Raw genomic sequence first — 112,003 nt, 5'->3', positions numbered from 1 at the left:
CCGCGACGAGCTGCTCGCGATCGCCTCGGTCGTGACGGATGCCGGGGGCCGCGTGTTCTCCGACGAGATCCACGCGCCGATCGTCTACGCGCCGGCGAAGCACATCCCCTACGCCTCGGTGTCGGATGCCGCCGCCGCGCACACGCTCACCGCGACGTCGGCCTCGAAGGCGTGGAACCTCGCCGGCCTCAAGTGCGCGCAGGTCATCCTGTCGAACGACGCCGACGCCGAGCTGTGGGAAGGCCTCGGGTTCTGGGCGGGACACGGCACCTCGACCCTCGGCGTCATCGCGAACACCGCGGCCTACACGGGCGGACGCGAGTGGCTCGACGGGGTCGTCGACTACCTCGACGGCAACCGGCGGACGCTCGCACAGCTCGTCGACGAGAAGCTGCCCGGCGTGCGGATGATCGTGCCCGAGGGCAGCTACATCGCCCTCCTCGACTTCCGTGAGACCGGCCTGACGGGCGATCTCGGCGAGTGGTTCCGCGAGCATGCCGGCGTCGCGATGACCGACGGCGCCGCATGCGGCGAGGCCGCGATCGGGTACACCCGCTTCGTGTTCGCGCTGCCCCGACCGGTGATGGTCGAGGCGGTCGAGCGCATCGCCCGTGCACTCGACGAGCGGAACGCGGCGGGCGCTCCGGCCGCATAGCCACCGCATCCCGGCTCTCGGGCGGGGTGGGCGCACGACTCAGCCGACAGCGGCGCCTTCGCGTGCGAACCACGCGGCGCAGAGCCCGGACTCGCCGGCATCCCTGCGTACAGGGTCGTCCCAGGGCACCGGCGCGGGAGCTTCCCATTCGGAGAACTGCTCCGGCCGCTCGGCCTTCGCCGCGTTGAGCTGCGAGAGCAGGGCGTCTGCGTGCTTTACGTCGTCTGCGTCGACGGAATCCCATGCCGAGAGCAGAATGACGCACCCCCACCAGGAGTAAGCGACGTCCTCTCCCCACGAGGTGCTCATCGCGAAGCCCGTCTGCGGAGCCTGTGCAGGGAACTCGTTCCCCTCGGGCATCTCGTAGGGGACTGAAGCGATCGCATCGCTCCAGCGGGAGTCGCGATACTCCCAGGTCGCGGAGCCATCTGCGGTCGGAGTCGGCGTGGCGACGGCCGTCGCGGGGGCCGGAGTCGATGGCAGCGGTGACTCCTCCTGCTCGGCCGCGGTGCATCCTGCCACCGCGGCCGCCAGGGTCAGGGCGAGCACGGAGACAGAGACTCGGTGACGGAGGGAACGGTGCATGCTTCGATACTGGCAGGGCATCGTCGGGCGGCTGGCAGCGCCGTGCCTTCACCGGCTCACGCGGTGACCCCGAGGGCCACCCGCAGGTCGTCACGTGAGATATGTCCGGCATCGCGGCCGATGATGACGGATGTCGATATTCACCGATCAGCGGTGTTCGTGTGCACCCGCGGGCGCGGGGGACGGCGACGGCTCGGTGTCCGGCCTGGGGTCGCTGGTCCGCCCGACGAGCATCCGCACGACCGTGCCGACGATGCCGATCACCAGCGCCGCGACCACCGGCAGTACGCCGTCTTCGGCGAGAAGCGCCGGGAAGATCCGCACCGCAGCCGTGGCCATCTCGGCGAAGTCGCCCAGGATCACGCGGGATCCGAGCGCGTACAGCATCGACATCAGCACGGCCGGCAGCAGCCACAGCACGAGCAGCGACACGACCCAGACGAGGAGTCGCCGCAGCGGGCGCACCCCGCACCAGACGAGCGCCAGACCGACGACGATCGCCGGAACCCACTGCACCACCGCGGGCAGGAACACCGGAGGGAAGACCTCGCCCGTGAACGCGAGGAACCAGCGTCCGACCCACTCTCCGAACGGCACCGCGGCGAGCGCGACGCCGAATGCGGCGATGCCGTCGGATCGGTGCAATGTCATCCAGAACGCGAGCTGTGCCAGCAGGGTCGCCGCGATCGCCCCGCCGAGGAGCCCGACGAGGTAGACGACCGCCTGGATGTCGGAGCCGAGGGCGAGTCCGGTCGCCGTCATGCCGAAGCTCTCGACGATCGCGAGCGCATGCACCGCCAGCACACCGAGCGCGGCGGGCCAGACGGCGAGCGCGCGGCGCCGGGCGACGAGGCGCACCGCGAGGCCGGCGAACACCCCGCCGAGCAGCACGATCGCGAACAGGACGATGACGTAGTACTGGCTGACCGGCAGGAGCACGAGTGGCATCGCGTCGGGCATCGTCGCGATCACCCAGAGGTTCTGCAGCGGCAGGCGGGCACCACCGAGGATCCACGGCAGGAGGCCCAGGATGCCGCCGCCGACCCCGATGAGGAACGGCAGAAGGCGAGCGGGCGGCGTCGCCGCGTGGGCGGCGGTGGCGGCAGTCATGACAGACACGCTGGCACAGGATGCTCCGATCCGCGGCGAACGGGGTGGCTCGTGTCGTGGCGGAGTCGTGCGCGCCGCTGCCGCGACCGTGCGGGGCCGAAAACGCACCGCCCCGGGCGTGCGGGGTCAGAAGAGCCCCGCCGACGGCCGGATGCGGTGGTCCATCGACCCCGCACGGATGATCCACCGCGCGCCGCGGCGACTGAATCGTTACTTGTCCGGTGCGTCTCGTAACCGATATACAGGTCGAGGCGCTCTGGGGGCGCCGGCGATTCGTCGCCTCATCGTCGAGGGGAACCTTCATGTCTCAGCCGCCTGCCGCGTGGCATCCCGATCCCGAGAACCCGAACCAGCTGCGCTGGTGGGACGGCCATCAGTGGAGCGCGGCGACCGCCCCGTCGCCCGCCGCCGCCGCGACCTCGCAGCGGCAGCAGCCCGTCGAGGCGCCCGCGCCCTCTCCCGCGCCGCGTCGCAGCGGATGGCGCATCGCCGGCATCGTCGCCGGGTCGCTCGTGGCCGGCGGCATCCTCGCGCGATACGCACCCGTCGTGATGATCTTCGCGATCGTCGCCGCGGTCATCGTGGCGCTGTTCGTGCTGCTGGTGCGCCCCGCCCCGGCGCTCGGACTGCGGTCGCGCCCCTCGGGACTCGTCGCTCTCGGCGTCGCCGCACTGCTCGTGACCGGCGGCGGCATCGCGAGCGCCAGCACGGGCACGGCGACGCCGACGGCATCCGAGCCGCAGACCTTCGCGACCGTGCCGACCGCGTCGGCGACCCCGCAGGCGGAAGCGTCTCCGACGCCGACCCCCGTTCCGACGACGATCCAGACGGCCACCGAAGAGGTGCTCGTGCCGTTCGAGGCCACGACGACCGAAGATCCGAACCTCGACCAGGGCGTGACGGCACTGGTCACCGCGGGCGTCGACGGGCTGAAGGTCATCACCTACCGCGTGACGGTGGTGGACGGTGTGGAGACGGCCCGCGAGATCGTCAGCGAGATCGTGCAGACCGCACCGGTGAACGAGGTGACCGCGATCGGAAGCAAGGCGCCTGCACCTGCTCCCGCGCCCGCCCCGGTGGCCGAGGCCGCCCCGGTTCCGGCGGCTCCCGTGCCGCTGGTCCCGCAGGGCGGTGGCTGCGACCCGAACTATGCGGATGCCTGTGTGCCGATCGCGAGCGACGTCGACTGCGCCGGCGGCAGCGGTGACGGCCCCGCCTATGTGCAGGGTCCGGTGCGGATCGTCGGGTCGGACATCTACGACCTCGACCGTGACGGAGACGGCATCGCCTGCGACAAGTGATCCACGGCGGGCGTCACCTCGGCGCGGGACTCTGTGCGCGCCCGAGCGGTGCGACCCGATGACCGATGTCGCCTCGTGGGGTGCCGCCGTGCATGCGTCGCCAGTCGAGAAGTACCCGAGCGAACCGCGTCGGATCTTCGAGATGCAGGTAGTGCCCGTGCCCATCCCAGAGGTTCGAGGCAGACCCTGGCGGAGTCACGAGCGAAGCCTCTCGCCGCATGCTGTCGTGCGTGGAGTGCAACGACAGCACCGGCTTCCGACGCGATCTCGCCGCGCCCTGGGTAGCGGGACTCAACCCGATGGCATCCGGATCGACGTACTCAGACCTCAGGTATGACGCGATCACCGCCGGGGTGGTCTCGTTCACGTCAGCCAGCACCCGTCGCGCAGCATCCGGCGGCATCCCTCGTGTCGCCAAGGCGAAGAACTTCGACACCCTCGGCAGTCCGTCGCGCTCGATCGCCGCCGCCCATCTGGCCATCTGCGATCGCGATGCCGGATCCCCCGCGTACGCCGCGTCGATCACCACCTCGCTCTGCACGAGGTCGGGCATGAGACCGTGAGCGAGAAGAGTGACCTGCGCCCCCATCGAGTGCCCGACCAGCACAGCAGGGCACGGCAGTCCTTCGAGCACCTCGACCACAGTCCGTACCGCGTGACCGATCGTCGCGGGCCCCGATGCTCCGCCCGGTGAACCGGGAAGCGGGACGGCGACCGCATCCCACCGCTGCGGATCGAGTGCGTCCTGCACAGGCCGCCAGCTCTCGGCCGACCCTGCCCAGCCGTGCACCAATACCACCGGCGTGCGCGTCACTGCGGCCACCACGGTCCTTTCCGATCACCAGGCGAATGATCTTCACTCTGCCGCAGTGTGCGCAAGTTGCGCAAGCGCTAGCTCAACATCACATCGCTGAATTCATGATTGACAAGAGCGATTTGGCGTTCTAGCGTGATAGCGCTTGCTCACTGTGAGCGACACATCACCTTCGTCAAGGGAGAAGAAGATGACACCGCGAAAGGCGTTGATGGCCATCGCAGCCGGTGGACTGGCCCTGAGCCTCACTGCATGTTCGGGCAGCTCGAGCGGCACCGCAGATGCCGGGTCGGCGGAGAACCCGATCGAGCTGACGTTCTGGGGAAAGACCGCAGGCCAGAAGGCCCAGGTGGACCTGTGGAACAAGGAACACCCCGAGGCGCAGATCACCTACGTGGAGCAGGGTGGCGATGCCGACCTCTCCCAGGCGCTGCAGAACGCCACGACGGCGGGCAACGCCCCCGATGTCTTCGAGGTGCCTCGCACCTATTCGGTGTCCTTCCTCGCCGACGGCGTCTCGCGCGACATCTCCGAATGGTTCGACAACGATGACGGAGCGATCGCCGAGGGCGCCTTCGACTTCGTGAGCGTGGGCGACACCGTGGTCGGCGTGCCGTACGCGACCAACCCGACTTTCAACGCGATCAACACCGCGACCTTCGGCCGATTCGGATTCGAGGCTCCTGCTGACTGGGCCGAGTTCCTCGACCAGGCGAAGACGATGCAGCAGCAGGGTGACGTCAAGAGCATGAACCTGCCGGGCGAGGATCCCTCGTACCTGCGCGACCTCGCGACGCAGTTCGGTGCCGAGTGGTGGCAGCCCGAGGATGACGCCTGGAAGATCGGCTTCACCTCGAAGGAGTCCCTCGCTGCCGGAGAGATCATCCAGCAGGCCATCGACGCCGACATCGTCTCGAACAACACCTACATCGAGTGGGATGCCCTGATGCAGTTCTTCGCATCCGGTCAGCTGTCGCAGTTCACCACCTCGACGTGGCAGCTGCCGGTCTACGAACAGAACTTCGCCGCGTCGATCGGGGAGTGGGAGCTCGCGCCGTACCCGGCGGAGTCCACCTCGACCGATCTCGTCTCGCCGAGCTACTACAACATCTACGGGATCTCTCCGTCGAGCGACCACCCTGAGACAGCCGTCGAGTTCGCTCGCTGGACCGCCACCGACGCAGACGCCATCGCCCTGCTCGCCGATCCGACCGAAGGTGCGGCGGCGTTCCCCGTCGTCGCCGATCCCGAGTCGGTCATCGACCGGCTGCTGCCGAACGAGCTGCTCGGCGACACCCGCGCCGACGCGCCCGCCGTGGTGCTCGATGCCGCCAGCATGGCCCGGTCGATGATCGAAGGTCCCAACCAGGCATCCGCCACCGAGGAGCTCACCGACTGGTGGGCCAAGGTGATCACCAAGGAGGCGACCATGCAGGAGCTGCTCGAGCATATGCAGCAGTGGACCATCGACGACCTGACCTCGAAGAACATCCAGGTCGCGGAGTAGCAGCCCACCGCCATGACGATCTCCCCCTCTCCCCTGCCGTCGGGCACGACGCGTCGCGCGGCGGGCACCGTGCCCTCCGCGCGGCGCGGCTGGCGAGCATCCCAGAATCGTGCCGGGATGGCGTTCGCGGCACCGTTCTACGTCGGTTTCGCGTTCGTCTTCGTCCTGCCGATCCTCTATGCGATCCAGCAGAGCTTCTTCTCGGTGAAGTCCAGCGGCGGACTCGGGCTCGGCGGCACCGAGGTCGTCTTCGCCGGACTCGACAACTATGTGCGCGCGTTCAGCGACGAGGGTTTCTGGGGCTCGATGGTGCGTGTGGCGATCTTCGCCGTCATCCAGATCCCGATCTCGCTGGGCCTCAGCCTGACCGCCGCTCTGCTGCTCGACAGCTTGACCTCGGAGGTCCGCGCCAGCGGATTCCGCACCGCACTGCTCGTGCCCTACATGGTGCCGGCGATCGTCGCCTCGTTGATCTGGGTCTACCTCTACTCGCCGCGAGTCGGCCCCTTCACCGCGGTGGGCGACCTCTTCGGCATCGAGGTGAACCTCTTCTCACCGTCGATGCTGTGGATCTCGATCGGCAACCTCATCGTCTGGATGGTGCTCGGCTTCAACATGCTGATCCTCTACGGCTCGCTGCGTGGAGTCGACAGGTCGGTGCTCGAGGCGGCCCGCGTCGACGGGGCGGGGGCCGCGCGCATCGCGTGGTCGATCAAGATCCCCGCCATCCGGGGAAGCCTCGTGCTCACCGGGCTGCTGTCGATCATCGGCATGCTGCAGATCTTCAACGAGCCGCTGCTGTTCCGTGCGGCGTCGCCCGAGACGGTGACCAAGGACTTCACCCCGATCATGTCGATCTACTTCCAGGCCTTCGCCAGCAACAACTACAACTACGCGGCCGCACTTTCGGTCGTGCTCGCCGCCGTGCTGGGCGTGCTCTCGTTCGGCTTCTACAAGCTGACCACCCGGAAGGACGCGTCGTGACCGTCGACTACCGCGAAGCGCGCCCACGACACGCGGCGGCGCCGCAGCCCGAGGCCCTCGGCGACCGCATCGCCCGCCCGCGCCGTCGCGCAGGCTCGGAACAGCTCGTCGCCCTGATCGGGCTGATCCTGTTCGCGCTGTACTCGGTGGCGCCGATCTGGTGGCTGATCGTCAACGCCACGAAGGACCGCCGCGACCTCTACAACTCGAACGGACTGTGGTTCGCCGACTTCAACCTCTGGAGCAACCTCGAGTCACTCGCCACCTACCAGGACGGCATCTTCTTCCGGTGGGTGCTCAACACCGTCCTCTACGCGGGGGTGGGTGCGGCTGTGTGCACACTCATCTCGATCGCCGTGGGCTACTCCCTCTCGAAGTTCAGCTACCGCGGGCGCGGCGTCGGACTCGGAATCGTGGTCGGGTCGTTCCTGATCCCCAGCACCCTGATCACGCTGCCGCTCTTCCTGCTGTTCTCGCAGCTGGGCATCGTCGACACGATGTGGGCGGTGCTGATCCCGTTCTTCGTCTCGCCTTTCGGCGCGTACCTCGCGAAGGTCTATGTCGACGGGTCGATCCCCGACGAGCTTCTCGAAGCAGCACGCATCGACGGTGCGAGCGAGTGGCGCATCTTCTTCACCATCGTCCTGCCGATGATGCGCACCGGCGCGGCGACCGTGTTCATCCTGCTGTTCGTGGCGAACTGGAACAACTTCTTCCTGCCCCTCACGATGCTCCGCGGATCCGACAAATGGACCCTCGCCGTCGGCCTGTACAGCTGGTTCGTCAACCGCTCCGACTCCGTGGTCGATCTCACCGCCCTGACCATCACCGGGGCGCTCATCTCGGTGATCCCGCTCGCCATCATGATGATCTCGATGCAGCGCTATTGGAAGACAGGCGTGACGCTCGGCGCGATAAAGTGACCTATCCTCGCACCGCACGCACTCGAAGGAATCCGATGACTGAGAACGGCGCCGTCACGTTGGAAGACGTGGCCCGTGAAGCGGAGGTCTCGGTATCGACCGCGTCGCGCACCCTCAACGGACGCACGGGGCGAGTCAGTGAGACGACGCAGGCCCGAGTGCGGGCGGTCGCCACCCGCCTCGGTTATGCGACCAACCTCGCCGCGCAGGCCGTGGCTCTGGGGCGCTCGCGAGCCGTCGGACTCGTCGTCGGCGACATCCCCGACGATTACCAGAACCCGGTGATGACGGGCGTCTTCCACGCAGCCACGAAACGCGGGATGCTCGTCACCACCGCAGTCGCCCAGACGGCGGCGATCGACGCGACCTCGAGCGCCATCCGGCTGCTTCGCGGGCAGCGACCGTCGGTGATCGTCTACGTGGGCACCGATTCGTCGACCAGCGAGGGGATGACCGAGCTCGCCGCCGAACTCACTCACGCGGAAGCCGAAGGATGCCGCGTCGTCGTGATCGGCGTAGCCGGAATGCCCTTCGACTCGGTGGTCGTCGATGACCGCCGCGCCGCGGCCGCACTGGCCTCCTCGCTCGCCGGGATCGGCTACCGCGACCCGATGATCGTCGGCGGAGTCGGACTCGGGCAGATCTCTCGCGACCGCACGGCGGGATTCATCGAGGGCTGGGCACAGAGCGGGCTGACCGTGCCGCTCGACCGTGTGCTGCAGCAGGCATCGAGCCACGACGGCGGCTATCGGGCAGCGGGCGAGATCCTTCGCCGCCAGCCGCTTCCCGATGTCGTCTTCTGCGTGAACGACTCCATGGCGATCGGTCTCTCGGTGCGCCTGCGCGAGCAGGGGATCGTCATCGGCCGGGACATCGCTGTCGCCGGATGCGACGACATGCCGGCTCTCCGCGACATCGATCCGCCGCTCACGACCATCCACCTGCCCTGGCTCGAAGCAGCCGAAGAGGCATTCCGGCTCGCCGAATCGGAGGAGCGTGCATCAGGCCGGTGCGTCGTGCTCGAGGGCTACCCCGTGCTCCGCACGTCGACGCCGGAACTCACGGACGCTCTTTCGCCCGTTCCGCACACGCACCTCTGACCTTGCGCAGCGAGCCGCCGCGCGAGCGGAATCAACCCCGTTCCGCGCGGACCGCAGCGCCCATCGCGGCGAACGCCTCATGCAGGATCGGCCGCGGGGTCGCGAACACCACCCGGACGAAGTGCTCGTACCCGCGCCCGAGCAGGGCCCCCTCGGTCAGCACCACACCGGCGCGCTCGCGGAAGAACGCGGCCGGTGGCCCGTCGATGTCGAGCGCTGTCGTGTCGATCCACCCGATGTAGGTCGCCTCCGGCTCGCGATACACCGCGCTGGGCAGGTGCTCGGCGACCAGCGCCCCGAGCGTGCGCCGCGATTCCGACAGGTACGAGAGCACCCCGTCGAGCCACGGCCTGCCCTCGCGGTAGGCGGCCGTCGACGCCACGACCCCGAGGGTGGCGGCGCCGTGCTGCACCGAGAACCCGAAGCGGCGGTAGAGCTGCTGATCGGCGTCGTTCGAGGTGATCAGCTGGGCGGTCTTCAGGCCGGGGATGTTCCATGCCTTCGACGCGCTCGTGCCCGTCACGGTGTGCGCGGCGGTCGCCTCCGACAGAGACGCATACGGGGTGAAGGGGCGTCCGTCGAAGCGCAGCGGTGCGTGGATCTCGTCGGCGAACACCCGGCCGCCGTGCCGCTCGACGATCTCCGACAGGGCCTCGAGCTCGGAGCGCTCGACGACCGTGCCCGTCGGATTGTGGGGGTTGCACAGCACGAGAGTGCGCGCGCCCGCGGCGAAGGCCTCATCGATGCGCTGAAGGTCGTGATGCCAGCGCCCCTCGACCTCGACCCCGGGGATCTCGATGACGGGATGCCCGATGGCCGGCAGATATGTCAGAAACGGCATATACGCCGGCGTCGGCACGATCACGGGCGAGCCCGCGGGCGCATACTCCTCGACGGCGACCCGCAGCGCGGCCATTACGTCGGACACCGGGTGCACGCGCTCGGGGTCGATCGTCCAGCCGTACTCGCTCTGCATCCACCCCGCGGTCGCCTCTCCGAGCCGGGCGGCCAGCGGCGGCGAGAGGTAGCCGAGGGTCTCTTCGTCGATGGCCCGATGCATCGCCTCGGCGATCACCGGCGCCACGCCGAAGTCCATCTCCGCCACCCAGGCGCCGATGCTCCCCGGATGCAGACTCCACTTGCGACTCTCGGGTCGATCGAGGGCGAACCTCGTGCGGGAATCGAACGGATGCTGTGCGGCGGCGTCGAAGCTCATGATCGGCGTCTCTCAGCCCGCGAACCGACATCGGACAGCGGCGTCCCCGCGACGGATGCCCCTGCGGCCACTCGTCGTGGTCGAGGTCTCAGACATGGGCGCTCCTTCACGATCGGTCTTCCAGACTAGGTACGTCCGCGGTCTCTGGGCGATTCCCGTTTCGATGCGTGACGGGCGGACTCATGACGATTCCGTCGCCCCGTGGACGGCGTCGCGTCGTCAGGTCGAGTGGGCCAGGGCGGATGCCGCCCGCACGAGCGACGCGTTGTCGGGGGCCATCCTGCCGTCGGGCAGAGCGAGGGTGTCTTCCAGCCCGATGCGCGAGTCGACGCCGAGCTCGACAGCGAGGGTCAGCGCCGGCCAGGCGGATCGCTGTTCTCCGTGCACCAGGATCGAAGCGCTCGGCTCATCGATCCGGACGTGGGCGATCAGCCCCTCGGCGTGCCGCCGCACCCCCTCGGCAGCTTCGTCGGGCAGCTCGATCAGCACCCGCGTGCACTGTGCGCGCGAGGGTGAGATGCTCCACGCCTCGAGGCCGGTCGGGTCCCAGATGCCTGCCTCGACGCCGACGCCCCGACTCACCAGCAGAGCGGCCACGCGATCGGCGCCGGCCTCGTGCCAGTTCACTGATGCGTAGTCGGGCAGTTCGGTCCACTCCGAGATGGAGATCAGTCGCTTCTCGACGTCGGGTTCGATCCACGCCCCCGTGGTCACCCCGATCGGCACATCGGGACAGGCTGACCGCAACGCCCGCAACCAGCTCGTGACGTGAGTGGCGTCCAGGGTGTCGCGACCCTCGGCATCCTTCGGGTGCACGTGGATCTCCTGCGCGCCCGCAGCCACGGCTCTCGCCGCATCCGCGGCGGCGAGGGTCGCGTCGGCACTCAGGCCCGGGTGCTCGGTGACATCGCGCGCGCCGTTGAGGCAGACCTGCACCAGCATCCGTCGTTCTGACGCCTCGGTCACCGCGCCCATCAGTTCATGAGGTCGCGCGGGTGCCAGTCGTGCAGGTTGCCGGTGTCCGACGGTCCCTCTTCGGTGCGCACGGTGTGCACGACCTGCCGCGCCGCCGCTGCTCCGCGCCCGACCCGGATGGCCTCGTCCTCTGTCTCGAAGCTCGACCCCAGAGTGCGGGATTCGCCCTCGATGCGGTTGAACCAGATCCCGTCTCGCTGGAACGTCTCGATGTCACCTGCGGCCATGCCACGTCCTTTCGATCTCCCTCCTTTCTACGTGACGGGCCTGACAGGCAGCAGGGCCTTGACAGCCCCGCCCGACACCGACCGATCGGACTGCATCCACGATTCGCGGCGAACGTCAACCCCAGGACCGTCTTCGCCCTGCGGGGCTAACGTGAAATGCGGCAGGACCCGGATGCCTGCACGAGGAGCGCTCGATGACGCTGGAAGTCATGTCGCCGACCGCGGCACTGCTCGATGGACGATACGTGCTGCATGATCGCGTCGGCAGAGGGGGAATGGCGACGGTCTACCGTGCCGAGGATTCCCACCTCGGACGCACGGTCGCGATCAAGATGATCCACGAGGGCGAAGGGCCGATCGCATCGATCGAGCGCGCCCACACCGAGAAGGCGCTGCTGGCCTCGCTGAGCCACCCGTCGCTCGTCACCCTGCATGATGCGCAGCTCGCCCCCGGACGCCCGCAGTACCTCGTGATGGAGTTCGTCGACGGTCCGACGCTCGCCGAGCGCATGGCCGCGGGGCCGCTGCCGCCGCGTGACGTCGCCCGCATCACCCGCGACCTCGCCGAGGGGCTCGCTGCCGTGCACGCCGCAGGGATCGTGCACCGCGATGTCAAGCCGTCGAACGTGCTGCTCGCTCGCGGCCGCGCCGGGCGAGCGGTCTCGGCGAAGCTGGCCGACTTCGGCATCGCGTGCTCGGTCGAGAACCCCCGGCTGACGACCCCGGGCATCGTGCTCGGCACCCTGACATACATGGCCCCCGAGCAGCTGCGCGATCTCGATCCGGGCACGCCCGTCGACGTCTTCGCCCTCGGTCTCGTGGTTCTCGAGGCGCTCACCGGCGAACCCGGATACCCGTCGCTCCTGTCGGGCCGCGCGGCCGCGATCGCGCGGCTGTCGGAGGCCCCGACGATCTCCGAGACGGTCCCCGAGGAGTGGCGCGATCTGCTGAGGCGCATGACGCGACTCGAGCCCGACGATCGCCCGACCGCGGCCGAAGTGGCGCGCACCGTACGCGGTCTTCTGCGCGGCTACTCCGCGAACGGCGACGGTGCGGCCGTCGCGGCGGCGGCCGCAGCGACCGTCGCGGCCTCCGGGTCCGCCGACGCCGCATCCGGGTCCACCGGCGCCACCGCCGCGCTTCCGGCGGCCGACGCCGGCGCCGATGCCGGCACCGGCACCGCCGAGCCGAAGTCGAGCAGCGGTAGCCGCACTCGCACACGCAACCGCGTGATCGCCGGTGCCGCCGGGCTGGCCGCGACCGGAGCGCTCGTCGTCGGGCTCGCCGCCTTCACCACCCCGGCGTCCGACATCGGCAGGGCCGCCTCGGGCACCGTCGCCCGCACCGCATCCACCCCCGCCGACTCCGCGATGCAGGAACCCTCCGCCGCTCCCGTCGAGGTCGTCAGCGACCTGGGAAACGGTGAGAACCCCGGGAACTCGGGCAAGTCGGGCAACAGCGGGAACAACGGGAACTCCGGGAACAACGGGAACAACGGGAACAACGGGAACTCGGGCGACTCCGGCGGTTCCGGCAAGAACTGAGCGGCGCCGCTCGCACTCGACTCAGCCGGCGTACTCAGCCCGCACGTCGAGCACCCACGTCACACCGAACCGGTCGGTCAGCATGCCGAATCCGGGCGACCACGCCGATGCCGCGAGCGGCTCGACGATCGAACCGCCGTCCGCGAGGGCATCCCAGTAGCCGGTGAGCTCGTCGAGCGAGTTGGCGCGCAGCGACTGGAAGAACGTGCGGTCGGTGAGGGTCGTCCCGTTTTCCCGCGATGTCGTCCCCGCGGTCGCGACGAGGTCTTCGGATGTGCCCGGGATGTCGTACGCCATGAGCCGGAAGCCCTCGGCATTCTCGACCTGCCCGAACACGACCGTGTCGGCGCCGGGCGCTCCCGCCGGCATCCCGAGGTCGCCGTAGGTCGCGATCGTCACGTCGCCGCTGAAGACGGCCCCGTAGAACTCGAGTGCCTGCCGAGCCGTGCCGCGGAAGTTGAGGTGGGTGGTGGTTGCGATGGTCATGATCTCTCCTCGATCGTCTGAGCGACGGATTCTCCGTCGAGATCCACACTCGCAACAGAAGCGGACAGTTTCGGTCCTCTCCCTGACGCAGAATGGAAGCTATGACCGGCAGCTCCTCGCGCATGCTCACCCTGCTCTCGCTGCTGCAGACTCCACGCGACTGGCCGGGACAGGTGCTCGCCGACCGCCTCGACGTGACGCCCCGCACGGTGCGACGAGATGTCGATCGGCTGCGCGGACTCGGCTATCGCATCAGCGCGATCAAGGGCCCGGATGGCGGATACCGGCTTGCCGCGGGCTCTGAGCTGCCTCCTCTGCTCTTCGACGACCAGCAGGCCGTCGCGATCGCCGTCGCCCTGCAGAGCGTGCCCGCGACGGGGATCGACATCGACGAGGGCGCGGCGCGCGCACTCGCGACGGTGCGGCAGGTCATGCCGTCGCGCCTGCGGCATCGGGTCGACGGCATCCGCTTCACCGGCGTCGAGAACGAGACGCGGGTGGATCCCGCGGTGCTCGAGGCGGTCAGCGCGGCCGTGCGCGATCGACACGTGCTGCGCTTCGATTACGGCGAGAACCACGACCTCCCGGCCCGACGCACCGAGCCGCACGCCGTCGTCGCCCGAGAGAGTCGCTGGTACCTGCTGGCGTGGGATCTCGATGCCGACGACTGGCGCATCTTCCGGCTCGATCGCATGACCCCGCGCATCCCCGCCGGCCCCGCCTTCACGCCCCGCGAACTCCCTGCCGCCGACGCTCAGACCTACCTCGCCGCGCGGGCGAAGGGGTCGGATGCCGACGACCGCTGGCCCTGCATCGGCGAGCTCGTGCTCGACCTGCCCGCCCGCGAGGCCGCGCAGTGGCTCGGGCGCGACGGCACCGTCGAAGCGGTCGACGCCGCCTCGTGCCGCGTCACGGTCGGGTCGTGGTCGTGGATCGGCGTCCTCGCTTCGATCGCCCGCTTCGACGTCCCGTTCCGCGTCGTCGGCCCGTCCGAGCTGCGCGACGCCGCGACCGCCCTGTCGCGACGCCTGTCCGACGCGAGCGAGGTCCGCTGACCGGTCAGCGGCGACCGCATCCGAGACCCCGCACCCCGAGTCGCCGAGTGCTCACAGATCGATCTGCGTACGCCGCGCCGCCCCCGCCCCGCGGTGCGCCGTCACCTCGATCTCGGCCTTGTACTCACCCGCGAGCGGGCTGCGCGTCATGGTGAGCGCCGGGTCGATGCCGCGGAACAGCTCGCCGAGCACCTCGATCGTTTCGTCCTGATCGGACGCGTCGGGAACGAAGACCTGGATCCGGACGACGTCCGAGAGCGATGAATCCACGGCGGCGAGCGCCCGCGCGACGGTGGCGATCGCGAGACGCAGCTGCTCTGCCGCCGTGTCGGGCAGGGTCCGCGTCTCGTAGTCGATGCCGGCGGTGTTCGAGACGAAGATCCAGTCGCCGATCGCGACGGCCCGCGAGTAGCTCGCGAGGGTCTCGAACTTGCTTCCGCTCTTCACACTGGTGATGATCAACGGTTCCGTCTTTCGTGTCAGTGGCCCTGGAGGACCGGATAGTCGTCTGCGAGGACAAGATCGTCGGCGCGCGCCTGAGCACGGCGCCGGTGGTGACCAAGCGTGAACAGGGGGTGCTGCAGCGCACTCGACCCGCTGGCGGCGAGTTGCGCCAGTACTCGCCCGTAGGCGGGCGAGAACTTGAAGCCGTTGCCGGAGAACCCGGCTCCGATGACGATCCGCCCCGACTCGGAGACGTCGAGGATCGGGACATGATCAGCCGTCGTCGACTCGGGGTGGATGGACGACCGGACCACCTCGGGCAGGATGCCGGGGAACATCCGGGTGGCGATCGCCGTGCATCGCCGCAGTTGCTCACGCGACAGTTCGCGGGGATCGGTGTCAGGGTCCTCGATCGTCTCGATGCGGGTCGTGGGGGCGATCTTGACCGAGTAGCCGTCGAGTGTGGGGACGCCGAAGGCATGGTCGCCGTCCAGGTCCCGCATCCAGCATGGGAAGCGATCAGGGGTGAACTCGCTGATGTCCTCCGGCATGAACCACGTGAGCGGGATGGCGATCGCACTCACCAGGTCGCGCAGCTCCGGCACGATCCTCGTCGTCCACGCACCGGTCGTCACGATCACCTTCTGCGCGTGGATGATCCCCTCGGATGTCGAGATCACGACACCGCTCTCGCCCTCATCGATGCCGAGCACCGGGGTGTTGTACAGGATCTCCGCCCCGCGCCTGATCGCGGCCCGCTGCGCGGTCGCCACCGCCAGCTCTGAGCGCAACCCGCCGCCGAGCACGTCCATGATCCCGATGTCGCCGTCCTCGACGGTGAACTGCGGATACTCCCGGCGGAGCTCCGCGGCATCGAGGTACCGGTGCGGCAGATCGCCCTCCACGATCGATCGCTGGGTGGATTCGAGGAACGGATGCCCCTCCGGCGCGACCGCGAGGACGCCGGTCTTCAGCAGCAGCTGGCGGCCGGTCTCACGCTCCAGCTCGGTCCACTGCGCTCTGGCCTCGAGAGCAGCGGCCGTGTAGAGCGCGCCTTCCTTGTTCGCCGCACGGAACAGACGCGACTCACCGGCGAACGCTGCGTGGCCGTGCGCTGGTCCGTACTGCTCGACGCCCAGCACGGACATCCCCGTCGATTTCGCGAGATGCCACAGCGCCATCGACCCCATGGAGCCTGCACCCACCACCGCGACGTCGACGGTCCGGATGACCTCTGCCGCACTCATGCGAGCGCCGGCTCGGTCCACAGGTTCAGCTTCTGGCCGATGCCGCGCTCCAGGGCGTTGCGGTACACCTTCGTCCCCCACGCGACGTCCTCCACCGGCATCCCGCCGACCGACATGATGACGATCTCGTCGTCGCTCTGCCGACCTGGCCGCTTTCCGGAGACGACATCGCCGATGTCGACGAGCTCGTCACGCGAGAGCTCTCCGGCCTTCACGAGATCCATCCACTTCTGGCCGACCATCGGAATGTGCTCGAACGACGGCTTCGGGAACTCGTCGTACCAGGTCTCGTACAACCCATACGCATCGACGACCTTGGTGATGTCGCTCTCCAGGAGCGAGTCGTCGGTGTTGCACAGCGAGGGCATCGCGAAGAACGCCCCGGGCGTGATCCACTCCCGCAGGATCGTGGGGTAGTTCTCCGACCCGCCGGCACCGGTGCCCGTGGTGCAGAAGCTCACCAGGTCGCTGCCCCGGACGACATCCTCGATCGAGTCGACGACCTCGATCGTCGTGATCGTCGGGAACTCCTCGCGCACCCACTCCTGGAAGCGCTCGAGGCTCTCCGCTCCTCGCCCCTTGATCTTCAGCGTGTCGATCAGGGGGCACGCATCCATGAAGGCCAGGAGCACCGTACGTGCCATGACGCCGGGTCCGGCGATCCCCGCGACGCGCGAGTCCTTGCGGGCGAAGTGCCGCGCACCGACACCCGGTACGGCACCCGTGCGGTATGCGGACAGCAGGTTCGCCGACATGAAGGCGAGCGGCGCTCCGGTGTCGGTGTCGTTGAGCGTGAACATGAGGATCGACCGCGGAAGACCCTTCTCGCGGTTGGCGATGTTGGATCCGTACCACTTGACGCCGGTCGTCTGGAAGTCTCCGCCGAGGTACGCCGGCATCGCCATGAACCGTCGGTCCTCGGTGGGCACCGGCATGTTCGGGAACGGCGACGCCTCGGGGAACGTCATCATCGCGCCGTGCGAATCGTTGCTCTCACCGGTCATGCGGTAGTCGCCGGCGGCGAACAGCGCGAACATCTCCTCCATGGTGTCGACGCACTGGTGCATATCGGTCACTCCGGCCGCGATCATGTCGGCTTCGGAGAGGTAGAGGAAATCGACGTGGGGCAGGGGCATGAGGTTCCTGTTCGGGGAGGGGGTGGTCGGGACAGTGGTGATCGCGCTCATGGCCTCAGCCAGCGATCGCGTCGGTGAGCTTGGCGTAGGCGGACGGTCGCCGGGTTCTGATCCACGCCGCCTGGATGTAACCGAGGAGCGGGAAGACGATCACCAGTCCGAGCAGGCACCAGCTGACCGCTCCGAAGACGGGGTTCCCCTCGGCATCCGCATCGCCGACCATGATCGGGAAGTAGACGACGATCATCACCACCGAGAGCACCAGCCCGATGAACCCGAGCACCGGGGCGACCACGGTGTTCCAGATCCGCTTGTCCTTGCGCGTCCTGGCGAAGTAGACGATCACCGCGATCGAGGTCACCGCCATCAGGATGGCGATGGCGACGGTCGCGACGCCGGCGAACCAGGTGAACACCTGCAGCACCGGGTCGAGGCCGAGGACTGCGAACAGCGCGACGAGGACGACCGCCGTGATGGTCTGCGCGAGCGAGGACACGTGCGGCGACATGTGCCGGGGGTGCACAGCGGCCACGCGGTCGGGCAGCACACCGGCACCGGCCATGGAGTACTGGTAGCGGGCGACGACGTTGTGGAACGACAGCACGCACGCGAACATCGCGGTGATGAGGAGGATGTTCGTGATGATCTCGCCGATCGGGCCGAGATACGCCGACATCGTCCGGAGGATGAGCGTTCCGGGGTCGGCAGCGGCCTCATCGAGGATGTTCGAGGGCCCCCACGCCATCACGAGGCCCCACGAGGCGAGCGTGTAGAACACGCCCACGCCGATCACGGCCATGTAGGTCGCCCGCGGGATCGTGCGGTCGGGGTCGCGCGCCTCGCTGCGGAACACGGCGGTCGCCTCGAACCCGATGAAGGCGGCGATCGCCATCATCAGGCCCACACCCGGCGAACCGCTCGCGACGTTCGCCGGCTCGAACGGCGCCAGGCTCAGCCCCTCGGGGCCACCGGAGAGCACGACGGCAGCCACGAGGATGAGGACGATGCCGACCTCGGCGCAGAGCAGCACACCGAGCACCTTGCTGGACAGATCGATGTGGCGGTAACCGAGGAGGCCGACGAGAGCGACGACCGCGACGGAGTACAGCCACCAGGGAAGTGAGATGCCGAAGCCCTCGAACGTGAAGCTCAGCACGTACCCCATGTAGCCGTATACGGACACCTGGATCGTCGTGTAAGTGAGCATCGCGATCCACGCGGAGGCGAGACCGGTCGAGCGTCCGAGACCGTATCCGACGTAGGTGAAGAATGCACCGGGATTGGGGACGTGCTTAGCCATGGCGGAGACCCCGACGGCGAAGAGCAGGAGGACGACGGCGCTGATCGCGTACAGCGCCGGGAAGCCCGAGCCGTTGCCGAGCAGGATGCCGAGCGGGGCGGACCCACCGATGACCGTCAGAGGCGAGGCGGCAGCGACGACCATGAAGACGATCGCCGTGGCGCCGAGCGATCCCGACAGGACTTTCTTCGAGGAGGCCTCGGTGGGGCTGGGCTGAATCTGAACCATGTGCAAACCCTTCTGAGAGAAGCGGAGCGGTGCGATTCCCTCACCCTGCCGCGGCGGGGTTACCCGCCCGTCTCGGCGGAGTGACGTCTGCGGTCGCCGTGAACGGGACACTCGAGTGCGGGCTGTCTCATTCGGGTGAGATCTGCGCGAAACACGACTGAAGCGTCCCTGCAACCGACCGCTCGTAGCCTCTTCCCATCGCGCAGCAGCGTTCATCGCGCAACAGGCGGAGGCCCCCATGTCTGCACTCGAAGAGGCGATCGAGCGCCCGGAGGCCGTTCGATCTTTCGCCGCCCGCTCACCGCTGCACGGACTCGACAGGCACACCGTGGGTTTCGCCGACGTCCTCGCGCAGTCGGTCGCCGCCATCGCCCCGGCGGCGGCGTCGGCCATGGCCGTGCTGATGGTCGCGGATCTGGCCGGCGGAGCGACAGTTCTCGTGATGGCCCTCGCGACGATCATCACGTTCCTGGTCGCTCGGACGATCAACCAGTTCACGCGGCGGTTCGCGGCCAGCGGCTCGCTCTACACCTATGCCGCCCGGGGACTCGGCACGACCGCCGGGCTCGCGACGGGCGCGGCGATCGTCGTCGGATACGCCTTCATCTCGGTCTTCGCCCTCCTGGGCGGTGCGCACTACGCGACGATGCTCGTGACCCGGCTGTGGCCGCAGCTCCCTGCGACCCCGATCGCTCTCGGCGCTCTGGTCATCGAGGCAGCGGTGCTCGCGATCGTCCTCGTGCGTGGCATCCGTCTCTCATCCCGGGTCGCTCTCGTCGTCGAACTCGTCTCCGTCGCGCTGATCCTGCTCCTTCTGATCGTGCTCCTCGTGCAGATCGGACCGATCCATCCGGCGGCGATCTTCTCGCCCGACGACGTATCGGTGGCGGGCGTCGCCGGGGGCGCAGTGCTCGCGATCACAGCGTTCGTCGGTTTCGAGAGTTCGGCGACGCTCGGCGTCGAAGCGCGCTCGCCCCTGAAGAACATCCCCCGCGCCATCGTGTGGAGCGTCGGCGTGGCCGGCGTCTTCTACCTCATAGCCGGCTACACGCAGATCGCAGGGGCCGACGCGATCGGGGGGCCGACATCGGTCGCGCTCCTCGACGAGCTCGCGTCGCGTTTCGGTCTCTCCGCCTGGGCCGCCGTCGCGGACGTCGGCATCGCCACCTCGGGCCTGGCCTGCGCCATCGCATCGACGACCGCCCTCACCCGCATCGTGTTCGCACTCGCCCGCGACGGCGTGGCCCCGGCCGAGCTGGGACGCACGCACCGCCGTCACCGCACTCCGGTCGGCGCGATCGCCGTCGCAGCCCCGCCGATCACCCTGGTCCCGATCGCGGTCGTCGCGGCCGGGGTGTCGCCGTGGGACGCGATGCGGGTCATCCTGCTGATCTCGGCCTCGGGCTACATCGTCGCTTACGTGCTGGTCTGCATCGCCGCGCCACTGTTCCTGCGTCGCATCGGAGAGGTCACCGCCGGATCCGTGATCGTGGCCGTCAGCGCGGCGGCGGCGCTGACGGGATGCCTGACCGTTTATCTCGCCGCGGAGGCCACGGCGGGGAATCCCGGAGTCTGGCTCACCGTCGGCATCGCCGTCATCGCGGCGGCGCTGATCCGATGGCGGCGTCGCGCGCCTCTCGGAGAGGTCGGACGCTACGACGAGCCGGTCGCCGCTCACGTGCTCGGCGGCGTCGCCCGCAGTGGCAGCGCAGGCGACGGCAATGGCAGCGCACACGGGGGCGAACCGGGGGACGCCGACGGATGACGGGCGGTGACGGGGTATCGATCTCGGCCCGCCAGCCCACCGCCATCCACAGTGCGCTGTCGATGCTCGAAGCCGTCGCGGCGATGGGAGCCGGCGTCACCGCGCGGCAACTCGCCGAGCATCTGGGGATGCCGCGCGCGACGACCTATCGCCTGCTCAATCTGCTGGTCCAGGACGAGTACCTCGTCCGGACACCGGATCTCACCGGTTTCGCCCTGGGCACGAAAGTGGCGTTGCTGGCCGGCAGTATCGCCGTCGAGCGCGTCCCACGCGCCGCACGGGACGTCCTCGAGCGCACCAGGGCGAGCGCGCGGGGTGGCATCCACCTCGTCCTCTACCGCGACGGCAGAGTCGTCATCGCCGATGAGGACCCCGACTTTCCCCTCTCGAACCGGCTGGGCCTGCAGCACGAGCCCACCCGATACGCGCTGGGTCTGCTGCCACTCGTCGTGCGAGGGGAAGTCGTCCGCGGGGAGCACGTCGCCGACGACCTCGTCACCGAGCTCCGCGAGCAGGGTGTGATCCGCACTCGCGACGGTCAGCGCGGGTGTCTGGTCGCGCCGATCACCGACGCGTCAGGGGCGCTTGCCGGAGCAGTGTCCTACTCGGGTCCACGCCGATACATCGACGAGTCCGATTCGATCGCCGTCTCCGTCCTCGCGGCTGCACGGGAGCTCGGACCGCTCCTGACGTAGATGCGAGCAGCGGATGCGGATGTCGGCATCCGTCGCCCCGACGCACGAACCCAGGCCCCCGGCGTCCCCCGGTAGACTGGACCCTGCCCCGCCGGCCCCTTCCCTAGGAGTGCGCGTGACCACCGCCCCTGCACCTGCCCACAAGCACGTCCCCGACTCCGTCGAGAACGCGACCGCGACTCCGGAGAAGGAGCAGCCGTACGCAGCGCTGGGCCTCAAGGACGACGAGTACGCCCGCATCAAGGAGATCCTGGGCCGCCGCCCGACCTCCGGCGAGCTGGCCATGTACTCCGTCATGTGGTCGGAGCACTGCTCGTACAAGTCGTCGAAGAACTACCTGCGCCGCTTCGGCCAGAAGGTCTCCGACGAGATGAAGGAGCGCCTCATGGTGGGCATGGGCCAGAACGCCGGCGTCATCGACGTCGGCGAGGGCTGGGCCGTCACCTTCAAGGCCGAGTCGCACAACCACCCCTCGTTCATCGAGCCCTTCCAGGGTGCGGCGACCGGCGTCGGCGGCATCGTCCGCGACATCATCTCGATGGGCGCTCGCCCGGTCGCGGTCATGGACGCCCTGCGCTTCGGTGCGATCGACCACCCCGACACGGCTCGCGTCGTGCACGGCGTGACCAGCGGCATCAGCTTCTACGGCAACTGCCTCGGCCTGCCGAACATCGGCGGCGAGACGGTCTTCGACTCCGTCTACCAGGCCAACCCGCTCGTCAACGCGCTCGCGGTCGGCGTGCTCCGCCACGAAGACCTCAAGCTCGCCAACGCGACCGGCGTCGGCAACAAGGTCGTGCTCTTCGGTGCCCGCACGGGTGGCGACGGCATCGGCGGCGCCAGCATCCTGGCATCCGACACCTTCGCCGACGGCGGACCCACCAAGCGCCCCGCGGTGCAGGTGGGCGACCCGTTCGCCGAGAAGGTGCTCATCGAGTGCTGCCTCGAGCTGTACCGCGACGAGCTCGTCGAGGCGATCCAAGACCTCGGCGCGGCCGGCATCTCGTGCGCCACGAGCGAGCTCGCGGCCAACGGCAACAGCGGCATGAAGGTCTCTCTCGACAACGTGCTGCTGCGCGACCCCTCGCTCACGGCCGAGGAGATCCTCATGTCGGAGTCGCAGGAGCGCATGATGGCGATCGTCGCGCCCGAGAAGCTCGACGCGTTCCTCGCGGTCGTGCAGAAGTGGGACGTCGAGACGTCGGTTCTGGGTGAGGTCACCGGCGACGGCCGCCTCATCATCGACTGGCAGGGCGAGCGCATCGTCGACGTCGACCCCTCGACCGTCGCGGTCGACGGCCCGGTCTACGACCGCCCGGTCGCGTACCCGACGTGGATCGACGCGCTGCAGGCGGATGCCGCCGAGAAGCTGCCCCGCTCGAACGACCCCGAGGTGCTGCGCGAGCAGTTCCTCGACCTCGTCGCCTCACCGAACCTCGCCGACACCCGCTGGATCACCAACCAGTACGACTACTACGTGCTCGGCAACACGGCCCTCTCGTTCCCCGACGACGCCGGCATGATCCGCGTCGACGAGGAGTCGGGTCTCGGATTCGCGATCTCGACCGACGCCAACGGCCGCTACTGCCAGCTCGACCCGTACGCGGGCGCCCAGCTGGCCCTCGCCGAGGCCTACCGCAACGTCGCCGTCACCGGCGCCGTTCCCACCGCGATCACCGACTGCCTGAACTTCGGCTCTCCCGAGAACCCCGAGGTCATGTGGCAGTTCGGTCAGACCGTCGACGGCCTCGCCGACGGTTGCTACGAGCTGGGCACCCCGGTGACCGGCGGCAACGTCTCGTTCTACAACCAGACCGGCGACGTGCCGATCCACCCGACCCCGCTCGTCGGCGTGCTCGGCATCATCGACGACGTCTCGCGCCGCATCCCCTCGGGATGGCAGGACGAGGGCCAGAACATCTACCTGCTCGGCACGACCTCGACCGAGCTGTCGGGTTCGGCGTGGGCCGAGACCGTGCACCAGCACCTCGGCGGACTGCCCCCGAAGGTCGACCTCGCGGGCGAGAAGCGCCTCGCAGGTCTGCTCGGCGCCGCCCGTGACGAGTGGCTGATCTCGTCGGCGCACGACGTGTCGGAGGGTGGCCTCGCACAGGCCCTCGCCGAGGGCGTCTCGCGCTTCGGCGTCGGCGCACGCGTCTGGCTGAACGAGATCATCGAGCGCGACGGCGTGGATGCGGCATCCGCCCTGTTCTCGGAGTCGACCGGTCGCGTCATCGTCACGGTGCCCCGAGAGGACGACGTGAAGTTCCGCGGACTCTGCGAGGGCCGCAACTACCCGGTGATGCGCATCGGCGTGACCGACAGCGAGGGCGCGAAGCTCGAGGTGCAGGACGTCTTCACGGTTCCCGTCGCCGAGATCCGCGAGCGCTCGCAGGCCACCCTGCCCGCCGCCTTCGGCCCGACGGTCTCGGAGCCGGTCGGCGCATGAGCGGCGACGGCCTGAGCGAGGACTACGGCGACCTCGGCGAGAAGCGCAACCGGCGCATCCGCATCGTCGCCTGGACGGTCATCGTCGCGCTGATCCTCGGCGGCGGCGGCGCGACCGTGCTGACGCTGATCTTCGGCTGAGGCGGAGCCCTCCTCCCTGCCGTGCTCGGCCGGGCACGATTTCGGAGTGGGCGGGCGACAGCCCGGTGCACCCGACCGATGTGGCGACGTGTCGACGGCCGGGTCCGAACCCGTGCCCGTCCGACCGCGCGGCGTCCTCTTCTGCACCGGCACCCGTGACCCGGGTTCGTCCACGGACCCTGGAATCCGGTACCCGAATGTAGGTACCCCGGCGAAGGATTCGAGGCATCACAGATCCAAGGGGGATGCCATGACCGAAGCCAAACTCGACCTGATCGCCAAACTGCTGGCGAAGGCCGAGAGCACCACGCCCGAAGAGGCCGAGGCTCTGACCGAGCACGCCGAGCGACTCATCGTGAAGTACGGGATCGAGCAGGCGCAGATCGACGAACGACGGGGGCTTCTCGGGCAGGCACAGGAGCAGATCGTCACCGAGCGGATGCTGTTCCGCGGCGTCTACGCGAAGGATCTGCGCGAGATCGGCATCGGTGTGGCCACCGCGCTCGGCGCGGTGCGTCCGCTGCTCGCCGAGTACCCGCCGATCGCGGGTCTGCTCCTGGTCGGGCATTCGTCGGATGTGAGCCAGGTCCAGACGCTGACGGCCAGCCTGCAGGTGCAGGCGATGGTCGCCATGCGCAGCTGGTGGCTCGAGCATCGCGATTTCTACGTCGATCAGCGCGAGGGGGTGAAGCGGCGTGCTCGCAGCGGGTTCCTGCGCGGCTTCGCGGTCGGCGCCATGAGCCGCATCGCCGAGAGCCGACGCGTCACCGTCGAAGAGAGCGGCGCCGGCACCGAACTCGTTCTCGCCTCCCGGCGGAGCCGCGTCGATGCGGCGGTCGACGAGATGCACACGTCGCACGCGAGGCGTCGACGCACAGCGGATGCCGGTTCGTGGGCGCACGGGCATCGATCGGGTCGGCAGGCGCAGACCGGTGGCCGCTCGGTGGCCGCGAGATGACGTCGTGTCGGCGCGACGGTTCCGACGCATGTCCGTCGTCCTGCGAGCGCTATGCTGCCCAGATGGACGAGTCCGGATTCTGGTTCCTCGGAGGAGCATCGAGCCTCGGTGCGTCGATGCTCATTCTGCCGACCGTGCAGCCCGAGTGGTGGTCGATCCTGACCGTCGTCGTGACGTTCGCCGGCGCTGCCGCGATGTTCGTCCGGGGCGCAGCGGACTGGCGTGCGGAGCGGCGTCGAGCCGCCGCGTGCTCGGAGACGCCGTCGGCATGACGGCAGCACGCCACCGCGGTCGGCGTCAGCGCCGGAACAGGTAGCGCGTCAACTCGACGATCGACTCGGGGTCGTGCTCCTCACGCCCGAGCGACTCGACGATGATCGCACCGAGAATCGCACGTCCGAGCTGTTCGACGGGGGCTCCCGTCGAGAGCTGCCCGTCGCGGATGCCGCCGCGCAGGCGCTCGGTCAGGTACTTCTCGACGCCGAGGCTGTCGCCCAGGTGGGCGCCCACACCGGCATCCTCGGTGGCCGCCGCGACCAGCGACCGGAGCAGGGCACCGCCCTCGGGCGCTTCGAGGATGGAGAGCACGCTGCGCAGCCAGGTCTCGACGTCGGCGGAGAGGTCTCCGGTGTCGGGGACGATGAAATCGACGGGGATCAGGCGTCCTTCGGCGAGGCATTCGCCGATCAGGGCTCCGCGCGACGGCCACCACCGGTAGATCGTCTGCTTGCCGACGCCGGCCTCCTTCGCGATGCCCTCGATCGTCAGCCGGTCGTATCCCTGATTGTGGAACAGGCGCGAGGTCGCGTCGAGGATCGCCTCACGGGCAGCCGTGCTGCGCACGGGTCCGCTCCGATGCTCGTTCACCACACGTTCAGGATAACCACAGAACTCTAGACGAGACGCACCGTATGATCAGTTCGTCTGAAGGAGATCGTCGTGGCTGCACTGCTCTACCGTCTGGGTTCCCTCGCTGCGCGCAAGGCGTGGACGGTGATCGTCTCGTGGATCGTGATCCTCGGCATCGGCGTCGGCGCGTTCCTCACGCTCGGCGGCACCCTGAGCAACAGCTTCGACATCCCCGGCACCGCATCGGGTGCCGTGACCGACCAGCTCGCCGAGAAGCTGCCGGACACCGCGGGCGGCACGGGCACCGTGGTCTATCAGACGACCGACGGCTCGGCCTTCACCGACGACCAGAAGCAGCAGATCTCCGCACTGGCGGCGAGCGCCGAAGACCTCGACGGCGTGGCCTCGGTCGTCGACCCGTTCGACGCCCAGCAGCAGCAGGCCGATCAGGCGCAGCAGCTGGCCGACGGCGAGAAGCAGATCGCCGACGGGCGGACCCAGCTCGATGCCGGCCAGGCCCAGCTCGACGCCGGGCGCGCGCAGCTCGACGCCGGACTCGAGCAGCTCACGGCCGCACGCGCGCAGGCCGACGCCGCGGGCGCCCCGGCCGAGCAGCTCGCCGCTCTCGACGCGCAGCTCTCGGCACTCGAGTCCCAGCTCGCCGAGGTCGACGCACAGCAGAGGACGATCGACGACTCGCGGACCGAGCTCGCCGACAACGCCGAGCAGGTCGAGCTCGGCTCCACACTCCTCGACCTCACGAACGGCATCGGCGTCGTCTCCGACGACGGCTCGACGGCCATCGTCAACGTCTCGTTCGAAGACCCCCGCCTCGAGCTCTCCGAAGAGGTCAAGCAGGGCACGATCGACCACTTCGCATCGTCGTCGATCGACGGCGTCGAGGTCGACTTCGGCACCGACATCGCGCAGGGTGTGCCCGAGATCTTCGGCGTCGGAGAGGCGATCGGCCTCGCGTTCGCCGCCGTGGTGCTGATCGTGATGCTCGGCACCCTCATCGGCGCGGCCCTGCCGATCGTCACGGCGGTGGTCGGCGTCGGCGTCGGCGTGACCGCCTCCCTCGCCTTCTCGGGTGTCGTCGACATGGCATCCGTCACCCCGGTGCTCGGTGTCATGCTCGGCCTCGCCGTCGGCATCGACTACTCGCTCTTCATCGTCAACCGACACCGCAAGCAGCTGCTCAACGGCGTTCCGGTGCGCGAATCCATCGGCCTCGCGACCGGCACCTCGGGTACCGCCGTCGTGTTCGCCGGAACCACGGTCATCGTCGCGCTGCTCGCCCTCAACGTCACCGGCGTCCCGTTCCTCGGGCTCATGGGCACCGTCGGCGCGGTCTGCGTCGCGGTCGCCGTGCTCGTCGCGATCACGCTCGCCCCCGCGGTGCTCGGCCTCGTCGGCACGCGCCTGCTCAGCAAGAAGGCCCGCACGACGATCGGTCAGCCGCACGCCGCGGGCACGCCCGTGCGGCAGATGTCGACTCTGCGCGCGATCACCACCGTGATCGTGAGCGTCGTCGCCCTGCTGATCGTCGCCATCCCCTCGATGTCGATGCGTCTCGGACTGCCCGACGGTGCGAGCGAGCCGTCGGACTCGACGAGCTACCGCGCGTTCCACATCGTCGACGAGCAGTTCGGCGAAGGCGCGAACGGTCCGCTGCTCGTCACCGCGACCCTCGACGACGCCGTGAGCGACGACGACCTGCTCGCGACCCAGGTCGAGATCGCGCAGACGCTCTCCGATCAGGACGACGTCGTCGCGGTCGCCCCCATCGCCGCATCCGACGACAACACCCTGCTCGCCTTCCAGGTGCTGCCGGCCGAAGGACCGAACAGCTCGTCGACCGAGAGGCTCGTGCAGGACATCCGGGCTCTGCCGCAGCTCGACGGCGGCATCACGCTCGGGGTGGCCGGCCAGGCCGCGATCAACATCGACATCTCCGAGGCCCTCGCCGGTGTGCTGCCGATCTACCTCGTGGTCGTCGTCGGCCTCTCGCTGCTCATCATGATCGTCGTGTTCCGCTCGCTGCTGGTGCCGATCATCGCGACCGGAGGGTTCGTGCTCTCGCTCTTCGCGACCTATGGCCTGATCGTGGCGGTGTTCCAGTTCGGCTGGGGCGCCGACCTGATCGGACTCCACAGCACGGGGCCGATCCTGAGCTTCCTGCCGGTGATCCTCGTCGGCATCCTGTTCGGGCTCGCGATGGACTATCAGCTGTTCCTCGCCTCGGGAATGCGCGAGGCGTACGTGCACGGAGCCTCGGCTCGGGATGCCGTCGCCCAGGGCTTCCGCGCCGGTCGCTCGGTCGTCATCGCCGCCGCGCTCATCATGGTCTCTGTGTTCGGCGGGTTCATCTTCTCGGAGTCGACGATCATCCGCTCGATCGGATTCGGCCTCGCCTTCGGCGTGCTCCTCGACGCCTTCGTCGTGCGGATGCTGCTCATGCCGGCGCTCATGCACCTGCTCGGCCGCTCGGCGTGGTGGCTGCCGCGGTGGCTCGACCGCATCCTTCCCAACGTCGACATGGAGGGCGCCGCGCTCGAGCGCGACCACCCCGGGGTGCGGACGGATGCCGTGCCGGTGGTGCCGAGCCCGGAGGCGTGAGCGCCGGCCTCAGGCCACCATCCCGCGCCACACGACCTCGACCGCGGCCCGCATGCGCGTCGCGACGGCCGGGTCGTCCATGCGGTCGCCGCGGACGACGACCTGGTAGTACGCGGCTCCGGCGATCGCGTCGAAGCAGGCCTCGACGTCGAGATCGGACCGCAGCTCACCGCGATGGATGCCGGCGCGCAGCGCGTTCAGCAACGGCACCCGCCGCCGCGAGACGTGCGACTGCCAGTACGCCTTCTGCAGCGCGCGGTCTGCCATGACGAGGCGGATGCGCTGGCGGAACCGCTCCTCGGAGTATCCGGATGCCGCGACCGACAGCGCCACTCCGCTCTCGCCCAGACCGAGCCCGTCGAACAGCGCATCGCGAAGATCGACGTCATCGGGGTACTCGGGCGGAACCGTGCGTCCGACATCGAGGGCCGCAGCGATCAGGGTCGTCAGCGACGGCCACCGCCGGTACAGGGCCGCACGGCTCACTCCGCTCTGCGTGACCACGCGGCTGACCGTCACCTCCTGCCCGGCGTCGATGATCGCCAGCGTGGCGGCCACGATCTGACCGTCCATGTCCTCATCACGCGGACGACCGGGGCGACGGCGCACCGTCACCCCGGCATCCTGATCGACGACCGTCATCAGACCCGCGCCCGTTCGCGCAGCCGCTGGATGGTCGCCTCAGACAGCCCGGCCGCGCGCAGCGGACCGAGAGGGTCGCCGTGCTGGGCGCGCAGCGTGTCGAGGAGCGTGCGCATCGACACGTCCATCGAGCCCTCCAGCAGCGACGACGTCTTGTCGACGGCCGAGGCATCGAAGCCGAGTGCCTTCCACATCGCGCCCATCACCGGGGCCGTGCGCTGCATGATCGCCACCATGTTGTCGCCCGTGCGGGCGTAGTCGGCGACGATGTCGTCATCCTGCGCACCCAGGGCGAGCAGCAGCATGGCCGCGAGCACACCGGTGCGATCGCGGCCGGCCGCGCAGTGGAACGCCGCGGCCCCCGGCGTGTGCGCGATCACGCTGAGCGCCGTCACGAGCTGGGGCGCCGCGACCTCGACCATGCGCAGGTACATCTGCGCCATGCCCTCGTGGCTGAGCTCCGGGCCCTCGTCGCCCATCGAGCGTCCGACATCCGCGATCAGCGGCAGGTGGTGGTACGCGACGGGATACTCTGCGAGCGGCCCGCGCCCGGTGACCGAGACCTCGAGCGGCGAACGCAGATCGATGACGGCCGTGAGCCCGCCGGCGACCAGCTGCGCGGCGACCTCGGTCGTGACGTACGCGAGGTCGTCGGTGCGGATCGCGAGGCCTTCGCGCAGCACTCCGCCGTCGATGGGGATGCCGCCGAGATCCCGCAGGTTCACGGGGGCGCTGAGCACGAGGTCGACGTCGGCGATGGTCATGTGATTCTCCTTCGGATGAGGGCGCTGCCCTGGTCGATCAGCGTGACGAGCACGATGATGCAGATGATGATGGCGCTGAGGTGGCCGTAGTCGTACATGCGCATCGCAGTGGTCAGCTCGAGGCCGATGCCACCCGCGCCGACGAGGCCGAGGATCGTCGCGCCGCGCACGTTGCCCTCGAACAGCAGCAGCGTGTATGAGGTGAGCAGGGGCGCGGCCTGCGGCAGGATGCCGTACTGGATGACCTGCCGCTTCGACGCTCCGACGGCCTGCATCGCCACGACGGGTCCGCGGTCGACCTGCTCCATGGCCTCGGCGAAGATCTTGCCGATCGACCCGATGGACCCGAGGGTCATGGCCAGGATGCCGGCGAACGGCCCGAGCCCGACCGCCGAGACGAACATCAGCGCGAACACGAGATCGGGCACCGAGCGGATGATGTTCATCACCCAGCGGGTCGGGTAGTAGACCCACGTCGGCGCGATGTTCGATGACGCCCCGAAGGCGACGAGCAGCGACAGCACGGCGCCGAGCACCGTGCCGACGACCGCCATCTGGAACGTCTCGAGCAGCAGCGCGAGGATCGTGCCGATCTTCGAGAAGTCCGGCGGGAAGAGGCGCGACAGGAACTCGCCCATGTTGATCGCGCCGTCGCCCAGCTTCACGAAGTCGAACCCTGCGCCGTTGAACGACCAGATCAGGATCAGCGCGGCGATCGGCAGACCGATCAGGAAGCGCGCGCGAGGCACGCGGAAGGCCCGCTCGAGGCGCGACCGCTCGGACGCGTCGAGCACGGGGCGGGTGGTCGGGCGGTCCTTCGACTGCTCAGTGGGGCGAGGGTCAGTGAGCGTCATCGTCGTGCTCCTCGTCGTCGTCGTAGAGAGGCGACAGCGCCGCGGCATCCAGCTGCGAGGTGGCGCCGGCGACCAGCATCCGTCCGTGCCGCAGGCCGATGATGCGGTCGCTGTGCGCGAGGGCCAGCGGCAGCACGTGCAGGCTGACCAGCACCGGAATGCCGTCGTCGGTGGCGATCTCGCGCAGCAGGTCGAGCACGCTGTCGGCGAGCTTGGGGTCGAGTGATGCGACCGGCTCGTCGGCGAGGATCACCTTGGGCTGCTGCATGAGCGCGCGGGCGATGGCGACGCGCTGCTGCTGTCCGCCCGAGAGCGACCGCGCGGGCGCACCCGCCTTGTGCGCGATGCCCACCCGGTCGAGCAGTTCGAGCGCGCGGCGACGATGCGCGTTCGAGAATCCGCCGATCATGTTGATGGGTCCGGCACCGTGCAGTGCGCCGGTGAGCACGTTGGTCAGCACGCTCAGGCGCGGGATCAGATTGAACTGCTGGAACACCTGCCCGACATCCGACCGCAGGGTGCGCAGCTCGCCGCGCGCGAGGTTCGTGACGTCGTGGCCCGCGACCCGCACGGACCCCGCCGAGATCGGCGCGAACCCGGTGAGGCTGCGCATCAGCGTCGACTTGCCCGACCCGGAGGCTCCGAGCAGCGCGACCATCTCGCCCGGGAAGAGATCGAGGTCGACGCCGTCGAGCACCGTCGTGGTGTCGTACGCGACGCTGAGGTCGCGCACGGTCACGAGGGGCAGAGCCTGGCGGAGTTCGGCCGTGGGGGTGCGGGGACCTGAGGCGGGAAGGGCGGATGCCGCGGCATCCGCCCCCGCGAGTGCGGGACTCGTCACTTGAGGTCCTTGAGCTCGACACCGGCGACCGCGGCGATCTCGGCGAACGACTCGAACGACGAGGCGGCGGGGTCGACCGTCTGCTCGGCCGCGGCGAAGGCGCCATACGCGCCGAGGCGCTCGGCGTTCTCGGGCGAGAAGACCTCGGCGATGCCCTCTTGGATCAGCGTGCGGGTGTCGGCGTCGAGCGACTGGCGTCCGAGCACCGCACCCTGGATGTCCATGGCCGGGCTCTCCCCCACCGCACGCCACTCGCCGTCGGCGAACGGGAACATCGGAGCGCCGAGCTCTGTGAGCATGACGGCGGTGCAGGCGGCATCCACCTGTCCCTGTTCGAGCGCCGCGAAGCTGCCCTCGTGGCCGCCGGCGAAGATCGCCTCGTAGTCGGTGCCCTGTTCGAGGCCCGCCTCGTGCAGCATGTACACCGGCATGAAGTAGCCCGAGCTCGAGGCCTGGTCGGCGAACGCGACGGTGGTGCCCGCGAGGTCCTCGACCGTCTGGATCGACGAGTCGTTCAGCACGACGCAGGTCGAGACCGGCTTGCCGTCGCCCTGGAACGCGACGAGGGCGTCGACCTCGCCCGTGTTCACGGCGAGCGCCGAGGGGAAGCCGCTCATGATGCCGATGTCGACGTGGTCGGCGCGGATCGCCTCGACGACGCTCAGGTAGTCGGGCACGTCGGTCACCTCGACGTCGCGCCCCGTGGCCTCCTCGAGGAGTTCGGAGAAGACCTCGATGGGGTTCTCGGCGGTGGGGTCCTCGCCGACGGGGATCGTGGCGATCGTGATCGGAGCGTTCGGGTCGGCCGGGGCCGCCTCGGCAGACGGGCTCTGGCAGCCGGTCAGAGCGAGGGCGGCGAGGCCGAGGAGGCCGACGGCGGGCAGGGTGAGGCGGCGCATGATGACCTTTCGGGAGGAGATGTTCCCGAATTCCGAGAACACGGGTATTCCAACTCCTGAAGGTGTCGCGCAATTACGAGACCGCCGTACTCGAAACGGAACGCTGAGTGAACGACTGGTGACGGGCGACCGGGCAGGCCACCGGGGAAGGGGGCCGGGAGAACGGGGAAGGGGGATGGGGGTGGCCGGGTCTAGAGTGTGCGGATGACGTCGGATGCCCGTGCACGCCTCGACGCCCTGCGCGCGCAGGCGGGCGACCGCATCGCGGTGACGGCGGCCGCGCTCGCCGAACTCACCCACGACCGGGAGAGCTCGAACGACGACGACGAGCACGACCCCGAGGGGGTCACGCTCTCGTCGGAGTGGTCACGACTGACCGGGCTCGCCGAGGCCGCGGCGACCGAACTGCGGCAGGTCGACGAGGCGATCGCACGGCTGGAGGCCGGCACTTACGGGGTGTGCGCGCACTGCGGCCGACCGATCGCGACCGCCCGCCTCGAGGTGCGGCCGTTCGCCACGCACTGCGTCGCGTGTGCGGAGGAGCTCGGGCTCTGAGCCGCCCCTCCGCGCCCACCGGAGCGTGCCCTCACCACGGGAAGACCGTCATCAGCGGAAGGCGTCACCAGAGGAAGGCCGTCACCACCGCGAAGACCAGACCGAGCGCGGCGACCGGCCACCAGAACCAGGCACGGCGGCGAGGGAGGAACGGCAGCGGTGTACGGGATGCCCGCAGCGCGAGCACGCCCACCGCGGCGAGCGCCGGAGCCAGTGCGATGCCCCACACCCAGCCGCCGACAGCGAACCACGGCCCCGAGTTCCAAAGCAGCAGCAGTCCTCCCGTCGCCCAGATCAGGTCGCTGATCGAGGGCAGCAGCGACGTCGCCCGCACTGCGCGGATCAGGGCGATCGCCCCGAACAGCAGGGCGATTCCGAACAGACCCCAGCCCAGGATGACGGAGGGCTCGGCGACGCCGGTGATCGGGGCGCCCGAGGCGTACGACATCGCGATGTAGTCGGCGGGGGCCGAAGTGTTCGACAGCGCGAGGAAGGCGGTGCCGGCCTCCCGGTCGAGCGTGAGGATGGTGCGGAAGCCGGCCGTCCCTCCGTTGTGCCAGGTCTGGGTGCCCTCGCCCGTGAACGAGGCCGAGGTGATCCAGCCCCAGCCGATGTCGACGCCCTCGGCCATGGTGCCGGTCGGCTCGAGCGCGGCCGCGCCGGGGGCGCTGCCGTCGAGGTTGGCCTGTGCCCAGGTGGCGAGATCCGCGGCGGTCGTGAAGGTCGACGCACCTGCCGGGAGGTATCCCTCACCCCACCAGCGCGTCGCGGGGGTGCCGTTGATCAGGAAGCCGGGCACGGCGTCGGCGGGCACCTCTGCGGCGGTGGCCGCGACGACCGTGTCGTCCATGCCCAGCGGCTGCGTGATGCGGTCGTGCAGCAGCGCGGCGTAGTCGTCGGCTCCGGCGGCCTCGACGAGGGCTGTGCCGAGAAGCGATACCGCGAAGTTCGAGTACACCGACCCCTGATCCGGGTCGACGGGCGCGATCGCCGCGTCGGCGATGAGCTGCTCGGTCGTCGTGGACGAGTACGCGTTCTCGTTGAAGAGCACGCTCGCGACGGATCCCTCCTCTGCCGTGGCCCCGAGACCGGGCAGCCCTGACGTGTGCTGCGACAGCGAGGCCAGGGTCACTCCGCCGGCGGGCGTGCCCTCGAGCTCGGTCAGGTGCTGCGCGAGCTCGTCGTCGGGCGCGACCTCGCCCCGCTCGATGGCGTCGGCGAACAGCGCGCCGGTGAAGGTCTTGGTGATGGAGCCCAGCTCGAACACCGCGTCGGGACCCGGCGCACCGGGGGCCGACGGGTCGGCGTCGCCGAGCCCCGCGAAGACAGTTCCGTCGGGCCCGATCTCGGCGACCGAGAGCGCGCGGAAGCTGTCGAGGCTGCCCGGCAGCGAGCGGATGCGGTCGGCGAGCGCGGCATCGCCCGAGGTGGATGCGCTCACGGTCTGATGCTGCGGACCGATCGCCGCGCCGACGCCGACGCCGATGACGGCGGCCGCTCCGATGACGGCGAGGATCGCCCGCGTGGGGCGGCGGCGCGGAGCATCCGGTGTGGACGTGGGGTCGAGGTCGGTGGGGGTCGGGGAGGTCATCGGGGGCTCCTCAGCTCGAGGCGATCATGGTCAGGACGAGGAGGGGAACGACGCGCGCGCCGGGAACCTCGTAGTACCCGCGACGCGGCGAGACGAGCCAGCCCGCGGTCACGAGCTGACGCAGGTGGTGGTACAGCTGGCCCGACGACGCGAGGTGCTCGAGCTCGAGAAGCTCGGCCGTCGTGTGGGCGCCGCGCATCACCTGACGCACCAGTTCGAGGCGGGCGGGGTGCCCGAGCGCCTCGAGGGGGCGGGCGAGGTCGCTCCAGTCCTCGGAGAGCAGCTTCTCGGCGTACAGCCCGTACTGCCAGCGGATCGGACCCGCCGACGTCTCGACGGCCCCGGCCATCATCACCGCACCGGGTGCGCGGCGACCGAGCTCGTTGACGAACCACAGCGGATCGTCGGCGGATGCGTCCGGCTCGGCGTCGTCCGGCGCCTCCGCACGAGGCGCGGCGGCGGACCCGGCATCCGCAGGCGTCGCAGGCCCCGCGTCGGCGAGCGCCGAGAGGCGGGCGACCTCTCTCTCGAGCTCGTCGAGACGGCGTTCGATCGCGTTCTGCTCGTCGGCTTCCATGTTTTGACCGTAGCAAAACTTCGTAATTACGTAAAACCGACTCTTTCCAAGCGGCGCTTTGACGGCGCCGTCAGAGCGCCGCCAGAGCGCTGTCAGAGCGCTGTCAGAGCGCCCCGAAGGCGATCACCGCGCAGCTCACGCCGACGATCAGCAGGATCGGGGCGGCGACGATGCCGCACCAGAAGCTGCGTGCGGCATCCCTGTCGGGGACCAGCGCGGCGACGGCGGCCGCCACCGTCAGCAGCACCCCCGCGAAGACGAACACCGGCTGCATGAACACCCACGCCAGCGGGATGAAGTGGATGCCGACGACCGCGAGCACCAGCGGCGCGATCAGATCGCCCCGCCGACGCCTGGTCGCCCAGATCGCCAGGACGATGATCGCGACGACCTCGATCCAGAAGACGATCACGTACCAGGTCGACGCCGCGCCGCCCCAGGTGATCGCCGTCGGCAGCTCCCAGTTGCGGATCGCCGTGGGCAGGCTGACTCCCGCCAGCGCCGCACCGCCGAGGCTCAGCACCCCGAGGATCACCCGCCAGATCCCCGGCTTCGGCGGACGCTCCTGCGCCCACCCCGCCCAGACGAACGCCGCGATCCCGAAGATCGCACCGGTCATGAGCAGGTCACGCGGGAAATCGTCGATGATCATGCGGCCAGGCTATCGACCGACCGGGCGTTTCTCGAGGGTCCGGCTCAGGCCTCGATCGGCGTCCAGGACGTCGCGCGGATGCCCTCCCACAGCCTCGACAGCCGAGCGGCCATGTCGATCGAGGGATCGAGGAGCCACTGCACCTGCAGCCCGTCGGCCGCGGCGATCATCAGATCGGCGACGTACGGGACGTCGACGCCTGTCCCCATGGTCTCGGCGGCCTGCTCGCTCTCGACGGATTCGATCACGAGAGCGCGCACCCAGGCGAAGCGCTCTTCGAAGTACGCCCTCGCCGGATGCCCCTCGATGGTCGCCTCGGCCGAGTACTCGACGTACAGCCGCACGAGTCCCGGCACCGTGGCGTTGTGGGCGATCACGTCGAGAAAGCCCTGGAACCCCTGATCCGGCGAATAGAACTGCTCGTGGTCGCGTGCATCGCGGGCGCGCAGCACCTCGACGAACAGATCTTCTCGCGTGCGGAAGTAGTGCATCAGCCCCGGCTGCGTCAGCCCGACCCGGGCGGCGATCTCGCGATTCGACGACTTGCGCGTGCCCATCTCGGCGACGACGTCGAGCGCGACCGCGAGGATCTCGGCGCGCTTGGCCGCACCCTTCGCGTACTGTCCCCGTCGCGTCATCTGGTCAGTCTAGGAGAATCCGATGAACAGCCCGAGTGCGGCTGCGGGAACCGGATGTCTCCCCCTGCGCATCCGACCCCCGCCGCCCCTCCCCGCTACTTCACACTCTTGATCGGGAAGATCACGACCGCGCCTATCAGCGCCAGCACCCCGCATATCGAGAACCAGAGACCGTAGTTGTTGCCGTTCTCGCTCCCGATGTAGACGATGAGCCCGCCGATGAGGGGTGCGAACGTCTGCGGCAGAGCGTTGGCGATGTTGAAGACGCCCAAGTCCTTTCCGGAGTCGTCAGGATTGGGCAGCACGTCGACGACGAGCGCCAGATCGACCCCCACGTACATGCCGTACGCGATCCCCAGGAACGCCTCGAGGACATAGAACGCCGTGATGTCCTGCACGAAGATCAAACCGACCGTCCCCGCCGCAAACATCACTGTCGAGGCCCAGACGAAGACCTTGCGTCGACCGAGCCTGTCCGACAGCCTGCCTGCGATGATGCTCACGACCACGAGCCCGACCGTGTAGATCAGAACACTCGTCGAGATCACCGCGGGGATGTCGGGCTCCGCGACACCGACGTGGTTGAGCAGGTAGAAGTACCGGAAAGCCGTGAATCCGAAGCTTGCAAACGTGATGAGGAACCGGGACCACCAGGCGAGCGCGTAGTCCGGATGCTGCACCGGGCTCACCCAGAAGGTCTCCCACCAGTCACGGAGCGAGGCACGCGGCGGCTTTGTCGGCAGCACCTGGTCAGGAAGCACGATAGCGAAGACGACCATCGCGACGATCGCGAGCACCGACGGGGCCACGAACATGATGACCAGGTCATTGACGAAGAACTGCGCGACGTATGTGCCGCCCAGGATGCCGACGTTCTGTGCGATTCCGAGGGCTGCCGTGATGGTGCCGCGCTGGAACTTCGGGACCTGATCAGCGATGGTGGCGATGAACGGCGCAAGCGTCATGTTCGCGCCGAGCTGGGCGAAGGCCCACCCGATCGTCGCAACGAGCAGGCTCGGGGCGAGCGCCATGATCAGGAAGGCCACCGTCATGATGACCGTGCCGAGCACGATCCAGATGCGCCGACGGCCCCACCTGCTCGTCGTGCGGTCGGACACCCGGCCGAACACGACATTCGCGATGGTCGCGAACAGCGCTCCGACACCTCCGAGGATCGCTGCCGCGCCCGTGGCTCCGTTCTCGGGGATCACCCCCGCCGCGACCAGCGACTGGATCTTGATGCCGATACCGACGATGGCCGGCCCCAGGAGGGCGATGAAGAACACCAACTGCGCGATGAGCAGCCAGGCGACGTAACTCTTCTTCGCCGGTTCGGTCGGTTCGGTGAACCAGTGATGCTCTCGCGCGATGGCACTCGCCGTCGTCATTCCCGACGGCATACCCGCTGCGGACCCGCTCATACCTGCCTCCTTCGGCCGGTGGGAGTCCGAAGGCACCGCCACGCTGCGATGTCGACGTTCTGCTCCCGTCGCTGGAAACCTAGACCTTTCAGGTTTTCAGCACAAGAGGCCTCCGCCGACATGACGCGTCGGCTTGTGCAGAAAAACCTAAGGAGATAAAGTTTTCACGTTCGAGCGCGGGCCGCGCCATCCGATGCGGCCCGGAATCGGCTCAACGGCGAGAGGAATCACATGTCCGAGCCCACCGGCGCGAGCGCCCAGGACCTCACCCTCGACGAGAAGGCCTCGCTCACCAGCGGCGCCGACTTCTGGACGACCAAGAGCGTCGACCGCCTCGGCATCCCGTCGCTCATGCTCACCGACGGACCCCACGGACTCCGCAAGCAGGGCGGCGACACCGACCACCTCGGTCTGGCCGGCAGCATCCCGGCCACCTGCTTCCCGCCGGCCGTCGGCCTCTCGGCGACCTTCGACCCCGAGCTCGCCGAGCGCGTCGGCGTGGCCCTCGGCATCGAGTCGGCCATCGAAGACGTCGCGGTGATCCTCGGACCGGGCATCAACATCAAGCGCTCCCCGCTGTGCGGACGCAACTTCGAGTACATGTCAGAGGACCCGATCGTCTCGGGCGCGATGGGTGCGGGGCTCGTGCGCGGCATCCAGTCGCAGGGCGTCGGCTCGTCGCTCAAGCACTTCGCCGCGAACAACCAGGAGACCGACCGGCTTCGCGTCTCGAGCGACGTCGATCCGCGCACCCTGCGCGAGATCTACCTGCGCGGGTTCCAGCGGGTCGTCGAAGACGCCCAGCCGTGGACCGTCATGTGCTCGTACAACCGCATCAACGGCGTCTACGCATCGGAAGACCCGTGGCTGCTCACGACCGTGCTCCGCGACGAGTGGGGCTTCGAGGGCATCGTGGTGTCGGACTGGGGTGCCGTGAACGACCGCGTCTCCGGCCTCGTCGCGGGCATGGACCTCGAGATGCCTTCGTCGGGCGGGCGCACGGATGCCGAGATCGTCGCCGCCGTGCAGAACGGCGGCCTCGCCGAGTCCGACCTCGACACCGTGGTCGACCGCCTGCTCGACCTCACCCGCAAGGCGCAGGCTCGCCCCGCGGCATCGGGCCCGCTCGACGTCGACGCGCACCACGCCCTGGCCCGCGAGGTCGCCGGTCGCTCGATCGTGCTGCTGCGCAACGAGGGCGGCATCCTCCCGCTGCAGCCCTCCACGAGCCTCGCCGTCATCGGCGAGTTCGCCCGCACCCCGCGCTTCCAGGGCGCCGGCTCGTCGCAGATCAACCCGACCCGCATCGACACCGCGCTCGACGAGATCCGCGCCCTCAGCGACGCCGACGTCTCGTTCGCCGCCGGGTACACGATCGATGCCGCGCCCGACTCCGACGCCGCCGCGCTGCGTGACGAAGCGGTCGCCGCCGCATCCGCCGCGGACGTCGCCGTGGTCTTCCTCGGGGTGCCCGCACACGAGGAGTCCGAGGGCTTCGACCGCGAGCACATCGACCTCCCCGCGGCCCAGCTCCAGCTGCTCGACGCGGTTCTCGCAGCCAACCCGAACGCGGTCGTCGTGCTGTCGAACGGCGGCGTCGTGGCGCTGCCCTTCGCCGACCGGGTTCCCGCGATCGTCGAGGCCTGGCTGCTCGGTCAGGCCGGAGGCGGTGGCACCGCCGACGTGCTGTTCGGCGTCGTGAACCCCTCGGGCCGCCTGGCCGAGACGATCCCGCTGCGCATCGAGGACACTCCCGCCTTCGGCAGCTTCCCCGGCGAGCACGGCCACTCCGTGTACGGCGAGGGCCTGCTGGTCGGGTACCGCTGGTACGACGCCCGCCGCATGGAGGTCGCCTACCCGTTCGGCCACGGCCTGTCGTACACGACCTTCGCCTACGGCGATGCGACCGCATCCGTCGCCGAGTCGGGCGACGTCATCGTCACGGTGCCTGTGACCAACACCGGATCCGTCGCCGGCCGCGAGGTCGTGCAGGCGTACACGAGCCTGCCTGGCTCGTCGGTGCAGCGGGCACCCCGCGAGCTGAAGGCCTTCGCGTCGGTGCTGATCGCCGCGGGCGAGACCGCCCAGGTCGAGCTGCGCCTGCGCCGCGCCGAGCTGGCCTACTGGGACACCCGCATCGACGGCTGGGTCGTCGAGGGCGGCGACTACGCGATCGAGGTCGGATCGTCGAGCCGCGATCTGCGGGCGCGCACCACCGTCGCCGTCCCGGGCGACGAGGTCGTGCTGCCCGTGACCCTCGGATCGTCGTTCGATGAGCTGCTCTCCGACCCGGTGGTCGGCGCCGATTTCAGCGCGGTCATCGCCGAGAAGTTCGGCACGGAGGGCGACGAGATGCTCAAGATGCTCGGCAACTTCCCCGTCGGGCGCCTCGACGGCTTCCCGCTGCCGCGCACCGAGCTCGTCGCCCTGGTCGAGCGCGCACAGCGCGGCTGAGACACGTTCCCGAGGGCACGGCTTCGGAGCGGATGCCGGGACACGCCGGGGCTGAGTCGCACCGCCCCGCGTGTCCGCGGTGAACTCCGAAGCCGTGCTCGGGCCTGAGGCCCGGGTCCGGCCCCCACGACGCCGCGAAGCCCGCGAAGTAGGCTGAGGGCATCATGGACGAGTTCATCCGGGGGTTCTGGGTCTTCGCAGGCAGCTACTGGTGGCTCGTGTTCCCGATCATGGGCATGGCCGGCGGCGCCGCGAAGGCCTGGGAGCGCAGCTCCAAGCGCCGCCATGAACGTCGCATCGAGACCCTGCGCCTCAAGGCCGAGATCAAGGCCGCCCAGCTCGAGGCGCGCGGAAAGACGCTGCGCCCCGGTCCGGTGATCCTCGACACGGCCGCTCCCGTCGCACCGAACACCCTTCTCGAGCGACTCTTCGCCGAGCACGACGAGATCACCGCGCGGTGGCTCGACTACGAGCTCGACGTCGCCAAGCTGATCGCCTATCCCGCCATGAGCGACGGACGCCAGCCGCTGGTCGCCGCGTTCCTGCGGGCCAAGAAGATCGCCGATGCGCTGCGCCCCGCGTCTGCGGACGCGAGCGTGACCGAGCGGCAGGTGTCGGAGTATCTCGACGCCGTGGGGGCCTACGCCGTGGCGTTCGAGATCGCCGAGAAGGATGCTCGGCGCCTGCGCGACTCGACCTTCACCGAACCCGAGCGCAAGCGCCTCGACCGCGCGCAGCAGCTGCTCAAGGTCGCCGTCGACGAGTCGGCGACGCAGGCCGAGCGCAACGTCGCGTACCGCCGGGTGCGCGACGAGCTCGAGGGACTCATCCTGCTCAGCGACGAGGCGGTGCAGGTGCTCGAGAAGCAGGTCGCGCGGGAGATCACGGCACCGGCGGCGCCCGACGCGAGCGCGACCGCACCGGCTCCCGAGCGGGTTCCGGAGACTCAGCCCGAACCCGAGCGGATGCCGCTGCGCAAGACCGACGATCTGCCGTGACCCCGCAGGCGGCAGTGCGCGCGATCTAGCGGTCGCTGGTCTCCGGGTCGTACAGTCCGCCCACGTGCTCGAGCGCGAACTCCGCCAGCTGCTCGACCGCCTGCCGGATGTCGTCGCGGGCGTAGTGATTGCGCTCCCAGCTCGCGTAGAGGGCGCACTGCATCGGCCGTCCGCGGTGGTGGAGCGTGCGGGAGACGAGCCCGAAGCGCGGCGGCTCGACCACGACGCAGGGGCCGTGTCCGGCGGACGATCGGGCCTGGATGATCGGCGCATCCGCCCCGAAGCCCGCCATCTCGACCGACCACGCCTCGCTCTCGGCCACGCGCTGGATCTGCGTCCAGGCGGCCGACCCCGTCCCCGAGGTGAGGAACGGAGCCGCGAGCAGCTCCTTCAGCTCCGGGCGATCATGAGCCGCGAGCGGATGCGACGCCGGCATCTGGCAGAGCAACGGGAGAGTCATGACCCGCACGCTGCGGAGCCGCGAATCCGGCACGCTCGTCGTCACGGCCAGGTCGGCGCCGGAGCGGAGCCGGTCGTAGGTCTCGGGCGGTGTCGCGACGACGACATCCGAGATGGGCCCACCGGCCGCAATGAACGGTGCGAGCACGAGCACGCTCGTCATCTCGGGCGCCGCAGCGACGAACGAGCGCTCTTTCTGCACGACTCCCGTCATCACCTCGCGGGCTCGACGGCCCCGCCGCACGAGGTCGCGGGCCATCGGTTCGAGGCGGTCGCCGGCGTAGGTCTTCACCATCCCCTGGGGCATGCGCCGGAAGAGCGCCGCACCGACCTGCCTCTCGAGCGAGGCGATCTGCCGCGACACGGTGGGCTGCGTCCTGATCAGGCGTTCTGCCGCGACGCTCACCGAACCGCAGTCGATGACCGTGACGAACGCTTCCAGCTCTCGCTCTCCGTACATACGTAAAGCGTATGCGGTCAGCCGCTTTCCTCATTGGACGAGCATGGGTCGAGACGGTGAGGATGGGCACACCCGATCCACACCCGATCCCCTCCCCGACAGAGAGAGCCTTCCCGATGGCCAACTCCCGCACTGACAGCAGCACTGCCCGGCAACGTCGTTCGATGGTGGGTGCCTTCGTCGGCACTGCGATCGAGTGGTACGACTTCTACATCTTCGGCACGGCGGCCGCGCTCGTCTTCGGCCGCGTCTTCTACCCGGACGTCGCGCCCGGCGCGGCCCTGCTCGCGTCGTTCGCCACCTTCTGGGTCGGATTCCTGATGCGCCCGGTCGGCGGCCTGGTGTTCGGCCACTTCGGCGACAAGTTCGGTCGCAAGAACGTGCTCGTGCTCACGCTCATTCTGATGGGCAGCGCGACCACTCTGATCGGCCTCCTTCCCACCTACGCGCAGATCGGCATCCTCGCCCCGATCCTCCTCGTCGTGCTCCGCGGCCTCCAGGGTTTCGCGGTCGGCGGCGAGTGGGGCGGTGCCGTGCTGCTCTCCACCGAGAACGCCCGCGCCGAGAAGAAGGGTCTCGCCGGCGCCTGGGTGCAGCAGGGATCGCCCGCAGGATCCATCCTGGCGACCGTCATGTTCCTGCTCGTCGGGCTGCTTCCCGACGAGCAGTTCATCAGCTGGGGATGGCGCATCCCGTTCCTCGTGTCGGCGATCCTCGTCATCGTCGGCCTCGTCATCCGCGTCAAGGTCGAGGAGTCCCCCGACTTCGTCGCCGCGAAGGAGAGCAAGGAGGTCGTGAGCGCCCCGGTGCTCGTCGCGATCCGCACCGCGCCGCTGCTCATCGGCCTCGGCGTGCTCGCCTCGGTCATGGGCATCTCGAACGCCTACTTCTCGAACACGTTCCTGCTCGCCTGGACCACCGGCTCGCTCGGCATCGACCGGCAGCTGATGCTCAACATCCTGCTGGGGATGGCGGTCCTGCAGTTCATCTGGCAGCCGATCGCCGCGAAGATCGCCGAACGGCTCGGCATCGCCCGGGTCATGCTCGCGGGTCTCGTGCTCAGCGTGCTGCTCACGGTGCCGTACTTCCTCGCGATCCAGGCGGCATCCCCGCTGTGGATCACCGTGACGCTCTACGCGACGATCCTCGGCAGCACCGCCTACTACGCTCTGCTCGCGACCCTGCTGGCCTCCGCCTTCCCCGCACGCATCCGCTACTCGGGGGTCTCGCTGGCCTACCAGCTCTGCGCCACGGTGTTCGGCGGATCGACGCCTCTCGTCGCACAGTGGATCCTCAACTCGACCGGCGGGAGCGTCTGGGGCGTCGCCGTCTTCTATGCCGCGATGATCCTCGTCACGATCGCCGGAGTCTGGGGACTGCAGCGACGGATCACCCGATCGGTCGCCGCAGAGACCGCCACCGTGACCGTCGCCTGACAGCCACCACGACTGCCCGACCGCCGTCCGACGGCGGTCGGGCTTCCACCGCCCGTCATCGAAGACCGGAGAGACAATGCGCGTAGACGCGATCTTCACCAACGCCCGCATCCGCACACTCGACCCGGAGCGCCCGACGGCGCACAGCATCGGCACGCTCAACGGCCGCATCGTCGGGTTCGACGACGAGCTGCGGGGCCTCGATGCCGATCGCGTCGTGGATCTGGGCGGCCAGCCCGTGCTGCCCGGATTCCACGACGCCCACCACCACCTCTCTCTCACGGGGTTCCGGCTCGCGTCGTTGAACCTGCGTCCTGGTGCCGTGAACTCCCTCTCCGAGCTGTACGAGGCGGTCCGCGAGCACGCCGAGGGGTTGGCTCCGGATGCCTGGGTACGAGGGTCCGGCTACGACCAGAACTTCCTCGAGGGCCACCCCACGGCCGAGGAACTCGATCGCGTGGCGGGCGGTCGACCGGTGATCCTCGAGCACGTCTCGGGCCACATGATGGTCGCCAACACACGGGCCTTCGAACTCGCCGGCTACTCGCGGCGCGAGGGCTTCCCCGAGATCGCGGGCGGCGGCATCCCCCGCGACAGCGACGGCCGCCCGCAGGGGCTTCTGCAGGAGTCGGCCATGGCCCCGATCTTCGCGCTCGTGCGGCCCATGGGACTCGACGAGGTGCAGCGCAACCTCGGGCTCGCGAGCGACCAGGCGCTGAGCTACGGTCTCACGTCGGTGACCGAGCCGGGCATCGGTGAGATCCGCATGGTCGGCAACAGCCCGCTCGACTACCACGCCTACCAGACCGCGGTCGAGCAGCACCAGCTGCGGGTGCGCACGACCCTGATGCCCTACATCACGGTGCTGCACCCCTTCTCGGATCTGCCGGACAAGCAGATGCTCGGCCTCGATCTCGGCATCCGCACCGGCCTCGGCGACGACATGCTGCGCGTGGGCCCGGTGAAGATCGTCGCCGACGGCTCGTTCATCGGACGCTCCGCCGCCATGCACGCGTGCTTCCACGGCGAAGCCGACAACTTCGGCGTGCTGCTGCACGAGCCCGAGGCACTGCGCGACTACATCGTCGGGGCGCACCGCGCCGGATGGACCGTGGCCACCCACGCGATCGGCGACCGCGCGATCACGCATGTGCTCGACGCGATCGAGCACGCGCAGAGCATCGCACCGCGGCCCGAGGTGCGGCACCGCATCGAACACTTCGCACTCGCGAGCGACGCCGACATCGCCCGGGCCGCCGCGCTCGGCGTCATCCCCGTGCCGCAGGGAGTCTTCGTCTCGGACTTCGGCGACGGCATGGCGGCCGCGGTCGATGCGGATCGACGCGACGACATCTATCGGGTCAAGTCGCTGGCGGATGCCGGGATCGTGCTCAACGGCTCGACGGACTCCCCGATCTCCGACGCGAACCCCCTCGTGTCGCTGCGCGACATGGTGCTGCGCCGCACGTCGAGCGGGGAGGTGCTCGGACCACGGGAGCGCGTGAGCATCGACGAGGCCGTGCGCGCCTACACCCACGGCTCGGCCTACGCCGTGGGGCAGGAGAAGAGCAAGGGCACGCTGAAGGCCGGCATGCTCGCCGACTTCATCGCCCTGAGCGACGACCTTTACGAGATCGCGCCCGAGCGGATCGCCGACCAGCAGGTCACCACGACGGTCGTCGGCGGCGAGGTCGTCTTCGGCGACGGGTCCTGATCGCGCTGCTATAGCCTCGGGAGACCGGGTTCCCTCAGAGCCCGGGTCCCATCAGAAGGGCGGACGGATGCGCAGCGTCTCAGACCAGACCATCGCCGAGCACGTCGCGTCGAAGGCCGCTACAGAGTGACCGGCGATGTGACCCCGAAGACGGTCGTGCTCACCGGCGCATCCGACGGCATCGGCGCAGCCTCCGCGCGCCAGCTCGCGGCATCCGGCCACCGCCTGATCCTGGTCGGCCGGTCGCCCGAGAAGACGCGCGCGGTCGCCGCCGACACCGGAGCCGAGTGGTTCACCGCCGACTTCGCCCGGCTCGATGACGTGCGCGAGCTCGCGACGAAGATCGCGGATGCCGTGGGCGACGACGGCATCGACGTGCTCGCGAACAACGCCGGCGGCATCTTCGGCGACCGGACCCCGACGGTCGACGGCTTCGAGAAGACGCTGCAGGTCAATCACCTGGCGCCGTTCCTGCTGACGAACCTGCTGCTGCCCCAGCTGCGCGCCGGTCACGCGGCGATCATCAACACGTCGAGCGTGGCCCACCGTCTGTTCGGCCGGATCGACATCGACGACCTCGACAACCACGAGAACTTCAGCGCGAACCGGGCCTACGGCGACGCGAAGCTCGCCAACGTGCTGTTCACCAAGAGCCTGCACGCGAAGTTCCACGACGAGGGGCTGACCTCGGTCGCCTTCCACCCCGGCACGGTGCAGACGAACTTCGCCTCGGACTCGAGCACCGTCATGCGGCTCGTCTATCGCACGCCGCTCAAGCACCTTCTGCTGATCAGCAGCGAGAAGGGCGGCAGCACGCTGAGCTGGTTCGTCGAGGGCACCCCGGACGAGACCTGGATCTCGGGCGCGTACTACGACGAGCGGGTGCTGACCCGCCGCGTGAACCCCCGCATCGAGGATGCCGCACTGGCCGAGGCGCTGTGGCAGAAGAGCGCCGAGCTGGTCGGGATCCCGGCCTCCTGACCGCATCCGGTCCGCGTGGATCCGGCGTCCAGCACGCAGGGGTATGCTGGCACATCGGGTCGTGTGACCCCTTCAGAGCGCGAGAGGCGGTGATGGCGATGTCCGGTGATAGTTGCGACGCCGCCTTCGTTGCGTCGCGTCTGACGGCATCCGTGCGTTGAGCTCCGGCTCCGCACCTGCACGTCCTGCTCCGCAGCCGTCGGCGGCGTCTTCCGCCCCCTGACGAATTCTGCGCACTCCCGACATGCCTCGGTGTGCGCCTGCGAGAACGGAGCCAGCCATGGCCCTCATCGACAACGGCGTGTACGTCCACGGACGTCGCGTGGAGACCCCGAAGAACCTCGACGAGACCTACCGGTCGCTCGATTCCCACGGCGGCATCGCGTGGATCGGCCTGTACCGGCCGAGCCCGCAGGAGGTGGCCTCGGTCGCCCGCGAGTTCGACCTGCATCCCCTCGCCGTCGAAGACGCGCTCTCGGGGCACCAGCGGTCGAAGGTCGAGCGCTACGGCGACACGCTCTTCGCCGTGCTGCGCCCCGCCCGGTATCGCGACGAGCAGGAGTCGATCGAGTTCGGCGAGCTGCACCTGTTCGTCGGACCCGACTTCGTCGTGACCATCCGCCACGCGGAATCGCCGGACCTCGCGGCCGTGCGCCGCCGCATGGAGGCGCACCCCGAGCTGCTCGCGATGGGACCGGAGGCCGTGTTCTACGCGATCCTCGACGAGGTCGTCGACGGCTACGAGCCGATCGTCACCGGGCTGCTCAACGACATCGACGAGATCGAGGACCAGCTGTTCGGCGACAGCGACGACGACGCCCTCTCGCGCCGCATCTACGAGCTCTCCCGCGAGGTCATCAACTTCCAGCGCGCGGTGCACCCCCTCGCCGGGATGCTGGAATGGCTGCGCCGCGGGTCGGAGAAGTACCGCATCGACGAAGAGCTGCAGCGGTCGCTGCGCGACGTGCTCGACCACGTCATCCGGGTGAACGAGCGCGTCGACTCGTTCCGCGCGATCCTCGAGAACGCCCTCACCGTGCACTCCGCCCTGGTCGCCCGGCGGCAGACCGAGGCGGGACTCGCACAGAACGACGAGATCAAGCGGATCTCGTCGTGGGCGGCGATCATCTTCGCGCCGACGCTCGTCGGCACGGTCTACGGCATGAACTTCGAGGGGATGCCGGAGCTCGGCTGGTCGTTCGGATACCCGATGGCGATCGGGGCCATGGCCGCCTTCGCGCTGGGACTGTTCGGGGTGTTCAAGTACAAGAAGTGGTTGTGACGTCGCCGGCGTGACACGCCCTCGGCGCTAGGCTCGAGGGCGTGTCGAACGCCGATTCCCCCGCATCCGCCGCCTCCGATCTCCGCCGCCTCGCCGAGTCCCTGGCGAGTGCCGAGCCGCTGAACTGGGTGATCACCGGAGATTCGATCACCCACGGGCTGGTGCACACGCACGGCGGCCGCAGCTACTCCGAGCACCTGCACGAGCTGATCCGCGGCGAGCTCGGGCGCACGCGAGACATCGTGCTCAACTCGGCGATCAGCGGGCACCGACTGCCCGACATCCTCGGCGACTTCGAGCGGCGCGTGGCCGGGTGGCGTCCCGACGTCGTCACTCTGATGATCGGCACGAACGACATGTCGACCCAGCAGGGCAGCCCGTTCGTCGAACCGGCGGCGTTCGCGGCATCCCTCCGCGAGTTCGTGGCGCGCGTGCGCACACTCGGCGCGATCCCCGTGCTGCAGACACCGCCCTCGATCGACGCCGCCAACGCGCCGGGCCGCGAGCGGCTCACGGAGTTCGCGGACGCCGTGCGCGAGGTGGCCGCGAGCGACGACGTGATCCTCGTCGACCAGCACGCGCGCTTCACCGAGCTCGGCGGCGGCGGAGTGCCGTGGGGCCTGATGAACGACCCCTTCCACCCGAACGCCGCCGGCCACGCCGCACTGGCCCTCGAGCTCGCCACGACGCTCGGCCTGAGCCCCGCCACATCGCGGACGCTCCCGCTGCTCGACGCGCAGGTGCGCGCCGCGCGCCTCGTCTGAGATCCCACCCCTTCACGCCTCAGCACGAACAGGCCTGATCGCGCGCGGTGCCGGCAGTGCCGCCGCTGACGCGCGCCTTCCTGCTGCGCCGTGATCGATGAGCCCTCCGACGATCCGGAGAAGTTCAGTATTCGGTGTTGCTAAGTACCGGTGCTCGGTGTTACTTTGTACCGGTACCCAGCAACACTGAGTACCGGATACGACGGAACGAGGCTCTCATGGGCAAGCAGATGACCGAGATGCTCAAAGGCACCCTGGAGGGCATCGTCCTGGCTCTCCTCGCCGAGCAGCCGGCCTACGGATACGAGATCACCACCCGCATCCGCGATCACGGCTTCACCGAGATCGCCGAGGGCACGATCTACGCCCTGCTCGTGCGCGTCGAGCAGAAGAAGCTCGTCGACGTCGAGAAGGTCCCGAGCGAGAAGGGACCTCCCCGCAAGGTGTACTCGCTGAACGCGGCGGGCACCCAGGAGCTCGAGGAGTTCTGGAAGACCTGGAACTTCCTCGCGCAGCACATCGAACGACTCAACACGGACACCCATCACATCGACAGCACCACGAACGAGGAGAACTGACCATGGCCGCAAAGTGGATCGAAGCGCTCACCGGATCGCTCGAGCAGAAGAAGCAGTACCGCGATGCGAAGAAGCGCATCGACGCCCTCCCCGAGCCGTACCGCACGGTCGCCAACGCCCAGCACCGCTACACGATGTACTACGGGGGCATCACCGCCGGCGACACGCTCGTGCAGATCTTCCTCGACCTCGCCGACCTGTGGGAGCGCGCCGCCATCGACGGCACCCCGATCGACGACATCGTCGGAGACGACCCCGTCTCGTTCGCCGAGACCTACGCCGAGGCGTACGGCGGAACCCAGTGGATCGACAAGGAGCGCGCCCGCCTCATCAAGGCGGTCGACGACGCGACAGAACGGGAGAACCGATCATGAACGCCTCCGCCGCCATCAGCGTCCGCGGCATCGAGAAGTCCTACGCCGACCTGCACGTCCTCCGCGGCGTCGACTTCGAGGTGCAGAAGGGCTCGATCTTCGCCCTCCTCGGCTCGAACGGCGCGGGCAAGACCACCATGATCCGCATCCTCTCCACCCTGCTGCGGTCGGACGCCGGCACGGTCACCGTGCAGGGGGTCGACGTCGCCGCCGACCCGCTCGCCGTGCGGCAGCGGATCAGCCTCACCGGGCAGTTCGCCGCCGTCGACGAGATCCTCACCGGACGGGAGAACCTCATCCTGGTCGCCCGGCTGCGTCACCTGCCGGAGGCCGCGAAGGTCGCCGACGACCTGCTCACCCGCTTCCGGCTGACGGATGCCGGCGGCCGCAAGGTCGGCACGTACTCCGGCGGCATGCGGCGGCGCCTCGACATCGCCATGAGCTTGGTCGGACACCCCGAGGTGATCTACCTCGACGAGCCGACCACCGGCCTCGACCCCGAGGCCCGCATCGAGGTGTGGGCCGTGATCACGGAGCTCGCGACCACTGGCACCACCGTGCTGCTCACGACGCAGTACCTCGACGAGGCCGAGCATCTGGCCGACCGCATCGCGATCCTCCACGAGGGCCGGATCATCGCGAACGGCACCCTCGCCGAGCTCAAGCGCCTGCTGCCCGCCGCGAAGGTCGAGTACGTCGAGAAGCAGCCCACCCTCGAGGAGATCTTCCTCACCCTCGTCGGCACCCCGTCGACGACAGAGTCCGGAACGGAGGCCGCAGCATGAGCACGCACTTCGTCGCCGACACCGCGACGCTCACCGGCCGCTCGATGCGGCACATCTTCCGCAGCACCGACACCATCATCACCACCGCGGTCACCCCGATCGCCCTGATGCTGCTGTTCGTGTTCGTCTTCGGAGGGGCGCTCCAGCAGAGCATCGGCTCGGAGAACTACGTCAACTACCTGCTCCCCGGCATCCTGCTGATCGCCGTGGCATCCGGCATCGCGTACACCGCCTACCGGCTGTTCAACGACCTGCAGAGCGGCATCTTCGAGCGCTTCCACTCCATGCCGATCGCCCGATCGAGCGTGCTGTGGGCCCACGTGCTCACCTCGCTGGTCGCGAACGGCATCACGCTGGCGATCATCTTCGCGGTCGGGTTCCTGCTCGGCTTCCGCACGGGAGCGGGTCCCCTCGCGTGGCTAGCCGTGATCGGCATCCTGCTGCTGTTCACCCTGGCGCTCACGTGGCTCGCGATCATCGCCGGACTCAGTGCCAAGACGCTCGACGGGGCGACGGCGTTCTCGTACCCCCTGATCTTCCTGCCGTTCATCAGCTCGGCCTTCGTGCCCACCGAGACGATGCCCGGCCCCGTGCAGTGGTTCGCCGAGAATCAGCCGGTCACGTCGATCGTGAACACCATCCAGGCGCTGTTCGCCGAGCAGCCCGTCGGCACCGACATCTGGGTCGCGCTGGCCTGGTGCGTCGGCATCCTGATCGTCGCCTACGTGTTCGCCATCATCGCCTACCGCAAGAAGGTGCGTTGATCGTCTGCAGTGAGACGGAACGCTCCGTCCGGGCCCCGCGCCCGGACGGAGCGTTTCGCCGCGCTCGGCGTGGCGACGTCAGCGTCGTGGTCGATCATCGACCTTGACCAGCGTGCGCCCGCGAAGGGTGAACACAGCACCGTCTTCATCGACGTTCAGGTGAGGTCCGCTGTACCAGCCGCCGTTGATGCCCGGTACGACGGTCGTCACCGCGAAGGTGCGAGGGTCGATCCGGAAGAGGTTCGTGTCGGAGACCCCGTAGATCACACCTCGGGCCGCCTTCATCGCGGCGAAGCCGGGACCGAGCGCGGCGAGGTCGCCTGTGTGGACGACCTCACGGCGCGGACGGTCGATCACCACCAGCGCACCCTTGATCGTGAGGGCGAAAAGGTGCCGTCCGTGCGCGGCGAGGGCGGCGATTCCGTTCGACGCGCCCGTCTCCACCCGCCAGAGCTCCCGGTGCGCCACCGGATCCCATGCGACGATCGTGCCGCGAGGTCCGGCCTTCTGCGCGTTGTCGCCACCGAGGTACGCGACGCCGTCGACCGCCACCACAGCACGCACCAGCTGCACGTCGTCGATCGGATTGATCGCATGGGTGCTCTCACCCGTCTTCGGATCGAACGTCCACAGCGAGCCACCGCCCTCGGTGTCGGCCTGCGCCGCCACGAGCAGCAGCCGATTGCAGTCATCCCAGTGGGTGTCCAGCGGACGATTCTGCGCGGTCGGGAAGGAGGCCACGCGGCGGATCGGCTCTGCTGAGCGGGGGTCGTACGCCCAGATCCCCTGCGAGTTGTACTGGCCGGTGTAGAGCACGCCGCCGATCACCTCGGCATCCTTCGCCTCTCCGGGCGCGCGGAGATTCACCGCACCGCCGCGTCGCAGATCGTGGCGGGCGATGCCGCCGTTGCCGCCGACGTAGGCGAAGCCGGCACCGACCGCGATGCCCATGCAGGTCTGCGCGCTCACCGGCGCACCGGCCGTGCCGAGGTCGTACTCGCCTCGCAGCGCACCGGCGGCGTCGAGCGCAGCGACGAAGCCGTAGCCCGAGACCACGACCAATCCGTCATCCCGGGCGTCGAGCCCCCAGATCTCCCCGAGGTCTCTCGTCACGGGGAGCTGCTGCACGGCAGCCTCACCCGGCGTCCACCGCACCACACCGGCGTCGTTCGCGCAGAAGACGTCGTCACCCAGAACGGCGAAGTTCTTGGCCGTGGTGCCGATCGACGTCACTGCGCGGTACGACGCGTGATCGGCGAGCGAGATCTCGGCGAGCTTCGACGGCTCGGTCGAACCGGCGGACGACACGAGAAGCCGGTCACCGGAGACCGTGAGGTCGCGGATGCTGGGGTCATTCACCATCTCCACGGGCGTGATGTCGGAGAAGGTCCCCGACGCGCGATCGAACGCGTAGAGCGCCGCCCTGCTCGTGCCCGCTCCGCCCCCGAGCGTGCTGCCGGCCCCGAAGAACACCGTCTGATCTGTCGCCGCCACAGCCCGAGCGAGAGTCGCGTTCGCGTCGGGCACGCCGAGACTCGTGACCGCCCCGGAAGACGGGTCGTACTGCCACAGCGCGGGAGCGCCCGTGCCGCCGCCTCCGACCGCGAAGACGGTGCCGTCGGACGAGACGGCGAGGTCTCGCACATCGCGGTCTCCGATGCGTCCGATCGCCACCGCGGGCGAGGCGAGGTCGCTCAGGTCCCAGCGATACAGATTGTTGGCACTCGCGGCCTTCTGCAGGATGCCGGCGTAGAGCACCTTGCGCACGGGATCCACCGCGAGCGCCTGGATGCTGTGACCGGTCGCGAGCGTGGTCGAGTGCGTGACCGTGGCCGATGCGACATCGAAGGCGAGGATGCCGGTCGGCTCGAGGTTGCGCGACCCGATGTAGCAGACACCGTCGAGCAGCACTCCGCTCATCAACGAGTACTGCATGATTCCGGGCCCGATCTCGGTGATCGTGGTACCGGTGCGACCAGCGGGGAAGAGCGAGGGTGTGGCACTCGCCGACTGCGCCGATCCGACTCCGGCCGCAGCCGCGAGCAGACCACCGGCACCGGCGAGGAGGACGGTCCGTCTGGTCATCTTCAGGGGTTCGGACATGGTGGCTCCGTGCTTCGTCGTCGAATGATGGGGAGGCGTCGGGTCAGGCGGTGATGGCGAGCAGTTCGGGCTCGATCTCGTGTGCGAGCGGTTCGCCCCGCGCGATCCTGCGCAGCTCGTCGAGCATCGCTTCCGACAACCGCTCGAGTTCGACCCCGTAGGACCCCGCGATGTGCGGAGTGAGCAGCGCATGATCGGACGTGTAGAGGGGGTGATCCGGCTCGAGGATCCACGGCACGGTGACGTCGAGAATCGCGAACAGCTCACCCGCGAGCACTCGCCGCGTGAGGGCGTCCTGATCGATGATCTCTCCGCGCGCGGTGTTCACCAGAGTCGCGCCGCGCGGCATCAGATCGATGCCGGCGGCATCCACCAGATCGATCGTCGACGGCAGCGACGGGGCATGCACCGAGACGACACGGCTCGTACGCAGCAGCTCGTCGAGCGCGACGGAGGTGACGCGCAGCTCCGCCGCGTCCGCCTCGGTCAGGTACGGGTCGTAGACCACGACCTCGAACGAGTATGCCCGCAGCATCCCGATGACGATCCGGCCGATCTTCGACGCCCCGATGATGCCGATGCGCTGACCGTAGTTGCCGAGATCCGGGAACGACGCCTCGATGTCGAACTCCTCCTGCACCCGGCGATAGTGGCGGGCGATCGGGAGCACCTGCTTGCCCGCCAGCACGATCATGGCGACGGCGTACTCGGCGACGGGCACGGCGTTGGCGCCGGCGGCCGAGCTGACCCGCACTCCGCGCTCGATCACGCACGGGTCGAGGTAGGGCTTGACCGTTCCCGCTGCATGCAGCACCGCCTCCAGGCGGGGCGCTGCGTCGAGCACCGCAGCGTCGATTCGCGGTGCGCCCCAGCCCGTCACGAGGACCTCGACCCGAGCGAGCACCGAGCGTGCATGGTCGGAGGTGTACTCGGTGAGGATGCCGGCGATGTCGGCCGCGGCGGCGTAGTCGCGCATGACCCGTTCGGGGAACACGCGGCCACGCACCGAGTCGGTCATGGCGAAGGCGATCACCGGCCGGCGCACGCTCATTTGACGCTCCCCGCCGACAGGCCGGATCGCCAGAAGCGCTGCAGCATCACGAACGCGACGATCAGCGGGATCACCGAGACGAACGATCCTGCGATCACGAGGGTCGAGAACTCGGGGTTCTGCTGCACCTGGCTCTGCCACAGCGCGATGCCGACGCTGGAGGGGAACAGATCACGGTCCTGCAGCATGATCAGCGGGAGCATGAAGTTGTTCCAGATGCCCACGAACTGGAAGAGAGCGATCGTGACGAATCCGGGGACCAGCATCGGCAGCCCGACCTGCAGGAAGCTGCGGATGGGGCCCGCACCGTCGACCCTCGCGGCCTCGAGCGTCTCGGCGGGCAGGTAGCCCGACGAGAACACCCGCGCCAGGTAGACGCTGAAGGGGTTGCAGAGCGTGGGGATGAGCACCGCCCAGATCGTGTTGGTGAGTCCGATGGATGCGGCGAGCAGGTACAGCGGGATGACCGTGGCGGTGTTCGGGATCAGGACTCCCACGAGCACCGACGCATAGAGCCCCCGTTTGCCGCGGAACTCGAACTTGTCGAACGCGTAGCCGGCCATGAGCGACACGAACCCACCGACGACGGCTCCGATTCCCGCGTAGAGGATGCTGTTCGCCAGCCACCGGAGGAAGATCCCGTCGTCCTGTGCCAGCAGCCGCTGCAGGTTGGCGACGAGGTCGGTGCCGAAGGCGAAGGCGTTGCCCGAGTAGAGGTCGCCGGCATCCTTGGTCGCGGCGAACACCAGCCAGAGCAGCGGCAGCACCATGTAGGCCGAGCCGAGGACGAGCAGTCCGTTGACACCGACCTTCGCTGCGGTGCGGCTGGTGGCGCGCGGGCGGTGCGAGCGGATCGGCTTCACGGGGGTCGGCGTCTGCGAGGCAGGGCGGTCGATCACGGCGGTCATCGCGTCGGCTCCTTCGAGGTGAATCGGGTGACGACCCACGACAGCAGGCCGGCGAGCAGGGCGAGGATGATCGAGGCGGCGGCTGCCTGGGGCAGGTTGTTGCGGTTGAACGCCGCGTCGTACGCCCACATGTTCGGCACCCAGGTGCTGGTCACCGCCGTCGTCGCAGAGGACAGGATCTTCGGCTCGGTGAACAGCTGCAGCGAGCCGATCACGGTGAAGAGCAGCGCGACGCCCAGAGCCGGCCAGACGAGGGGCGTCTTGATCGACAGAGCGGTGCGGATCTCGCCTGCGCCGTCGACCCTCGCGGCCTCGAGGATCTCGCGCGGCACCGCCTGCAACGCCGTGAAGAGGATGATGACGTTGTAACCCGCCCACTCCCACACCGCGATGTTGACCATCGAGGGGAGCACGAGTTGCACCGAGAGGAAGTCGATCCCGATGCCGCCGGATTCCAGCGCCTTCACGATCGGGCTGACGCCGGGGGTGTAGAGGTACGCCCAGATCAGCGCGGCGATCACGCCAGGCACCGCGTGCGGCAGGAACAGCAGCAACTGGAAGGCCCGCTTCGCGTAGGCGACGGCGGAGTCGAGCAGCAAGGCGAGCACGAGCGCGACCGCGAGCAGCGTCGGGACGTAGAGCAGGCAGTAGATCGCCAGGCGCCCGAAGCCGTCGGTGAAGGTCGTGTCGCTCAGCACCTCGACATAGTTGCCGAGTCCCACGAACTCGACCGTCGCTCCGCCGAAGCCGAGCCCACTGCGCCGTTCGGCGAAGAGGCTCATTCCGATCGCGTAGATCACCGGGGCGATCATCGTCAGTGCGAAGAGCACGAAGAAGGGGATCAGGAACACGGATGCCGTGCGTCCGCCCGTTCCTGGAATCGTCTTCCTTCGCGTGCGCCTCGTGGCGGATGCCTGAGTCGTCATGGTCTGTGTCCTTCGCTCCGGACCGTCGGGCGGGTGCGCTTCAGCGCCCGCCCGACGATGCATGGGCTATTCCTTGATGTCGAGGCCGAGCTTCTCGAGCCCGCCGACGGTGGCCTTCTGGGTGGATGCCAGTGCGTCGCTCAATGTCGGAGACGTGGTGACGGAGTCCTTGAGCGCCGTCGCCGTGAGGTCGTACTTCGGGCCCCAGGCCCACGGACCGAGGTCAGCGGATGCCTCATCGAAGACCGCGTAGATGTCGTTCGCGTAGTAGTCGGTCGGGGCGACGGATGCGGCGACGTCATTGAGCCCGGGATAGGCCAGGTACGCCGTGCCCACGGCACCTCGCGCCTCGATCGCCTCGGGAGAGGTGACGAGCCACTCGAGGAAGACCGCGGCCGCGGCCGCGTTGTCGGAGTTCTCGGGGATCGCGAAGCTGGTCCCTCCGCTCAACGCGCTCGTCGGCTCGCCGTCCCACGACGGTGGTGCGGCGGCGACCCACTTCCCGGCCTGTCCCGATGCCTCGGTGCGGGTCTTCAACGCGGAGGCGCTCCACGATCCACCCACCCATGCGTTCACGACGCCGTTGTTCAGGTCGGCGGTCCATTCGTCGCTGAACCCGAGCTGCTTCTTGACCAGGCCCTCGTCGATCAGACGCTGCCAGTAGTCGGCGACCTCCTGCGAAGTCGAGTCGTCGACGCCGACCTTCCAGCTGTCGTCCTCGACGCTGAACCACTCGGCTCCCGCCTGCCACGACATCGGGGCGAGCTGCGGCTCGTTCGTGAAGAAGCTCGTGAGATAGGCGTCGGGGTTCACCGCTTTGACGGCGCGTGCCGCCTCTTCGAACTCGTCCCACGTCGTGGGCACCTCGACGCCCGCCGCCTCGAGCACGTCCTGTCGATACCAGATGACCATCGGCGGGGCGTCGTATGGGAGGGCGTAGGCCGCGTCGCCGAACGACACGAGGGTGCGCACCTGCTCGTCGTACTCGCCCAGCACATCGTCCGAGACCAGGTCGTCGAGGGGTGCGAGCTGCTCCGCCGCCACGAATCCGGGGAGCCGGTCGTATTCGATGCCCACGACGTCGGGCCCGCTTCCGGATTCGATGGCTGCGGAGAGCTTGGTGTAGCCGCCGTTCGCCCCGTTCGGGATCTCCTCGAACTTCACGGTGATGTCGTCCTGGCTCGCATTGAAGGCGGCGGCGACATCGGACATGCCGCTCAGGAACGACCAGAAGGTGACCTCGCCCTTCGGGGTGTCCGTCGGCACCGGCTCAGCAGCCTGTCCACCGGCGGCGCATCCCGCGACGAGGACGGAGGTGGCTGCGAGTGCCACCGCGGAAAGGGACGTTCGACGCAGGGACATCGCTGGTTCTCCTTTGAATCGTTGACCGTGCGAGTTCGATCATTCGTCACACGGCACGATTCACCAACCGCAGGGGCCGGTTTCTAACAGAACCTAACAATCAGAGGAGGCGGAGCGTCGATTCCCGCACCACGAGCGCGGGAAGCAGGGCCATGCGCACAGGAGCGTGAACGGTTCGCGGCGCCTGGCGAAGGCGATCGACGCACAGACGCAGTGCCGCGTGACCGAGCTCGTGCCTCGGCGGCGCCACGGCGGTGAGCGGCACCGTCGCGAAGGCGGCGACCTCGTCGTCGTAGGCCACGACCGCGAAGTCCTCCGGCACCCGCAGCCCCCGCTCGAGCACCAGATCGAGGAACGCCATCGCGTCGGCATCGCCGAGCAGGATCGCCGCCGTGATCCCCTCCGCAAGGCAGTCGTCGAGGAGTGCGCGCAGTTCGACGATATTGGCATTGTCGCCGATCTGCGGATGCGAGAGATCTCGACGCAACGCCCGCCCCGCGGCCGGACCGAGAGCGGCCACCGCACGCCGGAATCCGGTATCCAATCCGGACACCGTCGCTGCGGGACGCGCAGCGAGTGCGATCCCGAGATGCCCCTGCTCGGCGAGGTGGCGCACGGCGACCTCGGCGCCGTGCGCGTGGTCGGTGCGCACCCACTCGAGCCTTCCTGCGAGCGGGTCATCGACCGACCTCTCGACCATCACCACGGGAAGGGCCGCCGCGGACAGCATCCGATGCAGCGCGGAATCCTGCACGAGAGTGTCCTGCGGCGTGATCATCAGAGCATCCACACCGCTGGCGATCAGCCGTTCCGCCTGCCGCAGCTCCTCCTGCTCGGAGTAGTTCGACGCGCCGACCACGAGCCGACAGTGGGCTTCGTGCGCCGCCTCGCTCGCGCCGCGGATCACGTCGGGGAAGTAGTAGCGGGTGGTCGGGACGATCATTCCGATCGTCGCCACCGGACGCGGCCTGGCGGTACCCCGATCGGCATCGCGGGACTGCTGCTGCGCGACAGCCGGCGAGATCGCCCCTCCGTGCACGCGCACGAGGAGACCGCGTCCTTCGAGGGTGACGAGGTCACGCCACAGCGTCATGGGCGTCACCCCGAGTCGCGCGGCGAGTGCGGCACTCGACAGCGAGCCGCGCATCTCGAGCTCACGAAGGATCGCATCGTGGCGCGCGGCAGCGGGCATCGTTCCTCCGTCACGGGCTCTCGAACTCGACAGCACCTAACCCTAGTCGCGGGCGTCTGCGGCGCCCGCGCACACGCGTCAGGCGGCGAACACGGCGATGGGCGGAGGATCCTCCACAGATCCTCCGCCCATCGGCGAGATGCCCGCCCCACGCGCGGCGAGCGACGCGGGGCGATCAGCGTCGAGTCAGTCGACCACCCAGTCGAACTCGCCGCCGTGCTCCTCGAGCCAGGCATCCACGGCTTCGGCCTCGCGGCCCTCGCCGTACTCGTTGACGACCAGGTCCTCGAGCGACCCGTACTGCGCGTCGTCGAGCTTGATCTGCTCGATCAGCGCGGCCGCCTCGGGGAACTCCTCCGCGAAGCCCTTGGTGCCGAGGAAGTGCAGCCCCTCGGCCTCGCCCATCGCGCCCTTCGGGTCTTCGAGGTCCTTCACCGGGAAGGCGTCGTTGGCCCAGAACGGACGCCACAGCGTCACGACGATGTCCTCCTGCTTCTCGGTCGCCGACTTCAGCTCGGTGAGCATCGCGGCGGTCGAGGAGGTGACGAGCTCGTACGAGCTGTCGAGGCCGTACTCGGGCATCATCTTCTGGGTCTGCCCGGTGAGGCCGGCACCCGGCTCGATCCCGTAGATCTTGCCGTTGAACTGGCTGGACGCCGCCGCGAGCTCGTCGATCGAGTCGATGTCGGTGTACTCGGGCACCGCGATCGTCAGCTTCGCGTTGTCGTAGTAGGTGCCGAGGTCCTCGATGTTGTCGCCGTACGTCTTCATGTACTCGGCGTGCGTGATCTCGGGCCAAGCCGACGGGAACACGTCGACGTCGCCCTGCGCGAGGCCCGTGTACAGCGGCCCCGCCTCGGTCAGCGTCTTGAGCTCGACCGTGTAGCCGGCCTTCTCGAGCTGGTCCTGCAGCAGGTACGCGGTGCTGAGCCCGTCGGTCCACGACGGAAGGAAGCCGAGCGTGATCGTGCCCTTGTCGCCGCCACCGCCGCTCGACCCTCCGCCGAACTCGGTGGTGCCGCCGGCGCCGTCGCTCGCACAACCGGCGAGCGCGAGGGATGCCACGGCGCCGAGCGCCGCGAGCGAGATGATCCTGTTCTTACGCATTCTGAAGCTCCTTCTCCTCGGCGACCGCCGTCGTCTCGGCAGCGGATGCCGTCGGCGCGACCGCCGCGGCCGCACGCTGCTGCGCACGACGGGTGTTGATCAGCGCGAGCAGCGAGCCCGGGTTGCGGCCGAGCGTGCCGAGCGCCGCGGTGACGCGGTCGAGGAAGACCGCGATGAGCACGACGCCGAGACCGGCCTCGACTCCCTTGGCGATGTTGACGGTCGAGATCGCCTCGACGACCATCTTTCCGAGGCCGTCGGCGCCCGCCATGCCGGCGATGACAGCCATCGACAGCGCGAGCATGATGACCTGGTTGACTCCGGCGAGGATGGTGGGCATGGCCAGCGGCAGCTGGATGCCGCGCAGGATCTGCCCCGGCTTCGCACCGAAGGCCTGTCCGGCTTCGACGGTCTCGGAGTCGACTCCGCGGATGCCGAGCTCGGTGAGGCGCACGCCCGGAGGCAGCGCGAAGATCACCGTGGCGACGAGACCGGGGACGACGCCGATGCTGAAGAACACGATCGCGGGGATCAGGTACACGAACGCCGGCATCGTCTGCATGAAGTCGAGCACCGGCTTGAGCACCGCTCGCACGGTGGCGTTGCGCGCCGACCAGATGCCGAGCGGGATCGCGATGAGCACCGCGACGAGAGCCGCGACGAGCACGAGCGCGAGCGTCTGCATCGCGGGCACCCACAGCCCCATCGCGACGATCAGCGTGAACGACACGACCGTGCCGATCGCGAGCTGCCACGAGCGCACCAGCCACGCGATGAGCGCGGCGATGACGATCACGACGTAGAAGTACGGCAGCAGCAGCAGGAACGTGAGTCCCTCGACGAGCGAGGTCACGATGAGCGAGATCACATCGAGAAGGCCGTCGAGATTGGTCTTGATCCAGTCGACGCCCGAGGCGACCCAGCTTCCGAGGGGAAGGCGGAATCCGTCCATCAGCGCACCTCCTCCGTGGTCGTCTGCGTTTCGTCTCGGTGCTGCGCTGCTCGCTCGGCCGGGGAGTCGGCCGTCCATCCGTCGTCGAGGACGGCATCGATCTCGGCCTGCGGCATCGGCAGGAGCGGCAGGGTGAGCTCGCCGGTCGCGCCGGGGCCGGGGCCCAGGGCGGCGAGCAGGGTGATGCGCGGGATGACGCCGGTCAGGCGACCCGAGGCATCCACCACCGCGAGCGGCAGCGGCGACTCGACCGAGGGGATGAAGAGGTTCATGAGGACCTCGTCCTCGCTCACGCTCTGCGGCACGGGCTTGAGGATCGAGTCGAGGGTCGAGACGCCCTTGCGCACGAGCTTGACCGCGTCACGGTCGGTGACGATGCCGAGCAGTCGGCGGTCGCGACCGGTGACATAGGTCGCCGACATGAACGCGTCGCGCATCTGGCGCAGGGCCGTGCGGGGTCCCGCGGTCTCGGCGACGACGGGGCGCGGACGCTCCATGACGTTGCCGGCGGTGAGCACGCGCGCACGATCGACGTCCTGCACGAACTGCTCGACGTAGTCGTTCGCCGGGTCGGTCAGGATGTCCTCCGGCGTGCCGATCTGCACGATGCGGCCGTCGCGCATCACCGCGATGCGGTCGCCCAGGAACATGGCCTCGTTGAGGTCGTGCGTGATGAACACGATGGTCTTCTGGAACTTCTCCTGCAGCTCGAGCAGCTGCTCCTGCATCTCGCGACGGATCAGCGGGTCGAGGGCGCTGAACGCCTCGTCCATCAGCAGGATGTCGGTGTCGGCGGCGAGGGCGCGGGCGATGCCGACGCGCTGCTGCATGCCACCGGAGAGCTCGGACGGCAGCTTCTCGGCCTGACCCTCGAGGCCGACCAGAGACAGGATCTCCTCGGCCTTCTTCAGACGCTCGGCCTTGCCGACGCCCTTCAGCTCGAGGGGGTAGGCGACGTTCGCGGCGACCGTGCGGTGCGGCAGCAGTGCGAAGTGCTGGAAGACCATCGAGATGCGGTCGCGGCGGATCTCGCGGAGCCGGCCGGCGGGGATGCCGGTGATCGAGTCGCCGTTCACGACGACCGAACCGTCGGATGCCTCGTGCAGGCCGTTGAGCATGCGGATGATGGTGGACTTGCCGGAGCCGGAGAGCCCCATGATCACGAAGATCTCGCCCTTGTTGACTGTGAAACTCGCGTCGATGACGGCGGCGGTTCCGGCGTCGCCGACCTCGGCTCTGCTCTCACCGGCCTTCAGTCGACGGACGGCGGCGCTCGGACTCTTGCCGAACACCTTGTACAGATTGCGCGCTTCTAGAGCGATTTCGGACACGTTTCCCCCGCGGCTCGGCGGTGCGGCTGAGCCTGCTTCGGTTACGCCCGGGTGATGATCTCAGGGCCGTTTCGAGTGCATGCTGTGGCGGCGCGGACGGCGGATTTCGGATCCGCCGCGATAGAGCATCGACCGTACGCCCACGCCTCTTCGCAGCACAGCTCATCGAAAGAAGGACGTGGCCGCGGACTGGTCTTCGGACCGTCAGGCCCGCAGACCAACGTAACGAAATGGCCGGTCAGGGGCAAATCCGCCATTCCGATCGTCGTTCAGTTTCCACGGCTGACCGGGGGATTGCGCGGGTTTCGGCCACGCGCCCACGGCCGGGCGTGGCGACGGTCCGTCGCCCTTGTCGACGGGGCCCGTCAGCGCCGGATGCTGCGCGCCACCGTGAACTTCGGAGTGCGCTCGACCTGCTCGGTGGGGCCGACGAGGCGCGTCACCTCGGCGCGATATCCGAGCGACGAGTTGTAGACCGTGAAGAGCGCGCCGCCGGGGCGGAGGATGCGGGCTGCGGCCTCGAACAGACGCGTCGCCGCGCCGGTGTGCACACTGCTGCCGAGGTGGAACGGCGGGTTGAGCAGCACGACGTCGGCACTCGCGTCGGCGAGCTCGGATCCTGCGTCGTCGTGCATGACGGCGACGCGGTCGGCGATCCCGTTCGCGATCATCGTGCCGCGGGCGGAGGCGACGGCCGCGGCCGACCGATCAGTGGCGACGACCTGCGCCTCCGGGTGACCGAGCGCGTACGACGCGGCGAGCGCGCCGGTTCCGCAGCCCAGGTCGACGACGATCGGACCAGGGCCCGACTGCTCAGCGGGCGCACCCGGGCCGAGTGGCGAGTCCTCGGCGCGGAGCACCCCGAGCAGCACTCGTGTGCCGATGTCGAGACGTGCGCCCGCGAACGCGCCGCCGTGTGCGACAAGCGTCAGCCCGTCGTGCTGCGCCGTCACCGGAAATGGAGGCGTGACCGGCACCTCTTTCGGCTCCGACGCCACGACCAGGCGGGACTTGCGTTCGGCCAGCTTGGCCTGCACCTGCCCGAAGCTGCGTCCGAGCACCTCGTTCTGCGCGATGGTCATGTGCTTCACACGGCCACCCGCGACGAGCACCACATCGGGCGCCGCCCAGCGGGCCACGGCGTCGGCGATCTCCTCGAGTTCGGCGAGCGCCTTGGGCAGCTGCAGCAGCACGAGCCGGGCACCGTCGAGCAGCGATGCATCGAGCTCGTGCGATGAGAATCCGGCGAGCCCGAGCTCGTCGGCGTTGCGAGCGAGCGCGCGGCGTCCGGTCGCGAGGTCCTGGTGCACGCGGATGCCGTCGAGTCCGGCATCCGTCAGCGCGAGGGTGATCGCGCCGTACTCGTCGCCGATGACCGCGACCTCCCGCCCGTCGATCCCGAGAGACAGCGCGCGCTCGACGAGCAGAGCGTCGGTCGCGTCGTGGGCCTGCAGGTTGTCGGCCTCGACGTCGGGCCAGCGGCGCAGGCGGCTGTAAGGGAAGTCCACCCCTCCAGGCTAGAGCGCCGCCTCTTGACACAGGCTGAACATATGTTTAGTCTCCTGTACATGCGTTCAGCTTCGGATGATCTCACCGCTCGGGCCCGAATTCGCGACACGGCCATCGTCGCCTTCGCTCGCGACGGGTACGACGGCGCGAGCATGCGCGGCATCGCCAAGGAGGCCGGCGTGAGCCCCGCGCTGATCGTCCATCACTTCGGCGACAAGAACGCCCTGCGCACCGAGTGCGACGAGCACGTGGTCGGGGTCTTCACCGACGAGGAGCACGACCTCATCCAGGCGCCGACCCGCGATCGCATCCGTACCGCCCTGCATGACCTCGACCGCTACGGCCCCTACATCGACTACCTGTCGCGCATGCTCGTCGACGGCTCGCCCGCCGCCGATCGGCTCTTCGACAGCTTCCTCGCCAGCACGCGCGACGTGCTCGACGAGCAGCGCGCCGCGGGCATGCTCGAGCCGATGAGCGACCTCGAGATGACCACGCTGCTCGTGACCCTGATCGGCCTCGGCCCGGTCGTGATGCGTACCCAGATCGCGCGCGCCCTGGGCACCGATCAGCTGAGCCCCGCGGGCCTGATCCGCACCACGCTGCCGACCCTCGAGCTTCTGACACACGGCATCTACGCGACGACCGCGCTGCTCGACGGCGCTCGTGGCGCACTCGCCACGGAGGCACCCACCACGGAAGGAGACGCATCATGACCGACACCATCGAGATCGACCGTCTGCACAAGCGCTACGGCAGCCGCGTCGCGGTGCACGAGCTCGACCTGCACGTGCGACCAGGCACCGTCTTCGGGCTCATCGGCCCGAACGGCGCGGGGAAGACGACGACGCTGCGCACGCTCGTCGACATCATCCGCCCCTCGTCGGGCACCGTGCGCATCCTCGGTGAGGACCCTCGTCACGGCGGCGCCGCCCTGCGACGTCGCATCGGCTACGTGCCGGGCGAGCTGCACCTCGAAGGCCGGGCGAGCGGGCACCGCACCCTGTCGTTCTACGCCCAGGTCTCGGGCACGCGCGACTCGGCCGCCACCCTGCGCACCGCCCGCGACCTCGCCGACCGTCTCGGACTCGACCTCTCCCGCCCCGTGCGCACGCTGTCGAAGGGCAACAAGCAGAAGGTCGGGCTCATCCAGGCGTTCATGCACCGGCCGGAGCTGCTGATCCTCGACGAACCCACCAGCGGGCTCGATCCCCTGGTACAGCGGGAGTTCCTGCAGATGGTGCGCGAGGCGAAGGATGCCGGACAGACCGTGCTGCTGAGCTCGCACGTGCTGAGCGAGATCCAGCAGGCCGCCGACGAGGTCGCGGTGCTCGCGAACGGACGGGTGGTCGCCGACGGCGACGTCGCCTCGCTGCGCCTGGGGTCGATCCGCCGGGTGCGCGCCGAGCTCGCGACGACGGACGCCGCCGCGGCCCGCGCCGATTTCGATCGGGTTCCGGGGCTCACGGGTCTCGAGGTGCAGGATGCCGACGGCATCCTGCGCCTGTCGGGGACGATCGACGGCGCGATCGATCCGTTCATCAAAGCCCTGGCCCCGTTCGAGGTGCGCGACCTGACCGTCGAGGAACCGGATCTCGAGGAGTCGGTGCTGAGACTGTACGGCGCGGAGGTGCAGCGATGAACGGCGCCCTGCCGGTGTTCCGGCGAAGCCTGCGCGACTCATGGCGGAGCCTTCTCGGGTGGACGGTCGGCCTCGCCGCCGTGCTGTCCCTCTACCTGCCGCTGTATCCGAGCATCGGCGGCAACGGGCAGATGCAGGACATCATCTCGGCGCTCCCGAAGCAGCTCGTCGAGACGATCGGATACGACCAGATCTCCAGCGGAGCGGGGTACACCCAGAGCACTTTCTACGGGTTGATGGGCTTCCTGCTGCTGACGATCGCCGCCGTGATCTGGGGTTCTGCGGCCATCGCCGGTGCCGAGGAGAGCGGACGCGCCGAACTCGACCTCGCACACGGCATCGGTCGTGGTCAGTACGCGCTCGAGTCGGCGCTCGCAGTACTGGTCCGGCTGCTCTGGCTCGGCGCCTTCTCGGGCCTCGTCGTCTGGGCGCTGAACGGCTCGTCCGAGCTCGGCCTCGAGGGCTGGCGCATCGTCGGGGCGAGCGCCGCGCTCACGGGCCTCGCCTTCCTCACGGCATCCGCGGCCCTGCTGGCCGGCGCCGCGACCGGCCGCCGCATGTGGGCGACCGGGGCCGGCGCGGGCATCGCCGTGGTCGGGTACATCCTGCAGGCGCTGGCGAAGCAGTCCGACGACCTCGACTGGCTGAACGCGCTCTCCCCCTACGCCTGGGTCTATCGGCAGTCGCCGCTCGCCGAGGGCGTCGACCCCGGCGGCCTCGCCCTGACGTGGGGTCTCGCGGTCGCCTTCGCTCTGGCGTCGGCATTCGCGCTGCGCGCCCGAGATCTGCGCGGCTGAGCCCGTCCCCGTCGGGCGCCGCAGCCGGTCTGCAGCGTGACCTCCGAGTCGGAACCGGTCCCCCGGATCCGTCGCGCCACGGCCCCACCCGGGAATATCGGAATACGCTCCGCCATCCTCTGCATTGTCGTCATATGAGGCTTTAGCGTTGTCATTCGTAGCCCGGAGGAGGCGCGATGACAGATGTGGAGACCGACGATCTCCGTGCGTGGGGCACGCGGGCTAGTCGCGGAACGGCGAAAGGATCCGAATCACAGGCGTGATCCTGGAGACCGTGAAATGACCAAGCCCACACACATTCGCCAGATCAACGGCTTCATTCGGGGCGCCTTGATGGACGACCTTCGCTCGTATCCGCAAGAGATTCAGTTCGTCCTGAATCGGATGAACGGCTCGTCGTTCTGGGCATGGAGCCTGTGGCGGGCCCCGGAGGGTGCCGACCTGCTGGACAGCATCCCGACCAGCTCCGAATACATCCAGTGCGCCGGAACCGCAGACGCCCTCGCCGTCGAGGTCCGCTACCTCGACCCCGACGGCACCGCACACCAGTACGCCGTCGGCAAGCCCGGCACCGTCTCGACCAGCGAGCCGACCGAAACGATCCACTACGACGACGGACGCCACAGCGTCACGGTCCATCCGAACGAGGTGTTCACCGCCGACGAAGCCGCCGTCGTCTTCTACACCTACTTCCTCACCGACAAGATCTCCCAGCCCTACACACTCCGCGAACTCGACCTCACCCGGCCACCCGAGTCCGAGGACGCCGACTGATGCGCATCCGCGTCGAACACGAACCACTCGCCGAATCGATCGCCGCCCTCGCCGACACTGCGCAGCGCATCCGCGACCATCTCGACGAGCTCGAGGGCGAAGTCGCGGAACTGAACGACGCATGGACCGGGCGCGCCAACGAGGCCTACGCCCGCGCCCAGCGCGACTGGACCACGTGCGCGGATGACATGCGGGCCGCGCTCGTCAGTGCCGCAACCGCGGCCGCGCGCGCCCAAGCACGCACCCGCGAGGCGGAGGCGCGGGTCGCCGCCCTCTGGAGCTGACCGCCACCCGGCGCTCCACGACTCTCGGGGCCTGGCGCCGCACTCCGCATCCGCACCCATCCCCGCGCCGCTCTCGCATCCACCGCCCCCGCCCCCGCTCCCGCTCCCGCTCCCAATCCCTGTCCATGCGGGGTGACTTTCGCACCCGCGCCGCATGCGGGGTCACTCGCGCACCCGAAACGGCCCCGCGCGGTGCACGATCGACCCCGCACCGTCGCGAGGCGCACAATCGACCCCGCACAACCACGCGGTGCGGCATCGCTCCCGCACCGAGCCCACGCATCGGGTCGAGACACCGTTGACACGAGCAAGGTTCAGTGGTTACCTAGTCGAGTAAGTAACCCACCAACCACTCGGAGGACTCGTGATCGACGAAGGCAGACCGCTCTTCCTCCAGATCGCCGAGCAGATCGAGGACTCGATCATCGACGGTTCGCTCACGGAGGAGACGCAGGCCCCGTCGACGAACGAGCTCGCCGCGTTCTACCGGATCAACCCTGCGACAGCTGCGAAGGGAGTCGCCATGCTCACCGACAAGGGAGTGCTGTACAAGCGCCGCGGCATCGGCATGTTCGTCGCCGCCGGCGCGCGGGACATCGTGCTCGGCGAACGCCGCGACGCGTTCGCCGATCGGTACATCGACCCGCTCCTCGCCGAGGCCCGCACACTCGGTCTCGGCGCCGAAGACCTCGCCGCACTGCTCCGCGAACGCGCGGCCCAGGCACCACAGACACCACAGACCGCACAGGCACCACAGACCGCACAGGCAGAAGGGAAGACCCCCGCATGACCGCCGTCATCGAGGTGCAGAACCTCACCAAGCGCTACAAGGACAAGCACGCGCTCGACAACGTCTCACTCCGCCTCGAAGCGGGCGCGATCTACGGACTGCTCGGCCGCAACGGCGCGGGCAAGACGACGCTCATGTCGATTCTGACCGCCCAGAACTTCGAGACGTCGGGAACCGTGCGCGTCTTCGGCGAGCACCCCTACGAGAACGCCCGGGTGCTGAACCGGGTGTGCTTCGTGCGAGAGAGCCAGAAGTACCCGGATGACGCCTACCCGCGCCACGCGTTCCGGGCCGCGAGCCTGTTCTTCGAGAACTGGGACCAGGAACTGGCCGACCAGCTCATCGAGCAGTTCCAGCTGCCGATGAAGCAGACGATCAAGAAGCTCTCGCGCGGCCAGCTCTCGGCCGTCGGGGTGATCATCGGCCTCGCCTCCCGCGCCGAGCTCACGTTCTTCGATGAGCCCTACCTGGGCCTCGACGCGGTCGCCCGACAGATCTTCTACGACCGGCTACTCGAGGACTACGCCGAGCACCCGCGCACGATCATCCTGTCGTCGCACCTGATCGACGAGGTCTCGAACCTCATCGAGAAGGTCATCGTGATCGACAACGGGCAGATCCTGCTCAACGAAGACACGGATGCCGTGCGCGACCGCGCCGTCACGGTGGTCGGCGATGCCGCCACGGTCGACGCCTGGGCGGCCGACCGCGAGGTGCTGCACCGCGAGGCGCTGGGCCGCGTGGCCTCCGTCACCGTGCTCGGACACCTGTCGCCCGCCGAGCGGGCCGAGGTCACGGCCTCCGGTCTCGACCTCGCCCCCGTCTCGCTGCAGCAGCTGATCGTCCGGCTCACACAGAGGGCGGAATCCGCCACGAGAGCCACCGATGTGAAGGAGGAGGTGCGCTGATGCGACGCACACTCAACGTCATCCGCCTGCAGCTGATCAACCGTCAGACGTTCATCTGGGTGCCGCTGATCGTCCTCGGGTCGGCGGTCGTGCTCTCGGTGCTCATCTACGCGATGATCCCGACCGACGGGCCCAAGTACGGCGGCGGCGGCCAGGCTCCGCTCTGGTACTTCTTCGCCATCGGCATCTCGGCCATGACGCTGACGTTCCCGTTCTCGCAGGCGATGAGCATCACACGCCGAGACTTCTTCTTCGGCACGCTGCTCACGGCGATCCTCGGCAGCGCTTTCATGGGGGTGCTGTTCCTGATCGGAGGCGCCATCGAGACGATGACGAACGGATACGGAGTGAACGGCTACGTGTTCTATCTCCCGTGGCTGTGGGAGGCCGGGCCGCTCGGAGCGTTCATCGTGTACTTCACGCTCGCGCTCTTCCTCTTCATCCTCGGCTTCACCGGCGCGACGATCTACAAGAGCTGGGGACCCACGGTGCTGACGATCGTCGGCGTCGGCCTCGCGCTGATCCTCGTCGGACTCGCGTTCCTCGCCACCCGGCTCGAGCTGTGGGAGCAGGTCTGGATCGGGATCCTCGACGCGGGAGCGCTGGGCCTCGCCCTGTGGGGCCTCGTCGCCGCAGTGGTGCTCAGCGGCGTCTCGTTCCTGGCCTTCCGGCGCGCGATCCCCTGATCGCACGGCCACTCGACGACGCCGGTCACCCTCACGGGGCGGCCGGCGTCGTCGCGCCCGGTCGCGATACCCCGGACCCCGCTCCGCACGCAACCCGTTGGGAGAAGCGGATGCCGACGGATAGCGTCACTCTGCAGGGGAGGAGACGAAGGGATGCCGTGAACACCATCAGCGCACGACTGCGCGCTCGCCGTTCGGGCGCCGCGCACGAGATCCGCGAGGCCGTGCACCCCGCACGCCTGCTGCTCGTCACCAAGACGACCCTGGCCGTCGGGCTCGCGTGGCTGATCGCCCCGCACACCCCCGGCGTCACCGACGAGTACCCCTACTACGCCCCGCTCGGCGCACTCGTGAGCATGTATCCGACGCTCATGGGCTCGGTGCGATCGGGCCTGCAGACCCTGCTCGGCCTCGCCACCGGAATCGGCCTGGCCCTGCTGGTCGTGCTCACGATCGGCCCGACCTGGTGGACCGTTCCCGCCGTGGTCGGCGTCGGGATGCTCATCGCGGGCACGGGCTGGTTCGGGGCCGCACGCGAGTATGTGCCCGTCGCGGCGCTGTTCGTGCTGATCGTCGGCGGACAGAACGCCGACGACTACTCCCTCGGCTACCTCGTGCAGATGGCGGTCGGCATCGTGATCGGCCTCATCGTGAACGTCGTGATCGCCCCCGCTCCCCTGACCCTGGCTGCGGCGGCCCGCGTCGATGCGTTCCGGGAGCAGCTGAGCGCGCATCTGCACGACATCGGATCTGCCGTGTCCGAGTCGTGGCCGCCCGAGCACGAGCAGTGGGCCGATGATGCCGCGTCTCTCGCCGACACGACGTCGGAACTGCGCACCGCGCTGTCCGAGGCCGACGACAGTCGCCGCGGCAACGTCAGGGCGCGCGGACGACGCGGCGAGACGCGGCACATCCACGCGGAACTCGAGGCGCTCGACCGCATCGCGCACCTCATCCGCGACATCTCCGACGAGATCGCCGACACCATCTGGGACCGCCCCGGCGCACTCGACCTGGACCCCGCGCTGCCCGACCCCCTGTCGACGGCCTGCCACGCGGTGGCCGAGGTGATCGCGCAGCAGGAGCCGCTCACCTCGGAGGACCACCGGAGGCGTGGTGAGGCCGCGCGGGCCATCCGCGAACTGCTCGAGACGGTCGACGACCGCACGATCGACGTGCGGCGCTCGATGGGTCCTGGTGTGCTCGCGGCGATGCATCTGCGCCGCATCCTGATCCTCAGCGGTCAGCGCGCCCCCGAGGACGAGACCTCCTAGGCACGCTCGAACGCCCGAACGACACCGCTCGACGGATGGTCAGATCGTGTCGTCAGCGGCGAGGATGTCGATCTGCCACGGCCGTCCGGCGGGATCGGTCGTGTCGTGAGCATCCGCCGCCTCCGCGATGACATCCTGCACACGATCCATCAGAGCATCGAACTCCGCCTCCGTGAGCCGCACCATGCGCTGCGAGAACGCGGCGTGCACCTCGGCGGTGCGCCCCGACACATACTCGGGGGTCCACGCGATGACCCGCGCCATCATGGCCTGATGGTCGTCGGCGATCGATCGGATCATGGCGCTGCCCAGTGCTTCGTCCGGCACCGGATGCTCGGGCCCGCCGACGCTCATCGCGCCCTTGCGTGACTTCCACACCCGGTCGCGCCGGTCGCGGGCGTGTTCGGGCGCCTCTTCGATCAGCCCGGCGTCGGCCAGCACGCGCAGATGGAAGCTCGCGCTGTTGGCGGGGACGCCGAGGTCGGCGGCGACATCGGCCGCCCGCAGATGCTCGCGGCGCGAGAAGAGGCGCATCATCTGGCGGCGCAGCGGATGCGCGTAGGCCTTGAGCATCGCCGACGTCATCCAGACCTGATCAGCCTGCTGTCGCTCGCCCTTCGCGCCCTCGCTCATCCCGGCAGTCTATCCGCAGGGAAAGTTGCGCAATGACTCTTGCGCAACTGTTCGTGCGCAATTACGGTGGAGCCTATGACCACCGTGACCGCGCCCCACCGCCTGTGGCGGAACACCCGATACCTCACCTGGCTCGTGAGCGACACGAGCAAGGGTCTCGCCGCCGCGCTCTTCGGCTTCGCGATCCCGCTGCTGGCGCTGATCGTCACGAACGACCCCGCGCAGGCGGGCATCATCGGCGGTGCGGGCATGGTCGCCCGGCTCGTGCTCACCCTCGCCGGCGGCATCCTCGCCGACCGGCATCCGCGCATCGTCCTGATGCTGCTCGGGTCGCTCCTCGGCATCCTGCTCTCGGGGGCGTTCACCCTGCTCGCGATCGCCGACGCCCTCACCTTCGGCACTCTGCTCGCGGCCAACGTGCTGCTCGCCGCACGGAGCGGACTGTTCGACGTCGCCGGCGAGAGCGCGCTGAAGGAACTCGTCCCCGACGACGCGATGGGCAGGGCTCAGGCCGCGAACCAGGGCAGGGATGCCGCGCTGCAGCTCGCCGGCGGCCCCCTCGGCGGCCTCCTGCTCGGCGTCGGCGGGTGGCTCGTGGGAGTCGCGATGACGCTGTGCCACACGGTGGCGGCGATCACGGCGTGGATGCTGCGAGGGCGGAGCACGCGGGCGAAGGCTCTCGGGTCGGAGAACGCCGACGATGCGGCCGCTGCGGGGCACGTCGCCGACGGACCCGCCGTCGATGCGCGCGACGGTCTGGGCTTTCCCACCGAGCTGAGCGCGGATGCCGCCGCGGTCGCCGCCCCGACGAAGACCAGCGCGTGGGCCGAGCTGCGCGAGGGGTTCACGTGGCTGTTCTCCCGACCCGACCTGGGTGGCGTTCTCGTCATCATCACGATCATCAACCTCGGATTCAATGCCGCGATCACCACCGTCATGTACGCGCTCCAGCAGGCGGGATACTCCGAGCTCCTGATCGGCTCGCTCGGCGCGGGGGTCGGTGCGGTCATGCTCGTCGGGGCGATCGTGGCGCCGATGCTCGTGCCCCGCATCCGGACCGGAGTGCTCGCGATCGCGGGTCTCTCCGGGGGCGCGATCGGCTCGATCCTGCTCTCGATGGTGACCGAGCCCTGGGCGATCGTCGTCGTGCTCGGCGCCTCGGTGCTGCTGCTCCCCGCTCTCAACGCGGGGATGATGGGCTACTTCATGGTCGCCACCCCGACACAGCTGCTCGGCCGGGCGAACAGCGCGGCGGGTGTGCTGGGCATGGGCGCGCTGCCGCTCGCACCGCTGATCGCCGGCTTCGGTCTCACCTGGATCGGCCGCGAAGCGACGATCCTCGTGTGCGCGGCGCTCTGTGCGATCGCCGTCGCCCTCGCGCTCGGCAACCGTGCGCTCCGCGCCCTGCCCGTCGAGTCGCGCTGGGCCGAGCACGCGACGCAGTACGCGAACGCCTGAGCCGCACTCTCGGTTCGGCGCCGCACCCTGGCCGATGTCGGCGCCGATGCGTAGGATCGGCGGCACCGAACACCCCCACGCGAGGAGACGACGATGTCAGCCCTGGAGATCACCGAGAAGCCTCTTCCCTTCGTGCGCCTCGCGACCCTGACCGAGAAGGTCGGCACACAGCCCGAGGTCGCCGCCGTCGTCGGACCGCTGTTCGATCGCGTGGCCGACGCGCTCCTGGCAGCAGGCGCGACCCCCGGACTGCCGATCGCCGAGTACGACATGGACGCGCACGGGGTGCGCATCACGGTCGGCTTCGCCTACGACGGACCCGCGATCGACGGCCTCGTGATCGTGGAGCTGCCCGCCGTCGAATCCGCGTTCGCGGCCACTCATCACGGCTCCATGGCGACGATCGACGACAGCTGGGGCGCCGTGAACGCCGCGATCATCGAGCGGGGTGCCACGGCCGTGGGGCCGTGCCGCGAGGTCTATCTGCAGTCCGAGTCCGACGATCAGGCCGACTGGATCACCGAGCTGCAGCAGCCCGTCGCACGCGCCTGATCGTCAGAGCGCCCCGGTGAGGGCGGCGACGCCGACGAGCACCGAGACCACGGCCAGCACGAGGGCGATCGAGATCAGCACGACGTGCACCGTGAGGAACGTCGTGGCCTTGCCGTCGGCGTCCCGCGCCCGCGGGTCGGTGGCGATCCGCTTGTAGAAGCGGGGCCAGACCACGATGTTGAAGGCGGCGTTGAGGAAGAGCACGACGGCGAGGGCGATCACCTCTCCACGGTATCGGGTGCATCGCGTGGGGCGAGATCGCGCAGACGGGCACGACCGGATGCCGAGACGACGCGATCTGTGGAGAAATTGACCGAGTCCATGTATCACCGGGCTCTTGCCGTGCTCCTTGATGATGTGATCACAATGGGACTCATGATCGACGGCGCACCCGATGGCGCCGCCTTCGATCCTGCGCCGGACGACGGAGCGGCACGCTGGAAGCGAGCCGCCGACCTCTTCGACGCATGGCGAGACGGCGACAGCCGCGCGATGGACGACCTCGTGCGGTTGATGACGCCTGTCCTCTGGCATGTGGTGCGCGCATACGGGCTCGAGCGCACGCTGGCCGAGGACGTGATCCAGACCACCTGGTTGCAGCTCGTGCGCGGTCACCGGTCGATCGCCGAGCCCCGTGCCGTCTCGGCCTGGCTGACGACGACCGCCCGCCGCGAGGCCTGGCGGGCCGGCAAGGCGCACAACCGGGCCGATACGACGGAGACGGATGCTCTCGACGCGCTGCTGCCCGCGCAGCAGTCGGCCGAAGACCACGCCGCGACGGGAGACGAGAACCGTCGCCTGTGGTCGGCGGTGACGCGCCTCGCCGAGCGCTGCCAGCAGCTGCTGCGGGTGATCGCCTTCGAGGAGCGCCCGGACTACGCGCGGCTCGCCGCCGATCTGGCGATGCCGGTCGGCAGCATCGGACCCACGCGTCGACGCTGCCTCGCCAAGCTGCGTGATCTGCTCGACGCCCCGACACCGCGGACGGAGGGCGCGCCATGAGCGACGATGACCCGAGTCACAGCGGGCAGGGCGAGAACGAGGCGAGCGACGACGCCGCCCTGTTCGCCCGACTGCGTGCGCTCTGGCGCGACGTCGACCCGATGCCGGCGACGCTGATCGACCGGATGATCGCGTCCGTCGCCGCCGAGGGGCTCTCGGAGGAGTACGCCCTGCTGACACTGGTCGAACAGCCGCTCAGCGCGGTGCGCGGCGACGCCGATGCGCTGACCCTGCAGTTCAGCGACGGCACGACCAGCATCCTGCTGCACGTCACCCGCACGGAGAACGGACGCCACCGCATCGACGGCTGGGTCGACACCGCCGCCGCCGGCGTGGAGCTCGCACAGGGAGAGCGCCGCCGCACCACCACCGCGAGCGACACCGGACGGTTCGTGTTCGACGACGTTCCCGACGGGCTGACCCTCGTGCGCCTCACCACCACGGCCGGCGACCAGCAGCGCACCCTGTCGACACCGCAGTTCGAGTTGTGATCCACCGCGGGGCGACCCGCACAGGCCGCGGGGTTCTCCCGCACACACGACGCGGCTCAGCCCGCGAGGAGAGGACCGACGATGGAGCAGCCCCGAGGGTGGACCTGGCAGGATCGCGCGGAGGGATCGATCCGTCGCGGCGCGGCCCTGGATCCGACCGTGGAGCCGGTCGGCGGCGTGCGCGCCTTCCCGACCGCCTACCTGCCCGAGCGACTTCTCATCACGAACGACCGCGACGACGACAACGAGGCGTACGACGGCGAGATCCGCGCGCTGATCGACGCCGCGCGATCGTTCGGCTGGAACCTCGACCTCGAGTCGCCGGAGACGCGACTCGCGGCAGGACCGCTGCTGCCCGGCGTCGCGGGCTTCCTGCGCGCGCACCTCACGACACCCGATGAGCCGAGCCGCGGCGAGTCGCCCGTGCCGCCCGACGCCTGGCGCGTGCTGCAGCGCGCACGGCGCAGCACGGGCACCCCGATGCCGCGCACGAGTCTCGAGCACGTGCTGTCGATCGACCCGGTCGGGCTCAACCCGTTCAGCCGCACCAATCCCTTCAGCCGCACCAACCCGTTCAGCCGCACCAACCCGGTGCGCGGAGCCGGCGCGGGCGGCAGCGACGACTACCTCGAGCCCGGTCGCGGCGCCCGGCAGCCGGTGACCTGGATCGGCGCGGCGCCGCAGCGCGCGGCCGCTCCGAAGCGCGGGCGACGTCCTGTCGTCGCGGTGCTCGACACCGGCTGCGGCACGCACGAGTGGCTGCCCGACGACATCGTCACCCGGCATGTCGAGCTCGACGGGGTGCCGGTGGGACTCACCGACGACGCCGACCCCGAGCGCTATCCGGATCTGTACGGGCAGCTCGACGGCGAGATCGACGCGGTGGCGGGTCACGGCACGTTCATCGCGGGGATCATCCGGCAGACGGCGCCGGATGCCGACATCCTGTCGGTGCGCATGGCCGGCGCGCTCGGCGTGATCGACGAGAGCACGTTCCTCGTCACGGTCTCGCAGGTCGTCGAGCTGCTGCGCCGTCATCGGGAGGACCCGTCGACCGGGCATCCGATCGACGTGCTCAACCTGTCGCTCGGGTACTACCACGAGACGCCGACCGACGGCCTGTTCAGCCGCACCCTCGAGGCGATCCTCACGACGGCGCGCGAGCTCGGATGCATCGTCGTCTGCTCGGCGGGCAACGACGCCATCGATCGCCCGTCGTTCCCGGCATCCCTCTGGCCCTGGCCCGGAGCCGACAACGGCATTCCTGCCGACGCAGATGCTCCGCTGGTCTCGGTCGGCGCTCTCAACCCGTCGGCCCGATCGGTCGCGCTGTTCTCGAACGTCGGCCCCTGGGTTCGGGTCTACGCACCGGGAGCCGCCGTCGTCAGCACGTCACCCGCGTTCGTGGGCGGCGAGCAGGCCACGACCAGGGCGGACGTCGACGGGCTGCGTCGCGAGACGATCGACCCCGACGACTACCGCGGCGGATTCTCGATCTGGAGCGGCACGTCGTTCGCGGCGCCGTTCGTCGCGGGGCGCATCGCCGCGCGGCTCGGCACGGTTCCGCCGCAGGGCATCACCCGGGATGCGGCGGCCAAGGCCGTCGCGGCGGTGCTGAAGGCCCTGCCCACCCCGGTCACGCGGGAGTAGCCGGGGGCAGACGGCGCAGCATCGGAACGCCGAGAGCCACGGATGCCGTCACAGGCCTTCCCAGACACCGAGCAGACCGGCATTCTGGTTGGATGCCCCTGACTGCGCGCGAGCTGCATCAGCGCGGCGTCGACGCAGCCAACTCCCGACGGTTCGCGCAGGCTCGACGCGCGCTGGCGGCCGCATCCGCGCGCACCGACGACGAGGACCTGCTGGCGCGCATCGACGGGACGCGCGCATACGTCCTCGCGCAGACCGGCGAACCCGCCGAGGCCGAACGCCTGTCGCGGGCGGCACTCACCCGTCCGGGAATCAGCACCGAGACGATCGCGCTCGCGCACGGTCAGCTCGGCACACTGCTCATGCACACCGGCCGCCTCGACGAGGCCGACGCGTTCCTGACCCTCGCGATCGACGCGCTCGACGAGAACTCGGTCGCGAGCGCGAACCTGCTGATGAGCCGCTCGATCGTCGGCATGCAGCGCCATCGGCTCGACGACTGCACCGCGGACCTCCGCCGCGCCGCGGCCGCCTACGAGTCGCACGGCGCCGAGGAGCCTCTGGCCGAGGCCCGGCACAACCTCGGCTACGCCGCACTGCTCGGCGGCGACCTGGTCACGGCCCTCGCCCTGATGACGGCGTCGCGCCCGATCCTCGCCGCCACGAGCGACCTCGCCGCCGCGATCAGCGATCTCGACCGGGCCGAGGTGCTGCGCGACGCGGGGCTCACCACCGAGGCGGAGGATCTGCTCGGCGCGGTCGCCGTGCGGTTCGGCGCGCAGCGGATGCGGCAGGCCCGCGGTGAGGCGGAGTTCCACCTCGCACGATCGCTGCTGCGACACGACGCCCCGGGTGCCGAGCGGGCCGCCGCGACGGCGGCCCGCCGTTTCACCGCGCTCGGCAGCGATGCCTGGGCGGCGCGGGCCGAGGCGGTGCGCCTCGAGGCGCGCATCCGCTCGCGCCCCGGCTCGACCCCCGATGCCGAGATGTTCACGCGCACCGCGGCGACGCTGGCCCGCGGCGGCTTCCGCACCGAGGCCACGGCGCTGACGCTCACGTCGCGCCTCGCGGGGGGAGGACGCATGCCGCGGCTCGCCGCCGATGCCCCGACGCCGCTCCGACTGCGATCGCACGAGGTGCGCGCCCTGCGGGCATCCGCCGCCGGACGCGATGCCGAGGCACGGCGCATCGCCGCGCAGGGGCTCGATCTGCTCACCGCCTGGCAGCAGTCGTTCGGTGCGCTCGACCTCCAGGCCTCCGTCGCGATGCACGGTACCGAGCTGATGTTCGCCGGCCTCGCCGCGGCCGCGCGATCGGGTGATGCCGAGGTGCTGTTCGACTGGTCGGAGCGTGCGCGGCACCTCAGCCAGCAGGTCGCGCCGGTGCGTCCGCCCCGAGATCCCGAGCTCGCCGCCGACCTGGCGGAGCTGCGGATGCTGCGCGCCGACCTCGCCGGATCCGACTGGACCACCGACGCGCGGGTGCGGGAGCTGCGTGACCGGGTGCGCGACCGTCAGTGGACGGCGACCAGGGTCGCCGGCAGCCGCGGGCGCCTCGATCTGGCGCAGACGCGCGCGCGGCTCGACGACGACACGGCCGTGCTGGCGTACGTCTACACCGGCACCGCCCTCGTCTGCGTGACGGTGGGTCCTGCCGGATCGTCGATCGTCGACCTGCCGTGGCCCCGCATCCAGCGCGCCCTCGACGGGCTCAGGGCCGACCTCGACGTCGCCGCCCTCACGCGCGGCGGCCCGATGGCGCAGACGGTGATGCGATCGCTCGACGAGAGGCTGCGGGCTCTCGACGAGGCCCTGCTCGCGCCTGTCCGCGCCGCGGCGGGCGGCGCCGACCGTCTCGCGCTGACGGTGCCCGGCATCCTCGCGGGCGTGCCCTGGGCGATGCTCCCCGGCATGGCGGGGGTGCCGTTCACCCTCGCGACCTCGGTGTCCCGCTGGCTCGGCGACGAGTCGGCGCCGCACCCCCCACGCACCCGTGCCGCGACGAAGACCGCGGGCTTCACGGCCGGGCCCCGCGTCGCGCGCGCCGACGAGGAGGTGCGCACCGCGGCGAGTGCCTGGCGCGACGCGCGTGCCGCTCCCGGAGCCGACCCGCGCGTCATCACCGGCGCCGATGCGAGGGTGGCGACGGTCACCGACCTCGCCGCGCAGGTCGATGTGCTGCACATCGCCGCGCACGGTCGGCACGCGGTCGACAACCCGCTGTTCTCGGGATTCGAGCTCGCCGACGGCACGCTGTTCGGCTACGACGTCGACCTGATCCCGCGCGCACCCGAGACCGTGGTGCTCTCGGCGTGCGAGCTCGGCCGCTCGTCGGTGCGCTGGGGCGAGGAGGCGCTGGGCATGACCCGGGTGTGGCTGCACGCCGGCACCCGCAGCGTGATCGCGGCTCCCGTCGTGGTCGCCGACGACGTGGCGTGCGAGCTTCTGGGAGCCATGCACTCCGAGCTGGCTCGCGGTGTCGCCCCGGCGGTCGCCCTGGCCTCGGCATCCGCATCGACCGGCCTGACAGCCCCGTTCCAGTGCCACGGCAGCGGGCTCTGAAAGTTTTCTCCAGTCGATGTATCAGAACATCGCCGACCTGCTCCTTATCTGCAGAAGGTGCCATGCGAAGGGCTTCGGGAACGAAGCGCGAGGGAGGCGCAGAAGTCGGTTTTTGGGGAACCTCATTCACTGGGGAGTGTGAGGACGGCAGGACACCATCTGCTCCGGGGATGTCGCGACAGGGATCGCGGCATCCCCATAAGGAGTCCGACCGGAGGAGACCGCCGCGGGGTCAGGCGGTCAGCACCTCGTAGCCCGCGGCGCGCAGCGCGGCGAGCGCGGGGGCGGTCGCGCCGTCGTCGGTGAGGAGCACGGGGAACAGCTCCGCACCGCCGACGGCCGCGAACGCGACCGTGCCGAGCTTGCTGCTGTCGGTGACGACCACGGCCCGGCGCGCGCGCTCGGCCATCATGCGGTTCACGGCCGCCTCGCGCTCGTCCTGCGTGGTGGCGCCGGCCTCGGCATCCATGCCGTTCACGCCGATGAACGCCATGTCGAGGCGGACTCCGCGCAGCAGCTGCTCGACGAACGGGCCGACGAGCTCGTAGCTGCGCGAGTGGATCACTCCACCCGTGACGACGACCTTGATGTCGGGGCGGGTCGCGAGCTGCGCCGCGATGTTCACCGCGTTCGTGACGACCGTGATGCCGGGACCGGCGGAGAGGTCGCTCCGCGCGGCGAGTGCCGCCGCGATCGCCGTGGTCGTGGTGCCGCCCGAGAGTCCGACGACCATCCCCGGTGCGACGAGGGCGGCCGCGGCCTGGGCGATGCTCTCCTTCTGCTGCGTGCGCTGGTGGCTCTTGTAGCGGATGGGCAGCTCGTACGCGACGTCGTGCGCGACCGCGCCGCCATGCGTGCGGGTGAGCAGGCGCTGCTCGGCGAGGGAGTCGAGATCACGGCGCGTGGTCGCGGCCGAGGCGCCGAAGCGGTCGACGAGCTCATCGACGTTCACCTCCCCGTCCGCGGCCAGCAGGTCGAGGATCGCGTTCAGGCGGGCGGCGCGCTTCATGTCTCCATCCTGCCCGGGTTCACGAGTCTCACCGCACCACGTCGGCGGTCTCGAGCGCGAACAGGCGCAGCATGCGCGCGGCCTCCTCGGCGAGCGCCTCGCGAGCAGGCGTCAGGTACCTGCGCGAATCGACGAGCCGCTCGTCGGCGTCGAGCGTCGAGCGGATCGCCCGGGTGAAGAACCCGTTCAGATGCGTCGACACGTTGATCTTGGTCATCCCCGCGCGCACCGCGTCGGCGATCACCGCGTCGGAGACGCCCGACGAGCCGTGCAGCACCAGCGGAACCTGCTGCCCCTCGCGGCCGCCGCGGCGGAGCGCCTCGTGCAGCCGGCTGATGAGTGCGAGATCGAGCGATGCCGTGCGGTCCGTCATGGCGTGCGACGATCCCACGGCCACGGCGAGCGCATCGACGCCCGTCGCCGCGACGAACTCCCGCGCCTCGTCGGGGTCGGTGCGGACTCCGGGCGCGTGCGCCCCGTTCTTGCCGCCGACCTCGCCCAGCTCGCCCTCGATGTAGACCCCGGCGGCGTGTGCGCGGTCGGCGACCTCGGCGGTGATCGCCACGTTGTCGTCGTAGGGCAGCGCCCCGCCGTCGAACATGACCGAGCCGAAGCCGAGCGCGATCGCCTCGTCGACGAGGTCGGGCCTCTCGGCGTGGTCGAGGTGCACCGCGACCGGCGTCTCGGCGCGGCGCGCCACCGCGAGGGTCGCCAGCGCGATCGGCTCGAGCCCGCCGTGATAGTCGGCGCAGTTCTGTGAGATCTGCAGGATCACCGGCAGGCCCGCCCGGGCCGAGGCGCGCACGAGCCCCTCGGCGGTCTCGAGGTGGATCACGTTGAACGCGCCGAGGCCGGTGCCGCGGGCGGCGGCATCGGTCACGAGCTCGCGGGCGGAGACGAGGGTCACGGGCGTTCCTCTCGGACGGCGGGGACGAAGGGAGCGACGACCAGGCGCTCGTCGAGGGCCGGCCAGTCGGCGGAGATCTCTCCGGCGAACGGCATGAGCACGGCGGCGGCCGACCAGGCGGTCGCCCGGCGCAGGACCGTCTCGAGGTCGCGGATGCCGTCGGCGTAGAGCACAGCGCACGCGGCCACCGCGGCGTCGCCGGCTCCGGTCGGGTTTCCGGCGAGCGGTGCGTCGAGCCGGGCATGCAGGACGTCGGATGCCGTGACCGCGAGCATTCCGCGGGCACCGAGCGAGAGCAGCACGAGGTCCGTGCCGCGCGCGATCAGGGAACGGGCCCCCTCCACGGGATCGGCGATGCCGGTCGCCTCGACGAGCTCGGCCGCGTTGGGCTTGAGGACGGATGCTCCGGCATCCGCCGCGTGCAGCAGGGCGGGGCCTGACGTGTCGACGATCACGGGCACTCCGGCATCCCTCGCCGTGCCGATCAGCAGGGGCAGCAGCGTCGTGGGCGCCCCGGGCGGCAGGCTGCCCGAGATCACCAGCACCCGCGCTCCGGGGAGCGCATCGACGACTTCGCCGAGCAGCGTCGCCCACTCGGGGTCGCTCGGGTTCAGACCGCGCTCGTTCACGACCGTGGTGTCGCCGAGGTGCGCGTCGACGATCGCGACGCTCTGCCGGGTGGCGCCGACCACCGGAACCAGGCGGTGCGGCACACCGCTCGCCCCGAGCTCGGCGGCGAACTCGACGCCGCTGCGACCACCCGCCGTCGCGACCGCGAGCACCGATGCCCCCTCGGCATGCGCGACCCTCGCGACGTTGATGCCCTTGCCGCCGGCGCGGGCCGCACCGGCATCCGCCCTGTGCGTCTCGCCGAGCGTCAGCCGGTCGACGTGCCAGGTGAGGTCGAGCGCCGGGTTGGGGGTGACGGTGAGGATCATGCGAGCTCCCGTGCGCGCAGTGCAGCCCCGAGGATGCCGGCATTGCCCGAGAGCTCGGCGGGCACGAGTGCGGGGATGCGGTGGAAGCTCAGTCGCTCGGCGAGGCGCACCCGCAGCTCGTCGAACAGGGCGCCGCCGGCGCGGGAGAGCCCTCCGCCGATCACGACGGCCTCGGGGGCCACGACCGCGGTGAGCTGTGCGAGCGACAGGGTGAGCGCGTCGAGCGCCGAGTTCCAGATCTCGGCGGCGACCGGGTCGCCGGATGCGGCGCGCGCGATCACGTCCTTCGCGCCGTCGGGGACGGTGCCTGTCGCGTCGCCGTACCGCCGCGCGATCGCCCCTGCCGAGGCCACCGCTTCGAGACACCCGCGCGCCCCACAGGCGCAGAGCGGTCCCTCGGCGATCGGCGAATGCCCGATCTCGCCCGCATAGCCCCCGGCGGTGTACGGCTGCCCGCCCACGAGCAGGGCACCCGCGATGCCGGTGCCGATCACCAGCACCACCGAGTTCGAGTAGGCGCGGGCGCCGCCGAGGCGATGCTCGGCCCAGCTCGCGGCGCGCACGTCGTGGTCGAACGCGACGGGCAGGCCGAGTTTCGCCGCCGCGAGGTCGCGCAGCGGGGAATCGTGCCACCCGAGGTTGCTCGCGAACACACCGAGCCCGGCATCCGCATCGACGATCCCCGGCACGACCAGCCCCACCGCCCGCGGTACGACGTCGGGGTGGTCGGCCCGCAGCTCGGCCGCGAGCACTCCCAGACGCTCGATGAGAGCTCCGGTGCGGTCGACGTCTGACGTGCTCTCCCCGTCGTGATCAGCCCGAGGACCTGCGAGGGGAGTCGGCGTGCGCCGCAGCCCCCGAGCGGTCCCGTCGGCGTCGAACAGGGCCGACTTGATGTCGGTGCCGCCCACGTCGAACGCGAGCACCGGCGCGCCCGCGCCCAGCGATCGCGCCGCGGTGAGCTTCTCGCCCGACGCATCGCGCACCACGTCGACGATGCGCGCGGCGTCCTCAGGCCTGGTCATGGTCTGCTCCCTCCCGGGTCCTCGTCACACGTCCGGGATCGTCGTCACGCGTCGAGGATGACCGAGCGGGTGAGGTTGCGCGGCTGGTCGGGGTCGAGTCCGCGCGCCACGGCGCGGTCGAGGGCCACGCGGTGCAGGCGCACGAGGTCGGCCAGCGGGTCGATCGGATGCTGCACGAAGCGCGCCCCCGTGGCGTCGACCTGTGCGGCCAGTCCCTCGGGCGCCTCGCCGAACTGCCAGGTGACGCGGCCGGGGGCGGCGATCGCGATCGGGCCGTGGCGGTACTCCATCGATGGGTAGGACTCGGTCCACGACTGCGACGACTCGCGCATCTTCAGCGCCGCTTCGTGCGCGAGGCCCACGGTCCAGCCGCGACCGAGGAACGAGTACTGCTCGGCGTCACGCAGCTCGTCGTCGTACTCGGCGGCCAGCACGGCGGCGGCGTCGTCGATCGCACCCGTGAGGTCTTCGCCGAGCGACGCGCGGAAGAGCGCCAGCGCCGTGGTCGCGAAGCGGGTCTGCACGACGGACTTCTCGTCGGCGAACGGCAGCAGCACGGCGTCGTCGACGAGCGAGACGAGCGGCGAGGTCTCGTCTCCGATCACGCCGATCGTGCGCACGCGACCCGAGAGGCGCTCGACGAGTTCGAGCACCTCGGTCGTGGTGCCCGAGCGTGTGAGTGCGACCACGGCGTCGTAGCCGCGGTCGGTGAACGACTCGGACGCGGCGAACGCATCGGTCTCTCCCTGCCCCGCGGTCTCGCGCAGGAACGCATACGACTGCGCCATGAACCACGACGTGCCGCAGCCGACGACGGCGACGCGCGCGCCGGACGCCGGCAGCAGTGCCTGGGCGTCACGGAGATCGGCGGCGCGGGCCCACGTGTCGGGCTGCGAGGTGAGCTCTTCGCGCATGTGCGCGCCGGGGAGATGTTCGGTCATGACGGGCCCTCCGGACCAGATGTTGCAAGTTTGTGATTGTTTTGACGACTATTCGATCATAGTATTTCGACTCAAGGGAATCACGCAAGGATTCTCCTTGATTTGTTCATTCTCCTGACAAATAATCAGACCAGTTCCACCGCCCCCTCTCCGGTCCGGTCCGCTGAGGGTTCCTCGAGCCGACCCGGCTTGATCGATCGCCGCTCCCTCCGAGAGGCGATCACACGCACCGTCGCGTGAGATGTGCTTGCGACTGTGCACCACCTACACAGTGAGGAATGCAATACACATGAAGAAGTCACTGCGATTCGGCGCTGTCGCCCTGGCGGCGACCGCCACTCTCACGCTCGCGTCGTGCGGGTTCGGCGGCTCGACCGAGGGCGGCGGGGGCGACGCCGACGGCGCGTCCACGCTCGACCTCCTCGTTCCCAGCTACTCCGACGCCACGAAGGGCCTGTGGGAGGACGTGATCTCGGGGTTCGAGAAGGAGAACCCCGACATCACGGTCAACCTCGAGGTGCAGTCCTGGGACAACCTCGAGAAGGTCGTCTCCACGAAGATCCAGGCCGGTGAGGCGCCGGACATCTACAACGGCGGCCCGTTCGCCGGGTTCGTCGGCGACGAGCTGCTCTACCCGGTCGAGGACGTGGTCTCCGAAGACACGTACGCCGACTTCCAGGACGCGTTCCTCGCGAACGCCGAGGTCGACGGCACCGCCTACGCTCTGCCGCTGATCGCCTCGGCCCGCGCGCTGTTCGTCAACAACGCGCTGCTCGAGCAGGCCGGCGTCGAGGCGCCGACCACCTGGGACGAGCTGCTCGATGCCGCGACCAAGGTGTCGGCGCTCGGGGGCGGTGTGGCCGGCTACGGCATGCCGCTCGGCTCCGAAGAGGCACAGGCCGAGGCGGCCGTGTGGCTGTGGGGCGGCGGCGGCTCGTTCGGCGATGCCTCGGAGATCACGATCGACACCCCCGAGAACCTCGCCGGTGCCGAGCAGATCAAGAAGATGATCGACGCCGGCGCCACGCAGGCCGACCCCGGCTCGACGCAGCGCTCGCCTCTGATGGACATCTTCATCCAGGGCAAGATCGGCATGCAGGTGGGTCTGCCGCCGACGGTGGGCCAGATCGAAGAGGGCAACCCCGAGCTCGACTACTCCATCGTGCCGATCCCGACCGAAGACGGCTCGCCGTTCACGCTCGGCGTCATGGACCAGCTGATGGCGTTCGAGAACGACGGCGACAAGCAGGAGGCCATCACGAAGTTCTTCGACTACTACTACTCGGCCGACGTGTACGTGCCGTGGGTGCAGGCCGAGGGCTTCCTGCCCGTCACGAAGTCGGACGCAGAGCAGCTCGCCGGCGAGGAGGCCCTTGCGCCGTTCCTCGAGGTGCTGCCCGATGCGCAGTTCTACCCGTCGACGAACCCGAAGTGGTCGGCCACCGACGGTGCGTTCAAGTCGCTGTTCGGTCAGCTGCAGACGAAGTCGGCGCAGGACGTGCTGACCGAGATCCAGGCGCAGGTCGACGCCGGCTGACGCCTGCCGAGGCACTGACACCCACTGGTACCGCTGACACCACCGACGGAGAGGTTCGGGTATTCCCATGAGCCAGACGAAAGAATCCTCGAACCTCGCGGGGGCGGCCACCGGCCGTCCCCGCACCCCGGGGCGCACGCGCTCTGGCGCCGGCAGGCCCGGCGGCAGACCGGGTGGCAAGGACCTGCTCCAGGCGCTGCCCTGGATCGCCCCCGCCCTGCTCCTCATCATCGGCGTGGTCCTCTTCCCCGCCGGGGTGATGTTCTTCAACTCCACCCGTGACATCTCGCTGTCGGGACTCGACAAGGGATCCGTCGGGTTCGACAACTTCGTGACGGTGTTCACGTTCGCGGAGTTCTGGCCGATCATCGTCCGCACGATCGTGTGGGTCGTCGTCGTGGTCGGCTTCACGGTGATGATCTCGCTCGGGCTCGCGCAGATCCTCAACAAGGCGTTCCCCGGCCGCCAGATCGTGCGCATGGCCGTGATCGTGCCGTGGGCGGCGTCGGTCGTGATGACGACGATGGTGTTCTACTACAGCCTCGAGCCGTACTTCGGGGTCTTCAACAAGTTCCTCTACGACATCGGCCTGTCCGATGACGCGGTCGGCTACGGGTGGACGAAGAACCCCGCGACCGCCTTCGCGTGGTCGATCGTGATCGCCGTCTTCGTCTCGCTGCCCTTCACGACCTACACGATCCTCGCCGGGTTGCAGACGGTCCCGGCCGACACCCTCGAGGCCGCGAAGATGGACGGCGCCGGCGCGGCCCGCACCTACTGGACGATCGTGCTGCCGCAGCTGCGCAGCGCCCTGGCGGTCGCCGTGCTCATCAACATCATCAACGTGTTCAACTCGCTCCCGATCCTCAAGGTCATGACCGGATCGATCCCCGGATACGGCGCCGACACGATCATGACGATGATCTTCAAGTACATCGAGCTGCAGAAGAAGGTCGACGTCGCGAGCGCGCTCTCGGTCGTGGCCTTCCTCATCGTGATCGTGATCGTCGCGATCTACGTCAAGGCCGTCAAGCCCATGAAGGAGGTCTGATCATGACCGTGACCGAGACCGCCCTCGTCACCACCGCCGGCGACGACGCCGCGCCCCGCATCCCCGGGCGCAGGCGCCGCTACACCGAAGACCAGGTGACGCTGCCCCGCGTCATCCTGCGCATGGCCGCCGGCATCCTCGTGCTCGCGATCTTCGTGCTGCCGTACCTGATCATGTTCTTCGGCTCCGTGAAGACGAAGTCGCAGATCCGCTCGGTCGACCCGACGTACCTTCCGGTGGAGTGGCACTGGGAGAACTACTTCACGATGTGGTCGACCCCCGAGACCCCGCTGCCGTACAACCTGATCTCGACGATCATCATCGCCGTGTTCGCGACGCTGCTCGTGCTCGTGGTCTCGCTGCCCGCGGCGTACTACACCGCCCGATTCAGATTCCCCGGCCGCATGGTGTTCCTGTTCCTCGTGATCGTGACGCAGATGCTGCAGCCGGCCGTGCTCACCTCCGGACTGTTCCGCCAGTTCACGGTGCTCGGACTCAGCGACACGTGGGCGGCGATGATCTTCATCAACGCCGCCTTCAACCTGTCGTTCGCGGTGTGGATCATGCACTCGTTCTTCGCCGGCATCCCGAAGGAGATCGACGAGGCCGCGCAGATCGACGGGGCAGGGCGCTTCACCGTGCTGTTCAAGATCAACCTGCCGCTGGTCTGGCCTGGCATCGTGACGGCGATCGTCTTCACGTTCGTCGCCTGCTGGAACGAGTTCGCCGCGTCGCTCGTGATCCTCTCCACCGACAAGAACCAGCCCCTGTCGGTCGCGCTGACCAAGTTCGTCGGCCAGTACGAGACGAGCTGGCAGTATGTGTTCGGCGTCTCGATCGTCGCGATCCTGCCCGTCGTCATCCTGTTCATGCTCATCGAGAAGCGCCTCGTCGGCGGCCTGACCGCCGGCAGCGTGAAGTAGCACTCGTCGGTGCGATGCGGAGCGCCCGGGTGGCGCTCCGCATCGTCGCGTCGAAAGACTGCTAGACAGTCCGAGAGACGACGAGGGGGGCTCGATGCGTTCTGCGCGCAGGATCATGCTGGCCGCCGACCACACCCCGCTCATCCTGACCACCGAATTCGGAGGCTGATCGCGCCATGACCTGGCAGGATGCAGGACGCGTCGACCGACGCCCCTCGGGCGATGCCCACCCCGGATGGGGATGGGGCGTCGTGCTCGTACCCGTCGCCGTCGGACTCGCGGCTCTCGGGCTGTTCTTCCTGCGATCGCTCGACCCCGGGATGGGCACGCTGATCGGCGTCGCGCTCATCGCCTGGGCGGTGTCGCTCGCGATGCCGTTCTTCGTCATCGCCTGGTATGCGGCACAGGCGGCATGGAAGGCGCCGCGTGAGCACCGCGGTCGGACGTTCGCAGCGCCCTCGCATCAGCTGCGACGCATCGGGTTCGGCATGCGCTGGAGCTTCCGCGCACGCGGGCTGCTCTTCGACCCCGCCTCGTATGACGGACCGGATCTCCCCATGCTCATCGCGGGCAAGATCGTCCACATCCTCGCGATCGCGGTCCTGGTGATCGCCGGCGTCGTGGCCGCGCTCGTCGGCATCGCCTCCCGCTGACACGGAGTCTCCTCCGCGGCGGCACGCGACCTCGCGATCAGGACGCCGGAGCGGATGCCGCGCGCAGCTGCGCCGGACTCCAGCGCACGCCGAGCGCGTTCGAGAGCGCCACCTGCGCGACCCCGGTCGCGATCAGGGCGTCCGCGTCGGCGTACCGCACCGGCACGTTCACCGTCCCCGTGGCGGTGTAGTCGATCTCGGCCTGCACGAGTCCGAGGAACCGATCGCCGAGCGCGCGCGCCGGTCCGCCGATGACCACCTCCGCCGCGTCGAGAACGGCGGCGATGAGCTTGAGCGTTCGGGCGAGCGCCCGCGCTCCCTCGGTCAGCAGTCGATCGTCGGCCCCTGCGGCGAGCGCCGCGATCGTCGCGACATCCATCGCATCGTCGAAGTCGTCGCCCAGCATCGCGGTCATCGAGGCCACCGATTCCAGGCATCCCTCACGTCCGCATCGACATGCGCGCGCGTCGTCACCGAACTGCACCTGCACGTGGCCGATCTCGCCCGCACGGTCGCGGGGCCCGGGTGCGAGCTCGCCGTCGAGCGTGACGGCCGCCCCGATGCCGGTGCCGATGTGGATGAACAGCCGGTACCCCGACGATTCGTCCTCCCTCGCCGCCTCCGCGATCGCCTCGGCGTCGACGTCGTTGACGAGCAGCACGGGAACACCGAGCACCCGTTCGAACCGTTCGGCGAGAGGCACGTCGGTCCAGCCCAGCTGCACGCTCTCGAACACGCGGCGTCCATCCGTCGTTCCGGGCAGCTGCACCGCGGCCACGAGCGGGCGCCCCGCGTACTCGGCCGCGATGTCGGCGACGGCGGCGTCGAGCATCCGGTCCCGTGTGGCATCGGTGTAGGCGACCTTGCGCGTGTCGATCTCGGTGCCGTCGAGGGCGATCAGGGCGATGCGGGCGTCGGTGGGCCTGATGATCACCACGACCAGCACGTGGTGATCGGCGTCGATGCTCAGGGTCGTCGGCCGCTTGCCCCCGGTGCTGGCGGCCTGCTCGCCCTCGACCACGAGCCGCAGATCGATGAGCTCGGCGACCAGCGACGACGCCGTCGCCGCCGTGAGTCCGGTCGCTCGGGCGATGCCCGCACGGGTCTGCGCCCCGGGCTCGCGAAAGACGAGCTGGAGCGCCCGCCGCAGGTTGGCGCGACGAACCGCGGCCTGGGTGTCGCGTGAGTCGTCGCCGTTCAGCATGGGGTCGTTCCCGATGTCGGATTCGATTGACAGACCAGGGGTTCCTGCGTACCCTCGGTCATAGTTTATTCAATAAACTTAGTTCGGTCCCCGGGCGAGTGAGTGCTGCACACACTGTCACTCGCCCGGACGACCGGATCAACGCCCTTCGGCGGCTTCCGTGTGATGGCGGATCACCTCGGCCACCACGAAGTTGAACCACTTCTCGGCGAACTCGGGGTCGAGATGGGCCTGCTCGGCGAGGGAGCGCAGACGCGCGACCTGCTGCTCCTCGCGTCCGGGATCGGATGCCGGCATCTCGTGCTCGGCCTTGAGGCGCCCGACCTGCTGCGTGGCGCGGAACCGCTCGGCGAGCATGAAGATGAGAGCGGCATCGATGTTGTCGATGCTGGAGCGCAGTCGGAGGAGTTCAGCCCGGGGGTCTTCGGCAGCGGTCATGCCCCTACTTTACGGAAGCGACGGCCGCCCCTGCCGCTATCGTGAGCACATGACCGAAGACGAGAAGATTCCGGCCACGAGCGCGGCGGATACGCCTCCGAAGCCCGCATCCTCCCCCGCATCCGAGATCCCGGATGCGGCGGCCCTGCCGGACTTCCCCGGCGCGACCGCAACATCGGCCGTCGCAGTGCCCGTCGAGCAGGTCGGCGGCGCGGCTTCGGTCCGCCGCGTGGTCGTCGAGCCGATGACTCCGAGCCGGTCGTTCTGGACCCGCATCGACCGCCCGTTCGTCTTCGGATTCCTCGTCACACTGGGCGGCCTCGCCGCGATCCTGCTCGGTCTGGCCGTCGCGAACCTGTCGACCGTGATCATCTACATCGCCCTCGCCCTGTTCGCGGCGCTCGGTCTCGATCCCACGGTGCAGTTCCTCGAGAAGCGCGGCCTCTCGCGCGCGATCTCCGTGGTCGTCGCCATCGTCGGACTCATCGTCGTCGCGGGACTCGTCGTCTGGATGGTGCTGCCCGTCGTGATCGAGCAGATCGCGAGCTTCATCCGCTCGGTCCCCGGCATGATCCAGGAGTTCATGCGCAGCGACATCTACGCGACCCTCGAAGCCCAGTTCGGCGACCAGTTCGAATCCCTGGTCACCGACGTCCAGAAGTTCCTCACCGACCCGGGCAACATCGCCGCGATCGGCGGCGGGGCCCTGCAGGTCGGTGCCTCGATCGCCAACGCCATCTCGGGCATCATCGTCGTGCTCGTGCTCACGCTGTACTTCCTCGCGACGCTGCCGTCGATCAAGACCGGCCTGCTGCGCCTCGCCCCCGCGCGCGACCGCGAGCGCGCGCGAGACATCACCGACCAGATCACCGACTCGGTCGGCGGCTACGTCATGGGAATGGTCATCCTGGCGTTCTGCAACGCCGTGCTCGCGTTCCTGCTCTACTTCTTCCTCGGGCTGCCGTTCCCGCCGCTGATGGCCACGGTCGCCTTCTGCATCACGCTGATCCCGCTCGTCGGATCCGTGCTGTTCTGGATCATCGGCACGACCCTCGCGCTGTTCAGCAACCCGATCGCCGCGCTCGTGTTCGCGATCGTCTACCTGGTCTACATGCAGATCGAGGCGTACGTGATCACGCCCCGCGTCATGAACCGCGCGATCTCGATCCCCGGATCGCTCGTCGTGATCGGCGCCCTCGCCGGCGGCACGCTGCTCGGGCTGCTGGGCGCTCTCGTGGCGGTCCCGGTCGCGGCATCCATCCTGATCATCATCAAGCAGGTGCTGATCCCCCGGCAGGACGCTCGCGTCTGACGGCCCGCGCCACCCCCCGCACACGCGGAAGCGCCCGGCCCCCTGCGGGGCCGGGCGCTTCCGATGAGACGCGTCAGGATCAGACGAGGTCGTTGTCCTCGAGCCACTTCTTCGCGATGTCTGCGGACGACTGCTGGTCGACCGTGCTCAGCACGTTGAGGGCGACGAGCTCCTCACCGGTCAGCTTGGCGCTGATGGCGTTGAGCACGTCGGACACGTCATCGGCGATGTCGCTCGAGACGATCGGCACGACGTTCGACGAGATGATCAGGTTCTCGGGGTCTTCGAGAGCGACGATCTCCTCCGTCTCGAAGGCCGGGTCGGCGGTGTAGATGTCCGCGACCTGGATCTGGCCGGCGAGCAGCGACTCGAGCGTGGTCGGGCCGGTGGCCGAGAACGTCAGGTCGACTCCGTAGACCTCCTTGGCCGCAGCCGGGCTGTACGGACGCTGCTCGAACTCGGGGGCCGCGCCGATCGTGACCTGCGAGGTCACCTTCGACAGGTCGCCGATGGTGGTCAGGCCGTTCTCCTCGGCGAAGCTCTTGAGCACGGTGTACGAGTCCTGGTCGGATGCCTCGGCGTAGTCGAGCGCCGTGAGACCCTCGGGCAGAGTGTCCTGCAGGGCCGCGAAGACGTCGTCGGGGCTGGTGACGTCGATCTCATCGTCCGAGATGAACTCGAGCAGGCTGCCCGTGTACTCGGGGAAGATGTCGATGTCGCCGGACTCGACGTCGGGCCAGTACGCGTCGCGCTGGCCGATGCTGAACTGACGGTCGACCTTCACGTCAGCGGCTTCGAGTGCCTGCGCGTAGATCTCGGCGATGATCTCGTTGGAGTAGTACGCCTGCGAGCCGATCACGATCGTGTCGCCGCTGCCCGAGCTCTCACCGGATTCGGACGGCTCGTCGAGCGGGTTGCTCGACGCGCAGGCCGTCAGGGCGAGTGCCGCCGCGGCGACAAGGCCGACGGCGAAGACGGAACGCTTTCCTCGTGCTGTGAACATGGATTTCCTCTTCTCTGGAACTGCTGTGTGGGACGACTGCTGGTGGGGATGATTCGAATGACGGCCGTCAGGCGGTGGCGGTGGCGGACGCGGCCGCCTGGCTCCTCGCCCGCTCCCGACGCTTCGGAGCGGAGCCGGTGCGGAGGCCCTTCGGAACAGCGGCATGCTGCGCGGCAGCGAGCAGCAGATCCACCACGAGGGCGAGCGCGGCGACGAGGATCGCCCCGGCGAGCACCTGGTCGAACTTCTGCAGCGGGATGCCTTGGATGATCGGCCAGCCGAGTCCGCCGAGATTCACGTAGGCCGCGATCGTGACCGTGGCGATCACCTGCAGCAGCGCGGAGCGGATGCCGCCCACGAGCAGCGGCAGACCGAGACGCACCTCGACCTTCCAGAACACCTGCCAGCTGGTCATGCCCATCGCCTTCGCGGCGTCGATGATCCGACGATCGATCGCCTCGAGACCCGTGTAGGCGCCGGCGAGCAGCGACGGGATCGCGAGCAGCACGAACGTGATCACCGCAGCCTCGGGGATGCGCAGCACCCCCAGCAGCAGCACGAGAAGGATCATGAGTCCGAACGCCGGGATCGCACGGGCAGCGCCGGACACGGCGACCGCGATCTCGCGACCCTTGCCTGTGTGGCCGATGAGCCAGCCGATCGGCACCGCGATCACGGCGGCGATCAGCACCGAGATCGCGGTGAGGGCCAGGTGCTCCGCGAGGAGTTTGGGCAGCGCGTAGTTGCCCGTCCACTGCTCGGGAGCGAGCATCCACGCGAATGCTTCGGCGAAGAGGTTCATGCGGGAGCCCCCACGGCGAGGGCCCGAGCGGCGGCGGGCTTCGACGCGGCGCGCGTCCAGGGCATCAGCGCCCGGCCGAGCAGCAGGAGGATCAGGTCGATCACCAGGGCGATCACGACGACCGCGATGATGCCGGCGAACACCTCGGCGATGATGCGACGGTCGAGCCCGTTGGTGAACAGATAGCCGAGGTTCGTGACGCCGATCAGGATGCCGACCGTCGCCAGGGAGATCGTGCTGACCGCGGTGACGCGCAGCCCCGCCAGGATCACCGGACCCGCGAGCGGGAACTCCACCGCCCAGAAACGCCGCCACGCGGCGAAGCCGGTCGCCGTCGCCGCCTGGCGCACATCGTCGTCGACCGAGTCGAGGCCGTCGGAGACGGCGCGCACGAGGATCGCGACGGCGTAGATGGTGAGCGCGATGACGAGGTTCGCCTCGCTACGCGCGGAGTACCCGGCCACCGAGGGCAGCAGGATCAGCAGTGCGAGCGACGGAATCGTGTACAGCAGCCCGGTGAGCACGATGATCGGTCCGCGTACGAGCCGGAAGCGCCACGCGACCCAGCCGAGCGGGAGCGACAGCACGAATCCGAGCACGATCGGGATGATGCTCTGACGCAGATGCACCAGAGTCAGGTCGAAGATCAACCCGAGGTTGTCGGCGACCCAGTTCACGTGAGTCCGCCCTGCACCGCGCCGAGGGCGGCGGCATCCGGCCCGGCGAGCGGACCGTCGGACTTCTCGACCTCGGACACGATGGCGCCCTGCGTGCGCCCCTCGGAGTCGACGACCACGGTGCCGTGCGGCGTCTCCTTGAGGTGCAGTGCGCGGCGGCCCCGGTCGGCGCCGATGAACGAGGCGACGAAGTCGTCGGCCGGGTTCTCGATGATCTCGCTCGGGCTGCCCACCTGCACGACCCGCGCCCCCTTGTCGAGGATCACGACCTGGTCGCCCAGCAGGAACGCCTCGTCGATGTCGTGCGTGACGAACACCACCGTCTTGTCGAGCTCGCGCTGCAACCGCAGCGTCTCCTGCTGCAGATCGGCGCGCACGATGGGGTCGACCGCGCCGAAGGGCTCGTCCATCAGGAGGATGTTCGGGTCGGCCGCCAGCCCGCGGGCCACACCCACGCGCTGCTGCTGCCCGCCCGAGAGCTGGCTCGGATACCGCTCGGCCAGCGACTGATCGAGGCCGACCGTCGCCAGCAGTGCGCGCGCCCTCTCGTGCGCCGGACCCTTCTTCACGCCCGTGAGGCGCAGCACGGTCGCGACGTTGTCGATCACGGTGAAGTGCGGCATGAGCCCGGAGTTCTGCATCACGTAGCCGATGCTGCGGCGCAGCTGCACGGGGTCGCCGCCCAGCACGCTCACACCGTCGATCTCGACCTCGCCCGAGGTCGGCTCGACCATGCGGTTGATCATGCGCAGCAGGGTCGTCTTGCCGCAGCCGGACGACCCCACGAACACGGTCGTCTTGCGCGACGGCAGCACCAGGCTGAAGTCGTTCACGGCGAGGGTGCCGTCGGGGAACCGCTTCGTGACGTTGCGGAACTCGATCATGGGCGCATCTCCAGTCGGTGGGGTCGGCTCAGTGCGGTGCGTGCTGGCGTGCGTTCGGGAGGTGCGTTACGGGACGACGTCGACGCCGGGCGCGAACGCGACGTAGCCGGAGAAGTCCTTGCCGACTCTGTCGAAGGCCGTCGGATACGGCGTCGGGTACGACCACGCCAGGTCTTTGTGCAGACCCTCGCCGTCTTTGACGGAGTAGTACTGGCACACGCCCTTCCACGGACACGTGTAGGGCGTGGGGCTCTCGACGAGCACCCCGGGCGCGACGGATGCCGGTGGGAAGTACCAGTTCCCCTCGATGCGGATGAGGTCGTCCTCCTCAGCCTCGGCGATGACGGTTCCTGCGAGTACAGCCTTCATGGTCCTGCCTCCTCGGTGGGTTCGAGCGTATAAGAGGTCTGCGACATTGGTCCGAGGCTTGCGCTTCGGGGCGTCAATGTGAGAAACAATCCGTCCGCGGGCACGCGGGATGCTCCCGATGCTCTGCGGGTTGTTCGGAGCGGATGCCGCAACGGATGGCCGCTCACGGCATCCCTCCCCGGCCTCCGTCCGCCGTGTTCATGCCGACTGCCGCCCGTAGCCCTCGAGCAGTCGCAGCCAGACCTCGCCGACCGTCGGGTACGACGGGACCGCGTGCCACAGACGGGCGATCGGCACCTCGCCGACGATCGCGATCGTGGCGGCCTGCACGAGCTCCGCCACCTCCGGCCCGACGAAGGTCGCGCCGATCACCACGTCGCGATCCTTGTCGATCACGAGGCGCGCCTGCCCCTCGAAGCCGTCCTCATAGAGGCTGGCGCCCGCGATCGAGCCGAGGTCGTAGTCGACGACCGCCACCTCGTGCCCGGCCTCGCGAGCGGCGGCCTCGGTGAGACCGACCGATCCCACCTCGGGGATCGAGAACGTGACCTGCGGGGCGCCCGCGTGGTCGGCGGTCGCGACATGGCGTCCCCAGGGGGCGTCGTCGACGGCATCGCCGCTCGTGCGGGCCGCGATCACGTCGCCCGCCGCCCGAGCCTGGTACTTGCCCTGGTGGGTGAGCAGCACGCGTCCGTTCACGTCCCCGACGGCGTAGAGCCAGTCGGAGTCCGGCACCCGAAGAGTGTCGTCGACCGCGATCCAGCGTCCGGGCTCGAGTCCCACGACGTCGAGGCCGATGTCGCCGCTGCGCGGAGAGCGTCCCGTCGCGACGAGTAGCTCGGCCGCGGTGACGGTCGACCCGTCGTCGAGCACGATCGTCACGCCCTCGTCGGTGCGGCTGACGCTCGTCGTGCCGGTCTCGAGGCGCACGTCGACGCCGAGCTCCTTCAGCCCCGCCGCGACGCGCTCGCCCACGAACGGCTCCATCGACCCGAGCAGACCGCTGCGGGCGATGATCGTGACCGTCGAGCCGAGCGCCGCATACGCCGTCGCCATCTCGACCGCCACGACTCCGCCGCCGATCACGGCCAGCGACTCGGGGAGCTCTTCTGCACTGGTCGCCTCGCGGCTGGTCCACGGCGAGGACTCGCGCAGCCCCTCGATCGGCGGGATCACGGCATCCGAGCCGGTGCTGATCGCCACCGCGTGGCGAGCGCGCAGCACGCGCGTGCCGCCGTCGGCATCCGTCACGGTCACCTCGCGCTCGCCCGTGAGCCGCCCGTGGCCGCGCGCGAGATCGATGCCGGCCGAGTCGAGCCACTTCACCTGACCGTCGTCCGACCAGTTGCTCGTGAACGAGTCACGCCGGTCGAACACCGCGCGCACGTCGAGCGTGCCGGTCACCGCCTCTTTCGATCCGGCGACGTGCTGCGCCGCGCGCAGCGCCTGCGCCGATCGCAGCAGCGCCTTCGACGGCATGCAGGCCCAGTACGAGCACTCACCGCCCACGAGCTCGCTCTCCACGATGATCGCGGTCAGCCCGCCCTGCACGGCACGGTCGGCCACGTTCTCGCCGACCGGACCTCCGCCCAGCACGATCAGGTCGTATTCGTCGGTCTTGTCAGCAGTCATCGCATGCACCTCTCCGTCGCCCAGTCTTGCTCAGAACCAACGTCGAGTCACGGGGTGGTGTTCCGCCGGGTGTTGTGGTGGGATGCCCCGGGCGCGTCACCGGGCCTCCCGAGTCGCTGCGGGAATCATGGACGGCAGAGCTCAGGCACTCCGTGGCGCGACGCGAGGCGCGAGCACCGCTGCGGCGAGCGCGATGATGCCCGCCAGGGCGAACACCGCGACGAACGGGTCGGCGACCGCCGCGAGACCGGTGAACAGGACCCCGGTGATGGCGAGAGCCAGCGCACTGCCGAAGGAGTCGGCGACGGTCATGGCCGAGCTGTTGAAGCCCTGGTTCTCGGGTGCGGACATCTCGAGAGTCAGCGCGCTGGTTCGCGGACTCATCAGCCCCATGCCGGCACCGGCGACGATCCAGGCGACGATGATGACCACGACCGGTGCGGCGAGCACGGCCGCGGCGAGGGCGAGAGCGACTCCGGAGACGACGAGGATCGTGCCGACGCGTACGGCCGTGACGCTCGAGAGGCGCACACCCATGCGGCCCTGCAGCGTGGCGGCCGCCGACCAGGCGAGAGCTCCGCCGGTGAGCGAGAGACCCGCGACGGTCGGCGACACCTCGTAGCGCTCGGTGAGCAGGTACGGGATGTAGACCTGGGCGCCGAAGAACCCCGCCGCGGCGAGCCCGCGCACGAGCAGCACCGAGGGCAGACCGCGCCGGGCGCGCAGGGTTCCCGTCGGCAGAAGGGGCCGCACGGCGACGACCGCCACCACGACCGCGGCGGCCGCGAGCACAGGACCTGCCCCCGGGATGTCGCCGACCAGGTTCAACCCGAGCACCGCCAGCGCCGCGAGCACCGACCAGCCGAGTCGTCCGAACGCCCACGGCGTCGAGGCGTCGCCGTCGCCCGCCAGCCCGCGGAGCGCGGGGACGACCATGAGCAGCGCCGGAACCACCAGGAAGACGACGCCGAGGAACACCCAGTGCCAGCTCCACAGCTCGGTGACGGCCCCGGCGACGGTCGGTCCGACGAGTGACGGCACCACCCACGCGGCGGCGAACCCGGCGAAGATCGCGGGATGCAGTGCGCGCGGGTACACGCGGGCGACCACCACATAGAGGGCGACCATCAGCCCGCCGTTGCCGAGGCCCTGCGCGAAGCGACCGGCGACGAGCACCTCCATGGTCGGAGCGAGTCCGGCGACGACCAGACCGACGACGAACATCGCCACCGAGAGGTACAGCGGTGCGACCGGCCCGCGGCGGTCCGCCCAGTTGCCCGCCATGACCATCCCGATCACCCCCGTGGCGAGGGGCCCGGCGAAGGCGAGCGCATAGAGGCGTTCTCCGTCGAGGTCGGCGCTCACCGCCGGCATCACGGTCGTGACGGCGAGGGACTCGAACGCCCCGAGGAAGACCAGCGCGCACGCGCCGATCGTGATCCAGAGGTAGGTGCCGTGGAGGATGCCCGTGGTGGCCGCCTTAGCGGTCTGCACCGCGTCCGTGTCTGCAGTCATAGGCTCGACCGTAGAACCTCAACAAAGGTTGAGGTCAAGCGGTGACCGCGACGAGGTCAGCGGACGAGCAGGAAGTGCGTCGGCGTCGGCGCGGGCGCCTGATGGCGGATGCCGAGCGGCGCCCCCGTGCGCTCGTCGAGGTCGAGCAGCGCGACCGTGTCGGATCGCTGTCCCGCGACGAGCAGCTTGCCCTCGTGCACCAGGTGGTGGCGCGGCCAGTCGACCCCGGAGTCGGCCAGCGCGAACGGCTCGAGGCTCTCGCCGCCGCCCTGCACCCGGAGCGCGGCGATCGTGTTGCTGCCGCGCAGCGCGGTGTAGAGGAACTGCCCGTCGCGCGTGCGAGCGAGCTCGGCGGGGAAGTCGGTGCCGACCTCGGCGATCGGGCTCGTGAGCACCGAGCCGACCACCGCCCACGTGCCGTCACGACCCGCGGCGAGGGTGAACACCTCGCACGAGTACTCGGTCACCACGTGCAGGTGCCCGCTGGGGTGCACGACCATGTGGCGCGGCCCGGTGCCCATCGGCAGCGCGACCTCGTGGTCGAGCAGCAGACCGCCCGCCCCCTGGCGCCAGATGCGCACGAGGTCGAAGCCGAGATCGGTCGTCGCGATGCGGCCGTCCGGCAGGAATGCCGCGGCGTGCGCATGCGAGACGCGCTCATCGCCGTCGGCCGTGCGCGATCCCGCGTAGGGGTCGGATGCCGCCACGGCGACGCCCGCCGGAGCAGCGGCCTCGAGAGGCTCGCCGAGCAGGGCCGCGCGCAGCTCGGCGGCCTTGTTCACCGCGTCCGGCACCAGGCGCCCCTGCGGGTCGATCCCGATGCGCACGACACGACCGTCGCCGTAGCAGCTGGCGATGAGGAAGTCCCCGCGCGGGGCGACGGCGACGTGGCACACGTTCTCGCCGGCCTCGACCGGCTCGCCGAGGGGCCGCAGGGCCGACTCGCCGGAGCGGACGAACGCCTGCACCGCGGCATCCCCCTCGAGCGCCGCGTACACGACGTCGAGGGTGGGATGCTGCGCGAGCCACGACGGCGACGGCGTCTGCGTGACCGCACCGCGATACGAGAGCGAGGTCGGCCGGTCGGCATCCCCCGCGAGCAGGCCGATGCCGTCGGCCGAACCCTCCATCGCCGAGCCGTAGCCCCCGAGCCAGAACCGTGTCATGGTGCTCAGTCGAGCAGGTCGTGGCGCACGACGACCTGGTCGCGCTCCGGCCCCACGCCGATCACCGAGATGCGCGTGTTGCTCATGCCCTCGAGGGCCAGCACGTAGTCCTGCGCGTTCTTCGGCAGTTCGTCGAACGAGCGGGCGGTCGAGATGTCCTCCGACCAGCCGGGGAAGTACTCGAGGATCGGCGTCGCGTGGTGGAAGTCGGTCTGGTTGACGGGCACCTCGTCGAAGCGCTCTCCGTCGACGTCGTACGCGACGCAGACGGGGATCTGCTCGAGCCCGGTGAGGATGTCGAGCTTGGTGAGCACCAGGTCGGTGATGCCGTTGACGCGCGTCGCGTAGCGGGTGATCGGCGCGTCGTACCAGCCGACGCGGCGCGGACGCCCCGTCGTCGTGCCGAACTCGAAGCCGCGCGAGCGCAGCCATTCGCCCTGCTCGTCGAAGAGCTCGGTCGGGAAGGGGCCGGAACCCACGCGGGTCGTGTAGGCCTTGACGATGCCGACGATGCGGTCGAGCGCGCCGGGGCCCACGCCCGAGCCGGATGCCGCGCCCGCGGCCGTCGCGGTCGACGACGTCACGAACGGGTAGGTGCCGTGGTCGATGTCGAGCATGGTCGCCTGTCCGCCCTCGAACACGACGACCTCGCCGCGGTCGAGCGCCTCGGCGATCAGGTAGCCGGTGTCGGCGACCATCGGGCGCACGCGCTCGGCGTACGACAGCAGCTCCTCGACGATCTCGTCGACCGTCACGGCACGGCGGTTGAAGACCTTCACCAGCAGGTGGTTCTTCTGGTCGAGCGCGCCTTCGACCTTCTGGCGCAGGATGTTCTCGTCGAACAGGTCCTGCACGCGGATGCCGACGCGGTTGATCTTGTCGGCGTAGGCCGGTCCGATGCCGCGACCCGTCGTGCCGATGTTGCGCTTGCCGAGGAATCGCTCGGTGACCTTGTCGAGCGTGCGGTGGTACGCCGTGATGATGTGCGCGTTGGCGCTGACCTTGAGGCGGGACACGTCGATGCCGCGGGCGCCGAGGGCCTCGAGCTCGTGGAACAGCACCTCGAGGTCGATCACGACGCCGTTGCCGATGACCGGCGTCACACCGGGCGACAGGATGCCGGACGGCAGCAGATGCAGCGCGTACTTCTCGTTGCCGACCACGACGGTGTGACCGGCATTGTTGCCGCCGTTGAACTTGACGACCCAGTCGGTGCGCTCGCCGAGCAGGTCGGTGGCCTTGCCCTTGCCCTCATCGCCCCACTGGACGCCGACGATAACGATTCCTGGCATGGGTATCCCCCTTGCTTTCGCCGGGTTTGCACCGGCTGATGAGCTGGCCCTTCTCGGGCGAGACCATCCTATCGAAGGGGTGTCACAGGGCCTTTTCCGGGGGTGCACAGCACTGGCGGAAAAGGAGCGGACGCTGTCACTCGAGCCTCTCGTGGAGTGTCGGTGGCCGGTGCGACGATCAGAGGATGCCGAAGACCGGTCGCATCCGCAGCGACGACACCCTGAACCCCGCGACGTCCCGCACCCAGGGGCCGCTCGTGCTCGTCGCCGCCCTCGTGACGGTCGTGCTGTGGGCGTCGGCGTTCATCGGCATCCGCGGTGCCGGTCCGCACTTCGACCCCGGCGCCCTGGCGCTGCTGCGCATGGCGGTGGGCAGCGTCGCGCTCGCGCTCATCGCGGTGCGCCACGGCATCCGTCTTCCCGAACGCCGCCACTGGTGGCTCGTCGCGGTGTGGGGCGTCGGGTGGTTCTGCGTCTACAACCTCGCACTCAACGCCGCCGAGCGCACCCTCGACGCGGGCACGGCGGCGATGGTCGTCAACCTCGCACCGCTCATGGTCGTCGTCTTCAGCGGGCTGTTCCTGCGGGAGGGCTTTCCGAAGCCGCTCATCGTCGGAGCCCCGATCGCGTTCCTCGGCGTAGTGCTGATCGGCATGAACTCGTCGACGAGCGACGGGCCCGACATCACGGGCCTGCTGCTCGCCCTGCTCGCGGCCGTGATGTACGCCGGGTGCACGCTGCTGCAGAAGCACCTGCTCAGCGCCGGATCCGACGCGACGACTCTGACGTTCCTCGGCGCCGTCGCCGGCACGGTCGCGCTGCTGCCGTGGACGGGCAGCCTGATCGGCGCCCTGCAGACCGCGCCCCTCGACTCGACGCTCTGGGTCGTGTACCTCGGCATCTTCCCGACCGCGATCGCCTTCACGACCTGGGCATACGTGCTGCAGCGCAGCACCGCGGGGCAGACCTCGGCCACGACCTACGTCGTCCCCGCGATCGCGATCCTCCTGTCATGGGCGATCCTCGGCGAGGTGCCGACGCCGCTCATGTTCGTCGGCGGCGCGCTGTGCCTGCTCGGCGTGCTCGTCACCCGCATGCGGTGGGGCCGCCGAGCCTGATCGCCGCCCAGCACCTCGCATGCGAGGTCGCTCACGCCGGAGCTCTTCGACCCCGCCCCGCGCACCCGGACCCCGCAGAGCGATCCGATTACATATCGCCATTCCGGTCTAGCGATGCGAGCGATAGCGACCGATAAAGTGTGCGGCGGAGGCGAATATGACGACCTGGTGGCCCTACGCACGACTCGCGGCAGCAGTGCTCTCGCTCGCGGCCGTCATCGCACAGCTCTCCCTGACGGTGCAGGTGGCTCTCGAGGCCACGACGCCGTGGGGCTCGCATCTGCCGACGGTGGGCTGGAACTTCCTGAGCTTCTTCACGATCGACTCGAACCTGCTCGCGGCGGTCGTGCTCATCATCGGTGCGATCTGGGCTCTGCGCCACCGTGGCGACACCGAGCCCGAGCCGCGCTGGCTGGCCGTGCTGATCGTCTGCGCGAGCACGTACATGATCGTCACGGGGCTCGTGTACAACACGCTGCTCCGCGGCATCGAGCTGCCGCAGGGCACCACCGTCCCGTGGTCCAACGAGGTGCTGCACGTGGTGTTCCCCCTGTTCCTGCTGCTCGACGTGCTGTTCGCACCGCGGCGACGGGCCCTGCCGTGGAGCACGGTGTTCGTCACCGCGATCTTCCCGCTCGTCTGGGCGGCGTACACGATGATCCGCGCGAACCTCATCACCGCCCCGGCGACCGGCAACGCCTGGTGGTATCCGTACCCGTTCCTCGACCCCCGACTCGTCGGCGGGTACCTCGGTGTCGCGGGCTATGTGGTCGGGATCGCCGTCGCCATCATCGCCGTCGCCTGCTTCGTGGTCTGGATCGGCCGCAGCCGCGGCGGCTCGCCGGTCACCCGCGAGGCGTGAATCTCGCGAGCACGGGGGCGCTCACATGCTGCACAGCACGGTGGCAACTGCCGCGACGATCACGTACAGCACGACGACGGCCACCCACAGCGGTCGTCCGATCGCGTACTCGAGTGCACTGCGCGACCCGACGTCGTCGGCCCTGGCCGGACGCTGACATCGTGCGGTTACGCTGTTTACGGGGGATCTGCGTGACGCGCCTCCCCCGCGCCAGCGAGGAGACACCATGAGTCAGCCATTCCCTGCATCGACCGGCGGTCCGTCCGTGCCGCCGCCTCCCCCCGCGCCGTCCACCCGTGCCGCCGCCTCTGCCGCGCCCCCGTCCCCCGCGGCATCGTCGTCCGTGTCCAAGAACTCCGCCGCTCCCACCGACGCCGAGATGCGCCGCGCGAGCGAGGTGCTGAAGACCGTCTCCGATGCGTACTCCGCGAAGATGGTCGGCCAGGAGCGCCTGCGCATGAGCCTGCTGATCTCGCTGATCGCCGGCGGTCACATCCTGCTCGAGAGCGTGCCCGGCCTCGCCAAGACCACCGCGGCCAGCACGCTCGCCGACACCGTGAAGGCGCAGTTCAAGCGCATCCAGTGCACGCCCGACCTGCTGCCCAGCGACATCACCGGCAACCAGATCTACGACGCCGCGACCGGGTCGTTCCGCACGGTTCTCGGCCCCGTGCACGCGAACTTCGTGCTGCTCGACGAGATCAACCGCTCGAGTGCGAAGACCCAGAGCGCCATGCTCGAGGCCATGCAGGAGCACCAGACCACGATCGGTGGCGAGGTGCACCACCTGCCCCAGCCGTTCCTCGTGATCGCGACCCAGAACCCCATCGAGCAGGAGGGCACGTACGAGCTGCCCGAGGCGCAGATGGACCGCTTCCTGCTCAAGGAGATCGTCGAGTACCCGAGCCCCGCCGAGGAGTTCGAGATCCTCGGCCGCATCGACTCGGGCGTGCTCGATCCCGACCGTCACGTCTCGAGCGCCATCACGCTCGACGACGTGCGCCTGCTGCAGGATGTGGCGAGCCGGGTGTACGTCGACCCCGCGATCCGCAACTACATCGTGTCGATCGCGTACGTCACCAGGAACCCCGCGCCGTACATCGGCGAGGAGCGCGCCCGCTACATCAAGTACGGCGCGAGTCCTCGCGCGAGCATCGCCTTCCTGCAGGCATCGCGCGCACTGGCGCTGCTCAACGGCCGCGCGCACGTGCTGCCCGAGGACATCCGCTCGCTGCGCCACCTCGTGCTGCGCCACCGCGTGCTGCTGACGTTCGAGGCCGACGCCGAGGGCATCCGCAGCGAGGAGATCATCGACCAGATCTTCGCCTCCGTGCCCACCCCCTGACCCGCCGATGCCCAGCCTGATCGCCCAGGTGAAGAGCAAGCTCTTCATCCACTCGTCGCGCAAGTCGCTGCATGCGCTCGACGGCGCCTACGCGTCGCTGCTGCACGGGCGCAGCCTCGACTTCGAGGACCTGCGCAAGTACGAGTACGGCGATCAGGTGCGCGACATCGACTGGCGGGCGACCGCACGGCTGGGCACTCCGCTGGTCAAGCGCCATCGGGCGATGCGGATGCACACGATCCTGTTCGTCGTCGACACCGGCCGCTCGATGTCGGCGCTCGCCCGCGACGAGAGGTCGAAGAAGGACCTCGCGATCCTCGCGACGGGTGCGCTCGGAGTGCTCGCGCTGCGCCACGGCGACGATTTCTCGCTCGTCTACGGCGACGCCGACGGCGTGCGCCGACGCGCTCCTGGCCGCAGCGAGGGCGCCCTCGAGCACGCGCTGCGCACGGTCGACCGGTCGATCGCCACGAGCACCGCGCCGAGCGACCGCGACGCCCTGCTGTCGTACGTCACGCGCACGGTCTCGCGGCGCATGATCGTCGTCGTGGTCACCGACGACGCCCCGGTCACGGCCGAGACCGAGCGGATGCTGCGCCGGCTGCGCGTGCAGCACGACGTGCTCTGGCTCACGCTGCGCGACGCCGATCCGGTGCTCGACCACACCACGAAGACGATCCGCGCCGACGTCGACAGCCTGTGGGAGGTGCCCGACTTCGCCCAGGGAGACCTCGACATCGTGGGCGAGCTGGTCGCACAGGCCCACGCCGATGCCGCGCGCCTCGCCGAGCTGCTCACGCGCATGGAGATCAGCCACGGGGTACTCACCGGTCAGGACGACGCCGTCTCGCAGCTGCTGCAGCTGCTGAACCGGAGGTCGCATGCCCGGCTCTGATGAGCTCTATCCCCCGGCCCAGTACGGCTGGGGCTGGATCCTGCTCGCGATCGGCGTGCTGCTGCTCCTGATCGCCGCCGCATGGGTGGTGGTGCTGCTGACCCGGCCACGCCGCGACCTGACGATCTCCGGTCAGCAAGAGGGGCCGGTGCTGCAGACGACCGACGTGCTCTCGCAGCTGCGCGTGGAGTATCTGCAGAGCATCCAGCGCATCGAAGACGACTATCGCGCGCATACGCTGTCGGCGCGCAACGCCAACCTCGAGCTGAGCCGCGTCGTGCGCACGTTCGTCAACGAGTACAGCGGGCTCGAGGCCCCGGTGCTGGCGCTCGACGATCTCGTGTCCCGCGGCGTGCATCCCGCGCTCATCGACGCGATGCAGCGCCACTACTACCCCAGCATCTTCCGGCAGGGCCCGGCGATCGATCCGCTCGCCGGGGCCGAGGCGGCCAGGGCGGTGGTGCGCTCATGGCACTAGCCAACGGGTGGATGCTGCTCGTCGCCGCCGGCATCGTGGTCGTCGCGGTCGCGATCGGCCTCGTGCTGGGGCTCCGCCGCACCGGCCGCTCCGACGCCCACGAGCAGGCGCGAATCGCGCGTGCCGAGCGCGTGCGTGCCCTTCCGGCCTTCCGCGCGGCGTTGACCCGCCGGGTCGTCGCCCTCTGCGGCATCCTGCTGCTGGGCGTGATCGCGACCGCCTCGGCCGGCGTCGTCGCCGCGAGGCCGATGTCGTCGCAGACCATCCAGCCCGTCAACACCAGCCGCGACATCATGCTCTGCCTCGATGTCTCCGGATCCATGACCGAGGTCGACGTCGAGGTGCTCACCGTCTTCGAGGAGCTGCTGAAGGAGTTCGAGGGCGAGCGCATCGGGCTGACGATCTTCAACAGCTCGCCGGTGCAGATCTTCCCCCTCACCGACGACTACCCGTTCATCCGCGAGCACCTGCAGAGCATCAGGGAGAGCTTCGACTTCGTCGAGCAGACCCCCGAGCACTGGGTCGGCACCATGAACGGCAACGGCGCCTCGCTCATCGGCGACGGTCTCGCGGCGTGCGCGCTCGCCTTCGACCACCCCGACGACGAGCGCTCCCGCTCGATCATCTTCGCCACCGACAACGAGATCAACGGCGCCTCGATCGTGACCCTGCAGGAGGCCGCCGCGTACGCGAAGTCGGTCGGCGTGCGCGTCTTCAGCCTCAACCCCGTGCAGGGCAAGGATGCCGACGTCAGCGCCGAGCTCACCGAGGCGGCCGAGACCACCGGCGGCACCGCCTACGGTCTGCGAGACACGACCACGGTGGAGGACATCGTCGCCCAGGTGCAGGAGCAGGAGGCCACCGCGCTCCAGGGCCAGGCGCAGGTCGTGTGGACCGACAGCCCGAACCTCTGGATCGTCGTGCTCATGGTCGCGACCCTGGCCTTCGTCGTCGTGCTGTGGAGGGTGAGACTGTGATCTTCCAGCCCGTCCTCAGCGTGTTCCTGCTGGTGCTGCTCTTCGCCCCGATCGCGGTGCTCGCGGTACTCGCCCTCGTGAAGGCCCCGACCACGGGCTCCGGCACCAGGGCCGGCGCTCGGGCGCTCTGGGCCATGCGTCTCGTGATGCTGCTCGCGTGCTTCGTCATGCTCCTGCGTCCCGGCATCCCCGGCGGCACCACGCAGACTCTCGCGACGGACACCGACATCGTGCTCGTCGTCGACACCACCGCGAGCATCGTCGCCGAGGACTGGGCGGACGGCGAGCCGCGTCTCGACGGCGTGCGCGCCGACGTGCAGAAGATCGTCGACGAGTATCCGGGCGCGCGGTTCGCGCTGATCACGTTCGACGCGTCCGCCGATGTGCGCATGCCGCTGACGACCGACACGACGGCGCTGATCTCCTCGCTCGAGGTGCTGCGCCCCGAGGTGACGAGCCGCTCCCGGGGCAGCTCGATCGGCATCGCCGCCGAGCAGCTGCACGAGACGCTGGCGAATGCCGCGGCGAACTCGGAAGACCGTGCGCGGATGGTGTTCTACTTCGGCGACGGCGAGCAGACCGCACTGTCGCCCCCGGAGTCGTTCGAGGACAGCGCGGCCTTCACCGACGCCGGCGCCGTGTTCGGCTACGGCACCGCCGAGGGCGGCCCGATGAAGCTGACGACCGGGTCGTTCGATCCCGCCGAGGGCGGGGGCTACATCGAGTACCAGGGCGCGAACGCGCTGTCGGTCATCGATGAGGCGAACCTGCAGACGATCGCGGGCGAACTGGGCGTCGAGTACCAGCACCGCACCGCCGAGTCGGAGCCGGCGCTGCCCGCGGCGCCGTCGACCACCGTCGCCTACTCGGACTCGGGAGAGGTCGGGAACGTCATCGAGCTCTACTGGATCGCCGCGCTGCTCATGGCCGCTCTGCTCGGCGTCGAGCTCGCACGGGCGACCATGCTCGTGGCACGACTCCGGCGGCTCGGGTCGGGACCCCGCTCCGCCACCCGCGCCGATTCCGGTTCGACGACCGAGGGAGGTGCCGCATGACCCCTGAGCAGCTTCCGCCCGGTGCGCCGACTCCGCCGGATGTGCCCGTTCCACCCCGGACGCAACCGCAGCCGGACGCGCAGACTCCGGCCGAGCTCCGCGCCGCCGCCGCATCCGCCCTGCTGGCCTCGAATCGGCGACGGCGTCGCATCCGCCTGTGGATCGGTCTCGGCACCCTGCCTCTCACGCTCGCCGCGCTGCTGTTCGTCGGCAAGCTGCTGAGCATGTACGCCTTCGCGCACCAGTCGATCAGCGCCTACGTGGCAGACGACTACGCCGGGGCCGAATCGGCCGCGCGCGGACAGGAGTTCCTCAACGGGTTCGAGCCCTACAAGGCCCCGTTCAACGTGGGCACGGCTCTCGCCGGGGCCGAGAAGCTGCCCGAGTCGCGGGCGGAGTTCGAGGAGTCGCTGAGCCTCGCGACCGGCCTCGAGGTCTGCAGCGTGCGCATCAACCTGGCGATCGTGATCGAGCGGATGGGCGACGCGGCGCGCCGCGACGGAGACGGCGCCGCCGCCGCCGAGCTCTACGGCGAGGCGCTCACGGTGACGACCGAGATGCCCGCGGAGTGCGACAGCGACGAGGCGCAGGAGCAGTCGTCCGATCCCGACCGCGACATGCAGCAGAGCAGGGAAGACCTCGAGGACCGTCTGAAGCAGAAGCAGCAGGACGAGGAGCAGACTCCGCCCGAGGAGCCGCAGGAGCAGGAGCCGCAGGAGCAGCAGGAGCAGCCCTCGGATCAGAAGATCGAAGATCTCAAGGACCAGCTCGAGCAGGGGACGCAGGAGCGCGATCAGCGTGACGGCGACGACGGCGGCGGCTCGGGGACGGACAAGCCATGGTGATGGACCACGAGAAGCAGCGGGCGCGCTACGTCGCCGGCACCGAGGGCGCACCTCCCGTTCCCCCTCCCGGTGGGTACCGCAACGCGCGGCGATCGCCCGGCCCCGTGCTGCCCTCGCCCGCCGTGCCCGGACTCTCGGCGACCGCCACCGCCGAGCCGTCGTCGAAGCCCGCGAACGTCCTCGGGTGGATCGCGCTCGTCACCGGCATCCTGTTCGCGGTCATCCTGCTGATCACCCTCGCCGCCGGCGGCACCGACGCCCTCTACGGCGTCACGATGCTGACACTGCAGCTGGTCGTCGTCGCCGTCATCGTCGGCGCCCTGTTCTCTGCGCGTGCGCGGAAGTTCGCGGCGATCGCCCTGGCCGTCACCGTGGTGTTCAACGTCGCCACCGTCGGCGGCATCGGCGCCGTGCGCACCTCGGCGACGGGCAGCTATGACGGCATGAAGAGCGATGAGCAGAAGCACGAAGAGGCGTATCCGGGCATCAAGGACCTGGACCCTCGGGATGCCCTCGAGCAGCAGTCCCTCGAAGAGGTGCGCTCCGCGGCCGACGCGCTGTTCGCCGATGTGCGCGAACGGGTCACCGCGGAGTTCGGCTACGAGTGGGTGCAGGTCGGCGATGAGGATCTGCGTCCCGAGCGCAACGGCTACGGCGGCGAGTCGATGCTCATCGAGTACACGTCGGTCGGCTGGGCGACCACCGAGCCGATCCACGACTACGGAGTGAAGCTGCAGGTCATGGACCTGATCGACGACGTCATCGCCGAGCACGGCCTGACCTACCTGTACTCGTTCAACGACGAGTACTCGGGCATCGAGCCGGCGATGAAGGAGAAGCTCTACGGCAGCGCCGATCCGCGCCTGCAGCACACGTGGGAGTACTACGCCGAGAACTACCCCGAGCCGATGCGCTTCTACGCGAACATCTTCGACCTCGCCAACGACACCACCGGCGACTTCCGCGTCGCGCGCGAGGCGCAGAACGCCCGCACGGGCGAGCCGCTGGAGGGCCTGCAGATGGTCGTCATCGCGAGCGGCCTGCTCAGCGACGCGGACAGGGCCGAGTTCGAAGAGCGCCTGCAGGAGTATCCCGGTTTCTAGGGGAGCGTCCCCTTCTGCGGACGGGAATCCCCCTGGCGATATTCCGCAGCCTCGGTAGACTCGGCGGCATGAGTCCCGTGAAGTCTTATGACCCGGGGCGCATACGGGGGGCAGCTGCCGCGGTGCATGACGCCACAAGCGGTATCGCTGACGCCTTGGATGCGCTCGATGCAGAAGTGTCCACACTCCGAGCGGCGTGGAGCGGTGAAGCCTCCGATGCGTACGACGCGGCGCAGGCCCAGTGGTCGGCCCGGCTCGCCGAGATGAACCGCATCCTGTCGCTGGCCGCGGGCGCCGCCGACAACAGCGCCGAGCGCTACGCACGGGGACGATCGAAGATCGAGGCGAGGTGGGCATGAGCGGCACCGAACAGCCCTCGCTCCTCGAGCGGATGCAGCTGCTGCAGGCGCAGAGCGCGGCCCTGCAGGACCAGTTGCGCCAGACGCAGCAGGACGTGGAGCGCGAGCTGGCGCAATACGTCCCGCCGAACCCGGTGCACGTCACGGTGGCGCTCAGCGACACGGGATTCCCGGTGGGCCTGGAGGTCGCCGGCCCCGAGCAGGATCGCACCGCCGCCATCTACACGTCAGCCATCAGCACGGCGTTCCAGCTCGCTCAGGCGACCGGCCCGGCTCTGCCGATCGAGGCGTCGACCGCGATCATCGATGCGATCACCTCGGGCGAGGACCTCCCCGCGACCACGATCTCGGATGACTTCGGACAGTTCTCGGTGACGGCGTCCTTCGGCTCGGTACGCGGGGTCGAGATGAAGGATCAGTGGGTGCAGTCCTGCACCGACCAGCTGATCGCGGAGGAGATCCTCCGCATCGCCCAGCACGCAGCGAAGGCGTCGGACGCCTTCCACCGATTCGAGTAGGGGGAGACATGGCCGATTACGACGAGGAAGCACTGCGCGAGGACGCGAACGGCTCCTGGCAGCCATGGAGTCTGCAGGTGCAGAAGTGGGGCGAGACCATCGACGGCCTCGCACTGGACCGTCAGGCGTTCTCCGTCGCCCCCGGTTCCGATGAGCTGTTCAGCGCCTTCAACACCGCGCTGAGCTCGGTGCGCACCTACCTGAGCGAGGGCGAAGAGGTCTTCGAGGGCATCGCCCGCGCCCTGCTCGACTCCGCCATCGAGTACATGGAGATGGAAGGCTACGCGGCCGACGAGATCGCCCGCGTCGAACGGGAGATGGCAGCGCTATGAGCTACGTCGACGTCCTGCGCGAACAGATCATCATCCAGCTCGACGAGGCCGAGATCCGTGTGCGCGACGCGATCCGCGTCGCGCCGGGCCTCATCCGCCGAGCCGTGGAGGCGGCCGCCAACCACTACCTGGGCACCGTCGCCGTGCTGATCCCCGATGCGGCGATCGACTGGCTCGCCGACCAGATCACCTCGGCCGCCCTCGCCGCTCTGCAGGACTGCCTCGTGAGGATCGCGGTCCTGCGCGAAGCGGCCGCGTACCTCGGCAGTCCCGACGAGCTGCGGGCCGTCGCCGAGAAGCTCGGTGACATCGGCGGATCCGCAACGGCGATGGACATCAACAAGGACGCCCTCGACGGTCTGATGTCGTGGGACGACGGCGAGCCGACCAGGCGCTACGAGGTCGCGGTCGAGAACCAGATCGACGACCTCGCCAAGGTCGCTCCGGCGATGAGCTCGCTCAAGGACGTGCTGCGCACGCACGCCGACGACATCGAGACCTACTACCTCGAGCTGCTGGCGCTCGTCACCGGAGCGGTCGCGGCGATCCTCGGCGTCGTCGCGGCGATCCTCAGCCTCATCGCGGGCGCGCTGACGTTCGAGACCGGCGTCGGTCCGGTGATCGGCATCATCGCCGCCGCCCTGTCCCTCGTGACGGCGATGCTCGGAGTGGTCGTGTCGGGCATCGCCGCGGTGCAGCTGTTCGTGAGTTCGACGCAGGGCACCTCGAACAAGCTCGACGCACTGCAGATCGACATGCTCGAGTGGAGGAAGCCGTCCTTTGCGCAGATCGAGTAGGGCATCGGTCCTGGCGGCATCCGGGCTGCTCGCGCTGCTGCCGCTCATGCTGACGGGGTGCGTCGGCGGCTCGGGACGGCCCGAGCCGACCGAGGTCGTGACGCAGTACCTGTCGGCGATCGCCGAGGGTGACGCCTCGACCGCGACGGCACTGGACGCCGCTGCCGTGGCCGCGCAGCACGAGGGCTCGACGACCGAGGAGGTCGGCGACTTCGAGACGCTGCGCACCGACGCGGTGCTGCAGGGGGCGGAGAGCCGGATCGACAGCGTGACGGTCGAGCCTCGCGCTGCGGCGGTCGGCGGAGACGACGATGTGCGGCGCGTGCTCTTCACCTATGAGCTCGACGGAGAGGAGACGAGCTCGTCGCTGCAGGTGAAATGGGACGAGTCCTCGTCGACGTGGAAGCTCGAGCAGTCGCTGACGCTGTCGATGTCGATCGATGCGGTGCAGAGCAAGGTCTCCCTCGAGCCCGCGCCGTTCCGCATCGGGGGCGTGGACGAGACGATGGCGGCCGATGCGCAGCAGGCGCCCCTGCTGTACCTCGTCTACCCCGGCGTGTATCGCATCACATCCGACATCCCGAAGGAGCTTCTGGTTCCGGGGACCGACACCGTGCAGACGGTGGTCGCCGCGATGCCGGGCGACGTCTTCGTGCAGTTCGACGTCACCGAGCTGCCCTCGAGCTGAGCCTCGCCTGACGCCCACCGCGTTGCCGGGAGCGTCAGGCGAGTGAGAGCCCCGCGGCGAGCGCGAAGCCCAGAACGGTGGCGAGCCCCGTGATGTTCTTCGCCTTCTCCTGCGCATCCGGCACCATCGAGTCGACGAGCATCACGAGCAGCGCACCGGCGGCGAATCCGCCCGCGGCCGCACGGAAGTCGTCGCCGGTCACGCTCGCCAGTGAGAAACCGGCGACCGTCGCGAGCGCGCAGATCACGGCGATGCCGGCCCAGAGCAGCAGCACCCGCGACTTCGTCATGCCGCCCTTGAGGAGGTCGGCCGCCGAGCCGATCGACTCCGGGAGGTTCGACACCACGATCGCGACGACCAGGGCGATGCTGACGGGTTCGCCGGACGCGAGCCCGATGCCGAGCACGAGCTGCTCGGGGATGCCGTCGAGCAGCGCGCCGAGTGCGAGCGGCGCCCCGGCGCCCTGGCTCGTCGACTTCGCCGCGCGCGCGTCGAGAACCCGGTCGGCGAGGTAGTAGGCCAGGGCTCCGACGGCGACGCCGCCGACGAGGGGGATGGGCCCCGCGAGGGCCAGGCCCTCCTCCCACAGCTCGAACGCGATCGAGGCCATGAGCG

At 69.5% G+C, this 112,003-nt stretch carries 113 protein-coding genes (2 of these 113 running past the window's edge); 61 read left to right on the top strand and 52 right to left on the bottom strand.

Features of this window, described 5'->3' with window-relative positions; genetic code table 11:
* A protein-coding gene (locus HWD99_RS08630) for a MalY/PatB family protein (protein ID WP_241795822.1) crosses the window boundary here: on the top strand, positions 1-655 show its 3' portion. 533 nt of this gene lie to the left of the window's left edge; only the last 655 of its 1,188 coding nucleotides appear in the window; its start codon lies off the left edge, out of view; it ends in the stop codon at positions 653-655.
* A gap of 39 nt (positions 656-694) precedes the next feature.
* Here HWD99_RS08630 and HWD99_RS08625 read toward each other — a convergent pair whose 3' ends face one another.
* Complete coding sequence (locus HWD99_RS08625) at positions 695-1,240, bottom strand: hypothetical protein (RefSeq protein WP_241795821.1); 546 nt, start codon at positions 1,238-1,240, stop codon at positions 695-697.
* A gap of 147 nt (positions 1,241-1,387) precedes the next feature.
* Positions 1,388-2,350: a hypothetical protein gene (locus HWD99_RS08620; protein ID WP_241795820.1), complete on the bottom strand. Its 963-nt coding sequence runs from the start codon at positions 2,348-2,350 to the stop codon at positions 1,388-1,390.
* A 302-nt stretch (positions 2,351-2,652) separates the two neighbouring features.
* On the opposite strand from HWD99_RS08620, the gene HWD99_RS08615 reads away from it, so the two are divergent.
* Positions 2,653-3,651: a G5 domain-containing protein gene (locus HWD99_RS08615; protein WP_241795819.1), complete on the top strand. Its 999-nt coding sequence runs from the start codon at positions 2,653-2,655 to the stop codon at positions 3,649-3,651.
* A 13-nt stretch (positions 3,652-3,664) separates the two neighbouring features.
* Here the strand turns inward: HWD99_RS08615 and HWD99_RS18765 are convergent, their stop codons facing one another.
* Positions 3,665-4,402: an alpha/beta fold hydrolase gene (locus HWD99_RS18765; RefSeq protein ID WP_374205457.1), complete on the bottom strand. Its 738-nt coding sequence runs from the start codon at positions 4,400-4,402 to the stop codon at positions 3,665-3,667.
* A gap of 253 nt (positions 4,403-4,655) precedes the next feature.
* On the opposite strand from HWD99_RS18765, the gene HWD99_RS08605 reads away from it, so the two are divergent.
* The 4 genes from HWD99_RS08605 to HWD99_RS08590 are packed head-to-tail and all read left to right on the top strand — an operon-like array spanning position 4,656 to position 8,979.
* Positions 4,656-5,972: an ABC transporter substrate-binding protein gene (locus HWD99_RS08605; RefSeq protein ID WP_241795817.1), complete on the top strand. Its 1,317-nt coding sequence runs from the start codon at positions 4,656-4,658 to the stop codon at positions 5,970-5,972.
* A gap of 12 nt (positions 5,973-5,984) precedes the next feature.
* Positions 5,985-6,956: a carbohydrate ABC transporter permease gene (locus HWD99_RS08600; protein WP_241795816.1), complete on the top strand. Its 972-nt coding sequence runs from the start codon at positions 5,985-5,987 to the stop codon at positions 6,954-6,956.
* Positions 6,953-7,879: a carbohydrate ABC transporter permease gene (locus HWD99_RS08595; RefSeq protein WP_241795815.1), complete on the top strand. Its 927-nt coding sequence runs from the start codon at positions 6,953-6,955 to the stop codon at positions 7,877-7,879. The genes HWD99_RS08600 and HWD99_RS08595 overlap by 4 nt, the downstream gene beginning before the upstream one ends.
* Before the next feature lie 35 nt (positions 7,880-7,914).
* Complete coding sequence (locus HWD99_RS08590) at positions 7,915-8,979, top strand: LacI family DNA-binding transcriptional regulator (RefSeq protein WP_241795814.1); 1,065 nt, start codon at positions 7,915-7,917, stop codon at positions 8,977-8,979.
* 31 nt (positions 8,980-9,010) lie between these two features.
* On the opposite strand, the gene HWD99_RS08585 is transcribed toward HWD99_RS08590, so the two are convergent.
* The 3 genes from HWD99_RS08585 to HWD99_RS08575 all read right to left on the bottom strand — a co-directional run bounded on the left by HWD99_RS08585 (position 9,011) and on the right by HWD99_RS08575 (position 11,397).
* On the bottom strand, positions 9,011-10,195 hold the full coding sequence (locus tag HWD99_RS08585; RefSeq protein ID WP_241795813.1) for a MalY/PatB family protein: 1,185 nt from the start codon (positions 10,193-10,195) through the stop codon (positions 9,011-9,013).
* Positions 10,196-10,414: 219 nt separating this feature from the next.
* The gene (locus HWD99_RS08580; protein WP_241795812.1) at positions 10,415-11,170 is read right to left on the bottom strand and encodes a 3-keto-5-aminohexanoate cleavage protein; all 756 of its coding nucleotides are present in this window, start codon (positions 11,168-11,170) and stop codon (positions 10,415-10,417) included.
* On the bottom strand, positions 11,170-11,397 hold the full coding sequence (locus HWD99_RS08575; RefSeq protein WP_241795811.1) for a DUF2188 domain-containing protein: 228 nt from the start codon (positions 11,395-11,397) through the stop codon (positions 11,170-11,172). The genes HWD99_RS08580 and HWD99_RS08575 overlap by 1 nt, the downstream gene beginning before the upstream one ends.
* 194 nt (positions 11,398-11,591) lie before the next feature.
* Between HWD99_RS08575 and HWD99_RS18490 the strand changes: the two genes are divergently transcribed.
* Entirely contained in the window at positions 11,592-12,941 is a 1,350-nt protein-coding gene (locus HWD99_RS18490) for a serine/threonine-protein kinase (protein ID WP_274618076.1), read from the top strand.
* Between the two features lie 21 nt (positions 12,942-12,962).
* Here HWD99_RS18490 and HWD99_RS08565 read toward each other — a convergent pair whose 3' ends face one another.
* The gene (locus HWD99_RS08565; protein WP_241795810.1) at positions 12,963-13,427 is read right to left on the bottom strand and encodes a VOC family protein; all 465 of its coding nucleotides are present in this window, start codon (positions 13,425-13,427) and stop codon (positions 12,963-12,965) included.
* A 101-nt stretch (positions 13,428-13,528) separates the two neighbouring features.
* On the opposite strand from HWD99_RS08565, the gene HWD99_RS08560 reads away from it, so the two are divergent.
* A complete protein-coding gene (locus HWD99_RS08560) occupies positions 13,529-14,482 on the top strand; it encodes a YafY family protein (protein WP_241795809.1) in 954 nt (317 codons plus the stop codon).
* Positions 14,483-14,533: 51 nt separating this feature from the next.
* Here the strand turns inward: HWD99_RS08560 and HWD99_RS08555 are convergent, their stop codons facing one another.
* The 4 genes from HWD99_RS08555 to HWD99_RS08540 are packed head-to-tail and all read right to left on the bottom strand — an operon-like array spanning position 14,534 to position 18,837.
* A complete protein-coding gene (locus HWD99_RS08555; protein WP_241795808.1) occupies positions 14,534-14,944 on the bottom strand; it encodes a RidA family protein in 411 nt (136 codons plus the stop codon).
* 17 nt (positions 14,945-14,961) lie between these two features.
* Positions 14,962-16,173 (bottom strand): N-methyl-L-tryptophan oxidase, encoded by a 1,212-nt coding sequence (solA, locus tag HWD99_RS08550; RefSeq protein WP_241795807.1) that lies wholly within the window; start codon positions 16,171-16,173, stop codon positions 14,962-14,964.
* Complete coding sequence (locus HWD99_RS08545) at positions 16,170-17,309, bottom strand: tyramine oxidase subunit B (protein ID WP_241795806.1); 1,140 nt, start codon at positions 17,307-17,309, stop codon at positions 16,170-16,172. The genes solA and HWD99_RS08545 overlap by 4 nt, the downstream gene beginning before the upstream one ends.
* Positions 17,310-17,364: 55 nt before the next feature.
* Positions 17,365-18,837, bottom strand: coding sequence for an APC family permease (locus HWD99_RS08540; protein WP_241795805.1), 1,473 nt, complete (start codon positions 18,835-18,837; stop codon positions 17,365-17,367).
* Positions 18,838-19,075: 238 nt separating this feature from the next.
* Between HWD99_RS08540 and HWD99_RS08535 the strand changes: the two genes are divergently transcribed.
* From HWD99_RS08535 to HWD99_RS08510, 6 genes are all read left to right on the top strand, one after another.
* The gene (locus tag HWD99_RS08535) at positions 19,076-20,602 is read left to right on the top strand and encodes an APC family permease (RefSeq protein WP_241795804.1); all 1,527 of its coding nucleotides are present in this window, start codon (positions 19,076-19,078) and stop codon (positions 20,600-20,602) included.
* Complete coding sequence (locus tag HWD99_RS08530; RefSeq protein ID WP_241795803.1) at positions 20,599-21,297, top strand: helix-turn-helix domain-containing protein; 699 nt, start codon at positions 20,599-20,601, stop codon at positions 21,295-21,297. The genes HWD99_RS08535 and HWD99_RS08530 overlap by 4 nt, the downstream gene beginning before the upstream one ends.
* A gap of 115 nt (positions 21,298-21,412) precedes the next feature.
* Positions 21,413-23,746 (top strand): phosphoribosylformylglycinamidine synthase subunit PurL, encoded by a 2,334-nt coding sequence (gene purL / locus HWD99_RS08525; protein WP_241795802.1) that lies wholly within the window; start codon positions 21,413-21,415, stop codon positions 23,744-23,746.
* Positions 23,743-23,886 carry a hypothetical protein gene (locus HWD99_RS08520; protein ID WP_241795801.1) on the top strand — a complete coding sequence of 48 codons (144 nt, stop codon included), beginning with the start codon at positions 23,743-23,745 and terminating at the stop codon, positions 23,884-23,886. The genes purL and HWD99_RS08520 overlap by 4 nt, the downstream gene beginning before the upstream one ends.
* Positions 23,887-24,136: 250 nt before the next feature.
* Positions 24,137-24,844, top strand: a complete 708-nt coding sequence (locus HWD99_RS08515; RefSeq protein WP_241795800.1) for a DUF2786 domain-containing protein — start codon at positions 24,137-24,139, stop codon at positions 24,842-24,844.
* Between the two features lie 62 nt (positions 24,845-24,906).
* Positions 24,907-25,116, top strand: a complete 210-nt coding sequence (locus HWD99_RS08510) for a hypothetical protein (protein ID WP_241795799.1) — start codon at positions 24,907-24,909, stop codon at positions 25,114-25,116.
* Between the two features lie 25 nt (positions 25,117-25,141).
* On the opposite strand, the gene HWD99_RS18660 is transcribed toward HWD99_RS08510, so the two are convergent.
* On the bottom strand, positions 25,142-25,714 hold the full coding sequence (locus HWD99_RS18660; RefSeq protein ID WP_241795798.1) for a TetR/AcrR family transcriptional regulator: 573 nt from the start codon (positions 25,712-25,714) through the stop codon (positions 25,142-25,144).
* Positions 25,715-25,783: 69 nt separating this feature from the next.
* Here HWD99_RS18660 and HWD99_RS08500 point away from each other — a divergent pair, with 69 nt between their 5' ends.
* Entirely contained in the window at positions 25,784-28,312 is a 2,529-nt protein-coding gene (locus tag HWD99_RS08500) for an MMPL family transporter (protein WP_241795797.1), read from the top strand.
* 9 nt (positions 28,313-28,321) lie between these two features.
* Here HWD99_RS08500 and HWD99_RS08495 read toward each other — a convergent pair whose 3' ends face one another.
* The 5 genes from HWD99_RS08495 to phnD are packed head-to-tail and all read right to left on the bottom strand — an operon-like array spanning position 28,322 to position 32,312.
* Positions 28,322-28,954 (bottom strand): TetR-like C-terminal domain-containing protein, encoded by a 633-nt coding sequence (locus tag HWD99_RS08495; RefSeq protein ID WP_241795796.1) that lies wholly within the window; start codon positions 28,952-28,954, stop codon positions 28,322-28,324.
* Positions 28,954-29,718 (bottom strand): tyrosine-protein phosphatase, encoded by a 765-nt coding sequence (locus HWD99_RS08490; RefSeq protein ID WP_241795795.1) that lies wholly within the window; start codon positions 29,716-29,718, stop codon positions 28,954-28,956. The genes HWD99_RS08495 and HWD99_RS08490 overlap by 1 nt, the downstream gene beginning before the upstream one ends.
* Entirely contained in the window at positions 29,715-30,572 is an 858-nt protein-coding gene (gene phnE / locus HWD99_RS08485; protein WP_241795794.1) for a phosphonate ABC transporter, permease protein PhnE, read from the bottom strand. The genes HWD99_RS08490 and phnE overlap by 4 nt, the downstream gene beginning before the upstream one ends.
* The gene (locus tag HWD99_RS08480) at positions 30,559-31,413 is read right to left on the bottom strand and encodes a phosphonate ABC transporter ATP-binding protein (RefSeq protein WP_241795793.1); all 855 of its coding nucleotides are present in this window, start codon (positions 31,411-31,413) and stop codon (positions 30,559-30,561) included. The genes phnE and HWD99_RS08480 overlap by 14 nt, the downstream gene beginning before the upstream one ends.
* Positions 31,410-32,312 (bottom strand): phosphate/phosphite/phosphonate ABC transporter substrate-binding protein, encoded by a 903-nt coding sequence (phnD, locus tag HWD99_RS08475; protein ID WP_241795792.1) that lies wholly within the window; start codon positions 32,310-32,312, stop codon positions 31,410-31,412. Before phnD ends, HWD99_RS08480 begins: the two co-directional genes overlap by 4 nt.
* Positions 32,313-32,516: 204 nt before the next feature.
* Here phnD and HWD99_RS08470 point away from each other — a divergent pair, with 204 nt between their 5' ends.
* Entirely contained in the window at positions 32,517-32,867 is a 351-nt protein-coding gene (locus tag HWD99_RS08470) for a TraR/DksA C4-type zinc finger protein (RefSeq protein ID WP_241795791.1), read from the top strand.
* Positions 32,868-32,931: 64 nt separating this feature from the next.
* Here the strand turns inward: HWD99_RS08470 and HWD99_RS08465 are convergent, their stop codons facing one another.
* The 5 genes from HWD99_RS08465 to HWD99_RS08445 form a co-directional block, all read right to left on the bottom strand.
* Positions 32,932-34,458: a serine hydrolase gene (locus HWD99_RS08465; RefSeq protein WP_241795790.1), complete on the bottom strand. Its 1,527-nt coding sequence runs from the start codon at positions 34,456-34,458 to the stop codon at positions 32,932-32,934.
* Positions 34,459-34,468: 10 nt separating this feature from the next.
* Positions 34,469-35,035 (bottom strand): helix-turn-helix transcriptional regulator, encoded by a 567-nt coding sequence (locus HWD99_RS08460; protein WP_241795789.1) that lies wholly within the window; start codon positions 35,033-35,035, stop codon positions 34,469-34,471.
* 103 nt (positions 35,036-35,138) lie between these two features.
* Entirely contained in the window at positions 35,139-35,687 is a 549-nt protein-coding gene (locus HWD99_RS08455; protein ID WP_241795788.1) for a hypothetical protein, read from the bottom strand.
* A gap of 44 nt (positions 35,688-35,731) precedes the next feature.
* On the bottom strand, positions 35,732-36,325 hold the full coding sequence (locus HWD99_RS08450) for a TetR/AcrR family transcriptional regulator (RefSeq protein WP_241795787.1): 594 nt from the start codon (positions 36,323-36,325) through the stop codon (positions 35,732-35,734).
* A gap of 95 nt (positions 36,326-36,420) precedes the next feature.
* Entirely contained in the window at positions 36,421-37,746 is a 1,326-nt protein-coding gene (locus HWD99_RS08445) for an MFS transporter (RefSeq protein ID WP_241795786.1), read from the bottom strand.
* A gap of 231 nt (positions 37,747-37,977) precedes the next feature.
* On the opposite strand from HWD99_RS08445, the gene HWD99_RS08440 reads away from it, so the two are divergent.
* Both HWD99_RS08440 and HWD99_RS08435 read left to right on the top strand, forming a co-directional pair.
* Positions 37,978-40,200, top strand: a complete 2,223-nt coding sequence (locus HWD99_RS08440; RefSeq protein WP_241795785.1) for a glycoside hydrolase family 3 C-terminal domain-containing protein — start codon at positions 37,978-37,980, stop codon at positions 40,198-40,200.
* Positions 40,201-40,364: 164 nt separating this feature from the next.
* Positions 40,365-41,198, top strand: a complete 834-nt coding sequence (locus HWD99_RS08435) for a hypothetical protein (RefSeq protein WP_241795784.1) — start codon at positions 40,365-40,367, stop codon at positions 41,196-41,198.
* 25 nt (positions 41,199-41,223) lie between these two features.
* On the opposite strand, the gene HWD99_RS08430 is transcribed toward HWD99_RS08435, so the two are convergent.
* The gene (locus tag HWD99_RS08430; protein ID WP_241795783.1) at positions 41,224-42,117 is read right to left on the bottom strand and encodes a LysR family transcriptional regulator; all 894 of its coding nucleotides are present in this window, start codon (positions 42,115-42,117) and stop codon (positions 41,224-41,226) included.
* A 164-nt stretch (positions 42,118-42,281) separates the two neighbouring features.
* Here HWD99_RS08430 and HWD99_RS08425 point away from each other — a divergent pair, with 164 nt between their 5' ends.
* The 9 genes from HWD99_RS08425 (at position 42,282) to HWD99_RS08385 (ending at position 50,795) form a co-directional block, all read left to right on the top strand.
* Complete coding sequence (locus HWD99_RS08425; RefSeq protein ID WP_241795782.1) at positions 42,282-43,553, top strand: MFS transporter; 1,272 nt, start codon at positions 42,282-42,284, stop codon at positions 43,551-43,553.
* A 76-nt stretch (positions 43,554-43,629) separates the two neighbouring features.
* The gene (locus tag HWD99_RS08420; protein ID WP_241795781.1) at positions 43,630-45,267 is read left to right on the top strand and encodes an amidohydrolase; all 1,638 of its coding nucleotides are present in this window, start codon (positions 43,630-43,632) and stop codon (positions 45,265-45,267) included.
* A gap of 138 nt (positions 45,268-45,405) precedes the next feature.
* Positions 45,406-46,248 (top strand): SDR family NAD(P)-dependent oxidoreductase, encoded by an 843-nt coding sequence (locus tag HWD99_RS08415; RefSeq protein WP_241795780.1) that lies wholly within the window; start codon positions 45,406-45,408, stop codon positions 46,246-46,248.
* 280 nt (positions 46,249-46,528) lie between these two features.
* Positions 46,529-47,530, top strand: coding sequence for a magnesium and cobalt transport protein CorA (locus HWD99_RS08410; RefSeq protein ID WP_241795779.1), 1,002 nt, complete (start codon positions 46,529-46,531; stop codon positions 47,528-47,530).
* A gap of 41 nt (positions 47,531-47,571) precedes the next feature.
* A complete protein-coding gene (locus tag HWD99_RS08405) occupies positions 47,572-48,294 on the top strand; it encodes an SGNH/GDSL hydrolase family protein (RefSeq protein ID WP_241795778.1) in 723 nt (240 codons plus the stop codon).
* Between the two features lie 218 nt (positions 48,295-48,512).
* Complete coding sequence (locus tag HWD99_RS08400) at positions 48,513-48,872, top strand: PadR family transcriptional regulator (RefSeq protein ID WP_241795777.1); 360 nt, start codon at positions 48,513-48,515, stop codon at positions 48,870-48,872.
* 2 nt (positions 48,873-48,874) lie between these two features.
* Positions 48,875-49,246, top strand: coding sequence for a DUF1048 domain-containing protein (locus HWD99_RS08395; RefSeq protein ID WP_241795776.1), 372 nt, complete (start codon positions 48,875-48,877; stop codon positions 49,244-49,246).
* Complete coding sequence (locus HWD99_RS08390; RefSeq protein ID WP_241795775.1) at positions 49,243-50,031, top strand: ABC transporter ATP-binding protein; 789 nt, start codon at positions 49,243-49,245, stop codon at positions 50,029-50,031. The genes HWD99_RS08395 and HWD99_RS08390 overlap by 4 nt, the downstream gene beginning before the upstream one ends.
* The gene (locus HWD99_RS08385) at positions 50,028-50,795 is read left to right on the top strand and encodes an ABC transporter permease (protein ID WP_241795774.1); all 768 of its coding nucleotides are present in this window, start codon (positions 50,028-50,030) and stop codon (positions 50,793-50,795) included. The genes HWD99_RS08390 and HWD99_RS08385 overlap by 4 nt, the downstream gene beginning before the upstream one ends.
* Positions 50,796-50,873: 78 nt before the next feature.
* Here HWD99_RS08385 and HWD99_RS08380 read toward each other — a convergent pair whose 3' ends face one another.
* The 10 genes from HWD99_RS08380 to HWD99_RS08335 all read right to left on the bottom strand — a co-directional run bounded on the left by HWD99_RS08380 (position 50,874) and on the right by HWD99_RS08335 (position 63,235).
* Positions 50,874-52,898 carry a PQQ-binding-like beta-propeller repeat protein gene (locus HWD99_RS08380; protein WP_241795773.1) on the bottom strand — a complete coding sequence of 675 codons (2,025 nt, stop codon included), beginning with the start codon at positions 52,896-52,898 and terminating at the stop codon, positions 50,874-50,876.
* Positions 52,899-52,941: 43 nt separating this feature from the next.
* Entirely contained in the window at positions 52,942-53,949 is a 1,008-nt protein-coding gene (locus tag HWD99_RS08375; protein ID WP_241795772.1) for a hydroxyacid dehydrogenase, read from the bottom strand.
* Complete coding sequence (locus tag HWD99_RS08370; RefSeq protein WP_241795771.1) at positions 53,946-54,857, bottom strand: carbohydrate ABC transporter permease; 912 nt, start codon at positions 54,855-54,857, stop codon at positions 53,946-53,948. Before HWD99_RS08370 ends, HWD99_RS08375 begins: the two co-directional genes overlap by 4 nt.
* Complete coding sequence (locus tag HWD99_RS08365) at positions 54,854-55,783, bottom strand: carbohydrate ABC transporter permease (protein ID WP_241795770.1); 930 nt, start codon at positions 55,781-55,783, stop codon at positions 54,854-54,856. Before HWD99_RS08365 ends, HWD99_RS08370 begins: the two co-directional genes overlap by 4 nt.
* A 66-nt stretch (positions 55,784-55,849) precedes the next feature.
* Entirely contained in the window at positions 55,850-57,145 is a 1,296-nt protein-coding gene (locus tag HWD99_RS08360) for a sugar ABC transporter substrate-binding protein (RefSeq protein WP_241795769.1), read from the bottom strand.
* Positions 57,146-57,245: 100 nt separating this feature from the next.
* Positions 57,246-58,337: a substrate-binding domain-containing protein gene (locus tag HWD99_RS08355; RefSeq protein WP_241795768.1), complete on the bottom strand. Its 1,092-nt coding sequence runs from the start codon at positions 58,335-58,337 to the stop codon at positions 57,246-57,248.
* Between the two features lie 186 nt (positions 58,338-58,523).
* Positions 58,524-59,444: a glycine betaine ABC transporter substrate-binding protein gene (locus HWD99_RS08350; RefSeq protein WP_241795767.1), complete on the bottom strand. Its 921-nt coding sequence runs from the start codon at positions 59,442-59,444 to the stop codon at positions 58,524-58,526.
* Positions 59,437-60,396: a proline/glycine betaine ABC transporter permease gene (locus HWD99_RS08345; protein ID WP_241795766.1), complete on the bottom strand. Its 960-nt coding sequence runs from the start codon at positions 60,394-60,396 to the stop codon at positions 59,437-59,439. Before HWD99_RS08345 ends, HWD99_RS08350 begins: the two co-directional genes overlap by 8 nt.
* Positions 60,396-61,727, bottom strand: a complete 1,332-nt coding sequence (locus tag HWD99_RS08340; RefSeq protein ID WP_241795765.1) for a glycine betaine/L-proline ABC transporter ATP-binding protein — start codon at positions 61,725-61,727, stop codon at positions 60,396-60,398. Before HWD99_RS08340 ends, HWD99_RS08345 begins: the two co-directional genes overlap by 1 nt.
* Positions 61,728-62,092: 365 nt before the next feature.
* A complete protein-coding gene (locus HWD99_RS08335) occupies positions 62,093-63,235 on the bottom strand; it encodes a class I SAM-dependent methyltransferase (RefSeq protein WP_241795764.1) in 1,143 nt (380 codons plus the stop codon).
* A 60-nt stretch (positions 63,236-63,295) separates the two neighbouring features.
* Between HWD99_RS08335 and HWD99_RS08330 the strand changes: the two genes are divergently transcribed.
* The 9 genes from HWD99_RS08330 (at position 63,296) to HWD99_RS08290 (ending at position 70,391) form a co-directional block, all read left to right on the top strand.
* Positions 63,296-63,952 carry a TetR/AcrR family transcriptional regulator gene (locus HWD99_RS08330; protein ID WP_241795763.1) on the top strand — a complete coding sequence of 219 codons (657 nt, stop codon included), beginning with the start codon at positions 63,296-63,298 and terminating at the stop codon, positions 63,950-63,952.
* Positions 63,949-64,878: an ABC transporter ATP-binding protein gene (locus HWD99_RS08325; protein WP_241795762.1), complete on the top strand. Its 930-nt coding sequence runs from the start codon at positions 63,949-63,951 to the stop codon at positions 64,876-64,878. Before HWD99_RS08330 ends, HWD99_RS08325 begins: the two co-directional genes overlap by 4 nt.
* Positions 64,875-65,675 (top strand): ABC transporter permease subunit, encoded by an 801-nt coding sequence (locus HWD99_RS08320; protein WP_241795761.1) that lies wholly within the window; start codon positions 64,875-64,877, stop codon positions 65,673-65,675. The genes HWD99_RS08325 and HWD99_RS08320 overlap by 4 nt, the downstream gene beginning before the upstream one ends.
* Before the next feature lie 279 nt (positions 65,676-65,954).
* Entirely contained in the window at positions 65,955-66,449 is a 495-nt protein-coding gene (locus HWD99_RS08315) for a hypothetical protein (RefSeq protein WP_241795760.1), read from the top strand.
* Complete coding sequence (locus tag HWD99_RS08310) at positions 66,449-66,733, top strand: WXG100 family type VII secretion target (RefSeq protein ID WP_241795759.1); 285 nt, start codon at positions 66,449-66,451, stop codon at positions 66,731-66,733. The genes HWD99_RS08315 and HWD99_RS08310 overlap by 1 nt, the downstream gene beginning before the upstream one ends.
* Positions 66,734-67,097: 364 nt before the next feature.
* Complete coding sequence (locus HWD99_RS08305; protein WP_241795758.1) at positions 67,098-67,523, top strand: GntR family transcriptional regulator; 426 nt, start codon at positions 67,098-67,100, stop codon at positions 67,521-67,523.
* Positions 67,520-68,431, top strand: coding sequence for an ABC transporter ATP-binding protein (locus HWD99_RS08300; RefSeq protein ID WP_241795757.1), 912 nt, complete (start codon positions 67,520-67,522; stop codon positions 68,429-68,431). Before HWD99_RS08305 ends, HWD99_RS08300 begins: the two co-directional genes overlap by 4 nt.
* A complete protein-coding gene (locus tag HWD99_RS08295; protein WP_241795756.1) occupies positions 68,431-69,117 on the top strand; it encodes a hypothetical protein in 687 nt (228 codons plus the stop codon). Before HWD99_RS08300 ends, HWD99_RS08295 begins: the two co-directional genes overlap by 1 nt.
* Before the next feature lie 158 nt (positions 69,118-69,275).
* Positions 69,276-70,391 carry an aromatic acid exporter family protein gene (locus HWD99_RS08290; protein ID WP_241795755.1) on the top strand — a complete coding sequence of 372 codons (1,116 nt, stop codon included), beginning with the start codon at positions 69,276-69,278 and terminating at the stop codon, positions 70,389-70,391.
* Positions 70,392-70,430: 39 nt separating this feature from the next.
* On the opposite strand, the gene HWD99_RS08285 is transcribed toward HWD99_RS08290, so the two are convergent.
* Positions 70,431-71,024 (bottom strand): helix-turn-helix domain-containing protein, encoded by a 594-nt coding sequence (locus HWD99_RS08285; RefSeq protein ID WP_241795754.1) that lies wholly within the window; start codon positions 71,022-71,024, stop codon positions 70,431-70,433.
* Positions 71,025-71,099: 75 nt separating this feature from the next.
* Between HWD99_RS08285 and HWD99_RS08280 the strand changes: the two genes are divergently transcribed.
* On the top strand, positions 71,100-72,482 hold the full coding sequence (locus tag HWD99_RS08280) for an MFS transporter (protein ID WP_241795753.1): 1,383 nt from the start codon (positions 71,100-71,102) through the stop codon (positions 72,480-72,482).
* A 93-nt stretch (positions 72,483-72,575) separates the two neighbouring features.
* Positions 72,576-73,034 carry a GyrI-like domain-containing protein gene (locus tag HWD99_RS08275; RefSeq protein WP_241795752.1) on the top strand — a complete coding sequence of 153 codons (459 nt, stop codon included), beginning with the start codon at positions 72,576-72,578 and terminating at the stop codon, positions 73,032-73,034.
* 3 nt (positions 73,035-73,037) lie between these two features.
* On the opposite strand, the gene HWD99_RS08270 is transcribed toward HWD99_RS08275, so the two are convergent.
* Entirely contained in the window at positions 73,038-73,256 is a 219-nt protein-coding gene (locus HWD99_RS08270; RefSeq protein WP_241795751.1) for an SCO4848 family membrane protein, read from the bottom strand.
* Positions 73,257-73,409: 153 nt separating this feature from the next.
* On the opposite strand from HWD99_RS08270, the gene HWD99_RS08265 reads away from it, so the two are divergent.
* From HWD99_RS08265 to HWD99_RS08250, 4 genes are all read left to right on the top strand, one after another.
* Complete coding sequence (locus HWD99_RS08265; RefSeq protein ID WP_241795750.1) at positions 73,410-74,036, top strand: RNA polymerase sigma factor; 627 nt, start codon at positions 73,410-73,412, stop codon at positions 74,034-74,036.
* A complete protein-coding gene (locus HWD99_RS08260; RefSeq protein WP_241795749.1) occupies positions 74,033-74,527 on the top strand; it encodes a hypothetical protein in 495 nt (164 codons plus the stop codon). The genes HWD99_RS08265 and HWD99_RS08260 overlap by 4 nt, the downstream gene beginning before the upstream one ends.
* An 81-nt stretch (positions 74,528-74,608) precedes the next feature.
* Positions 74,609-76,177 carry a S8/S53 family peptidase gene (locus HWD99_RS08255; protein ID WP_241795748.1) on the top strand — a complete coding sequence of 523 codons (1,569 nt, stop codon included), beginning with the start codon at positions 74,609-74,611 and terminating at the stop codon, positions 76,175-76,177.
* Positions 76,178-76,269: 92 nt separating this feature from the next.
* A complete protein-coding gene (locus HWD99_RS08250) occupies positions 76,270-78,738 on the top strand; it encodes a CHAT domain-containing protein (RefSeq protein ID WP_241795747.1) in 2,469 nt (822 codons plus the stop codon).
* Positions 78,739-78,970: 232 nt separating this feature from the next.
* On the opposite strand, the gene HWD99_RS08245 is transcribed toward HWD99_RS08250, so the two are convergent.
* From HWD99_RS08245 to HWD99_RS08225, 5 genes are read right to left on the bottom strand one after another with little or no spacing between them, the layout of a single operon-like run.
* Entirely contained in the window at positions 78,971-79,747 is a 777-nt protein-coding gene (locus HWD99_RS08245; RefSeq protein WP_241795746.1) for a DeoR/GlpR family DNA-binding transcription regulator, read from the bottom strand.
* 28 nt (positions 79,748-79,775) lie between these two features.
* A complete protein-coding gene (locus tag HWD99_RS08240) occupies positions 79,776-80,654 on the bottom strand; it encodes a class II fructose-bisphosphate aldolase (RefSeq protein ID WP_241795745.1) in 879 nt (292 codons plus the stop codon).
* Positions 80,651-81,592: a 1-phosphofructokinase family hexose kinase gene (locus tag HWD99_RS08235; protein ID WP_241795744.1), complete on the bottom strand. Its 942-nt coding sequence runs from the start codon at positions 81,590-81,592 to the stop codon at positions 80,651-80,653. Before HWD99_RS08235 ends, HWD99_RS08240 begins: the two co-directional genes overlap by 4 nt.
* Positions 81,589-82,617 carry an ROK family protein gene (locus tag HWD99_RS08230; RefSeq protein ID WP_241795743.1) on the bottom strand — a complete coding sequence of 343 codons (1,029 nt, stop codon included), beginning with the start codon at positions 82,615-82,617 and terminating at the stop codon, positions 81,589-81,591. The genes HWD99_RS08235 and HWD99_RS08230 overlap by 4 nt, the downstream gene beginning before the upstream one ends.
* 44 nt (positions 82,618-82,661) lie before the next feature.
* Positions 82,662-83,558 (bottom strand): SIS domain-containing protein, encoded by an 897-nt coding sequence (locus tag HWD99_RS08225; protein WP_241795742.1) that lies wholly within the window; start codon positions 83,556-83,558, stop codon positions 82,662-82,664.
* Between the two features lie 289 nt (positions 83,559-83,847).
* On the opposite strand from HWD99_RS08225, the gene HWD99_RS08220 reads away from it, so the two are divergent.
* From HWD99_RS08220 to HWD99_RS08205, 4 genes are all read left to right on the top strand, one after another.
* Complete coding sequence (locus HWD99_RS08220; RefSeq protein WP_241795741.1) at positions 83,848-85,095, top strand: extracellular solute-binding protein; 1,248 nt, start codon at positions 83,848-83,850, stop codon at positions 85,093-85,095.
* A 67-nt stretch (positions 85,096-85,162) separates the two neighbouring features.
* On the top strand, positions 85,163-86,146 hold the full coding sequence (locus HWD99_RS08215) for a carbohydrate ABC transporter permease (protein ID WP_241795740.1): 984 nt from the start codon (positions 85,163-85,165) through the stop codon (positions 86,144-86,146).
* 2 nt (positions 86,147-86,148) lie between these two features.
* Positions 86,149-87,069, top strand: a complete 921-nt coding sequence (locus tag HWD99_RS08210; RefSeq protein ID WP_241795739.1) for a carbohydrate ABC transporter permease — start codon at positions 86,149-86,151, stop codon at positions 87,067-87,069.
* Positions 87,070-87,245: 176 nt separating this feature from the next.
* Positions 87,246-87,722, top strand: a complete 477-nt coding sequence (locus tag HWD99_RS08205; protein WP_241795738.1) for a hypothetical protein — start codon at positions 87,246-87,248, stop codon at positions 87,720-87,722.
* Positions 87,723-87,759: 37 nt separating this feature from the next.
* Here HWD99_RS08205 and HWD99_RS08200 read toward each other — a convergent pair whose 3' ends face one another.
* Both HWD99_RS08200 and HWD99_RS08195 read right to left on the bottom strand, forming a co-directional pair.
* Positions 87,760-88,926 carry an ROK family protein gene (locus HWD99_RS08200; RefSeq protein WP_241795737.1) on the bottom strand — a complete coding sequence of 389 codons (1,167 nt, stop codon included), beginning with the start codon at positions 88,924-88,926 and terminating at the stop codon, positions 87,760-87,762.
* A gap of 138 nt (positions 88,927-89,064) precedes the next feature.
* The gene (locus HWD99_RS08195) at positions 89,065-89,364 is read right to left on the bottom strand and encodes a chorismate mutase (RefSeq protein WP_241795736.1); all 300 of its coding nucleotides are present in this window, start codon (positions 89,362-89,364) and stop codon (positions 89,065-89,067) included.
* 49 nt (positions 89,365-89,413) lie between these two features.
* Here HWD99_RS08195 and HWD99_RS08190 point away from each other — a divergent pair, with 49 nt between their 5' ends.
* Positions 89,414-90,676: an AI-2E family transporter gene (locus tag HWD99_RS08190; RefSeq protein ID WP_241795735.1), complete on the top strand. Its 1,263-nt coding sequence runs from the start codon at positions 89,414-89,416 to the stop codon at positions 90,674-90,676.
* A gap of 79 nt (positions 90,677-90,755) precedes the next feature.
* Here HWD99_RS08190 and HWD99_RS08185 read toward each other — a convergent pair whose 3' ends face one another.
* From HWD99_RS08185 to HWD99_RS08145, 9 genes are all read right to left on the bottom strand, one after another.
* Positions 90,756-91,679, bottom strand: coding sequence for an ABC transporter substrate-binding protein (locus HWD99_RS08185; protein WP_241795734.1), 924 nt, complete (start codon positions 91,677-91,679; stop codon positions 90,756-90,758).
* A 67-nt stretch (positions 91,680-91,746) separates the two neighbouring features.
* A complete protein-coding gene (locus HWD99_RS08180; RefSeq protein ID WP_241795733.1) occupies positions 91,747-92,481 on the bottom strand; it encodes an ABC transporter permease in 735 nt (244 codons plus the stop codon).
* The gene (locus tag HWD99_RS08175) at positions 92,478-93,158 is read right to left on the bottom strand and encodes an ABC transporter permease (RefSeq protein ID WP_241795732.1); all 681 of its coding nucleotides are present in this window, start codon (positions 93,156-93,158) and stop codon (positions 92,478-92,480) included. Before HWD99_RS08175 ends, HWD99_RS08180 begins: the two co-directional genes overlap by 4 nt.
* Complete coding sequence (locus HWD99_RS08170; protein WP_241795731.1) at positions 93,155-94,042, bottom strand: ABC transporter ATP-binding protein; 888 nt, start codon at positions 94,040-94,042, stop codon at positions 93,155-93,157. Before HWD99_RS08170 ends, HWD99_RS08175 begins: the two co-directional genes overlap by 4 nt.
* A gap of 66 nt (positions 94,043-94,108) precedes the next feature.
* Entirely contained in the window at positions 94,109-94,411 is a 303-nt protein-coding gene (locus HWD99_RS08165; protein ID WP_241795730.1) for a DUF427 domain-containing protein, read from the bottom strand.
* A gap of 198 nt (positions 94,412-94,609) precedes the next feature.
* Entirely contained in the window at positions 94,610-96,043 is a 1,434-nt protein-coding gene (locus HWD99_RS08160) for an NAD(P)/FAD-dependent oxidoreductase (RefSeq protein WP_241795729.1), read from the bottom strand.
* A gap of 141 nt (positions 96,044-96,184) precedes the next feature.
* Positions 96,185-97,558, bottom strand: a complete 1,374-nt coding sequence (locus HWD99_RS08155; protein WP_241795728.1) for an MFS transporter — start codon at positions 97,556-97,558, stop codon at positions 96,185-96,187.
* Between the two features lie 56 nt (positions 97,559-97,614).
* A complete protein-coding gene (locus tag HWD99_RS08150; RefSeq protein ID WP_241795727.1) occupies positions 97,615-98,724 on the bottom strand; it encodes a beta-propeller fold lactonase family protein in 1,110 nt (369 codons plus the stop codon).
* 5 nt (positions 98,725-98,729) lie between these two features.
* The gene (locus HWD99_RS08145; RefSeq protein WP_241795726.1) at positions 98,730-100,016 is read right to left on the bottom strand and encodes an adenylosuccinate synthase; all 1,287 of its coding nucleotides are present in this window, start codon (positions 100,014-100,016) and stop codon (positions 98,730-98,732) included.
* 185 nt (positions 100,017-100,201) lie between these two features.
* Here HWD99_RS08145 and HWD99_RS08140 point away from each other — a divergent pair, with 185 nt between their 5' ends.
* From HWD99_RS08140 to HWD99_RS08075, 14 genes are all read left to right on the top strand, one after another.
* Positions 100,202-101,134, top strand: a complete 933-nt coding sequence (locus HWD99_RS08140) for a DMT family transporter (RefSeq protein ID WP_241795725.1) — start codon at positions 100,202-100,204, stop codon at positions 101,132-101,134.
* Between the two features lie 157 nt (positions 101,135-101,291).
* Positions 101,292-101,996: a Pr6Pr family membrane protein gene (locus HWD99_RS08135; protein WP_241795724.1), complete on the top strand. Its 705-nt coding sequence runs from the start codon at positions 101,292-101,294 to the stop codon at positions 101,994-101,996.
* A gap of 379 nt (positions 101,997-102,375) precedes the next feature.
* A complete protein-coding gene (locus HWD99_RS08130; RefSeq protein WP_194764514.1) occupies positions 102,376-103,341 on the top strand; it encodes a MoxR family ATPase in 966 nt (321 codons plus the stop codon).
* 7 nt (positions 103,342-103,348) lie between these two features.
* Positions 103,349-104,236, top strand: a complete 888-nt coding sequence (locus HWD99_RS08125) for a DUF58 domain-containing protein (RefSeq protein ID WP_241795723.1) — start codon at positions 103,349-103,351, stop codon at positions 104,234-104,236.
* The gene (locus HWD99_RS08120) at positions 104,223-104,714 is read left to right on the top strand and encodes a hypothetical protein (RefSeq protein ID WP_241795722.1); all 492 of its coding nucleotides are present in this window, start codon (positions 104,223-104,225) and stop codon (positions 104,712-104,714) included. The genes HWD99_RS08125 and HWD99_RS08120 overlap by 14 nt, the downstream gene beginning before the upstream one ends.
* Positions 104,705-105,691: a VWA domain-containing protein gene (locus HWD99_RS08115; protein WP_241795721.1), complete on the top strand. Its 987-nt coding sequence runs from the start codon at positions 104,705-104,707 to the stop codon at positions 105,689-105,691. Before HWD99_RS08120 ends, HWD99_RS08115 begins: the two co-directional genes overlap by 10 nt.
* The gene (locus HWD99_RS08110; protein ID WP_241795720.1) at positions 105,688-106,746 is read left to right on the top strand and encodes a VWA domain-containing protein; all 1,059 of its coding nucleotides are present in this window, start codon (positions 105,688-105,690) and stop codon (positions 106,744-106,746) included. Before HWD99_RS08115 ends, HWD99_RS08110 begins: the two co-directional genes overlap by 4 nt.
* On the top strand, positions 106,743-107,591 hold the full coding sequence (locus HWD99_RS08105) for a hypothetical protein (RefSeq protein ID WP_241795719.1): 849 nt from the start codon (positions 106,743-106,745) through the stop codon (positions 107,589-107,591). Before HWD99_RS08110 ends, HWD99_RS08105 begins: the two co-directional genes overlap by 4 nt.
* Positions 107,585-108,694 carry a hypothetical protein gene (locus tag HWD99_RS08100; protein ID WP_241795718.1) on the top strand — a complete coding sequence of 370 codons (1,110 nt, stop codon included), beginning with the start codon at positions 107,585-107,587 and terminating at the stop codon, positions 108,692-108,694. The genes HWD99_RS08105 and HWD99_RS08100 overlap by 7 nt, the downstream gene beginning before the upstream one ends.
* Before the next feature lie 68 nt (positions 108,695-108,762).
* Positions 108,763-109,053 (top strand): WXG100 family type VII secretion target, encoded by a 291-nt coding sequence (locus tag HWD99_RS08095; protein WP_241795717.1) that lies wholly within the window; start codon positions 108,763-108,765, stop codon positions 109,051-109,053.
* Complete coding sequence (locus HWD99_RS08090; protein WP_241795716.1) at positions 109,050-109,571, top strand: hypothetical protein; 522 nt, start codon at positions 109,050-109,052, stop codon at positions 109,569-109,571. Before HWD99_RS08095 ends, HWD99_RS08090 begins: the two co-directional genes overlap by 4 nt.
* Positions 109,572-109,579: 8 nt before the next feature.
* Positions 109,580-109,903: a hypothetical protein gene (locus tag HWD99_RS08085; RefSeq protein WP_241795715.1), complete on the top strand. Its 324-nt coding sequence runs from the start codon at positions 109,580-109,582 to the stop codon at positions 109,901-109,903.
* Positions 109,900-110,700 carry a hypothetical protein gene (locus tag HWD99_RS08080; protein WP_241795714.1) on the top strand — a complete coding sequence of 267 codons (801 nt, stop codon included), beginning with the start codon at positions 109,900-109,902 and terminating at the stop codon, positions 110,698-110,700. Before HWD99_RS08085 ends, HWD99_RS08080 begins: the two co-directional genes overlap by 4 nt.
* A complete protein-coding gene (locus tag HWD99_RS08075) occupies positions 110,684-111,388 on the top strand; it encodes a hypothetical protein (RefSeq protein ID WP_241795713.1) in 705 nt (234 codons plus the stop codon). Before HWD99_RS08080 ends, HWD99_RS08075 begins: the two co-directional genes overlap by 17 nt.
* A gap of 34 nt (positions 111,389-111,422) precedes the next feature.
* Here HWD99_RS08075 and HWD99_RS08070 read toward each other — a convergent pair whose 3' ends face one another.
* Positions 111,423-112,003, bottom strand: partial view of a ZIP family metal transporter gene (locus tag HWD99_RS08070; protein ID WP_241795712.1) — the 3' portion only. 124 nt of this gene lie beyond the right edge of the window; the window shows 581 of its 705 coding nt (coding positions 125-705); the start codon falls outside the window, past its right edge; it ends in the stop codon at positions 111,423-111,425.

It is taken from the genome of Microbacterium sp. C5A9, from assembly GCF_022627955.1.
Lineage (GTDB): Bacteria > Actinomycetota > Actinomycetes > Actinomycetales > Microbacteriaceae > Microbacterium.
The sequence above is the reverse complement of the archived record's forward strand: the minus strand, read 5'-3'. Positions and strand labels throughout refer to the sequence as shown.

Excerpts from the sequence above, each read along its gene's own strand:
- HWD99_RS08100 (WP_241795718.1), top strand. The coding sequence starts at position 107,585 with ATGGTGATGGACCACGAGAAGCAGCGGGCGCGCTACGTCGCCGGCACC.
- HWD99_RS08400 (WP_241795777.1), top strand. The coding sequence starts at position 48,513 with ATGGGCAAGCAGATGACCGAGATGCTCAAAGGCACCCTGGAGGGCATC.
- HWD99_RS08125 (WP_241795723.1), top strand. The coding sequence starts at position 103,349 with ATGCCCAGCCTGATCGCCCAGGTGAAGAGCAAGCTCTTCATCCACTCG.
- HWD99_RS08515 (WP_241795800.1), top strand. The coding sequence starts at position 24,137 with ATGACCGAAGCCAAACTCGACCTGATCGCCAAACTGCTGGCGAAGGCC.
- HWD99_RS08170 (WP_241795731.1), bottom strand. The coding sequence starts at position 94,042 with ATGATCGAGTTCCGCAACGTCACGAAGCGGTTCCCCGACGGCACCCTC.
- HWD99_RS08530 (WP_241795803.1), top strand. The coding sequence starts at position 20,599 with ATGACGGGCGGTGACGGGGTATCGATCTCGGCCCGCCAGCCCACCGCC.
- HWD99_RS08565 (WP_241795810.1), bottom strand. The coding sequence starts at position 13,427 with ATGACCATCGCAACCACCACCCACCTCAACTTCCGCGGCACGGCTCGG.
- HWD99_RS08225 (WP_241795742.1), bottom strand. The coding sequence starts at position 83,558 with ATGACCGAACATCTCCCCGGCGCGCACATGCGCGAAGAGCTCACCTCG.
- phnD (WP_241795792.1), bottom strand. The coding sequence starts at position 32,312 with ATGCGCCGCCTCACCCTGCCCGCCGTCGGCCTCCTCGGCCTCGCCGCC.
- HWD99_RS08315 (WP_241795760.1), top strand. The coding sequence starts at position 65,955 with ATGACCAAGCCCACACACATTCGCCAGATCAACGGCTTCATTCGGGGC.
- HWD99_RS08585 (WP_241795813.1), bottom strand. The coding sequence starts at position 10,195 with ATGAGCTTCGACGCCGCCGCACAGCATCCGTTCGATTCCCGCACGAGG.
- HWD99_RS08080 (WP_241795714.1), top strand. The coding sequence starts at position 109,900 with ATGAGCTACGTCGACGTCCTGCGCGAACAGATCATCATCCAGCTCGAC.
- HWD99_RS08380 (WP_241795773.1), bottom strand. The coding sequence starts at position 52,898 with ATGTCCGAACCCCTGAAGATGACCAGACGGACCGTCCTCCTCGCCGGT.
- HWD99_RS08590 (WP_241795814.1), top strand. The coding sequence starts at position 7,915 with ATGACTGAGAACGGCGCCGTCACGTTGGAAGACGTGGCCCGTGAAGCG.
- HWD99_RS08165 (WP_241795730.1), bottom strand. The coding sequence starts at position 94,411 with ATGAAGGCTGTACTCGCAGGAACCGTCATCGCCGAGGCTGAGGAGGAC.
- HWD99_RS08285 (WP_241795754.1), bottom strand. The coding sequence starts at position 71,024 with ATGAGCGAGGGCGCGAAGGGCGAGCGACAGCAGGCTGATCAGGTCTGG.
- HWD99_RS08410 (WP_241795779.1), top strand. The coding sequence starts at position 46,529 with ATGGCCCTCATCGACAACGGCGTGTACGTCCACGGACGTCGCGTGGAG.
- HWD99_RS08280 (WP_241795753.1), top strand. The coding sequence starts at position 71,100 with ATGACCACCGTGACCGCGCCCCACCGCCTGTGGCGGAACACCCGATAC.
- HWD99_RS08190 (WP_241795735.1), top strand. The coding sequence starts at position 89,414 with ATGACCGAAGACGAGAAGATTCCGGCCACGAGCGCGGCGGATACGCCT.
- HWD99_RS08310 (WP_241795759.1), top strand. The coding sequence starts at position 66,449 with ATGCGCATCCGCGTCGAACACGAACCACTCGCCGAATCGATCGCCGCC.
- HWD99_RS08375 (WP_241795772.1), bottom strand. The coding sequence starts at position 53,949 with ATGAGCGTGCGCCGGCCGGTGATCGCCTTCGCCATGACCGACTCGGTG.
- HWD99_RS08235 (WP_241795744.1), bottom strand. The coding sequence starts at position 81,592 with ATGATCCTCACCGTCACCCCCAACCCGGCGCTCGACCTCACCTGGCAC.
- HWD99_RS08295 (WP_241795756.1), top strand. The coding sequence starts at position 68,431 with ATGCGACGCACACTCAACGTCATCCGCCTGCAGCTGATCAACCGTCAG.
- HWD99_RS08105 (WP_241795719.1), top strand. The coding sequence starts at position 106,743 with ATGACCCCTGAGCAGCTTCCGCCCGGTGCGCCGACTCCGCCGGATGTG.
- HWD99_RS08600 (WP_241795816.1), top strand. The coding sequence starts at position 5,985 with ATGACGATCTCCCCCTCTCCCCTGCCGTCGGGCACGACGCGTCGCGCG.
- HWD99_RS08265 (WP_241795750.1), top strand. The coding sequence starts at position 73,410 with ATGATCGACGGCGCACCCGATGGCGCCGCCTTCGATCCTGCGCCGGAC.
- HWD99_RS08620 (WP_241795820.1), bottom strand. The coding sequence starts at position 2,350 with ATGACTGCCGCCACCGCCGCCCACGCGGCGACGCCGCCCGCTCGCCTT.
- HWD99_RS08615 (WP_241795819.1), top strand. The coding sequence starts at position 2,653 with ATGTCTCAGCCGCCTGCCGCGTGGCATCCCGATCCCGAGAACCCGAAC.
- HWD99_RS08370 (WP_241795771.1), bottom strand. The coding sequence starts at position 54,857 with ATGACCGCCGTGATCGACCGCCCTGCCTCGCAGACGCCGACCCCCGTG.
- HWD99_RS08465 (WP_241795790.1), bottom strand. The coding sequence starts at position 34,458 with ATGACCTCCCCGACCCCCACCGACCTCGACCCCACGTCCACACCGGAT.
- HWD99_RS08210 (WP_241795739.1), top strand. The coding sequence starts at position 86,149 with ATGACCGTGACCGAGACCGCCCTCGTCACCACCGCCGGCGACGACGCC.
- HWD99_RS08520 (WP_241795801.1), top strand. The coding sequence starts at position 23,743 with ATGAGCGGCGACGGCCTGAGCGAGGACTACGGCGACCTCGGCGAGAAG.
- HWD99_RS08150 (WP_241795727.1), bottom strand. The coding sequence starts at position 98,724 with ATGACACGGTTCTGGCTCGGGGGCTACGGCTCGGCGATGGAGGGTTCG.
- HWD99_RS08245 (WP_241795746.1), bottom strand. The coding sequence starts at position 79,747 with ATGAAGCGCGCCGCCCGCCTGAACGCGATCCTCGACCTGCTGGCCGCG.
- HWD99_RS08625 (WP_241795821.1), bottom strand. The coding sequence starts at position 1,240 with ATGCACCGTTCCCTCCGTCACCGAGTCTCTGTCTCCGTGCTCGCCCTG.
- HWD99_RS08260 (WP_241795749.1), top strand. The coding sequence starts at position 74,033 with ATGAGCGACGATGACCCGAGTCACAGCGGGCAGGGCGAGAACGAGGCG.
- HWD99_RS08300 (WP_241795757.1), top strand. The coding sequence starts at position 67,520 with ATGACCGCCGTCATCGAGGTGCAGAACCTCACCAAGCGCTACAAGGAC.
- solA (WP_241795807.1), bottom strand. The coding sequence starts at position 16,173 with ATGAGTGCGGCAGAGGTCATCCGGACCGTCGACGTCGCGGTGGTGGGT.
- HWD99_RS08430 (WP_241795783.1), bottom strand. The coding sequence starts at position 42,117 with ATGTACGGAGAGCGAGAGCTGGAAGCGTTCGTCACGGTCATCGACTGC.
- HWD99_RS08425 (WP_241795782.1), top strand. The coding sequence starts at position 42,282 with ATGGTGGGTGCCTTCGTCGGCACTGCGATCGAGTGGTACGACTTCTAC.
- HWD99_RS08255 (WP_241795748.1), top strand. The coding sequence starts at position 74,609 with ATGGAGCAGCCCCGAGGGTGGACCTGGCAGGATCGCGCGGAGGGATCG.
- HWD99_RS08395 (WP_241795776.1), top strand. The coding sequence starts at position 48,875 with ATGGCCGCAAAGTGGATCGAAGCGCTCACCGGATCGCTCGAGCAGAAG.
- HWD99_RS08390 (WP_241795775.1), top strand. The coding sequence starts at position 49,243 with ATGAACGCCTCCGCCGCCATCAGCGTCCGCGGCATCGAGAAGTCCTAC.
- phnE (WP_241795794.1), bottom strand. The coding sequence starts at position 30,572 with ATGACGCTCACTGACCCTCGCCCCACTGAGCAGTCGAAGGACCGCCCG.
- HWD99_RS08460 (WP_241795789.1), bottom strand. The coding sequence starts at position 35,035 with ATGGAAGCCGACGAGCAGAACGCGATCGAACGCCGTCTCGACGAGCTC.
- HWD99_RS08215 (WP_241795740.1), top strand. The coding sequence starts at position 85,163 with ATGAGCCAGACGAAAGAATCCTCGAACCTCGCGGGGGCGGCCACCGGC.
- HWD99_RS08560 (WP_241795809.1), top strand. The coding sequence starts at position 13,529 with ATGACCGGCAGCTCCTCGCGCATGCTCACCCTGCTCTCGCTGCTGCAG.
- HWD99_RS08130 (WP_194764514.1), top strand. The coding sequence starts at position 102,376 with ATGCGCCGCGCGAGCGAGGTGCTGAAGACCGTCTCCGATGCGTACTCC.
- HWD99_RS08455 (WP_241795788.1), bottom strand. The coding sequence starts at position 35,687 with ATGATCATCGACGATTTCCCGCGTGACCTGCTCATGACCGGTGCGATC.
- HWD99_RS08535 (WP_241795804.1), top strand. The coding sequence starts at position 19,076 with ATGTCTGCACTCGAAGAGGCGATCGAGCGCCCGGAGGCCGTTCGATCT.
- HWD99_RS08205 (WP_241795738.1), top strand. The coding sequence starts at position 87,246 with ATGACCTGGCAGGATGCAGGACGCGTCGACCGACGCCCCTCGGGCGAT.
- HWD99_RS08140 (WP_241795725.1), top strand. The coding sequence starts at position 100,202 with ATGCCGAAGACCGGTCGCATCCGCAGCGACGACACCCTGAACCCCGCG.
- HWD99_RS08540 (WP_241795805.1), bottom strand. The coding sequence starts at position 18,837 with ATGGTTCAGATTCAGCCCAGCCCCACCGAGGCCTCCTCGAAGAAAGTC.
- HWD99_RS08325 (WP_241795762.1), top strand. The coding sequence starts at position 63,949 with ATGACCGACACCATCGAGATCGACCGTCTGCACAAGCGCTACGGCAGC.
- HWD99_RS08365 (WP_241795770.1), bottom strand. The coding sequence starts at position 55,783 with ATGACGACTCAGGCATCCGCCACGAGGCGCACGCGAAGGAAGACGATT.
- HWD99_RS08495 (WP_241795796.1), bottom strand. The coding sequence starts at position 28,954 with ATGACGGTCGTCGATCAGGATGCCGGGGTGACGGTGCGCCGTCGCCCC.
- HWD99_RS08090 (WP_241795716.1), top strand. The coding sequence starts at position 109,050 with ATGAGCGGCACCGAACAGCCCTCGCTCCTCGAGCGGATGCAGCTGCTG.
- HWD99_RS08470 (WP_241795791.1), top strand. The coding sequence starts at position 32,517 with ATGACGTCGGATGCCCGTGCACGCCTCGACGCCCTGCGCGCGCAGGCG.
- HWD99_RS08490 (WP_241795795.1), bottom strand. The coding sequence starts at position 29,718 with ATGACCATCGCCGACGTCGACCTCGTGCTCAGCGCCCCCGTGAACCTG.
- HWD99_RS08085 (WP_241795715.1), top strand. The coding sequence starts at position 109,580 with ATGGCCGATTACGACGAGGAAGCACTGCGCGAGGACGCGAACGGCTCC.
- HWD99_RS08220 (WP_241795741.1), top strand. The coding sequence starts at position 83,848 with ATGAAGAAGTCACTGCGATTCGGCGCTGTCGCCCTGGCGGCGACCGCC.
- HWD99_RS08510 (WP_241795799.1), top strand. The coding sequence starts at position 24,907 with ATGGACGAGTCCGGATTCTGGTTCCTCGGAGGAGCATCGAGCCTCGGT.
- HWD99_RS18490 (WP_274618076.1), top strand. The coding sequence starts at position 11,592 with ATGACGCTGGAAGTCATGTCGCCGACCGCGGCACTGCTCGATGGACGA.
- HWD99_RS08355 (WP_241795768.1), bottom strand. The coding sequence starts at position 58,337 with ATGCCCGCTGCCGCGCGCCACGATGCGATCCTTCGTGAGCTCGAGATG.
- HWD99_RS08350 (WP_241795767.1), bottom strand. The coding sequence starts at position 59,444 with ATGCGTAAGAACAGGATCATCTCGCTCGCGGCGCTCGGCGCCGTGGCA.
- HWD99_RS08250 (WP_241795747.1), top strand. The coding sequence starts at position 76,270 with ATGCCCCTGACTGCGCGCGAGCTGCATCAGCGCGGCGTCGACGCAGCC.
- HWD99_RS08360 (WP_241795769.1), bottom strand. The coding sequence starts at position 57,145 with ATGTCCCTGCGTCGAACGTCCCTTTCCGCGGTGGCACTCGCAGCCACC.
- HWD99_RS08160 (WP_241795729.1), bottom strand. The coding sequence starts at position 96,043 with ATGACTGCTGACAAGACCGACGAATACGACCTGATCGTGCTGGGCGGA.
- HWD99_RS08580 (WP_241795812.1), bottom strand. The coding sequence starts at position 11,170 with ATGGGCGCGGTGACCGAGGCGTCAGAACGACGGATGCTGGTGCAGGTC.
- HWD99_RS08200 (WP_241795737.1), bottom strand. The coding sequence starts at position 88,926 with ATGCTGAACGGCGACGACTCACGCGACACCCAGGCCGCGGTTCGTCGC.
- HWD99_RS08605 (WP_241795817.1), top strand. The coding sequence starts at position 4,656 with ATGACACCGCGAAAGGCGTTGATGGCCATCGCAGCCGGTGGACTGGCC.
- HWD99_RS08155 (WP_241795728.1), bottom strand. The coding sequence starts at position 97,558 with ATGACTGCAGACACGGACGCGGTGCAGACCGCTAAGGCGGCCACCACG.
- HWD99_RS08330 (WP_241795763.1), top strand. The coding sequence starts at position 63,296 with ATGCGTTCAGCTTCGGATGATCTCACCGCTCGGGCCCGAATTCGCGAC.
- HWD99_RS08450 (WP_241795787.1), bottom strand. The coding sequence starts at position 36,325 with ATGACGCGACGGGGACAGTACGCGAAGGGTGCGGCCAAGCGCGCCGAG.
- HWD99_RS08385 (WP_241795774.1), top strand. The coding sequence starts at position 50,028 with ATGAGCACGCACTTCGTCGCCGACACCGCGACGCTCACCGGCCGCTCG.
- HWD99_RS08180 (WP_241795733.1), bottom strand. The coding sequence starts at position 92,481 with ATGAACCTCTTCGCCGAAGCATTCGCGTGGATGCTCGCTCCCGAGCAG.
- HWD99_RS08345 (WP_241795766.1), bottom strand. The coding sequence starts at position 60,396 with ATGGACGGATTCCGCCTTCCCCTCGGAAGCTGGGTCGCCTCGGGCGTC.
- HWD99_RS08230 (WP_241795743.1), bottom strand. The coding sequence starts at position 82,617 with ATGACCAGGCCTGAGGACGCCGCGCGCATCGTCGACGTGGTGCGCGAT.
- HWD99_RS08275 (WP_241795752.1), top strand. The coding sequence starts at position 72,576 with ATGTCAGCCCTGGAGATCACCGAGAAGCCTCTTCCCTTCGTGCGCCTC.
- HWD99_RS08145 (WP_241795726.1), bottom strand. The coding sequence starts at position 100,016 with ATGCCAGGAATCGTTATCGTCGGCGTCCAGTGGGGCGATGAGGGCAAG.
- HWD99_RS08420 (WP_241795781.1), top strand. The coding sequence starts at position 43,630 with ATGCGCGTAGACGCGATCTTCACCAACGCCCGCATCCGCACACTCGAC.
- HWD99_RS08095 (WP_241795717.1), top strand. The coding sequence starts at position 108,763 with ATGAGTCCCGTGAAGTCTTATGACCCGGGGCGCATACGGGGGGCAGCT.
- HWD99_RS08435 (WP_241795784.1), top strand. The coding sequence starts at position 40,365 with ATGGACGAGTTCATCCGGGGGTTCTGGGTCTTCGCAGGCAGCTACTGG.
- HWD99_RS08135 (WP_241795724.1), top strand. The coding sequence starts at position 101,292 with ATGACGACCTGGTGGCCCTACGCACGACTCGCGGCAGCAGTGCTCTCG.
- HWD99_RS08195 (WP_241795736.1), bottom strand. The coding sequence starts at position 89,364 with ATGACCGCTGCCGAAGACCCCCGGGCTGAACTCCTCCGACTGCGCTCC.
- HWD99_RS08115 (WP_241795721.1), top strand. The coding sequence starts at position 104,705 with ATGGCACTAGCCAACGGGTGGATGCTGCTCGTCGCCGCCGGCATCGTG.
- HWD99_RS08445 (WP_241795786.1), bottom strand. The coding sequence starts at position 37,746 with ATGAGCGGGTCCGCAGCGGGTATGCCGTCGGGAATGACGACGGCGAGT.
- HWD99_RS08320 (WP_241795761.1), top strand. The coding sequence starts at position 64,875 with ATGAACGGCGCCCTGCCGGTGTTCCGGCGAAGCCTGCGCGACTCATGG.
- HWD99_RS08545 (WP_241795806.1), bottom strand. The coding sequence starts at position 17,309 with ATGCCCCTGCCCCACGTCGATTTCCTCTACCTCTCCGAAGCCGACATG.
- HWD99_RS08440 (WP_241795785.1), top strand. The coding sequence starts at position 37,978 with ATGTCCGAGCCCACCGGCGCGAGCGCCCAGGACCTCACCCTCGACGAG.
- HWD99_RS08185 (WP_241795734.1), bottom strand. The coding sequence starts at position 91,679 with ATGTTCACAGCACGAGGAAAGCGTTCCGTCTTCGCCGTCGGCCTTGTC.
- HWD99_RS08120 (WP_241795722.1), top strand. The coding sequence starts at position 104,223 with ATGCCCGGCTCTGATGAGCTCTATCCCCCGGCCCAGTACGGCTGGGGC.
- HWD99_RS08575 (WP_241795811.1), bottom strand. The coding sequence starts at position 11,397 with ATGGCCGCAGGTGACATCGAGACGTTCCAGCGAGACGGGATCTGGTTC.